This window comes from Tautonia sp. JC769, assembly GCF_040717455.1.
GTDB lineage: Bacteria > Planctomycetota > Planctomycetia > Isosphaerales > Isosphaeraceae > Tautonia.
On record NZ_JBFEFH010000004.1, the window covers coordinates 1 to 115,343 of the forward strand.

At 68.6% G+C, this 115,343-nt stretch carries 86 protein-coding genes (1 of these 86 running past the window's edge); 55 read left to right on the forward strand and 31 right to left on the reverse strand.

What is annotated here, in order from left to right; translation table 11 throughout:
* The first annotated feature begins 78 nt into the window (after positions 1-78).
* Complete coding sequence (locus tag AB1L88_RS05505) at positions 79-1,182, forward strand: hypothetical protein (protein ID WP_367095635.1); 1,104 nt, start codon at positions 79-81, stop codon at positions 1,180-1,182.
* Between the two features lie 106 nt (positions 1,183-1,288).
* Here the strand turns inward: AB1L88_RS05505 and AB1L88_RS05510 are convergent, their stop codons facing one another.
* Together AB1L88_RS05510 and AB1L88_RS05515 are read right to left on the reverse strand one after the other, a co-directional pair.
* The gene (locus AB1L88_RS05510) at positions 1,289-2,056 is read right to left on the reverse strand and encodes a hypothetical protein (RefSeq protein WP_367095636.1); all 768 of its coding nucleotides are present in this window, start codon (positions 2,054-2,056) and stop codon (positions 1,289-1,291) included.
* Positions 2,057-2,335: 279 nt separating this feature from the next.
* Positions 2,336-3,565, reverse strand: coding sequence for an alpha/beta fold hydrolase (locus tag AB1L88_RS05515; protein WP_367095637.1), 1,230 nt, complete (start codon positions 3,563-3,565; stop codon positions 2,336-2,338).
* 227 nt (positions 3,566-3,792) lie between these two features.
* Here AB1L88_RS05515 and AB1L88_RS05520 point away from each other — a divergent pair, with 227 nt between their 5' ends.
* The 3 genes from AB1L88_RS05520 to AB1L88_RS05530 are packed head-to-tail and all read left to right on the forward strand — an operon-like array spanning position 3,793 to position 6,589.
* Positions 3,793-4,767 carry an L-lactate dehydrogenase gene (locus tag AB1L88_RS05520; RefSeq protein WP_367095638.1) on the forward strand — a complete coding sequence of 325 codons (975 nt, stop codon included), beginning with the start codon at positions 3,793-3,795 and terminating at the stop codon, positions 4,765-4,767.
* Complete coding sequence (locus AB1L88_RS05525; RefSeq protein ID WP_367095639.1) at positions 4,764-5,390, forward strand: cyclase family protein; 627 nt, start codon at positions 4,764-4,766, stop codon at positions 5,388-5,390. Before AB1L88_RS05520 ends, AB1L88_RS05525 begins: the two co-directional genes overlap by 4 nt.
* On the forward strand, positions 5,387-6,589 hold the full coding sequence (locus AB1L88_RS05530; protein WP_367095640.1) for an aminotransferase class V-fold PLP-dependent enzyme: 1,203 nt from the start codon (positions 5,387-5,389) through the stop codon (positions 6,587-6,589). Before AB1L88_RS05525 ends, AB1L88_RS05530 begins: the two co-directional genes overlap by 4 nt.
* 38 nt (positions 6,590-6,627) lie before the next feature.
* On the opposite strand, the gene AB1L88_RS05535 is transcribed toward AB1L88_RS05530, so the two are convergent.
* A complete protein-coding gene (locus AB1L88_RS05535) occupies positions 6,628-7,338 on the reverse strand; it encodes a methyltransferase domain-containing protein (RefSeq protein WP_367095641.1) in 711 nt (236 codons plus the stop codon).
* A 150-nt stretch (positions 7,339-7,488) separates the two neighbouring features.
* Here AB1L88_RS05535 and AB1L88_RS05540 point away from each other — a divergent pair, with 150 nt between their 5' ends.
* Both AB1L88_RS05540 and AB1L88_RS05545 read left to right on the forward strand, forming a co-directional pair.
* The gene (locus tag AB1L88_RS05540; protein WP_367095642.1) at positions 7,489-8,703 is read left to right on the forward strand and encodes a cysteine desulfurase family protein; all 1,215 of its coding nucleotides are present in this window, start codon (positions 7,489-7,491) and stop codon (positions 8,701-8,703) included.
* A 107-nt stretch (positions 8,704-8,810) separates the two neighbouring features.
* Positions 8,811-9,140 (forward strand): iron-sulfur cluster assembly accessory protein, encoded by a 330-nt coding sequence (locus tag AB1L88_RS05545; RefSeq protein WP_367095643.1) that lies wholly within the window; start codon positions 8,811-8,813, stop codon positions 9,138-9,140.
* Positions 9,141-9,267: 127 nt separating this feature from the next.
* Here AB1L88_RS05545 and AB1L88_RS05550 read toward each other — a convergent pair whose 3' ends face one another.
* The gene (locus AB1L88_RS05550) at positions 9,268-10,251 is read right to left on the reverse strand and encodes a phosphoglycerate dehydrogenase (protein WP_367095644.1); all 984 of its coding nucleotides are present in this window, start codon (positions 10,249-10,251) and stop codon (positions 9,268-9,270) included.
* A 386-nt stretch (positions 10,252-10,637) separates the two neighbouring features.
* On the opposite strand from AB1L88_RS05550, the gene AB1L88_RS05555 reads away from it, so the two are divergent.
* From AB1L88_RS05555 to AB1L88_RS05610, 12 genes are all read left to right on the forward strand, one after another.
* On the forward strand, positions 10,638-12,116 hold the full coding sequence (locus tag AB1L88_RS05555) for a hypothetical protein (RefSeq protein ID WP_367095645.1): 1,479 nt from the start codon (positions 10,638-10,640) through the stop codon (positions 12,114-12,116).
* 145 nt (positions 12,117-12,261) lie between these two features.
* Entirely contained in the window at positions 12,262-14,754 is a 2,493-nt protein-coding gene (locus AB1L88_RS05560; RefSeq protein WP_367095646.1) for a PSD1 and planctomycete cytochrome C domain-containing protein, read from the forward strand.
* A gap of 66 nt (positions 14,755-14,820) precedes the next feature.
* Complete coding sequence (locus AB1L88_RS05565) at positions 14,821-16,299, forward strand: DUF1501 domain-containing protein (protein WP_367095647.1); 1,479 nt, start codon at positions 14,821-14,823, stop codon at positions 16,297-16,299.
* 276 nt (positions 16,300-16,575) lie between these two features.
* Positions 16,576-17,769 (forward strand): fused response regulator/phosphatase, encoded by a 1,194-nt coding sequence (locus AB1L88_RS05570; protein ID WP_367095648.1) that lies wholly within the window; start codon positions 16,576-16,578, stop codon positions 17,767-17,769.
* 121 nt (positions 17,770-17,890) lie between these two features.
* Positions 17,891-18,400, forward strand: coding sequence for a chemotaxis protein CheW (locus AB1L88_RS05575; RefSeq protein WP_367095649.1), 510 nt, complete (start codon positions 17,891-17,893; stop codon positions 18,398-18,400).
* 132 nt (positions 18,401-18,532) lie between these two features.
* Positions 18,533-21,022, forward strand: a complete 2,490-nt coding sequence (locus AB1L88_RS05580) for a methyl-accepting chemotaxis protein (protein ID WP_367095650.1) — start codon at positions 18,533-18,535, stop codon at positions 21,020-21,022.
* Between the two features lie 99 nt (positions 21,023-21,121).
* The gene (locus AB1L88_RS05585; RefSeq protein WP_367095874.1) at positions 21,122-21,964 is read left to right on the forward strand and encodes a protein-glutamate O-methyltransferase CheR; all 843 of its coding nucleotides are present in this window, start codon (positions 21,122-21,124) and stop codon (positions 21,962-21,964) included.
* Positions 21,964-24,429, forward strand: a complete 2,466-nt coding sequence (locus tag AB1L88_RS05590; RefSeq protein ID WP_367095651.1) for a chemotaxis protein CheA — start codon at positions 21,964-21,966, stop codon at positions 24,427-24,429. Before AB1L88_RS05585 ends, AB1L88_RS05590 begins: the two co-directional genes overlap by 1 nt.
* Positions 24,426-25,064: a chemotaxis protein CheC gene (locus AB1L88_RS05595; protein ID WP_367095652.1), complete on the forward strand. Its 639-nt coding sequence runs from the start codon at positions 24,426-24,428 to the stop codon at positions 25,062-25,064. The genes AB1L88_RS05590 and AB1L88_RS05595 overlap by 4 nt, the downstream gene beginning before the upstream one ends.
* Positions 25,061-25,600, forward strand: a complete 540-nt coding sequence (locus tag AB1L88_RS05600; RefSeq protein ID WP_367095653.1) for a chemotaxis protein CheD — start codon at positions 25,061-25,063, stop codon at positions 25,598-25,600. Before AB1L88_RS05595 ends, AB1L88_RS05600 begins: the two co-directional genes overlap by 4 nt.
* A gap of 19 nt (positions 25,601-25,619) precedes the next feature.
* A complete protein-coding gene (locus AB1L88_RS05605) occupies positions 25,620-25,991 on the forward strand; it encodes a response regulator (protein WP_367095654.1) in 372 nt (123 codons plus the stop codon).
* A gap of 29 nt (positions 25,992-26,020) precedes the next feature.
* Positions 26,021-27,079 carry a chemotaxis response regulator protein-glutamate methylesterase gene (locus AB1L88_RS05610; RefSeq protein ID WP_367095655.1) on the forward strand — a complete coding sequence of 353 codons (1,059 nt, stop codon included), beginning with the start codon at positions 26,021-26,023 and terminating at the stop codon, positions 27,077-27,079.
* Positions 27,080-27,111: 32 nt separating this feature from the next.
* Here the strand turns inward: AB1L88_RS05610 and AB1L88_RS05615 are convergent, their stop codons facing one another.
* Genes AB1L88_RS05615 through AB1L88_RS05630 form a run of 4 tightly spaced genes read right to left on the reverse strand, consistent with a single transcriptional unit; the run spans position 27,112 to position 31,113 of the window.
* Positions 27,112-27,699 carry a response regulator gene (locus AB1L88_RS05615; RefSeq protein WP_367095656.1) on the reverse strand — a complete coding sequence of 196 codons (588 nt, stop codon included), beginning with the start codon at positions 27,697-27,699 and terminating at the stop codon, positions 27,112-27,114.
* Entirely contained in the window at positions 27,696-29,171 is a 1,476-nt protein-coding gene (locus AB1L88_RS05620) for a PAS domain S-box protein (protein ID WP_367095657.1), read from the reverse strand. Before AB1L88_RS05620 ends, AB1L88_RS05615 begins: the two co-directional genes overlap by 4 nt.
* Before the next feature lie 8 nt (positions 29,172-29,179).
* Positions 29,180-29,929 carry a response regulator gene (locus AB1L88_RS05625; RefSeq protein ID WP_367095658.1) on the reverse strand — a complete coding sequence of 250 codons (750 nt, stop codon included), beginning with the start codon at positions 29,927-29,929 and terminating at the stop codon, positions 29,180-29,182.
* Positions 29,926-31,113, reverse strand: coding sequence for a protoglobin domain-containing protein (locus AB1L88_RS05630; protein ID WP_367095659.1), 1,188 nt, complete (start codon positions 31,111-31,113; stop codon positions 29,926-29,928). The genes AB1L88_RS05625 and AB1L88_RS05630 overlap by 4 nt, the downstream gene beginning before the upstream one ends.
* Before the next feature lie 715 nt (positions 31,114-31,828).
* Here AB1L88_RS05630 and AB1L88_RS05635 point away from each other — a divergent pair.
* Entirely contained in the window at positions 31,829-32,095 is a 267-nt protein-coding gene (locus AB1L88_RS05635; protein WP_367095660.1) for a hypothetical protein, read from the forward strand.
* A gap of 85 nt (positions 32,096-32,180) precedes the next feature.
* Positions 32,181-33,014, forward strand: a complete 834-nt coding sequence (locus tag AB1L88_RS05640) for a universal stress protein (RefSeq protein ID WP_367095661.1) — start codon at positions 32,181-32,183, stop codon at positions 33,012-33,014.
* Between the two features lie 67 nt (positions 33,015-33,081).
* Here AB1L88_RS05640 and AB1L88_RS05645 read toward each other — a convergent pair whose 3' ends face one another.
* The gene (locus AB1L88_RS05645) at positions 33,082-34,560 is read right to left on the reverse strand and encodes a hybrid sensor histidine kinase/response regulator (protein WP_367095662.1); all 1,479 of its coding nucleotides are present in this window, start codon (positions 34,558-34,560) and stop codon (positions 33,082-33,084) included.
* 84 nt (positions 34,561-34,644) lie between these two features.
* A complete protein-coding gene (locus AB1L88_RS05650) occupies positions 34,645-35,322 on the reverse strand; it encodes a DUF1080 domain-containing protein (protein WP_367095663.1) in 678 nt (225 codons plus the stop codon).
* Positions 35,323-35,808: 486 nt separating this feature from the next.
* Here AB1L88_RS05650 and AB1L88_RS05655 point away from each other — a divergent pair, with 486 nt between their 5' ends.
* From AB1L88_RS05655 to AB1L88_RS05670, 4 genes are all read left to right on the forward strand, one after another.
* Positions 35,809-39,183 (forward strand): PSD1 and planctomycete cytochrome C domain-containing protein, encoded by a 3,375-nt coding sequence (locus tag AB1L88_RS05655; RefSeq protein WP_367095664.1) that lies wholly within the window; start codon positions 35,809-35,811, stop codon positions 39,181-39,183.
* Between the two features lie 63 nt (positions 39,184-39,246).
* Positions 39,247-40,704: a DUF1501 domain-containing protein gene (locus AB1L88_RS05660; protein WP_367095665.1), complete on the forward strand. Its 1,458-nt coding sequence runs from the start codon at positions 39,247-39,249 to the stop codon at positions 40,702-40,704.
* 26 nt (positions 40,705-40,730) lie between these two features.
* A complete protein-coding gene (locus AB1L88_RS05665; protein ID WP_367095666.1) occupies positions 40,731-42,140 on the forward strand; it encodes a hypothetical protein in 1,410 nt (469 codons plus the stop codon).
* A gap of 52 nt (positions 42,141-42,192) precedes the next feature.
* Positions 42,193-43,092 carry an NAD(P)-dependent oxidoreductase gene (locus tag AB1L88_RS05670; protein WP_367095667.1) on the forward strand — a complete coding sequence of 300 codons (900 nt, stop codon included), beginning with the start codon at positions 42,193-42,195 and terminating at the stop codon, positions 43,090-43,092.
* A 12-nt stretch (positions 43,093-43,104) separates the two neighbouring features.
* On the opposite strand, the gene AB1L88_RS05675 is transcribed toward AB1L88_RS05670, so the two are convergent.
* The 4 genes from AB1L88_RS05675 to AB1L88_RS05690 form a co-directional block, all read right to left on the reverse strand.
* Positions 43,105-43,803, reverse strand: a complete 699-nt coding sequence (locus AB1L88_RS05675; RefSeq protein ID WP_367095668.1) for a DUF1698 domain-containing protein — start codon at positions 43,801-43,803, stop codon at positions 43,105-43,107.
* Between the two features lie 120 nt (positions 43,804-43,923).
* Complete coding sequence (locus AB1L88_RS05680) at positions 43,924-44,583, reverse strand: MOSC domain-containing protein (RefSeq protein ID WP_367095669.1); 660 nt, start codon at positions 44,581-44,583, stop codon at positions 43,924-43,926.
* A complete protein-coding gene (locus AB1L88_RS05685; RefSeq protein ID WP_367095670.1) occupies positions 44,580-45,920 on the reverse strand; it encodes a PhoPQ-activated protein PqaA family protein in 1,341 nt (446 codons plus the stop codon). Before AB1L88_RS05685 ends, AB1L88_RS05680 begins: the two co-directional genes overlap by 4 nt.
* A 246-nt stretch (positions 45,921-46,166) precedes the next feature.
* Positions 46,167-46,808, reverse strand: a complete 642-nt coding sequence (locus AB1L88_RS05690) for a hypothetical protein (RefSeq protein ID WP_367095671.1) — start codon at positions 46,806-46,808, stop codon at positions 46,167-46,169.
* Positions 46,809-47,240: 432 nt separating this feature from the next.
* On the opposite strand from AB1L88_RS05690, the gene AB1L88_RS05695 reads away from it, so the two are divergent.
* The gene (locus AB1L88_RS05695) at positions 47,241-47,990 is read left to right on the forward strand and encodes a sigma-70 family RNA polymerase sigma factor (protein ID WP_367095672.1); all 750 of its coding nucleotides are present in this window, start codon (positions 47,241-47,243) and stop codon (positions 47,988-47,990) included.
* On the opposite strand, the gene AB1L88_RS05700 is transcribed toward AB1L88_RS05695, so the two are convergent.
* Positions 47,980-49,452 carry a mandelate racemase gene (locus tag AB1L88_RS05700; RefSeq protein WP_367095673.1) on the reverse strand — a complete coding sequence of 491 codons (1,473 nt, stop codon included), beginning with the start codon at positions 49,450-49,452 and terminating at the stop codon, positions 47,980-47,982. The genes AB1L88_RS05695 and AB1L88_RS05700 overlap by 11 nt on opposite strands.
* A 276-nt stretch (positions 49,453-49,728) precedes the next feature.
* On the opposite strand from AB1L88_RS05700, the gene AB1L88_RS05705 reads away from it, so the two are divergent.
* The 3 genes from AB1L88_RS05705 (at position 49,729) to AB1L88_RS05715 (ending at position 51,996) form a co-directional block, all read left to right on the forward strand.
* The gene (locus AB1L88_RS05705) at positions 49,729-50,331 is read left to right on the forward strand and encodes a CPBP family intramembrane glutamic endopeptidase (RefSeq protein ID WP_367095674.1); all 603 of its coding nucleotides are present in this window, start codon (positions 49,729-49,731) and stop codon (positions 50,329-50,331) included.
* Complete coding sequence (locus AB1L88_RS05710; RefSeq protein WP_367095675.1) at positions 50,328-51,470, forward strand: hypothetical protein; 1,143 nt, start codon at positions 50,328-50,330, stop codon at positions 51,468-51,470. The genes AB1L88_RS05705 and AB1L88_RS05710 overlap by 4 nt, the downstream gene beginning before the upstream one ends.
* A gap of 145 nt (positions 51,471-51,615) precedes the next feature.
* The gene (locus AB1L88_RS05715) at positions 51,616-51,996 is read left to right on the forward strand and encodes a hypothetical protein (protein ID WP_367095676.1); all 381 of its coding nucleotides are present in this window, start codon (positions 51,616-51,618) and stop codon (positions 51,994-51,996) included.
* A gap of 37 nt (positions 51,997-52,033) precedes the next feature.
* Here the strand turns inward: AB1L88_RS05715 and AB1L88_RS05720 are convergent, their stop codons facing one another.
* On the reverse strand, positions 52,034-52,204 hold the full coding sequence (locus AB1L88_RS05720; RefSeq protein WP_367095677.1) for a hypothetical protein: 171 nt from the start codon (positions 52,202-52,204) through the stop codon (positions 52,034-52,036).
* Positions 52,205-52,437: 233 nt separating this feature from the next.
* On the opposite strand from AB1L88_RS05720, the gene AB1L88_RS05725 reads away from it, so the two are divergent.
* The 3 genes from AB1L88_RS05725 to AB1L88_RS05735 all read left to right on the forward strand — a co-directional run bounded on the left by AB1L88_RS05725 (position 52,438) and on the right by AB1L88_RS05735 (position 58,092).
* Positions 52,438-55,497, forward strand: a complete 3,060-nt coding sequence (locus AB1L88_RS05725) for a hypothetical protein (RefSeq protein ID WP_367095678.1) — start codon at positions 52,438-52,440, stop codon at positions 55,495-55,497.
* A gap of 391 nt (positions 55,498-55,888) precedes the next feature.
* Entirely contained in the window at positions 55,889-56,632 is a 744-nt protein-coding gene (locus AB1L88_RS05730) for a hypothetical protein (protein ID WP_367095679.1), read from the forward strand.
* A gap of 197 nt (positions 56,633-56,829) precedes the next feature.
* Positions 56,830-58,092, forward strand: a complete 1,263-nt coding sequence (locus AB1L88_RS05735; RefSeq protein WP_367095680.1) for an aminotransferase class I/II-fold pyridoxal phosphate-dependent enzyme — start codon at positions 56,830-56,832, stop codon at positions 58,090-58,092.
* A 2-nt stretch (positions 58,093-58,094) separates the two neighbouring features.
* Here the strand turns inward: AB1L88_RS05735 and AB1L88_RS05740 are convergent, their stop codons facing one another.
* Positions 58,095-60,053: an efflux RND transporter periplasmic adaptor subunit gene (locus tag AB1L88_RS05740; RefSeq protein ID WP_367095681.1), complete on the reverse strand. Its 1,959-nt coding sequence runs from the start codon at positions 60,051-60,053 to the stop codon at positions 58,095-58,097.
* 457 nt (positions 60,054-60,510) lie between these two features.
* On the opposite strand from AB1L88_RS05740, the gene AB1L88_RS05745 reads away from it, so the two are divergent.
* From AB1L88_RS05745 to AB1L88_RS05755, 3 genes are all read left to right on the forward strand, one after another.
* Positions 60,511-61,137, forward strand: coding sequence for a superoxide dismutase (locus tag AB1L88_RS05745; protein WP_367095682.1), 627 nt, complete (start codon positions 60,511-60,513; stop codon positions 61,135-61,137).
* Positions 61,138-61,486: 349 nt separating this feature from the next.
* Positions 61,487-62,098 carry a hypothetical protein gene (locus AB1L88_RS05750; RefSeq protein WP_367095683.1) on the forward strand — a complete coding sequence of 204 codons (612 nt, stop codon included), beginning with the start codon at positions 61,487-61,489 and terminating at the stop codon, positions 62,096-62,098.
* 163 nt (positions 62,099-62,261) lie between these two features.
* The gene (locus AB1L88_RS05755; RefSeq protein WP_367095684.1) at positions 62,262-62,969 is read left to right on the forward strand and encodes an RluA family pseudouridine synthase; all 708 of its coding nucleotides are present in this window, start codon (positions 62,262-62,264) and stop codon (positions 62,967-62,969) included.
* A 55-nt stretch (positions 62,970-63,024) separates the two neighbouring features.
* On the opposite strand, the gene greA is transcribed toward AB1L88_RS05755, so the two are convergent.
* The 5 genes from greA to AB1L88_RS05780 form a co-directional block, all read right to left on the reverse strand.
* Positions 63,025-63,510 (reverse strand): transcription elongation factor GreA, encoded by a 486-nt coding sequence (gene greA / locus AB1L88_RS05760; RefSeq protein WP_367095685.1) that lies wholly within the window; start codon positions 63,508-63,510, stop codon positions 63,025-63,027.
* Positions 63,511-63,801: 291 nt separating this feature from the next.
* On the reverse strand, positions 63,802-65,085 hold the full coding sequence (locus AB1L88_RS05765; protein WP_367095686.1) for an ABC transporter permease: 1,284 nt from the start codon (positions 65,083-65,085) through the stop codon (positions 63,802-63,804).
* Between the two features lie 32 nt (positions 65,086-65,117).
* The gene (locus AB1L88_RS05770; RefSeq protein ID WP_367095875.1) at positions 65,118-65,936 is read right to left on the reverse strand and encodes an ABC transporter ATP-binding protein; all 819 of its coding nucleotides are present in this window, start codon (positions 65,934-65,936) and stop codon (positions 65,118-65,120) included.
* A 29-nt stretch (positions 65,937-65,965) separates the two neighbouring features.
* A complete protein-coding gene (locus tag AB1L88_RS05775; RefSeq protein WP_367095876.1) occupies positions 65,966-67,783 on the reverse strand; it encodes an efflux RND transporter periplasmic adaptor subunit in 1,818 nt (605 codons plus the stop codon).
* Between the two features lie 28 nt (positions 67,784-67,811).
* A complete protein-coding gene (locus AB1L88_RS05780; protein WP_367095687.1) occupies positions 67,812-70,709 on the reverse strand; it encodes a TolC family protein in 2,898 nt (965 codons plus the stop codon).
* A gap of 530 nt (positions 70,710-71,239) precedes the next feature.
* On the opposite strand from AB1L88_RS05780, the gene AB1L88_RS05785 reads away from it, so the two are divergent.
* On the forward strand, positions 71,240-73,588 hold the full coding sequence (locus AB1L88_RS05785) for an integrin alpha (protein WP_367095688.1): 2,349 nt from the start codon (positions 71,240-71,242) through the stop codon (positions 73,586-73,588).
* 185 nt (positions 73,589-73,773) lie between these two features.
* Here the strand turns inward: AB1L88_RS05785 and AB1L88_RS05790 are convergent, their stop codons facing one another.
* Both AB1L88_RS05790 and AB1L88_RS05795 read right to left on the reverse strand, forming a co-directional pair.
* A complete protein-coding gene (locus AB1L88_RS05790) occupies positions 73,774-75,453 on the reverse strand; it encodes a thiamine pyrophosphate-binding protein (RefSeq protein WP_367095689.1) in 1,680 nt (559 codons plus the stop codon).
* A 42-nt stretch (positions 75,454-75,495) separates the two neighbouring features.
* Entirely contained in the window at positions 75,496-75,888 is a 393-nt protein-coding gene (locus AB1L88_RS05795; protein ID WP_367095690.1) for a gamma-glutamylcyclotransferase, read from the reverse strand.
* Positions 75,889-76,302: 414 nt separating this feature from the next.
* Here AB1L88_RS05795 and AB1L88_RS05800 point away from each other — a divergent pair, with 414 nt between their 5' ends.
* From AB1L88_RS05800 to AB1L88_RS05820, 5 genes are all read left to right on the forward strand, one after another.
* A complete protein-coding gene (locus AB1L88_RS05800; RefSeq protein WP_367095691.1) occupies positions 76,303-77,613 on the forward strand; it encodes a hypothetical protein in 1,311 nt (436 codons plus the stop codon).
* A 115-nt stretch (positions 77,614-77,728) separates the two neighbouring features.
* Positions 77,729-79,036, forward strand: a complete 1,308-nt coding sequence (locus tag AB1L88_RS05805; protein ID WP_367095692.1) for a hypothetical protein — start codon at positions 77,729-77,731, stop codon at positions 79,034-79,036.
* A gap of 168 nt (positions 79,037-79,204) precedes the next feature.
* The gene (locus tag AB1L88_RS05810) at positions 79,205-80,338 is read left to right on the forward strand and encodes an aminotransferase class V-fold PLP-dependent enzyme (RefSeq protein WP_367095693.1); all 1,134 of its coding nucleotides are present in this window, start codon (positions 79,205-79,207) and stop codon (positions 80,336-80,338) included.
* A gap of 70 nt (positions 80,339-80,408) precedes the next feature.
* Positions 80,409-80,915, forward strand: a complete 507-nt coding sequence (coaD, locus tag AB1L88_RS05815; protein ID WP_367095694.1) for a pantetheine-phosphate adenylyltransferase — start codon at positions 80,409-80,411, stop codon at positions 80,913-80,915.
* A gap of 122 nt (positions 80,916-81,037) precedes the next feature.
* Positions 81,038-81,709, forward strand: coding sequence for a hypothetical protein (locus AB1L88_RS05820; protein WP_367095695.1), 672 nt, complete (start codon positions 81,038-81,040; stop codon positions 81,707-81,709).
* Between the two features lie 59 nt (positions 81,710-81,768).
* Here AB1L88_RS05820 and trpE read toward each other — a convergent pair whose 3' ends face one another.
* Positions 81,769-83,265 (reverse strand): anthranilate synthase component I, encoded by a 1,497-nt coding sequence (gene trpE, locus AB1L88_RS05825; protein ID WP_367095877.1) that lies wholly within the window; start codon positions 83,263-83,265, stop codon positions 81,769-81,771.
* Positions 83,266-83,664: 399 nt separating this feature from the next.
* Between trpE and AB1L88_RS05830 the strand changes: the two genes are divergently transcribed.
* The 5 genes from AB1L88_RS05830 to AB1L88_RS05850 all read left to right on the forward strand — a co-directional run bounded on the left by AB1L88_RS05830 (position 83,665) and on the right by AB1L88_RS05850 (position 89,403).
* Positions 83,665-84,180, forward strand: coding sequence for a UvrB/UvrC motif-containing protein (locus AB1L88_RS05830; protein ID WP_367095696.1), 516 nt, complete (start codon positions 83,665-83,667; stop codon positions 84,178-84,180).
* Positions 84,181-84,256: 76 nt separating this feature from the next.
* Entirely contained in the window at positions 84,257-84,748 is a 492-nt protein-coding gene (locus AB1L88_RS05835; protein WP_367095697.1) for a UvrB/UvrC motif-containing protein, read from the forward strand.
* The gene (locus AB1L88_RS05840; protein WP_367095698.1) at positions 84,745-85,815 is read left to right on the forward strand and encodes a protein arginine kinase; all 1,071 of its coding nucleotides are present in this window, start codon (positions 84,745-84,747) and stop codon (positions 85,813-85,815) included. The genes AB1L88_RS05835 and AB1L88_RS05840 overlap by 4 nt, the downstream gene beginning before the upstream one ends.
* Positions 85,816-86,155: 340 nt before the next feature.
* Positions 86,156-86,878, forward strand: a complete 723-nt coding sequence (locus AB1L88_RS05845; RefSeq protein WP_367095699.1) for a DnaJ domain-containing protein — start codon at positions 86,156-86,158, stop codon at positions 86,876-86,878.
* Between the two features lie 710 nt (positions 86,879-87,588).
* Positions 87,589-89,403: an RNA polymerase sigma factor gene (locus tag AB1L88_RS05850; protein ID WP_367095700.1), complete on the forward strand. Its 1,815-nt coding sequence runs from the start codon at positions 87,589-87,591 to the stop codon at positions 89,401-89,403.
* Between the two features lie 1,009 nt (positions 89,404-90,412).
* On the opposite strand, the gene AB1L88_RS05855 is transcribed toward AB1L88_RS05850, so the two are convergent.
* Both AB1L88_RS05855 and AB1L88_RS05860 read right to left on the reverse strand, forming a co-directional pair.
* The gene (locus AB1L88_RS05855; protein WP_367095701.1) at positions 90,413-91,027 is read right to left on the reverse strand and encodes a TlpA disulfide reductase family protein; all 615 of its coding nucleotides are present in this window, start codon (positions 91,025-91,027) and stop codon (positions 90,413-90,415) included.
* A 105-nt stretch (positions 91,028-91,132) separates the two neighbouring features.
* Positions 91,133-94,588, reverse strand: coding sequence for a fused MFS/spermidine synthase (locus AB1L88_RS05860; RefSeq protein WP_367095702.1), 3,456 nt, complete (start codon positions 94,586-94,588; stop codon positions 91,133-91,135).
* A 377-nt stretch (positions 94,589-94,965) separates the two neighbouring features.
* On the opposite strand from AB1L88_RS05860, the gene AB1L88_RS05865 reads away from it, so the two are divergent.
* Positions 94,966-96,003: a PfkB family carbohydrate kinase gene (locus tag AB1L88_RS05865; RefSeq protein ID WP_367095703.1), complete on the forward strand. Its 1,038-nt coding sequence runs from the start codon at positions 94,966-94,968 to the stop codon at positions 96,001-96,003.
* A 34-nt stretch (positions 96,004-96,037) separates the two neighbouring features.
* Here AB1L88_RS05865 and AB1L88_RS05870 read toward each other — a convergent pair whose 3' ends face one another.
* Complete coding sequence (locus tag AB1L88_RS05870) at positions 96,038-97,384, reverse strand: DUF58 domain-containing protein (RefSeq protein ID WP_367095704.1); 1,347 nt, start codon at positions 97,382-97,384, stop codon at positions 96,038-96,040.
* A gap of 327 nt (positions 97,385-97,711) precedes the next feature.
* Here AB1L88_RS05870 and AB1L88_RS05875 point away from each other — a divergent pair, with 327 nt between their 5' ends.
* Complete coding sequence (locus tag AB1L88_RS05875; protein ID WP_367095878.1) at positions 97,712-98,575, forward strand: RNA polymerase sigma factor RpoD/SigA; 864 nt, start codon at positions 97,712-97,714, stop codon at positions 98,573-98,575.
* A gap of 96 nt (positions 98,576-98,671) precedes the next feature.
* Here the strand turns inward: AB1L88_RS05875 and AB1L88_RS05880 are convergent, their stop codons facing one another.
* Together AB1L88_RS05880 and AB1L88_RS05885 are read right to left on the reverse strand one after the other, a co-directional pair.
* Positions 98,672-100,171 (reverse strand): DUF1501 domain-containing protein, encoded by a 1,500-nt coding sequence (locus tag AB1L88_RS05880; protein WP_367095705.1) that lies wholly within the window; start codon positions 100,169-100,171, stop codon positions 98,672-98,674.
* Positions 100,172-100,241: 70 nt separating this feature from the next.
* Positions 100,242-102,560 carry a PSD1 and planctomycete cytochrome C domain-containing protein gene (locus tag AB1L88_RS05885; RefSeq protein WP_367095706.1) on the reverse strand — a complete coding sequence of 773 codons (2,319 nt, stop codon included), beginning with the start codon at positions 102,558-102,560 and terminating at the stop codon, positions 100,242-100,244.
* Positions 102,561-102,772: 212 nt separating this feature from the next.
* On the opposite strand from AB1L88_RS05885, the gene AB1L88_RS05890 reads away from it, so the two are divergent.
* The 4 genes from AB1L88_RS05890 (at position 102,773) to AB1L88_RS05905 (ending at position 107,326) form a co-directional block, all read left to right on the forward strand.
* Positions 102,773-105,334: a DUF3656 domain-containing protein gene (locus tag AB1L88_RS05890; protein WP_367095707.1), complete on the forward strand. Its 2,562-nt coding sequence runs from the start codon at positions 102,773-102,775 to the stop codon at positions 105,332-105,334.
* 469 nt (positions 105,335-105,803) lie between these two features.
* Positions 105,804-106,250, forward strand: a complete 447-nt coding sequence (locus tag AB1L88_RS05895; RefSeq protein ID WP_367095708.1) for a hypothetical protein — start codon at positions 105,804-105,806, stop codon at positions 106,248-106,250.
* Between the two features lie 245 nt (positions 106,251-106,495).
* Positions 106,496-106,843, forward strand: a complete 348-nt coding sequence (locus tag AB1L88_RS05900) for a P-II family nitrogen regulator (RefSeq protein ID WP_367095709.1) — start codon at positions 106,496-106,498, stop codon at positions 106,841-106,843.
* 87 nt (positions 106,844-106,930) lie between these two features.
* Positions 106,931-107,326, forward strand: a complete 396-nt coding sequence (locus AB1L88_RS05905; protein WP_367095710.1) for a response regulator — start codon at positions 106,931-106,933, stop codon at positions 107,324-107,326.
* Here AB1L88_RS05905 and AB1L88_RS05910 read toward each other — a convergent pair.
* The gene (locus tag AB1L88_RS05910; protein ID WP_367095711.1) at positions 107,305-108,333 is read right to left on the reverse strand and encodes an alpha/beta fold hydrolase; all 1,029 of its coding nucleotides are present in this window, start codon (positions 108,331-108,333) and stop codon (positions 107,305-107,307) included. The genes AB1L88_RS05905 and AB1L88_RS05910 overlap by 22 nt on opposite strands.
* 261 nt (positions 108,334-108,594) lie before the next feature.
* Here AB1L88_RS05910 and AB1L88_RS05915 point away from each other — a divergent pair, with 261 nt between their 5' ends.
* The 4 genes from AB1L88_RS05915 to treS all read left to right on the forward strand — a co-directional run.
* Positions 108,595-109,968 (forward strand): hypothetical protein, encoded by a 1,374-nt coding sequence (locus tag AB1L88_RS05915; RefSeq protein WP_367095712.1) that lies wholly within the window; start codon positions 108,595-108,597, stop codon positions 109,966-109,968.
* 255 nt (positions 109,969-110,223) lie between these two features.
* The gene (locus AB1L88_RS05920) at positions 110,224-111,201 is read left to right on the forward strand and encodes a hypothetical protein (RefSeq protein WP_367095713.1); all 978 of its coding nucleotides are present in this window, start codon (positions 110,224-110,226) and stop codon (positions 111,199-111,201) included.
* A gap of 414 nt (positions 111,202-111,615) precedes the next feature.
* Positions 111,616-113,601, forward strand: a complete 1,986-nt coding sequence (locus AB1L88_RS05925) for an alpha-1,4-glucan--maltose-1-phosphate maltosyltransferase (RefSeq protein ID WP_367095714.1) — start codon at positions 111,616-111,618, stop codon at positions 113,599-113,601.
* A 51-nt stretch (positions 113,602-113,652) separates the two neighbouring features.
* Positions 113,653-115,343, forward strand: the 5' portion of a protein-coding gene (gene treS / locus AB1L88_RS05930; RefSeq protein WP_367095715.1) for a maltose alpha-D-glucosyltransferase. It continues 1,672 nt past the right edge of the window; only the first 1,691 of its 3,363 coding nucleotides appear in the window; it begins with the start codon at positions 113,653-113,655; its stop codon lies off the right edge, out of view.

Sequence of the window (115,343 nt, forward strand, 5' to 3'; positions counted from 1 at the left end):
CGTCAGCGATCGCCGCGCGATCTCGGGCGGCAATGCCGGTCTCTCCTTTTGAATCCGCACCCCATTTGGACTCCCCCCATGGCCGCCTCCCTCTCGCAGATCCTCGCCAATCGCCTCAATGCGCTCCGCTCGACCGGCCCGAAGACCGAGGCCGGCAAGGCCTCCTCCAGCCGGAACGCCCTGAAGCACGGCCTCTCCCGCGTCGGCACCCGAACGCCCGCCGACATGGCCGCCGCCATCGCCGATCGCAAGGCCCTCTGGGGGCCCGAGTACGACCTGCAAGGCCCGCTCCAGCAGTGGGCCTTCGATCGCCTCGTGGCCGAGTCCGTCCGCCTCGAATTCTGCGAGGAACGCATCTGCGCCGCCCGAGCCGAACTGGCCACCACCGCCGCCGAATCGTGGGACGACGACCGCGCCGCCGAGGCCGCCTCGCTCGGCGCCCGACTGTCCGGCCGGGCCGACCGCATCCAACCCCTCTTGCTCCAGGGCAAGCACGGGGTCCTCTGGCTCCTCGACCGCTGGGCCGAGGTCGGCCAGTCGCTCACCCGCCGCGACGGCTGGACCCCCGAGACCTGGGACCTCGCCCTCGACCTGCTCGGCGTCCCCCCCTCGGCCCGAGACGGTTCCGGCCCCTGGGACCTCGACCCGAGCGACTCCGGCGCCGCTCCCGGCCTCGACCTCGTCGCCCAGGCCGTCGCCGCGCTCCGCGAGCGCCTCGACTCCTCCCTCGACGCCCGAGACGCCCGCCACCGCCTCGACGCCGAGTCCGGCCTGCTCGCCACCGACCCCGCCCCCCTCCGCCTCCTCGAACGCTACGCCGCCGACGCTCGACGCCAGATCTCTCGATATCACAGGGAGTTGCGTCACTCCCAGGCGTCCTCGCGACGCGCCCCGGCCGGACCGATTGCTCCCGCCGAGTCGGGCGCTCCTGGCCCCCGGCCCGATCGGACCACCTCTCGAAGCCGGCCCGAGGTCACGACACCCCATCCTCCTGCCGAACCCGACCCCGAGCCTCGACCCGCTGGCCGTACGTCCGCACCCTCCTCCTCCCGAAACGAACCCGCGACCGGCGGTGCCCCGAGGGAGTCCGGCAAACTGCAACCGACCGTATCGACCCCTTCCGCCCCCTTGAACCGCCGCGCTCGACGCGCCCGGGCCGCCCTGGCCCGCCGCAACGCCTGACGGCCCGTTCGCGATCCTCGCGCCGATCGGTGAAACACCCCCTCTCCTGAGGAGGGTTCAGGACCGGTCCGCGCCCCCGATCCCGCCCTCCGTCTCGACCGACCGATCAGGCCGCCGCCATCCTGAGCGCTCGGCGTCTCCTCCTGACGCGATGCCAGGAGCCGCCCAGGATGCAAAGGCTCCCCGTCAGCGCCATCACCAGAGTCGACGGTTCGGGAACCGCCACCGGATCGCCCCCCGGGAGGCTGGAGGAATACCGGATCGAGGTGATCTCTGCCCTCATGTTCCCGCCGGTCGGCGTTCCGTCGCCGAAATAAAGCCCGGCGCTGCTGGAAGACCCGCCCGGCAGTGTTCCCGTGTGGACGACCACGTCATTCACCTTCAGGACGTAGCCGTTCGAGTTGGCCGACGTCGACAGCGTGTACTTGACCTCTCCCGAGACTGAACCCGTCGCGATCTGGTACATGTGCCAGGAGTTCGGGTTGGCGAAGAGTACGGCGTACTCCTCCTCACCTCCGAAACCGAGATAAAGCCCGAAGGCGCTGGTGCTGTTCGTGACTCGCGTCACGACTTCCAGCGTCGTGTCTCGATCGGCCGCGTAGCCGGGGGCAAGCTGATACCCGGCATAAATATCGGAGGAGAACCCCATGCTGTTCAGAATCAGCTTGCCATCGGCCACCTGGGCGAAATCCGACTCCTGCACGTTCGACGAGGCCACGAATGAAAGCCCCTGACTGCCCAGGGTCGCGAGCGTATCCCCCCTGCTGAAATCGAGATCGAGGATCAGGCCCGCCTGCGCCGCGCTCCCGAAAGAAAGGCTCAGCGAGGCGACCACCAGAGCAGACAGCCCCCCGACCACCGGATGATGACTCATGAGATCGACCCTCAACCCGCACCTGTCGCTTCGACGGAACACCGCGATCCGCCCGAATCCGAACGGGGGCCCGGGTCCTCGATCGTCGGCCAAGGCCAGGCTCGGTGTCGGCGCGCGAACGCGGGTCCCCCAACAGGAGAACGATCGCGATGAACACGAAAGGATCGCGAGACCCGAACGGCAGTCGGCAGGCGCGAGCGGCCTCCTCCCCGATCCCGACCCTCCCCGGTCGGAGGAGGCTCGACCCGCCGACGTCGTCATTCGCCTCTTGGGGGGCGGTCAGCGTGCCCCGAGCATCCATTGCTCGATCGTCGGGTACACCTGCTGGCGGCTCGTCCGGCCGACGAGGGCGTCGGAGTGGCCCGAATCGGCGGCGAATCCGTAGGAGCGGCCGAAGTACATCAACGTCTTGTCCGTCGAGCCGACCCGCTCGTAGATCGTCTGCTGCACCGAAGGCGGGGCCAGTTGATCGGTCGATCCGCAGGCGACCAGGATCGGCACCTGGACGTTCGGCAGCATCGCCGCGTAGCTGAAGGTCTTCCCCGCGTCGAGCAGTTCCTTCCTCGCCGCCAGGGTGAGATACTGCTGCAGGAGTCCGATCGAAGGGACGTCGATCCCGTCGTGCGTCAGGGCCCGATACACTCTCGGGTCCACGTGGCTGTTGTTGAAGAACATGTTGTCGATGCTCGTCTTCGAGTCGATCAACAGCTCCTCGGGCAGGATCTGCCCGGCGATCTGCCCCTGCCTCAGGGCGAGCAGCTCCATGAGGAACTGGGTCGCGAGCTGCCCGTTCGGCATCGTCACCTGGCTGCCGACCGTCACCAACTGGCCGATCCCCGGGTTCTGATACCGGGCCAGGTGGCAGAGGCCGATGATCCCCCCCATCGAGTGCCCGACCCAGGCCACCTCGGGCGCCCTCGTGTGCGACCGGACCAGGTGGACCAGGGCCGGCACGTCGTAGTTGATGTGGTCGTCCAGGTTCCAGCGGGCAAATTTCGGGTCGAGCGTGGCGTAGCCGGTCGGGGCCATCCGGTTGTTCGTGGCCCTCCGGATCAGGCCCCCCACGACCATCGTCGGCGCCGCGTCGATCTTGGCCACCCACTTCGAGCTGAGGCCCGATCCTCTCAGATTCACCACCCAGACGTCCCAGCCTCGCTCGGCCAGGTACTGCGGGAAGCTGACCTCGGGGCTGATGTCCCAGAACTGGGCGTTGTAGCTCAAACCGTGGCAGAGGATCACCGGCATCGTGCCCGGCCTGACCCCCGTGCTCGGCCGGAACCGGTGGGCGACCAGGGTCCAGCCGTCGGCCGTCCGGATCGGGAAGGTCTCCCCCGTCAGGTGCGGCTTCAAGGTCCGCTGGATGTTCTCGGGGCTCAATTGCTGCCGGAGCAGGTCCTTGCCGAAGTCTTCGAGCAGGGCCCCGAAGTCCTGGCCCTTCGCCACCGAGGCCCCAATCGTCGCCTGGGCCATCAAGAGGCCCGCCGCTCGGATCGCCTGTCGCCGGTCCATCAGTCGGATCTCCACGCACCATCCATGCGAAGGGGGGGAGGCCGGTCGGCTCCGGGCGCACTCCGGCCATGGGGACCGTCTCTACCATCCTTCGGCCCGATTGCCCACCCGAGCTTGAGCCGATCCGGGCGGTCGCCGCCCCGATCGGTCGCCGAGGGGTGGTCGATCCGCTACGCTAGTCGAGGACCCTCACCGAACCACGACACGATGCCCGAGGAGGCCGACGGATGATCGGAGAAGCACGCGGCGGCAAGGTCGGCCTGGTCGGCACCGGCATGGTCGGCAGCTCGTTCGCCTACGCCCTCATGCAGCGCCGGGTGGCCAGCGAGCTGGTCATGATCGACCTCGACCCCCGCCGCGCCGAAGGCGAGGCCATGGACCTGAACCACGGCCTCCCCTTCGTCTCCCCCATGCGGGTCCGGGCCGGGACCTACGACGACCTGGCCGACGCCGAGGTCGTCGTCATCACCGCCGGCCGCAACCAGCGCCCCGGCGAGACCCGGCTCGACCTGCTGGCCAAGAACGCGGCCGTCATCGAGGACATCGTCCCCAAGGTCGCCGCCGCCTCCCCCAGCGCGATCCAGCTCATCGCCACCAACCCGGTCGACGTCCTGACGCAGATCGCCGCCGAGGCGGCCGGATTGCCCCACGGCCGGGTCCTCGGCTCCGGCACGGTCCTCGACACGGCCCGCTTCCGATACCTCCTGGGGGAGCACTTCCGGGTCAACCCCCGGAGCGTCCACGCCTACATCATCGGCGAGCACGGCGACACCCAGGTCCCCGTCTGGAGCCTGGCCACCATCGGCGGCGTCGGCCTCGACACCTTCGTCGGCGCCCAGGGACGTTCCAAGGACCTGGTCGACCGCGAGCGGATCGCCGAGCAGACCCGCACCGCCGCCTACGAGATTATCCAGCGGAAACAGGCCACCTACTACGCCATCGGCCTGGCCCTCGTCAGTATCGTCGAGGCGATCCTCCGCGACCAGAAGACCGTGCTGACCGTCTGCTCCCCGCTCGAACACCTGGAAGGGCTCTCCGGACCGATGTCCAGCAGCCTGCCCACGGTCGTCGGCCGAGGGGGGGCCGAGCACGTCATCGACCTCCCGCTGACCCCCGCCGAGCGTTCCGCCTTCCTCCAGTCCACGCAGACACTCCGCAAGGGCCTCGACGAGGTCCGGGGGATCGGGGGCTCGTTCGCATGATCTACGACCTCTCCCCGCCCATCTCCGACCGCCTCCAGGTCTGGCCGGGCGACACCCCGCCGACCCGCGAGGTCCTGCTCGACCTCGACCGCGGCGACAACCTCACCCTCTCGACCCTGCACGCGACCGTCCACCTCGGCTCCCACGTCGACGGCCCGAACCACTATGGCCGAGGCTCGGGAGGGGTCGACTTCTGGCCGCTCGACCGCTTCGTCGGCCCCTGCCGGGTCGTCCGCGTCGCGGCCGAGCCGGGGGGACTGATTGGGGTCGATCATCTGCGAGAGGCCACGATCGACGCCCCCCGCCTGTTGATCGCCACCGGTTCCTTCCCCGACCCCGAGTCCTTCCGCGAGGACTTCAACGGCCTCGACCCCGACCTCATCCCCTTCCTGCACGATCGCGGCGTCCGGCTCGTCGGGGTCGATACGCCGAGCGTCGATCCCTTCTCCTCGAAGGACCTGCCGGCGCATCACCGCTGCCTCGATCTCGGCATGACCATCCTCGAAGGCCTGGTCCTCGCCGACGTCCCCGAGGGGCGATACGAGCTGATCGCCCTGCCGCTCCGGCTCGTCGGCTTCGACGCCAGCCCGGTGCGAGCCATCCTGAGGACGCTCCCCTCATGAGCGACCCCGATCAGTCCGACCCCCTTCTGGGCTTCCGCGATCGCTTCCCGATCCTCGGGACGACGACCTACCTCATCAGTAACTCCCTCGGCGCCATGCCCGAGGCGGTCGGGGCGAGCCTCCGCGAGTACGCGAGCACCTGGGCCTCGCGAGGCGTCCGGGCCTGGGAGGAATCCTGGTGGGAGCTGGCCGCCTCGACCGGCGACCTGGTCGCCCCGTTGATCGGGGCCGGTCCCGGCGAGGTCGTCTTCCATCCGGGTGTCACCCTCGCCCACGCCGTCGTCTTCAGCGCCTTCGACTTCCGAGGGCCTCGCCCCCGGGTCGTCACCGACGCCATGCACTTCCCCTCCGTCCGCTACCTGATCGAAGGCCTGAAGGCCGACGGGGCCGAGGTCGTCGACGTCCCGACCGACGACGGCATCACCATCGACACCCAGCGGGTCATCGACGCCATCGACGAGCGGACCGCCCTCGTCAACCTCTCCCACGTCCTGTTCAAGAGCTCGTACATCCACGACGTCGCCGCCATCGCCGAACGGGCCAGGAAGGTCGGCGCGGTCACGATCATCGACGGCTACCAGGCCGTCGGCTCGATCCCGGTCGATGTCCGGTCGCTCGGCGTCGACGTGTACATCGGCGGCTGCCTCAAGTGGCTCTGCGGAGGCCCGGGGACCGCGTTCCTCTGGGTCCGCCCCGAGCTTCGAGAAGGGCTTACCCCTCGCCTGACCGGCTGGATGTCCCACGCCCGGCCGTTCGCCTTCGAGCCGACCCTCGATCGCCGGTCCGACGCCTGGCGGTTCCTCAACGGCACACCCAGCATCCCCGCCCTCTATGCCGCCCGGCCGGGGCTGGAGATCGTCCGGGAGGCCGGCATCGACGCCATCCGGGACAAGTCAGTCCACCAGACCGGGCACCTGCTCCGCCTGGCCGACGCCCGGGGGTTCCGCTCCACCACCCCGCGCGATCCGGACCGCCGAGCGGGGACGGTCGCCCTGGACGTGCCGGAAGGGCTGGCCGTCTCCCGAGCCTTGAAGGCCCGGGAGATCCTCTGCGACTACCGCCCCGGCGCCGGCATCCGCCTCTCCCCGCACTTCTACACGAGGGACGACGAGCTGGACCTGGCGATCGACGCCATCGCCGAGATCCTCGACGCCGGCGCCTGGCGGGCCTTCTCGGGCGCCGCCGGCCCCGTCACCTGAACCCTGGAAGCGGGAGACGCCGACGCATGCCCGACGCCTCAGGCCCTCGAATGCTGACGCACGCCCGGCGTCGACACCTTGAAGTGCGGCCGGCCGAGGGTCGAGGCCGTCCGGGCCGTCCCCTCGGTCAGGAGGAACGGGGCGGGGCCCCGGTGGACCTTCTGATTCGTCTCGACGAACCCGGCGTTGGCGAACAGGTCGCGCATCCGGCTTCGGGAGCAGTGGTGGACGTTCCCTTCGATCGACTCGACGCAGACGTCGTAGATGAACCAGCCCCAGGGGGCGTCTCGGAAGCCGTCGACCAGCATCAACCGGCCCCCGGGCTTCAAGACCCGGTGCATCTCGGTGACGGCCCGCTGCTGGTCGGGATAGTGGTGGAAGCTGTTGGCGCAGGTCACCACGTCGAAGCTGCCGTCGGCGAACGGCAGGTGCTCGCTGTCCCCCTGGACCGGCATCAGGGTGTCGCGGTGCGAGGACCAGCGCCTCGCCCCGCCCCGGAGCATCTCGGCGACGAGATCCATGCCGAAGACCTGGGCATTCGGCAAGGCCTTGAGGATCTTCTCGCCGAACTGGCCGGTGCCGCAACCGGCGTCGAGCACCCGGATCGGCCGGTCGCCGAACCGTTCTCGGATTCGGGAGATCAATGCCCGGTGCGAGGGGCCGAAAAGCAACCACTGGAGGATGCAGCGGTCGTACGACTCGCTCCAGCGGATGAACTCTTCCGTCGCCTGCTGCTTGTCGTAGCCCATGGTTCGCGTCCTCCGATGACCATCTCGTGGGGGTTCCTTCCCGAGCGGGGCGGCCTAGCTTGATCGAGCCGCCGCTTTTCGGCAAGGTGGATTTCGAACGAACCGCCGGCCGATCACCCGAATTTCGTCCCGCGTCCCGAGTCGCCCGCCGTGACCGCACCGCCGATCTACCTCGACAACCACGCCACGACCCGCACCGACCCCCGCGTCGTCGAGGCCATGCTGCCGTTCTTCCTGGAGCAGTACGGCAACGCCTCCAGCCTCTCGCACCGCTTTGGCTGGGAGGCGAGCGACGCGGTGGATCGGGCTCGCGAGCAGGTGGCCGCCTTGATCGGGGCCGAGCCGTCCGAGATCGTCTTCACCTCCGGAGCGACCGAGGCCAACAACCTCGCCCTCAAAGGAACCGCCCTCGCCGCCAAGGGGCAAAAGGGGGGGCACCTCGTCTGTTCGAGCGTCGAGCACCGGGCCGTACTCGATCCGCTCCGCCGCCTCTCAAGAGAATCGGGCTGGCACCTGAGCATCGTCCCTGCTGACCCTCACGGACAGATCACCGTCGACGCGGTCGAGGCGACCTTGACCGAGCAGACCGTCCTGGTCTCGGTCATGGCGGCCAACAACGAGGTCGGCACGATCAACCCGATCGGGGAAATCGGCAAGCTTTGCCGGGATCGAGGGATCCTGTTCCACTCCGACGCGGCCCAGGCCGCCGGCAAGGTGCCGATCGACGTCCAGACCGACCCGATCGATCTCTTGAGCCTGACCGGTCACAAGTTCCACGGTCCCAAGGGGATCGGCGCCCTTTACGTCCGCCGTCAGGGGAGGCGGGCTCGGCTCTCATCCCTGGTCGACGGCGGCGGTCACGAGCGAGGATTACGCAGCGGGACGTTGCCGGTCCCCTTGATCGTCGGGCTGGGCAAGGCCGCCGAACTGAGCCGGGAGGAAGGGCCAAGCGACGCCGATCGGATGCGAACGCTCCGCGACCGCCTGGATCGGGCGATCCGGGCCTTGCTCGACGATCAAGGCGTCCTCCTCAACGGTCATCCCACCGATCGGTTGCCGAACAATTTGAATCTGAGCTTCGAAGGAATCGAAGGGGAAGCCCTGTTGATGGGCCTCCGCACCCTGGCCGTCAGCTCGGGGGCGGCCTGCTCCTCGGCCGAACCGGAACCGAGTCACGTTCTCCGGGCGATGGGGCGGGATGAGCGGCTCGCCCGGGCGAGTTTGCGGTTCGGACTCGGTCGATTCACGACGAGCGTTGAAATTGATCAGGCCGCGCGGATCGTCGCGGAAACCGTGGCCCGGCTGCGACAATCGGGCCCCGACGGCCCGGCCAATCGCCGAGATCTGACGCGGGCCGACTTGTGATCGGCCGCCAACTGCGTAGAATAATTGACGTTGATTGCACCCACCGGCGACATCCGTTCGCCGTTCCTCCCTCCGAACCGAAGATCCGAGTCAGGAGCACGAACCCGATGAGTGTCACGCTCACCGAAAAGGCCGCCAGCGAGGTCAAGCGCATCATCGAAGAGCAGGGCAACGGCCAGGAGCTGGTCCTGCGCGTCGGCGTGCAGGGCGGCGGCTGCAGCGGCTTCTCCTACAGCCTGAACTTCGATTCCGAGACCAGCGAGCGCGACCGCGTGGCCGAGTACCACGGCGTCCGCCTGGCGATCGAGAAGAAGTTCGACCCCTACCTCGACGGCACCGTCATCGACTTCATCGACGACCTCGGCCGTCGCGGCTTCGCCTTCAACAACCCGAACGTGACCAAGAGCTGCGGCTGCGGGAGTTCGTTCCAGGTCTGAGCCCGGTCCGGGCCGACCGAGCGAGCTACCGAGAACGCGACGCCGCCCGATCCCTCTCGCCGGCTTTCGACGAGCGGCCGGCGAGGGTCCCCCCCAGTCGACTCATCGGGCGGCCGGCCCGGCCAGCTCACCAGCACCAATCGGGGCCGACCTCGGGGTTGACCACGCAAGGCCCCGGCCATCGCCCTTCGTGCAGGTCCACGATGCAACGGGCCGCCATCTCGGCCATGTCCGCCATCGATCGTTCATCCACGCCGGCGATGTGGGGGCTGGACACGACGTTCGGCAGGGCGATCAGCGGGTGGTCGGCCCGCGTCGGCTCGGCCTGGAAGACGTCGAGGCCGGCCCCGGCGAGGTGGCCGTTCGTGAGGGCCTGGTAGAGGGCCGCTTCATCGACCAGGCCGCCCCGGCTGGTGTTGATCAGGATGGCCCCCGGCTTCATCAGGGCGATCCGACGCTCGTCGATCAGGTTCCGGGTCGCTTCGGTCAGGGGGAGGTGGAGGCTGACCACGTCCGACTCGGCCAGCAGGGCCTCGAACGGGCGGCACTCGACGCCGTGCTCGGCATCGAAGGCGGGGTCGAGCACCTCGTCGAAGGCCAGCACCCGCATGCCGAACGCCCGGGCCCGCGGGACCATCGCCCGGCCGATCCTCCCCAGGCCGACCAGGCCGATCGTCGCGCCCCGCAAGGGGCGGACGATGGTGCGGTCCCAGCCCCCCGCCCGGATGACCCGGTCGTTGATCGCCACCCGGCGGGCCACGCCGAGCAGGAGGGCGAACGCCTGTTCGGCGACGCTCTCGTGATTCGTGCCCGGGGTGATCGTCACCGCGATCTTGCGGGCCGTCGCCGCGGCCACGTCGACCGCATCGTAGCCGACCCCGGTCCGGGCGATCACGCGGAGCCTCGGGCACGCCTCGATCAAGGGGGCCGAGAGGCCTTCCCCGCCGGCGACGATGGCCTCGCAGCCCGGCAAGTATTCGGCAAGCTGCGACGCGGTCAGGACGTCGTCGCCGTCCGGGTCGATCGTGTCGAAGCCCCCGGCGTGGAGCACCTCGCGGAAGGGCCCGGGCTGGTGGCGGATCGGGCTGGCGCCAATCAAGACGAAGGGCATGATTCGGGGGTCCGTTGCGGGGTCGAGCCGGACGATTCCGGCAAAGTCCCGTTCCTGTTCGTCGGGCGATGCTGCATGATAACCGCTCCGGCCGGCCCGGGCTCAAGACGCAGGCCCAGTTTTGCCCTCAAGATTCTGGGCAGGGATCCGGCGAGGGTGGTAGGATCTCCCAGGGGTTGCGCGATCCGGCCTGGAGGGCTTGCAGCCTCGCCGCATCGACGCCGGCCCAGCCCCCCGCCGCGTCGGGCCGTCGCCGGGACGCGACGGGTCCGGCTGCTCCGGCCGCACCCACCATTGCTCAATACAGAACCAGGGTCAGCTCGCATCCAAGCCGCTTGGGTGTCCTCAATGGCCTTCTCGGGCAGGACTCGTGGACGATGGGCGTCATGAAGTTTCGATTAACGCCTCCTGACCTCTCCGAGCGACTGCCCGAACTGAAGCGGGGGTATTTCACCGGGCTCGACCGCACCCCCGAGCCGGTCTCGATCGACCTGCGCCCCGGCCTGCTCGTCACGCAGCGAGACGCCCCCGACAGCGGCCGCCTGCACGTGCCGTTCCCGGTCGAGGGGTTCGGCATGCCGTTCGTCAGCACGGCGACCCTGGCCGAGCGGCATCGGCCGTTCGACCTGACCGTGGAGCTGGCCCGCGGGAAGCTCTTCGACGTGCGGGGGCAGGCCGGCGACTGGCGGCACATGGGCCTGCACCTGCCGGACGAGGTGTCGGCCCCGCTGGCGGAGTCGATCCGGGCCTTCTCCAGGGCCGTCACCACCGATGACCCGGGTCGGGCGGCCTCGTTCGCCCGGGCGAGCCTGGCCGCCTCGTTCCGGGCCGGCGAGCAACTGACGTCGACGTACACGACCCAGGTGATCCGCAAGCGCCTGGAACACGCCTCGAAGCTGCCGACCCTGCTCGGCTGCGGCCTGAACGCGGATCCGGCGGGAACCCCCTGGGCCGAGGCGCTCGTCGGCGTCATCAACGCCGCTCGAGTCCGCTGCACCTGGGCCGAGCTGGCCCCGACCGAGGGGCGATACCGATGGGACGCGCTCGATGCTCAGATCGAGTGGTGCCAGTCCCATAAGTTGTTGCCAATGGCCGGGCCGATCCTGGAGTTCCGCCCGTCGTCGTTCCCCGACTGGCTCTGGCTCTGGGCCGGGGACGTCGAGGAGATCAGTTCCATGGCCATCGACCTCGTCCGACAGGCCGTGACTCGCTACAAGGGCAAGCTCGGCCACTGGCACCTGGTGGCCCGGCCGGCCTCGGGAGACGTGCTCGGCATGTCGGAGGAGGAGCAGATCCGGCTGGCCGCCCGCTGCGTGCAGGTCGCGCACCAGGTGGATCCGGTCACGCCGCTCATCGTCGACTTCGACCAGCCCTGGGCCGAGTGGCTCGGATCGAGTCCCTTCCGGATCGGCCCCTTGCACGTGGCCGACTCGCTGTCGAGGGCCGAGATCGGGTTGGCGGGGGTCGGCCTGGAAGTCGCCCCCGGCTTCAGCTCGCCGGGCAGTCACATGCGCGATCTGTTCGAGTTCTCACGCATGCTCGACCTGTTCGCGCTGCTCAATCAGCCGCTCCACGTGACCATCGCCCTGCCCTCGACCAGGGGGAAAGATCCCCAGGGTTCGACGGATCTGAAGGTGGAACGGCGGCAGTGGCCCGGTGCCCCCACCCCGGAATCGCAGCGCGACCTGGCCGCCAAGTGGGTCGCCCTGGCGGCGGCCAAGCCTTACGTGCGGTCGGTCATCTGGACCCACGCCACCGACGTGGCCCCTCACTTCTACCCGCACGCCGGCCTGTTCGACGCCGAGGGCCAGGCCAAGCCGCTCGTCTCCTGGCTGCAGGAGTTCCGGGCGTCGTACCTCCTGTGAGGCCGTCGCGGCTCGACCCGGCCCGGGCGCATCGCGAGCCCCCCCTCGGTTGACCCGATCCGCCCGGATTCGGTACGATCAACAAGGGTTTGATCGCCGGTTGAACCTCGAGTCGATCGCCTTTTCCCCCCGAGGACCTCGCCTGATGACGCGTCTCGGCTGCCTCGTCGTGCTCAGCCTCAGCCTCGTGCCCGGTGTCGGTCGAGGCCAGGACGAGGCTGCCGAAACGGATCGCTCCCGGTTCTTCGAGGCGTCGGTCCGCCCGATCCTGGAGCAGCACTGCCTGCGCTGCCACGGAGGGGGCGAGCGGACGCGAGGGGGCCTCGATCTGACCTCCCGGTCAACCTTGCTCAAGGGTGGCGATCTCGGGCCGGCGGTCGACCTGGAGGCACCCGGCGAGAGCCTGCTGATCGAGGCCATCACCTATTCCGGCCTGGAAATGCCGCCGACCGGCAAGCTGGACGATGAGGCCATTGCCGTCCTGACCGATTGGGTCAACCGGGGCGCCCACTTCGGCGGGGACGAGGCGGAGATGCCCGCCCCGGACGCCGAGGAAGAGGACGAGGGGGCCATCTCGGACGAGGATCGCCGCTTCTGGTCCTTCCAGCCGGTCCGACGCCCCGAGTCGCCGGCGGTCGGGCGATCAGAGTGGGTCAGGCACCCGATCGATGCCTTCATCCTCGATCGCCTCGAAGAGGAAGGGCTCTCGCCCGCTCCGGAGGCCTCCAGGACGATCCTGATCCGCCGCCTCTCGTACGACCTGACCGGCTTGCCGCCGACCCCGGAGGAGGTCGAGGCGTTCGTGGACGACGAGTCGCCGGACGCCTACGAGGCCCTGGTCGACCGCCTGCTCGACTCCCCCCACTACGGCGAGCGCTGGGGGAGGCACTGGCTCGACGTCGTCCGGTACGCGGAGTCGAACAGCTTCGAGCGCGACAACACCAAGCCGAACGCGTGGCGCTATCGCGATTATGTGATCACGTCATTCAATGACGATAAGCCGTACGACCGGTTCCTGCTGGAGCAGCTGGCCGGCGACGAGCTGGACGACGTGACGGCGGAATCGATCGTCGCCACCGGGTTCTACCGGCTGGGGGCCTGGGACGACGAGCCGACCGATCCGCCCCAGGCGCGATTCGACGAGCTGGACGACATCCTCTCGACGACCTCGCAGGCGATGCTCGGCCTGACGATCAACTGCGCCCGGTGCCACGACCACAAGATCGACCCCATCCCCCAGCGCGATTACTACCGCTTCCTCGCCTTCTTCCACAACCTGAAGCCGTACTCGTACGACGAGGATCACATCCTCACCGAGATCGCCTCGGACGAGCAGCGCGAGGCGCACGACCGGGCCGTCGCCGAGCGGTCGCGGCGCGAGGCGGCGATCGAGCGGGACTTGGCCCCGATCGAGGCGAAACTGCTGGCGACGGTCCCCGAACCGAGGCGGTCGAAGCTGAGGGACGGCTCGTTCGACGAGCGTCGGCACGTCCTCGACGGGATGGCCGAGCGGGAACTCGACCCCGAGGATCTGGCCTCGTATCGCGACCTGATCGGCCGCTGGAGGGCGATCCCGCCGGTCCCTCCGCTGCCGATGGCCTTGAGCGCCCGGGAGCACGGCCCTCGCGCCCCGGAAACCACCATCATGATCCGGGGGAGCGCCCACGCCCCGGGCGAGGTGGTGCAGCCGGGGTTCCCGGAGGTGCTGGGGACCGCCGAGCCGCCGGTGCCGACCCCGTCGGCAGACGCCCAATCGTCGGGCCGTCGCCGGGTGCTGGCCGAGTGGATCGTCAGTCCTGAGAACCCCTTGACGGCCCGGGTCGCGGTCAACCGGGTCTGGCATTATCACTTCGGCCGGGGGATCGTCCGGTCGCCGAATGACTTCGGCTTCCAGGGGGAGGAGCCGACCCATCCGGAGTTGCTCGACTGGCTGGCCGCCGAATTCATCGAGAACGGCTGGCGCTTCAAGCCGTTGCACAAGCAAATCGTGATGTCGAGCACCTACCGGATGTCGTCGCGGGGGGACCCCGAGGCCCTGGCGAGCGACCCGGAGAACGACCTGTTCTGGCGGTTCAACCTGCGGCGGCTCTCGGCCGAGGAGTTCCGAGACGCGATGCTGGCCGTGACCGGGACCCTGAACCCGAAGATGGGCGGGCCGAGCTTCTACCCCGACATCCAGGAGGCGTACCTGGCCGGCCAGTCGCGGCCGGGGGCCGGCTGGGGTCGGTCGTCGGCCGAAGAACAAGCCCGGAGAAGCGTGTACATTTACATCAAACGATCGTTGGTGACGCCGATCCTGGCCAGCTTCGACGCCGCCGACACCGATTTCTCCTGCCCGGTCCGCTTCGCCACGACCCAGCCGACCCAGGCGTTGAGCACCCTGAACGGCCCCTTGCTGCACGAGCAGGCCCAGGCGCTGAGCGACCGGGTGCGCCGGGAACTCGGCGATGACCGCGAGGGGGGGATCCGGCGGGTCCTCGAGCTCGTGACCTCCCGATCGCCATCGGCCGAGGAGGTGGAGCGGGGGATCGCCCTGCTGGACGAGTTGCGCGACGAGCACGGGGTCGATGACGAACGGGCCTTCCACCTGTTCTGCCTCATGGCGCTGAACCTGAACGAATTCCTCTATCTCGATTAATCGGCTCACCGTCCCGCGACCGCGACCGCGACGCGAGAGCCCCCCGAGTGCATGGAGACGAGCGCGATGAACCTTCCGAATCGGCCGAGGGGTTCCTTCTGCGGGCGCACCCGACGCGAGTTCATCTGGCAGACGGGCCTGGGCTTCACGTCGCTCGGGCTGGTGGACCTGCTCTCTCGGGGCGGAGGTTTCTTCCCGGAGGCCGACGGCGCCGACGGCGGGTCGGCCGGTTCGTACGTGAACCCGATGGAGCCCCGGGCGCCGCATTTCGCGCCGAAGGCGAAGTCGGTGATCTTCCTGTTCATGTATGGCGGCCCGAGCCATATCGACACGTTCGACTACAAGCCCGACCTGTTCCGGCTCGACGGCAAGACGATCGCCGTGAAGACGAAGGGCAGGGCCGGTTCCCGGAACGAGGGTCGGATCGTCGGGCCGAAGTGGAAGTTCAGGCAACACGGCGAGTCGGGCCAGTGGGTCAGCGACCTGTTCCCGCATCTGGCCGGTTGTGTCGATGACCTGGCGTTCATCAAGTCGATGACGGCGGATAGCCCGCTCCACGGCTCGGCGATGCTCCAGATGAATTCCGGAAAAATCCTGAGCGGGAGCCCCTGCCTCGGGAGCTGGGTGACCTACGGGCTTGGTTCCGAGAATGAGAATCTGCCGGGGTTCGTGGTGATGCTCGACCCGGTCGGTGGGCCGATTTCGGGGGCCAAGAACTGGTCGAGCGGCTACATGCCCTCGACGTACCAGGGGACGATCCTGCGATCGCAAGGGGATCCGATCATCGACCTGAGCCGGCCCGACGGGATGAGCGACGCCGTCCAGCGCCGCCTGATCGACACCCTGAACGAGTACAACACCGACCACCTGGCCGCGCGCCCGGATCAATCGGACCTGGCGGCCCGGATCTCCAGCTTCGAGCTGGCGTACAAGATGCAGATGGCCGCACCCGAGGCGACCGACATCCGCGGGGAGACCGAGGAGACGCAGGAGCTTTACGGGATCGACGACCCGAAGACCGAGAACTTCGGCCGCCGCTGCCTGCTCGCCCGCCGCCTGGTCGAGCGCGGCGTCCGATTCGTGCAGATCTACGCGGGGGGGGCCCACAACGACGACAACTGGGACGCCCACACCGACATCGAGGCCAACCACAACTTCCACTGCGGGCGGACCGACAAGCCGATCGCGGGGCTCCTGACGGACCTGAAGCGACGGGGCCTGCTCGACGAGACCCTGATCGTCTGGGGGGGGGAGTTCGGCCGCCAGCCGACGGCCGAATACGAGAAGGGGACCGGCCGCGACCACAACGCCTACGGCTTCACCATGTGGATGGCCGGCGGCGGGGTCAAGGGAGGCACCTCGGTCGGCGAGACGGACGACCTCGGGGCCGCGGCCGTGAGCGATCGCTTTCACGTGAAGCATCTGCACGCGACGATCTTGAATCAGCTCGGCCTGGATCCGGACCGCCTGAGCTTCTTCTATGGGGGCCTGGATCAGACCCTCGTGGGGGTGGAAGGGGCCGACCCGATCCGCCAGATCATCTGACGGCGAGTCCCCTGGCCTGGCTGCGGTTCCGGCCGAGGCCCCGTCGCGGGGCCCCGGGTCGATGCGCGGCCGGCGACGGCGGGTGTGGTCGGGGCGATCGCGCGTGAAACGGGGGCGGTGCATGTCACCCGCGCCTGGAACGGGGTGACCGGCCGCGGAAGGAGGGCCGGACGGCCCTTGCCTGGTCGGCGGAACCGGCTACGATCGAGTGTGTGCTGATCGCGCCACGTCGTCCTCTCGCGTCCGATCGTCCCCGTCAGCAGCGAGGCCCCATTGATGGCCACCGGCCTGAGCGAACACAAGGTTAAAGTCCTCTTGATCGATGACCAGCCGTTGATCGGCGAGGCGGTCAAGCGGATGCTGGCCAACGAGCAGGACATCGAGTTCCAGTACGGCAAGGATCCGTCGCTGGCGATGGAGACGGCCGTGACGTTCCAGCCGACCGTCATCCTGCAGGACCTCGTCCTGCCCGACGTGGACGGCCTGGATCTGGTGAAGCTCTACCGAGGCCACGAGGCGACCCGCGACGTCCCCGTCATCGTCCTCTCGACCCGGGAGGAGCCCCAGACCAAGGCGGACGCCTTCGCCCTGGGGGCCAACGACTACATCGTGAAGCTGCCGGACCGGCTGGAACTGCTCGCCCGGATCCGGCACCACTCGAAGGGTTACATCAATCAACTCCAGCGCGATGAGGCCTACCGCGCGCTGGTGGCCAGCCAGGAGGCGTTGGCCCACGACGTGGACGAGGCGGCGCGGTATGTGCAGTCGTTGCTGCCGGCGCCGATCGATCGGGGTTCGATCCAGGCCGACTGGCGGTTCATCCCCTCGGCCCAGCTGGGGGGAGACACGTTCGGTTATCATCAACTCGATGACGAGCACTTTGCCGTCTATCTGATCGATGTGGTCGGCCACGGGGTGGGGGCGGCCTTGCTGTCGGTCTCGGTGCTCAACGCGATCCGGTCGCAGTCGCTCCCGGGGACCGACTTCAAGGATCCGGGGCAGGTGCTCACCGCCCTGAACGAGCGGTTCGAGATGTCTCGCCAGGCCGACAAGTATTTCACGGCCTGGTATGGCGTGTACCACCGGCCGAGCGGGGTCATCCGCTACACCGGGGGCGGCCATCCCCCCGCGCTCTTGATTTCGGACACCTCGGGAACGACCACCATGCTCGAGGCGACGGGGCCGATGGTCGGCGCATTCGACGGCCTCGAGTTCGAGACGAAGGAACACGCCCTGGAGGGGCCGGCGACCCTCTTCGTCTACAGCGATGGCGTCTTCGAGGTCCAGCGGACCGACCAGACGATGTGGCCCTTCTCCGAGTTCGTCTCGTACCTGGGCGAGCAGTCGAGGGCGCCCGGCTCGGCGATGGACGCCCTGATCGAGTACCTGGCGGTCCTGTCGGGCAAGAAGGGGTTCGAGGACGATTTCTCGATCGTTCAGATCCGAATCGTGCCCGGGGATGCCTCCTGACGCGGACGGCATCCGGGGGATTCGTGGGGTAGACTGGTGAGAGTACCGGCGGCGGCGGGCGGCGAATCGGGCCCGGTCGGCGAATCGAGTCGACTCCTTCGATCCTGGGGCGTTGGTGATCATGTCTTCTGCGTCGAAACCTGCCGGGACTTCGAGCCCGGGCCCGAACGCGGATGCCCCCCGGGCCGAGGGGGCGGTACTCCAGTTCGTCGGGTTCCGGCTCGATCGTTCCGACTACGCGGTGGCCATTCGCCGGGTGCAGGAGATCATCTTGATGCCGGCGATCACACGGCTGCCCCAGACCTCGGCGGATGTCGAAGGCCTGATGAACCTGCGGGGGACCGTGCTGCCCGTCATCAATCTCCGGACGCGTTTCGGCGTGCCGGCCAAGCCGTTCGACGAGCAGACGCGCGTGGTGGTGGTCAACGTCCAGTCGCGGACGGTCGGCATCCTGGTCGATTCCGTGTCTCAGGTCATGCGGGTCAGCGAGGACCAGCTCCAGCCGCCCCCGCCCGGGATCGCCTCGGTGGCCTCGACCGCCATCGCCGGGTTGTTCCGAGACGGGGATCGACTGGTCATCGCGCTGGATGTCGACCGCCTGCTGGCCGATCTCGAACTCGCCGCGGATTGAGTCGATCGGCCGGGCCGTCCGTCCGATCGACGCCGTCACCCCTCGGTCCCGTCAGGTTGCTGACGGGGACGGGAACGGGGCAGGAGGCCAGGTCCTTCAACGTTTAAGCACCCCACCTCCCGAGCACGATCCATGAGCGACGATTCGCGCGAGACCGAAGCACCGGAAACCCCCGCGGCGGACTTCGAGGCGGTGCCGCCGAGCCATTCGCCGAAGCGATCCAACGGCCCCCGCACCCGAGACCGGGCGCCCCGACGCCCCGCCGAGATGGAACCCATGGCACTGGCCGAAGACGCCCAGGCGAAGCTCGACGAGTCGAAGGCCGACACGAAGGTCATGATCGAGGCGTTCGCGGGGCTGGTCCGCTCGAACACGACGAGGGAGATCCTCCGCGCCGTCCTCGCCGCGATCCAATCGGCCTACGGCTGGGAGCTGGCGTGCTCTCGGAAGCTCGACCCATCGACGAACGCGCTGGTCTTCGGCGTCGACTCGGGCTCGGGCGGCGCGTCGCTGCGACGAGCGGCCCAGGATCGCGAGATCCGGGTCAACGAAGGGGTCTCGGGGTTGGCCTGGCGACGCGAGGAGCCGGTGTATGTGGAGGATTTCCTCGCCGATCACTCCGCGATCGAGGATCGCTGGGCGAGGGAGGCCGGGCTGCGGGGCATGCTCGCGCTGCCGATCCGGTCGGGCAACACGGTGCTGGGGGTCCTCGAATTCGGCTCGACCCGCCCGATCGAGATGACGGAGCTTCGGCTGCAGGCGCTCGACACGATCGCGCAAACGGCGTCGAATAAGATCGGCCATCTGGGCCAGGCTCGCGAGCTGAACCGGCTCGCCCAGATGGTGGCGAATGCCCCGCTGAACATGATGTTCGCGGACCGCGATCTTCGGCTCCGCTACCTCAACCCGAAGTCGATCGAGACGCTCACCCGCCTGAAAGACTCGCTCAAGGTGCCGGTGGAGTCGATGGTCGGCCAGTCGCTCGACGTCTTCCATCAGAATCCGGAGCACCAGCGCACGCTGCTGTCCGACCCCTCAAATCTGCCCTACCACGGCACGATGCACCTCGGGTCGGAACTGATCGACCTGGTCGCGTCGGCGATCATCGACGAGCAGGGGGAATATCTCGGGCCGATGCTCACCTGGGAGATCGTGACGCAGAAGCATATCCAGGACGTCCGAGAGGCGGAGATGCTGGCCGACTCGAACGCGGTCAATTTCCTCTTGATGCGACTGGGCAAGGCGAACACCCCGGACGAGGTCATCCAGGTCGCCCTAGAGACCGTCCGGGAGGCGTTCGGATGGCTCTACGGTTCGTACTGGAAGCTGGAAAACGAGGAGCACGCGCTCACCTTCTCGCTCGAATCCGGCGACATGCCGGACGAGTTCAAGCGGGCCACGAAGGCCTCTCGCTACGTGGAGGGGCAGGGGCTGAGCGGCCGGTGCTGGCAGCAACACGAGCTGATCTTCGTGCCCGAGCTCTCGGAGGTGACCGGGTGCCCGCGCGCGGGGGTCGCGCGGCGGTGCGAGGTCTCGTCGGCCCTGGCGATCCCGATCCAGATGAACGGCGTCTTCATCGGGGCCATGGATTTCCTGACGAAGGACAGGATCTCGCCCTCGGAGAACCGGCTCGAGGTGATGCGGAGCGTGGGCAGGATGGTCTCCTCCGCGCTCGATCGGGTCAACGGTCAGGCCCGGTCCGAGGCGGAGAAGCAGGACCTGGAACAGAAGGTCAACCTGCTGATGAACGTGGCCTCGGCCGCGGCCTCGGGGAATCTGACGGTCGAGGTGCCGGTCCAGGGCAGGGACGACCTGGGCCGGCTGGGGGCGGCGATGGCCAATATGATCCGGGATCTGAAGGAGATCATCAGTCAGATCGTGGAATCGACGGGCCAGTTCGCCGAGGGCTCCCAGGTGATCGCCGAGAGTGCGACCTACCTGAGCGAGTCGTCTCAGAGCCAGGCGGCGACGGTCGAGGAGATGTCGGCCTCCATCGAGCAGCTCGGCCGGGCGATCATCGAGATCAACCAGAACGCCGAGGCCGCCCGGGCTCAGGCGGAGGAGACCTCCGGCCTGGCGAGGCAGGGGGGGGAGGCCGTCGAGCAGGCCATCGAGGCCATGAGCCTCATCACCAAGTCGAGCGAGCAGGTCAGCGACATCACCCAGGTGATCGGGGAGATCGCCAGCCAGACGAACCTGCTGGCCTTGAACGCCGCCATCGAGGCCGCTCGGGCCGGCGAGCATGGCCTGGGCTTCGCGGTGGTGGCCGACGAGGTGAGGAAGCTCGCCGAGCGGTCCAGCGGGGCGGCCAAGGAGATCACCTCGCTGATCAAGGAATCGACCCGGCGGGTGGCCGATGGCGCCCGGCTCTCCGAGAAGGCAGGGTCGTCGCTCGCCACGATCGTCAAGGGGGTCGAGGAGACGACCGAGCGGATCGGGAAGATCGCCAGGGCGACCCACGAGCAATCGGAATCGGCCTCGGAAGTGACCAAGGCGATCCAGGATGTCTCGGGGATCACGGAGACGAACGCGTCGAGCGCCGAGGAACTCTCGGCCAGTGCCGAGCAGCTCGGCGCCCAGGCCCAGGCGTTGCGCCAGGCGGTCTCGGGCTTCAAGGTCTGATGATCCGGTCGGTCCGGCCGGGCCGGGTCGATTCCATCGATCCCTCAACGCTCAAAGGGGGGTAGCCCCGAAACGTGGTGCGGAGCGAGGCGAGTGACGATGCAGCAGGACTTGCTCCCCGATGACCTTTTCGATCAGTTTCGAGCCCTGATCTACCGCACCACGGGGATCTCGATCCCCGAGACCAAGCGCGTGATGCTCTCGAACCGGTTGAACCGACGGGTCAAGGCGACCGGGGACGCGACGTTCGAGTCGTATTATGCCCGGCTCGCCTCGGGAGCGGATCGCGCGGAGTTGGCCCGATTTGTCGACGCCGTCACGACGCGAGAGACGTATTTCTTCCGGGATCCGCACCATTTCCGTTGGCTGGCCCACCGGTTCAGTCAGGAACTGGTCGACCGCAATCGGCTCGGGAAGCACGGCAGATCCATGGCCATCTGGTCGGCCGCGTGCAGCGGAGGCGAGGAGCTTTATTCGATCCTGATCCGCCTGGCGGAGGCCCAGCAGCCTCCCGCCTCGTGGGCGTTGAAAGCGCTGGGGACCGACATCAGCGAGGCCGCGCTCCAGTCGGCCCGCGAGGCCAGATACGGGGACCGCTCGCTCCGGCTCGTGACCGAGGCCGAGCGGAAACGGTGGTTCACCTTCGATGCGGCGTCGAGCCGTTGGAAGCTCAATGACGACCTGAGGGCCCGGGCGACATTCCGGGCGCACAACCTCCTTTATCCGATGCGGGACGGCCCGTTTGATTGCATCTTCCTGAAGAATGTCCTGATTTATTTCGATGCCGAGTCGAAGGCCCGGGTCGTCAAGCAGATGATCGGTGCGCTCGCTCCCGGTGGCTATCTCGTGGTCGGCCCGACGGAGGGCGTCTACGGCATGCTCGAACCGTTGGAGCGCATCGAGAGCTGGCTCTACCGCAGGCCGGACGGGGGAGGACGCTGATGTCGGGCTTTGATGTCTCGGAGCTCCTGCCGTTTTATCTCGATGAGACCGACGAGCAGATCGGCACGCTGAACGATACGCTGCTCCGTCTGGAGCAGAATCAATCCGACGCCGCCGCGCTCCAGGAGACGTTCCGGCTGGTCCACAGCCTGAAGGGGTCGGCGAGCGTGATGGGCTTCGATCAGGTCAACCGCCTGGCCCACCACCTGGAGACCCTCTTCGATCAACTGCGCAGCGGGCAACGCCTGCTCGACTTCGAGGCGCTTCAACTGAGCTTCCAGAGTCTCGATCGCCTGCGCGATTATCATCGAGACCTCCGATCGGAAGGGTCAGGGCCCGATCTGACCGACATGATCGATGCGGTCGTCGCTTACCTGCAGGGCCACGAGGCGGCCGCCTCGTCCCCCGCCCCGGGAGCGGTCGAGGTCGGGGTGCCCGACGCGGAGCCGATCGACGGCCCTCGGGCGGAGCCGGCCGACCCCGAGACCGACGGGGCGCCTGCGGAACCCCCGGAATCCGTCGCCGACCCGGGCGAGCCGGCGGACCGGGCGCGCGTCGAGCCGGAGCAGCCCGAGGGGCTTGCCGTCACGGTCGTCTTCGTCCCGACGCTCCAGTGGAGGGACATGAAGGCGCGATTGATCCTGAATCGGCTGTCGTCCCGGGTCCGGGTGCTGGGGAGCGACCCGCCCGCCGATCGCCTCGACGAGGTCGAGGGCCGGGAGACGTTCACGGCGTGGGTCGAGGCCGACGCGGACCGGGAGGAACTGCGATCGCTGGCCGATGTGGATGGGGTGGCGGCCATCCGATTCGGCTCGGACGGGGACTCGGACTCGGGGCCGTCGGCGGCGGAGATCGCCGGTCCCTCGGACCAACCCGCGCCGGCGGCGCAGGCCGAGGCCGAGCCGGCGGCGGCCGAGGAGGCTCCCGCCCCGATTCCGGAACGAGGCGAGGCGCCCGAACCGTCGGTGGCGGTCCTCGCGAATCGGGCCGCCAAGGCCAAGGTGGCCGAGACGCTCCGCGTGGACGTGGACCGGCTCGATCATCTCATGAACCTCGCCGGGGAGCTGGTGATCAGCCGGTCGCGGTTCGCGGACCTGACCCGGGAGCTGGAGACCATGCTCCGGGATTCCGACGTCCGATTGCTGGCGGCCGACAGCCAGGATCGGCTCGATTGCCTGCTGGAAGGGCTCGACGCCGTGCTCGGCTCGTCCGCGCGGAGCCAGGGGATTCGCGAGCGGTGGCGGTCGCAGTTCCGCCGCCTCACGGAGAACATCCGGGAACTGCGGGGGAATCTCGACCGGCTCCACATCGGCCGCGACCACCTCACCGAGATGGCCGAGGCCATCGATCAGCTCGGCCGGATCTGCGACCGGATCCAGAAAGGGGTCCTCGACACGCGGATGGTCCCGATCGGGCCGCTCTTCGAGCGCTTCCGCCGGGTGGTTCGCGACGTGAGCGTGGGGTCGGGGAAGGACGTCACGCTCCAGCTCCGGGGGGAGTCGACCGAGCTGGACAAGCGGATGATCGACGAGCTGAGCGACCCGCTGATCCACATGGTCCGCAATGCCGTCGACCACGGCCTGGAGTCGCCGTCGGAGCGGGAGGCGAGGGGCAAGCCGAGGACCGGCACGGTGACGCTGGCCGCGGCCCATCGGGGGAACCGGGTCGTGATCACCGTCGCCGACGACGGGAAGGGCCTGGACGTGGCCCGGCTCCGCCACAAGATCGCCGCCCTCGGCCTCCTGCCGGAAGGCGAGGCGGCCCGGCTGTCACCCCCCGAGGTGATCCCGTATCTCTTCCACGCGGGGCTGAGCACGGCCGACACGGTGTCGGAGATCTCCGGCCGGGGCGTCGGCATGGACGTGGTCAAGCACCGGATCGAGCAGCTCAACGGGACGGTCTTCGTCCGGTCCGAACCCGGCCAGGGGACGACCTTCACCATCCGGCTCCCACTCACCCTCGCGATCATGCCCAGCCTACTCGTGCGGATCTATGGCGAGACATATGCCCTGCCGTTGGGGGAGATTCGGGAGATCGTCGAGATCGGCCCGGATCAGATCCTCGACGTGCAGGGCAGCCGAGCGATCGAGGTCCGCGGGCGGGTGATCTCGCTGCTCTGCCTCGACGACGTGTTCCGATGGGGAGGGGGGGCGCATCCCGACCGGGCCCCGGGGGCGGCCTCGCGCGACGGCGAGACGCGGCGGCCGGTGGTGGTGGTGCAGAGCACCCTGACCACGGTCGGCCTGATGGTCGACGAGCTGATCGGGATCCAGGAAATCGTCTTGAAATCGATCGAGAAGAATTACAGGACGGTGCGGGGACTCTCCGGCGCCAGTATCCTGGGCAATGGGCGGGTGGCCCTGATCCTGGACGTCGATGCCCTGATCGAGATGGCGACCCGCCCTGCACCCGGTCGATCGCAGCACGATCGGGAATTGTTGACACCATCGAGGCAACGCCCATGACCCGGGGGGACGATCCGTCAGACCAGGTTCCTCGATCCATCGACGCGGCGATCCGTCGCGGGGCGGAGGCGGCCTCGGCGTCGCTCTCGAAGTGGCTCGGCCGGCCGGCCTCGCTGGTGGTCAGCCGGGTCCGCTTCGCGGAGGTGACCGAGGCCACCGAGGCCCTCGGGCCGGGGGACGCGGTGGTGGCCTCCTGCGCCATCCCCCTGTCGGGCCCGCTGCCGGGGACGGTCCTGATGATCTTCGACGATCGCGCCGCGATGACGATGATCGATGCTCTGATCGGTCGCCCGGGGGGTTCGTCCACCGACTGGGGGGAGATGGAGCGGTCGGCCGCGCAGGAGACGAGCAATATCGTGGTCTGTGCCTTCGTCAACGCGATGGCCGAGTCCCTGGAGCCGGGAGGGCTGATGATCCCGGGGCCCCCCGAGTTCCGCCTCGAGTTCGCGGGGAGCCTGATCGAATTCGCCCTGATGGATCAGGCCAGCCGGAACGACCGGATCGTGATGGTCGAGATCCACTTCTCGATCGACGGGATCACCAACGACTGGGCCATGGTGATCGTCCCGGCGACCGGCGGGCTGGGGACCCTCGGGATCGGCCCCGAAGGAGATGATCCGGGGAGCCTGCCGTGAGCCCAACACCCGTCCCCGATCCCCCGCCGACGACGAGCGTGCTGATCGGCCAGTGGGCCGTGGCGAGGGCCCCGGCCATCCTGCGGACCTTGCTCGGCTCGTGCGTGGCCATCATCCTGCACGATCGGGCCGCACGGGTCGGCGGCATGGCTCATATCATGCTGCCCGATTCCCGGGGGCGGGCGGATGGCGTCGGGAAATATGTCGATACCGCGGTCCCCGCGTTGCTCGACGACCTGGCCCGGGTGCAGGGCCGCCCCCTGATCGGCCGATCGACCTTCTCGGCGACGCTGGTGGGGGGAGCGGCGATGTTCCGGTCGGCGCCGAATGCCGATATCGGACGGCAGAACCTTGAGGCGGCCGAGCGGATCCTGCAATCCTTGAGGATCCCGGTCCTGGCCAGGGATGCCGGGGGCACGACCGGCAGGAACGTGACGCTCGACACGGCCTCGGGGGTGGTCCGGGTTCGGATCCCCGGCGGGCCCAGCTACGACCTCTCGGCCGGTGTGGCCCGGATCGAGCGACCAGAGACGTGATGCGACCGGGGACGGACCGATGAAGCGACTCCTGATCGTTGACGATGCGCTGATCATGCGGAAGCTGATCCGGGGCGTCGCGGAGGCCGCGGGCTGGCAGGTCGCGGCCGAGGCCGGCGACGGCCAGGAGGCGGTCGAGCTGTACCGCAGCCTGCGGCCCGACCTCGTCACCCTCGACCTGGTGATGCCGGTGATGGGGGGCCTCGACGCCCTGCGGGAGATACGGGCCGAGGACCCCGAGGCCCGCGTGATCATCGTCACCGCGCTCGACCAGAAGGAGACGCTGGCCGCTTCCATCAGGGCCGGGGCCATGGATTTTATCGTCAAACCATTCCAACGTGAGCAGATGCTTGGCATGCTGACGAAGCTTGGCAGCTCTCCTGACGTCTGACCCGGGGCACCCCGGGAGGATGCGTACCGATGGCTCATCGGCCTGTTCGAGTCCTGATCGTCGACGACTCGGCCCTGATGCGCAAGATGCTCTCCGAGATGATCGGCTCCAGCCCCGAGCTGGAGGTGGTGGGGACGGCTCGGGACGGGTCCGAGGCGCTGGAACTGGCCGGGCGGCTGCGGCCCGACGTCGTCACCCTCGATGTCGAGATGCCGGGGCTCTCGGGGCTCGAGGTCCTGCCGAGGCTGCTGGAGAAGCAGGAGGTGCCGGTCGTCATGGTCAGCAGCTGGACCCAGGAGGGGGCCGACATCACCCTGGCGGCGCTCGAGCTGGGGGCGGTCGACTTCCTGCCGAAGCCGGACCGGAGGCATTTCTCCCAGCTCCGGGGGGCGCGAGACCTGCTGGTCGCCAAGCTCCTGATGGCCTCCGGGAGCCGGGTGCGTCGGCCCCGGGTCGTCGCGGCGGGGGGGGCGGGCCCCGCCGTTGATCGGGGGCCTCGGGCCCCTTCCGGGTCGCGAGCGGCCACGCGATGCGTCGTGCTCGGCATCTCGACGGGGGGGCCGCAGACCCTGACCCGCGTCTTCGCCGAGCTGGAGCCGCCGCTGCCCCCGATCCTGGTCGTGCAGCACATGCCGGCGACGTTCACCAGGGTCTTCGCCGATCGGCTCGATCGCCGGAGTCGGGTCGCCGTCAGGGAAGCACAGGAAGGAGACCGGGTCGAGTCGGATCTGATCCTGGTGGCCCCGGGGGGCCGGCAGATGTCGCTGGTCGGCCGGCCCCCGTTCGTCCGGATCGCGTTGTCGGACGGCCCGCCGGTCAGCGGGCACCGCCCGTCGATCGACGTCCTGTTCCGGTCGGCGGCCGAGGTGTTCGGCGCGGAGGCGGTCGGGGTGCTGATGACGGGGATGGGGCGCGACGGGGTCGCCGGGTGCCAGCGGATCCTGGAGGAGGGCGGCCTGACGCTCGGCCAGGACGAGGCGACGTCGGTGATCTACGGCATGAACAAGGCGGCGTTCGAGGCCGGGGCGATCCGGTCGCAGTTCGCCATCGAGGAATTGCCGGCCTTGCTCCGCCAGTTCGCCTCCTGATCGCGGGCGGCGTCCCGGGGCCGGGGCGATGCTCAGCCCCCCAGGGCCTCCTCGGCCGTGAGGATCATCTTCGACAGCTCGATGAGTTTCAGATTCTTCTCGCTCGCCAGCTTCTGGAGGCGGCGGAAGGCGGAGCCTTCGTCGAGGTTCGAGCGCTTCATCAGGACTCCCTTCGCGCGCTCGATCAGCTTGCGGTCCTCGAGCGCCTGGCGGAGATCGGCGGCCTCCTTGCGGAGGGCCTGGAACTGCTCGAACCGGCGGAGGGCGATGGCGATGGCCGGCTCCAGATCGGCCTGCTTGATCGGCTTGACCAGGTAGGCCAGGACGTGATCGGTCTCGGCCCGCTCGATCAGCTCGGCGTCGTGGAAGGCCGAGACGAGGATGATCGGCACGGGCCGCTCGCGCTCGATCCGGGAGGAGGCCTCGATCCCGTCGGTGCCGGGCATCTTGATGTCGGCGATGACCAGGTCGGGCTGGACGGCTCGACAGCGTTCGACCAGCTCCTCGCCGTCGGCGCAGGCGGCGACGACCTCATGCCCGAGCACGGGGAGGATGGTGCGGTAGTAATCCCGCATGTCCTGTTCGTCGTCGGCGACGGCGATGCGAAGGGGTCGGGTCATGACGGCTCGCGGGGGAGGGTCAGGAGGATCTCGGCACCGGGAATTCCGGGGGGACCGACGGCGATCCTTCCCCCGTGGGCTTCGACGATCCGGCGGCAGATGGCCATGCCCAGGCCCGTGCCCCGGGCCTTGGTGGTGTAGAAGGGCTCGAAGATGCGGTCTGATTGCTCGCCCGTCAAGCCGGGGCCATTATCCCTGATCGAGACGCGCAACGCATCATCCCCGTCCAGGAGCGTTGAATCGCAATGGATGCGGACCTCGACCGGGGCGGTGCCGGCGGCCAGGGCGTTCTCGAAGATGTTGCGGAAGACCTGGACCAGGCGGAAGGGGTCGAGCCAGCAGCGGGTGTCGGGGGCGTCGATCCATTCATTGAGCGTGGCCGAGTGTTCCCGGACCGACGGTTCGAGGTAGGACCAGGCTTCCCGCCAGACGGTCGTGAGGTCGAAGCGGCCGGATTCGAGGCGGATGGGGGCGGCGTAGCTGCGGACGTCTTCGAAGAGGTGATGCAGATGGTCTTGCGCCTGCTGGGTCCGCCGGATCAGGTCGAGCGCCTCGGGCCGATCGACGACCTTCAGGGCGAGCATCTCGAGGCACGACTGCCCGCGCTGCAGGGCATTGCGGCTCTCATGGGCGAGGCCGGTGACCATCTGGCCGATCGCCGCGAGCCGCTCGGATTGCAGGGCCCGCTCCTGGGCCTGCTTCAGGTCGGTGATGTCGTGGCCGACGGCGAGGATGGCCTCGGCCCCCTCGTAGTCGTCGAGCCGGCGGGCGTTCCAGAGCAGGCAGCGCGACGAGCCGTCGCGGGACCGGAGCCGGCATTCGAGCCCGCGGACCGACTCGCCCACGCCGAGGCGCTGCACGGCATTGTCCGAGAGGGCCCGGTCCTGCTCGTGGATCAGGCGGTCCCGGAAATTGTGGCCGAGCACCTCCTCGGCGCGATAGCCGGTCAGGCGTTCGGCGAACGAGCTGAAGTAGACGATCGAGCGGTCGAGGCGGGTGATCACGATGACCACCTCGGCCGATTCGACGAGGGTCCGGAAGGCGTCCTCGCTGCGCCGCTTGGCCAGGCGGAGATCCCGGCGTTCGAGCGCCCGTGCGAGGCTCGCCCGCAGGGCATCGGGGTCGAGCGGCTTGAGGATGTAGTCGGTCGCCCCTCCCCGAAGGGCGTCGATGGCGCCGCGGAGGTCGGCCATGCCGGTGACGATGATCAGCTCGGCATCGGGGGCCAGGGCGCGGAGCCGGGGCATCAACGAGTCGAAGTCGGCATCGGGCAGGCGACGGTCGAGGATCAGGGCCTCGTACGAGGCCCAGCGGCGTTGCGGCCGGTCGAGTGCCTCGCGGGCCGACGAGGCGGCATCGACGGCGAAGTCGTCGAGCTCGAGGATGTCGCAGATGTTGGCCAGGGCATCGGCGTCGTCCTCGACGACCAGGACGCGCCTCGATCCGAGACGCCGGGCGGCGGCCGTATCCATCGCGTCAGTCACCTTGGTTGAGAGGGGGTCGAGACAACGAGCCGTTCGAGCAGGGCGATGAGGGCGGCCGTGTCGAACGGCTTGTAGCAGACGGCGTCGGCCCCCTCGGCCAGGGCGACCGCGATCAGCGGGTCGGTCTCGGGGCGGAAGCCGGTGATCAGGACCGTCCGGGCGAGGGGATCGATCGTGCGGACGGTCCGGAAGACGGAGCAACCGTCGGAGCCCGGGAGCTTCATGTCGATCAGGACGGCCTGATAGCGGGCCTCCTTCAGCCGATCGGCGGCCTGGGCCGAGTCGTGGGCGGTGCAGACCCGGATGTCTCGGGATCGGAGCAGGTCCCAGAGGTTCGCGCACAGGTCGATGTCGTCGTCGACGACCAGGACGATCGGCTGGCCGACGGCCTCGTCGATCAGGCCGAGCAGGGCCGGGATGTCGACCGGCTTGCGGAGCACCTTCCAGGTCCCGGCCGATCGCGCCGCGGTCGCCGTGTCCTCGCTCGCGTAGGCCGTCAGCAGCAGGGCGACGATCCCCGGGTGTCGTGCTCGCAGGTGGCCGTAGAGGGTCACGCCGTCCATGCCGGGCATCTTGAAGTCGAGCACGGCGACGTCGTAAGCGCGGCGGCTTGCCAGCTCGAGCGCGGCCTTGCCCTCGTGGGCGATGTCGACCCGATAGCCGAGGTCGTTGAGAATGTCGGAGACATTCCGGCAGGCATCGATGTCGTCGTCAACCAGCAGGATCGCGGGTGCCGGATCAGTCATCGATCTCGATCTCCGGTCTCTGAGGCCCGGGGGAGTTCCAGGGTGAAGGTGCTGCCGACGCCCGGCTCACTGAGGATTCGCAAGGTGCCGCCGTTCTTGACCAGGATCTCCCGAGAGATGGCCAGGCCCAGCCCGAGCCCCCGGGCCTTGGTCGAGAACAACGGCTCGGTCACCCGATCGCGCAGCTCGGGTGCCATGCCGATGCCCGTGTCCTCGACGTCCAGCTCGATCGCACCGGGGTCCAGGGGCCGGGCGCGGACGGTGAGGGTGCCGCCCTCGCCCATCGCCTCGTTCGCGTTGCGCAGGAGGTTGCCGAGGACGATGTGGAGCTGGGCCGGGTCGACCACGACGGCGATCGACGGCTCGACCTCGACGCGGACCTCGACGGCCGGGTCGGGCGGATTGGCCTCCAGGGCGTCGCGGACGAGGGGGAGCAGGGGGGTGTCTCGCGTCTCGGGGGTCGGGAGCCTGGCGAAGTTCGAGAGGGCCGTGATGACCGCGTCCGCGCGGTCGACGCCGCGGCCGATCCGCTGCAGGTGCTCGGCCGCCTTCTCGGGCGAGGCCGATCGGGCATTCCTGAGGAAGTAGACCGAGGTCTTGACCACGTTGAGCGGGTTGCGCAGCTCGTGGGCCAGGCCGCCCGCGACCTGGCCGAGCGTCGCCATGCGCTCGGCCCGCTGGAGGCGATCGTCGCTCTCGGCCTGGTAGGCGTCCTGGATCAGGGCGAGGTCGAGGTCGAGCCGACGGTAGAGCGACCGCAGCGACTCGGCCAGCTGTTCCATGTCGCCGGCCCACGAGGATCGCAAGGCGCGACACATGGCCGATCGGAGCCGGGCCATCGAGGCGATCACGTAGAGCGGGTCGAGGCCGATCTCGGCATGCCGGCGACCGATCCGCCAGCAGCGCTGGGCGTAATCCTCGTCGGGGGGGCGCTGGAAGAGATCGGTCAGCCACTGGAGCAGGGTGGCCTTCAATCGGGCCACCTGCTCCTGGCCCCCCGTGATGACCGAGAAGGCCGCGGGATGCCGCTCGATCTCGTCGTAGAAGTCGTCGATCAGGCCGTGGACGTGCGGGGTGATGGCCGGGAGCAGCCCGGCCAACCGCTCGAAGTCGCGCTGCTCGTCCCAGTCGAGATACCGCGTCACGTCGTGGTACCTTGCCAGGATCCGATCCGTGTCTCCCATTCGAGGCGCTCCGCCCCCGTCGTTCTGCATCGATGTGAGCCGGACGTCGACGTCCCCCAGAGACTCGCGCCTTCGCCCGGATCGGAGAGTCTGCTCGCACGGTTCGGCGATCGTCAGGTCTGCCGGAGGCACCATGCTAGAGACTGCTCTCGCCGCCTGACAAGCCCCCACCCGGGAGGGCCGTCGGAAATCGCGCACGACCCCGGTGGCCCGCGGCCCGCCGCGGATGCGGGGCGGTTTGCCGGGCACGAAGCACCGCCGGAGGAGCGTGGGGGCGGGGCCGGGGGCAACCGGGCCGATCGGCGGTCGACGCGGGTCTTTGCGGATTCCAGACGTAGCGACCTCTGGAACCGAAGGAGGTGCCCCGGCGACGGTCACCCGGCCGGTCCGGCCGCGGGGGCCCGATGCGGGCCGGGAGATTGCCGCGGACGCCCGGCCGATTTTGTTTGACTTCGGTCCGGGGCGATGTATCTAATGAAATGGAACATTCGACTCAAGGCGGGTCGCGTGTTCCCGGCTGAGTGAGCCCCCGTCCTGTGTCACGATCGTGAAGCACAGGCCAGGGGTTTTTTTATCCCCCAGCCGCGACCGAGTGCCGCATCCGAGCACTCTTCCGGTTGTCGTTTTCCCTTTCCTCACCCTCGCGCCTTCGTCCCGGGATCCGCGAGCGCCCCTGTTCGTGCGTCGCAGGACGATCGTATGGGAGTCTCCTCCCATGATGAGCACCAGGAGTCGAGTGATCGTTTCGGAGGGCCCCTGCGAAGCACATGGGGGCGCTCACATTTGCATTTACCATCGCGATTTCCCGGAAAACTGGTCGCCGGGGGATTCGCCGGCGATGGCGGCTCGTCAGCTTCTGAACCTGTTCGAGAAGAATCTCGACAGCGCGGGTGACCCCAGTCATCGGGATTCCATCGAACACGCGATGGCCGATCTCAGGGCCTTCCTGCTCGAATGCGATCAGAGCGAAGAACCCGCCTGAACCCTGAACGTGGTGGCTCGTCCGAGACACGCGTTCCGCCGTGACGCGGGGACCAGTGTTCCCGAACTCTTTCGGAGTTAGCACGATGCTCAGGAGTGTGCTGGTCGGACTGGACGGCAGCGAGCACGGCGACGCCGCGCTGGAACTCGGGCTCCGGTGGGCCAAGCGGTTCAACGCCCTGCTCGTGGGCCTCGGCGTCATCGACGAGCCGGGGATCCACGGTGCCGAGGAGACCTGGCTCGGCGAGGTCTATTTCCGACAGATCAACGAACGCCTGACGGAAGACGTCCGTCGGGAGGTCGAGCGGACCCTCGAGCGGGCCGCCCTGCGCTGCGTCGAGGCGGACGTGTCGTTCAAGCCCCTTGAAGACATCGGCACCCCTCACGAGCGCATTGTCATCGAGGCGCAGCGCTATGACCTGATCATCATGGGTCAGCGCACCCATTTCCGATTCGGTTGGCAGGACGCGGCCGACGACACGCTCCGCCGCGTCCTGACCGAGAACCCGAGGCCGGTCGTCGCCGCCCCCGAGCGCCTGGAAGAGGAGCGCAATTCCGTCCTGATCGCGTACGACGGCAGCGTGCAGGCCTCCCGGGCGCTGCAGGCCTTCCGCTTCACCGGGCTCGGAGAGGGGCAGACGATCCGGGTCCTGACGATCGGCCCCGACAAGGTCGAGGCGGCCCGCAAGGCGGACCGGGCGATCGAGTACCTCAGCTTCCACGGCCTGAAGGCGACGCCGATCACCCTCTCGTCCGACCGAGGTCCTGCCGAGGTCATCCTGGAACACCTGGGGAAGACCGAGGCGGATCTGCTGGTGATGGGGGCCTACGGGAAATCGACGCTCCGGGAATTTTTCCTCGGCTCGACGACGCGATCGGTCCTCAAGGACAGCCAGGCCGCGGTGTTCCTCTCCCACTGACGGGGCGGAACCCCCGCGCGACACGCAAATCCCAACGCCCGGGACCCCCCGGCGGCAGCCCTGTCGGCTAGCGGGTTCCGGCGCCTTCGCGGGCGATCCGAGCGAGCGTCTCGCGAAGTTCCTCGATGCGGACAGGTTTCTGGATGAGGACCCGGATGCCGGCCGCCTGCAAGGCGTCGAGGTCGACGGGCCGACCCGACCCGGTCAGGGCGATGATGGGGGGGGTGGTCGAATGGTCGGTCGACCGGATCGCCTGGGCCAGTTCCAGGCCATCGGTGTCGGGCAATTCGAGGTCGACGAGGATCACGTCGGGGCGCTCGGCGGCGACCGCCTCGATGGCCTCCCTGCCGGTCCGAGCAATCCGGACGTCGTGCCCCTCGCGTTGCAGCAGGAGCCGGAGCGCCTCGACCATGGGCCGGTTGTCATCGACGAGCAGCAGGCGCGGCAAGGCGGCCGGCCGGGCGGTGTCCTCGGGCGCGGGGAGGGGCGAGGGGGGGGCGATCCTCGGCAGTCGGATCTCGAATTCACTGCCGAAGCCGATCCCATCGCTCCGGGCGAGGATGGTCCCCTCGTGACGATCGATGATGAGCCTGGCCAGCCGAAGGCCGATCCCCAGGCCCGAAGGCGCCCGGTCGCGGGCCGAGTCGCCCCGGATGAACATGCCGAAGATGCGAGGCATCAGGGCCGGGTCGATCCCGATCCCCTGGTCCTTGACGGAGAGCACCACCTCCGACCGGCTGGCATGCAGGGCGATCGTGATCGACTTGCCCGGGTCGGAATAGCGGCAGGCGTTGGAGAGGAGATTGATCAGGACCTGCTGGATGCGAGACGGATCGACCTCGACCCACATCGGATCGTGGTCGATCTGGAAGACGACCATCTGCCTCGCCTCCTCCAGGAACGATCGGGCCGCATCGACGGCCGATCGCACGAGGTGGGCGAGCGACGCGGGCCGGAGGTTCAGGGTGAGGGTCCCCTTGGCGATCCGAGAGAGATCGAGCAGGTCGTCGATCAGCAGGGCGAGCTGGCGGGTCTGGTTGCGGATGATGCGGACGGCCCACTCGCGCTGCTCCTGATCGTCGTTCAGATCCATCAGGAGCTCGCCGGCGTGATCGATCGCCGCGAGCGGGTTGCGGAGCTCGTGGCAGAGCGTCGCCAGGAATTCGTCCTTGGAACGATCCGCGTCCCGGAGGGCCTGCTCGGACTCTCGATAATGTTCCAGCTCGCGATGGGCCTGGAGCAGGGCATCGGAGAGGAATCGGAGCGACTGCTCGGTCGCCTGGAGGCGATTGGCCGACAACTGAGCCCTCCCCTGAAGCCAGAGCAACATCCCGACCACGAGGACCAGAACGCCCCCGATCACGGCCATCCGCTCCCCATCGGAACGGACGATCCCCTCGGCCGACGACTGCATCCAGAGCAGGCCGAGGAATAAAACCAGCGAGGCTCCCAGCAACGGGGCACACCACCCCAGGAGTCTCGTCAGCCACCCGGCGGGGGCGAGGCGCCCCCGGCCGGGTCCTCCGGGGTCGTGCGGCGGGGCCATAGCCGGGATCTCCGGGGTTCCTAAGCCGCACCCGCCCGGAACTTCCCAACAAAGCAGGCGGGGACCACTGGAGATACCGTCGGCTCAGGGATTTGTGACATCAACCCGCTTAATTTTGAGGTTGCGGAAGTCGACCCGGTCGCCGTGACCGAGGAGGGCAAGGTAGCCCGTCGGGCGCTTCAGGCCGGGGTGGTCTCGCTTGTCGAGCGTGCCGTCCTTCGAGGCTTCCGCGATGTCCGCGTCGACGATGGTCTCGCCATTCAGGACCACGCGGACCGTGTTGCCGACGCACGAGATCTCCTGCTCGTTCCATTCCCCCACCGGGCGGAGGAAACCTCGCTTGGCCGGCACCACGCCATAGATTGATCCATGATACTGATAGGGCGCGAGATTGGAATATTTCTCGGCCGTATTGTCAAGGATCTGGATCTCCATCGCGGAGAAGGCCGGGTCGCCTTCGGTCGGCGTCCTGAGGCCGATCCCGTTGTTCGCGCCGGGGCTGAGCTTGAACTCGAACCGGAAGACGAAATTGTCGTATTCCTCTTCGGTGTAGAGCTTTCCGCCACTCCCCTCGATGCAGTAGAGGATGCCGTCCTCCACCGCGTAGCCGTCGGTCGCACCGAACCAACCGGTCAGATCCTTGCCGTTGAAGAGGCTCTCGAATCCGTCCTGGTCCTCGGCCCCGGCCGCCGCGGCGAAGGTCCCGGCGCCCAGGATGAGCGCGGAGGTCATGACGGTCAGGGTTGAGCGAAATCTGGTCATCGGTCTCTCGTGGTTGGGGGATTCGTGATGGCGGGGTTCGGTGCGCGGCTCCCGGCGGGGAGACCGGGAAAATTGCCTCGCGACAACGAACGATTTAGCGGACAAGTCGGCCCGACACAAGGGCCGACCGGAGGATCGGGCGATCGGGGCCGGTCCCTCCCGGACGACCGGGCCAGGCCGTCCGGATCCGGGGTCCTCGGCCTGGAATCGGGTCGGCAGATCGCGGGATTCATCCCGATGCTCACGACCGCCCGGCACCGGCCCGGCACCGGCCGACCCGTTTCCATGCATCCACCTTTTCGGGACGATTGCCTTGATCTCGGGGGGGAGCATGTTCAATAATTGGTGGAGTATTCCGAGAGCGGTGGCTGCGGTGATGGCCGGTCGGCCGGCCCGTGGGTGGTGGTGAGTGTCGCGGTTTCGCCCCGGACGAAGACGCTCAGGATGTTCGTCCCTCTTCCTTTCTTCGCTGGAGTCGCGGCCGCAATGATGGCGACCGAATCGAAACGAACCCGGACCGTCACGACCTGGGGGGGCTGCCTCGCGGCCGTCCTGCTGGTCGTCTCACCGAACGCCTCCGCGGCCCAGGACGATCGTACCGACGACTGGCCCCCGGAAGCCATCAGCTTTTTCGAGGAGCGGATCCGGCCGGTCCTGGCCGAGCAGTGCCTCTCGTGCCACGGTGCTCGGAAGCAGACCTCGGGGCTCCGACTCGATTCCCGGGCGGCGATCCTCGACGGCGGGTTTATCGAAGGGCCCGCGGTCTATCTCGACGACCCGTCGGCGAGCCCCCTGCTGGCCGTGCTCCGGCACGATTCCGAGCTGAAGATGCCCCCGGATCAGCCGCTCTCCGACGAGGTCATCGGCGATCTGGGGCGATGGGTCGAGATGGGGATGCCCTGGCCCGACGACGCCACCATCCCGACCCCCGAGGACGTCGCCGACGCCTCGGCGACCCACTGGGCCTTCCAGCCGATCGTCGCGCCCGATCCCCCGGCCGTGCCCGCCCCCGATGCCGTCGCCACCCCGGTCGACGCCTTCCTCCGGGCCCGGCTCGACGAGGTGGGGATCGCGCCTTCGCCCCAGGCGGACCGGAGGACCCTGCTGCGCCGGGTCTCGTTCGACCTGATCGGCCTGCCGCCGACGCCCGAGGAGGTCGAGGCCTTCGAGACGGACCCCCGGCCGGACGACGTCGCCTTCGCCGAGGTCGTCGATCGCCTGCTCGCCAGCCCGCAATACGGCGAGCGATGGGGCCGCCACTGGCTCGACGTCGCCCGATATGCAGATACGAAGGGATACGTGTTCACCGAGGAGCGGCGCTACCCGTACGCCTACACCTACCGCGATTACGTGGTCCACTCGTTCAATGAGGACAAGCCGTTCGACCGCTTCATCCTCGAACAGCTCGCCGCGGACCAGCTCGACCTCCCCCCCGGGGATCCGGCGCTCGCGGCGATGGGATTCCTGACCGTCGGCCAGCGATTCCTGAATAACGCCAACGACATGATCGACGACCGGATCGACGTCATCAGCCGGGGGTTGATGGGCCTCACCGTCTCCTGCGCACGCTGTCACGACCACAAGTACGACCCCATCCCGACGGCCGATTACTACTCGCTCTACGGCGTCCTGAACAGCTCGACCGAGCCGGACACCCTTCCCCTGATCACGGAACTGGCCGATTCGAGCGGGCCCGATCGGGACGACTTCCTCAAGCAGCTCGAGGAGCGTGAAGCGGCCATCACGGCCTTCCTCCAGACCAAGCACGACGAAATCCTCCTGGATTTCCGACGGCGGAGTCACGCGTATCTCGAGGCCGCTCACCTGCTCGGATCGACCGGGGAAGACGCCGGCGATCGTCGGCGGCGGAACGACTCGGTCATCGACCAGGAAGCCCGAGCACGCGACCTGCCCCCCCGGCGGCTCAGCGCCTTCCTCGAGAAGTGGACCCGCCTCCTGGATGAAGCCGCCCCGGAGACCAACCCGATCCTCGCCCCCTGGCATGCCCTGGCCGCCTTGCCCGCCGAGTCGTTCGCCGAGGACGCGGCCGAGGCCCTCGCATCGCTGACCGCCGATGCCTCGGCCCCGCTCAATCCGGTCATCGAGCGCGAGCTGACGCAGCCCGAGACGCCGAGAACCTTCGCCGAGGTGATCGAGCGTTACGCGCAGGCATTCTCGGATCAGACCGAGGACGGTCCTGAGGAACCGGGGCGACCGGCCATCGATGAGCTGTTCTCGAGCGAGTCGGGGGCCCTGGCGGTCGCCTCGCTCGACGAGACCCGGCGATTGCTGGAACGGGACGAGCGGAACGAGCTGCGCGACCTGGAACGTCGGGCGGCGGAACTCCAGGTCAACCATCCGGGAGCCCCGCCCCGGGCCATGGTGCTGGTCGATACAAACGAACCCCGCGAGCCGTTCATCTTCGTCCGGGGGAACCCGGGGAACCGCGGCCCGCAGGTCCCCCGCCAGTTCCTCCAACTGCTGGAAGGGGAGGACCGTCGGCCGTTCTCCCAGGGGAGCGGGCGACTGGAACTGGCGCAGAAGATCGCCGACCCGAGCAACCCGCTGACGGCCCGGGTCATGGTCAACCGCATCTGGATGCACCACTTCGGCACGCCGATCGTCGGCACGCCGAGCGATTTCGGGACGCGGAGCGACCAGCCGACCCATCCGGAGCTCCTCGACTACCTGGCGACCCAATTCGTGCGAGGCGGCTGGTCCATCAAGGCCATGCATCGCCTGATCGTCAACTCCCGGGCCTACCGCCAGTCGAGCCTGGACCGGCCCGATGCGGCGGCGATCGATCCCGAAAACCGCCTGCTCTGGAGGCAGAATCGGAAGCGGCTGGAGCTGGAGCCGATGCGGGACGCCATGCTCGCCGTCTCCGGGCGGCTGGATGCCCGCTTCGGGGGCCGGCCGAGCCCGACTCCCTCGGCCCCGGACGGCACGCGGCGGACGGTCTATTCGATGATCGACCGCACCTTCCTCGACGGCGTGTACCGGACGTTCGACTTCGCCAGCACCGAGGTCTCGAACCCGGACCGCCCCGAGACGATCGTGCCGCAGCAGGCCCTCTTCCTGATGAACAGCCCGTTCGTGGCCGAGCAGGCGCGGTCGCTCGCCGAGCGTTGCCGGGACGAGGCCGCGTCGGACGCCCCGGCCGACCGCATCAACCGACTCTACCGACTGCTCTACGGGCGGCCGCCCGAGCCGTCGGAGCTGCAGCTCGGCGAGCGATTCCTCGGCCGCCCGGACGCCTCGACCGGCCCCGCTCCCTCGCCCTGGAGCTACGGTTTCGGCCGCTTCGACGAGGAGACCGGCCGGGTCACGCACTTCCGGCCGCTGGAGCACTGGACCGGCGAGTCCTGGCAGTTCGGCGCCGAATTCCCCCATCCCGAAGCCGGCCACCTGCACCTGAAGGCCGAGGGCGGCCATGTCGGCAACGGCCCCGATCGGGCCGCGGTCCGCCGCTGGACCGCCCCCGAGGACGGAGTGATCCGGGTCGAAGGGAGTCTGGTCCATCGCAACGCCCGGGGAGACGGGGTCCGAGGTCGCATCGTCTCGGAGTCCGGCGGGTTGCTCGGCGAGTGGGTGACTCACGACGGCCGGTCGCGGACCCGGGTGGCGGCCGTCGAGGTCGCCGCGGGCGAGACCGTCGATTTCGTGGTCGATTGCCTCGGCAATACCAGCCACGACTCGTTCGCGTGGTCCCCCGTGCTCACCTTCGAGACCCCGGCGGGATCGCGGACCACCTGGGATGCCCGGTCCGACTTCCGGGGCCCCCCCGAGGCCCCGCCGACGGCCGAGGAACAGTATGCCCAGGCGCTGCTCATGACGAACGAATTCTTGTACATCGACTGATCACGATCAGGCAAAGATGAAGCGGGCCGTCGCGAGGCGGCCTCATGGAAGGAGCATGGCCCCATGCCACATCATCGACCGAACCCCGGCGACCTCCCGGTCACTCGCCGAGAACTGCTGTGCCGATCGGGCATGGGATTCGGGGCGATGGCCCTGGGCGGCCTGATGAGCGATTCGGGGGCGCTGGCCCGCCCCGCTCGGGCCGACGACGCCGTCCGATCGTCGCTCGCGCCCAAGTCGCCGCCCATGGCCCCTCGGGCGAAACGGGTGATCCACCTGTTCATGAACGGCGGGCCCTCGCAGGTCGACACGTTCGACCCGAAGCCGATGCTCGCCCGCTACGCCGGCAAGGAACTGCCGACGGAGAACCTGCGGACCGAGCGCCGGACCGGGGCGGCGCTGAACTCCCCCTTCAAATTCAAGAAGTACGGCGAGAGCGGCATCGAGGTCAGCGAGCTGTTCTCGAACGTCGCCGAGTGCATCGACGACATCTGCGTCATCCGATCGATGCAGGCCGACGTGCCGAATCATGAGCCGTCGCTGATGCTCATGAACTGCGGAGACGCGCGCCTGCCCCGGCCGAGCGTCGGCTCGTGGGTCCTCTACGGCCTCGGGACCGAGAACCAGAACCTCCCGGGATTCGTCGTGCTGTGCCCGGGCGGGTACCCGATCGCCGAGTCGTCGAACTGGAAATCGGCCTTCCTGCCGGGAATCTATCAAGGGACGCACATCGACTCGAATCATACGAGTCTCGACAAGCTGATCGAGTACATCAAGAACGACCGGCTCGCCACCCCCGAGCAGCGGGCGCAGCTCGATCTGCTCTCGGAGCTGAACCAGCAGCACCTCGAGCGTCGCCGGCGTGACGCCGAGCTGGAATCCCGGATCCAGTCGTTCGAGCTGGCCTTCCGCATGCAATCGGAAGCTGCCGATGCGTTCGACGTCTCGCGGGAGCCGGAGCACGTCCGCCAGCGGTATGGCGAGGGGGTCCACGGCAGGCAATTGCTGATCGCCCGCCGGCTGCTCGAACGCGGGGTGCGCTACCTGCAGGTCTATCACGGCAACGGCCAGCCCTGGGACAACCACGACGACATCGAGGACGGGCATCGCCGCCTCGCCGGCCAGTGCGACCGCCCCATCGCCGCCCTGCTCAGGGACCTGAAAGAGCGGGGGATGCTCGACGAGACCCTGGTGATCTGGGGGGGAGAGTTCGGCCGGACCCCGACCGTGGAGCTCCCCACCCCCGGCGCCAACGCCGGCAAGATGAACGGCCGCGACCACAACCATTACGGCTTCACCATGTGGATGGCCGGCGGCGGGGTCAAGGGCGGACATGTCCACGGGGCGACCGATGAATTCGGCTTCAAGGCGGTCGAGAATCCCGTCCACATCCACGACCTGCACGCGACCATGCTCCACCTGCTCGGGTTCGATCACGAGCAGTTCACCTACCGCTACGCCGGGCGTGACTTCCGCCTGACGGACGTGCATGGTCGTGTCGTCCACGACCTCATCGCCTGACCTTCTGACCCCGGAGCGAGTCGATCATGAAGACCGTCGTCCGTCAGGGTTCGGGGCTTCTCCTCGCGCAGGCCCTCGTGCTGATCGGGGCCTGCGGGGCCCCGGCCGACGACTCGGGGCGGATCCAGCCGAGCGCGTCGAACCCCTCGTACTGGCAGTATCGAGGGGAGACGCTCGTGCTGCTGGGCGGGAGCGACGACGACAACCTGTTCCAGTGGGATGAGCCCGAGCTTCGCCGGCACCTCGACCGACTGTTGGACGCGGGGGGGAATTACATCCGCAACACCATGTCCAGCCGCGACGAGGGGAATCTCTGGCCGTTCGCGAAGGGGGACGACGGCCGGTACGACCTCGATCGGCCGAATCGGGAGTACTGGGACCACTTCGACACCCTGCTCCGCCTGGCAGCCGAGCGGGACATCATCGTGCAGATCGAGGTCTGGGATCGGTTCGATTTCGCCCGCGAGCCGTGGCTGCTGAACCCCTACAATCCGGCGAACAACCGGAATTACTCGGTCGAGGAGTCGGGCCTCGAGCCGCGCTACCCGAACCATCCCGGACAGAACGACAATCGCTTCTTCTTCACCGTCCCGGGCCTGGACGACAACGCCGGCGTGCTCGCCTACCAGCAGGCACAGGTCGACCAGATGCTCTCGATCAGCCTCTCCTATCCGAATGTGCTCTATTGCATGGATAACGAGACGAGCGGCCGGCCCGAGTGGGGCGCCTACTGGGCCGACTACATTGCGAGCAAGGCCAGCGACGCCGGGGTGACCGTGCACTTGACCGAGATGTGGGACCCCTGGGACCTCTCGGACCCGATGCACCGCCATACGATCGACCACCCGGATCGATACTCGTTCGTGGATATTTCCCAGAACAATCATCAGCGCGGCCAGGCCCACTGGGCCAACATGCAGGAGTTCCGGGCTCGGCTCGCCGATCGGCCGAGGCCGATCAACTGCGTCAAGGTCTATGGCGCCGACTCGGGCCGCTACGGGACGGACCGGGACGGCATCGAGCGGTTCTGGCGGAATCTCGTGGGGGGGCTGGCCTCCACCCGATTCCATCGCCCCGATTCGGGACAGGGGTTGAACGATCGGGCGGTCCGTCACCTGAGGGCCGCCCGGATGCTGACCGAGGCCGTCGACCTGACGGGCGCCCGGCCCGATCGGGACGGCCGGTTGCTGCTCGACCGCGACGAGAACGAGGCGTACCTGACGCGGATCCCCGGGTCGGAATACGTCGTGCTGTTCACCGACGGCGGGTCGGTCGCGCTCGACCTTTCCGAGGAGCAGGGCACGTTCGAAGTGCGCTGGCTCGACGTGACCGGGGCGCGTTGGCGGCCGTCCCCGGATGTCGAGGCGGGATCGTCGGTGCCGCTCGACCCGCCGGGCGGCGGCATCTGGGTGGCCGTGTTGAAGCGATCGCCCTGACCGGGCGCGGGCGGCCGCTCGATTCGGCCGACAGGAAAGGCGGAACGAGACCATGAAGATCGCGGTGACGGGTGCGACCGGATTCCTGGGGCGATCGCTCGTCTCGATCCTGGCCGAGCGAGGCCATACCTGCCGGTGCTGGTACCGGATGCAGAGCGACCGCGGGGGCTTCGATGCCGCCTCCCGGGCGATCGAGTGGGTCCCCGGCTCGCTCCGCGACCCCGGGAGCGAGTCGGCCTTGCTGCAGGGCTGCGACGCCCTCGTGCACGCGGCGCTCGACCGCCCCGGCTCCGGGTTCATCGGAGCCGAGGGTGACCTGCTCAGCTTCGCCGAGGCGAATCTGATGGGCTCGCTCCGGCTCTTCCAGGCCGCGGAACGGGCCGGCGTGGCTCGCGTGGTGTTCGTCTCGACCTGCGCGGTTTATGAGACGATCCTCGACGACCGGCCGCTCGACGAGACGCATCCCCTCTGGCCTGGCAGCCACTACGGTGCCCACAAGGCCGCCCTGGAGGCGTTCGTGCATAGCTTCAGCGGGCGAGGCTTGCCGATCTGCAGCGTGCGGCCCACCGGCATCTACGGGTTGGCCCGGCCGATCGAGCAGAGCAAGTGGTACGAGTTGATCCGAGAACTCGTGCAGGGCCGAGACGTGAACGTCCGTCGCGGCGGGAAGGAAGTCCACGTGATCGACGTGGCCCGGGCCGTCGCCTTGCTGCTCGACGCCCCCGCCGGGCAGGTCACCGGGCAATCGTTCAATTGCTATGATTCGTATGTTTCGGAGTACGACGTGGCCATGATCGCCCGGGACGCCGGCGCCCCGGGCCGGGTGATCGGCGAACCCCCCCGGCCCAAGCACCAGATTGAGACCGGGAAACTCCGATCGCTCGGGATGACCTTCGGCGGCCGTCCCCAACTGGAGGAGTATGTCCGGGCGATCGTCGCCGGCTTCCGTTGAGTCGGTGCCCGGTCACTTCCAGGCGTGCACGACGATCCGGCCGTAGGTGCCGCGCGGAGCCCCGGCGACCGAGTAATGCACGTCGGTCACCGCGGGGAACGTCCGGATCCGGGTGAATCCGGCGGTCCTGAGCATCGCCTCGAGCGCCGCCTGGTTCGGCCCGCACCAGTTGGTCGGGTCGTTCGCGCACTCGTCCGCGCCGTAATACGCGACGGCGGGGCGGTCGATGTCGAGCAGGTCGACGTGCGTCTCCAGGATGATCTGCTCCCGGGTGCAGGCGGCGACCTGGCAGAGCCCGGCGAGCGGATTCGGCAGGTGATAGAGCACGCCCAGGAACAGGACGACATCGAAGACCCCGGGCCGTCCGGGGGTCATCTCCAGGACCTCCATGGTCACGTCTTCGACCCCGGAATCGAGCGCCCGGCGGGCGTAGTCGAAGCCGCGACGACCGATCTGGGGGGCATTCCAGACGCCGCCGTCGAGCGCCACCACCCGGCTGGCCCCTCGCCGCTCGGCCTCGAAGGAGAAGAAGCCGTCCCAGGCCCCGACGTCGAGCACCGTCTTGCCGCTCAGGTCGGCCGGGAAGCGGAGCTGATCGAGCTTCGTCGCCGTGTCGTCGATCCCCGGGGTGGTGACACCGTTGCCCAGGTCGATCCGGTGGAACCAGGGGATCGAGGCGAGTTCGTCGTCCATGACTGCTGTCGAGGGCATCGCTCTGCTCCGCTCCGCTGTGTGGCGACGCATATCAAAACGGTAACCGGGCGCGGCCCCGGCGGGGACCGCGAGCCGGACGGTACCGCAAGCCGCCGAGCAGGGCAAGGCGACTCGCGGTCAATCCCCCTGCTCAAGGCCCCTCAACCGGTCGCGGAACGTCTGCAGCCACGAGGCGGGCAGGGCCTCGACCGCGACGGCGCGTCGGAGCAGCTCCAAATCATGCCGGTCGATCACTTCGAGCCGGGCGGCCTCGGCGACCGTCAGGTCGTACGGCGACCGCGCGATGCGTTCGATCGGGTCATTCGCGGCCACGAATCCGGTCCGGATCACCCGGAAGTAGAAGCCGAAGCGACCGTTGGCGAGCATCCGCTTGACCATGTCGGTCCGATCGAACTTCAGGTTGAGCTTCCCGCAGGGGAGCCGGGGTTGCGAGACCTCGAACTCGGCCTCGCCCGCCCGGAAGCGGTCGCCGATCCGGACCTCGTCCTCGCGCCAGCCTCCCGAGCAGGTGAGGTTCTCGCCGAACGCCCCCCATTGCAGGTCGACGCCGGGCAACTCGTCGCGCCAGGCGTCGTAATGTTCGGCCGGATAGGCGTAGACGGCCTTGTCCGGCCCCCCGTGCACGGAGAGGTCGGCCTGCTGATCCCCCTCCAGGTTCTCGGGGCCGACGGCGACCCGGCCCTCGACCGGCCGCTTGATGATCGCGGTCGAGGTGGTCCGACCCCGTCGCTGCAAGAGGCGGGGCCGGCCCACGTTGACGGAGAGGATCCGGCTCATTCGGCCGACTCGCCGGTCGCGGTGTCTTCGCTCGGATCCGCCCGGAATTCGTGGATCGGGGTGGAGAGGTGATAGGTCAGGCCGTCGACCTGGTAGGTCAGGTCGAAGAAGGCCGCGATCGAGCCGGACTCGGGACGATCGAGCGAATAGGACCAGGTCGATTGCCCGTCCTCGTGCTTCGCCTCGACCGCCATCTTGCGGTACTCGTCGTCGCGCAGGTCGCGGTCGTCCGAGTTCGCGACCCAGACCGCGACCGATTGGGGGCGGGCGTCCGAGGGTGCCGTGAGGAGGAACCTGGTGGAACCGCCCTCATCGACGGCCTTCCACCGGAACGCGGGGGCCTTCGTCTCGGTCGCGAGGTGGCGGACCAACGCCCCGACGGCATTCACGGCGTAGTCCCGGTGTTCATCGAGCCCGTGGCCGGCGTTGGGCAGATTCACGACGTAGGAAGGGCCCTGGATCTTGTCCCAGTAGAACCGCATCGAGTCGTGGGTCCAGTAGCGATCGTTCGTGCCGTTGATCTGGACGACGGGGACGGTGATCCGGTCGAGGTAGAAATACGGGTCGACCAGCTCCCAGAGCTTGGCCCCGTCCTCGGTCTCGAACGAGCTGGTGAGGCCTCGCCGCGTGTAGTCGTCGATCTGCTCGCTGTACTTGCCCCAGAGTTCGAGCTGATTCTTGATGTTCTCCCTCATGTTCAGGGTCGGGATCACCATGGGGGCGATCCCCACGACCCGGTCATCCATCGCCCCGGTCAGCCAGGTGGTCCAGCCTCGCTTCGAGGCCCCCGTGACGACGAAACGCTTGACCGGGCGGCCGAGCCCTTCGGCATGCTCCTGGGCGGCATCCATGGCCTTCACGGCGCTCTTGACCATCGGCTGCAGCAACGGCCAGTCCTGCTCTCCCGACTGGAGGAAATTGACGAACGTCTCGGCGATCAGGTCATCCTCGTAGCGGTCGCCGAGCAGCGGCTGGTTGGGCACCTGAGGCAGCACGGCGACCCGGCAACCGGCCGCACTCGCCAGCGCGAAGGCGAGCAGGTCATCCGAGGGGCGATGCTCCGACCGGCTGCTGCCCCCGGTGATGAACAGCACCATCATGTCGCCGTGATCGACCCGGGCCGGCTCATAGATCCGGAACTGGTGGGTCCAGGGCGCGTCTCTCCAGGTCTGCGAGGTCAGCTTCAGATGGTGGACGGTCCCCAAGGGCGTCGTGTCGTTCTTCGTCTGCTCCCAGGCGTAACTCGGGTCGGGGGCTTCCACATACGACGGCAGATCGGCGTGAACGGCGGGCGTCAGCAGCACAAGCAAGGCCGGCACAGACAGCAAACGACTCATCGAGCGGATCTCCCTGGACGGAAAGGGGTGGGCGGATCGCGGACGATTTCAGCGTATCGTCGGCGCCCGTCAAGATCTGCCCTCGATCGCTCGATCCTGTTTCAAAATGACAACCCGCATCATGATTCCGAGCGCGCGGCGATGGAACCCCCGCCGATCCCCGCCGAGGCGATTGGCGAGGCCCGGTACGCCCTACCGCCCGCCGATCGCTCGGCCAGGCCAGGCCAGCCCAGGTCCGAGTCGGATTCAGGCACCCGCTTGTCTGGCCGATTGTATGGCCATCAGTTGCGTCAGGATCGGTCGGAACCACTCATCCTGACACAGCCGGACCGCGGCGCAGGTCCAGGCGTCCGACTCCGAGGGGCCGGAGCCGAGCAGGTGCTGATCCTCGGGGTCGGGAAGCACCATCCATTCGCCGTTGGCCTGACAACGCGCCAGGGCGTCGGGGAAAAGGATCCGCACCAGCTCCTGATCCGCCATGATTCTGCTCCCCCGTTGCGAGCCGAGATCCCGGACGCGATTCCCGAGGATTCCTCCCCAGGTCGAGTCGATCGTCCCGCGTCCTGATCGAAGGGAACCGGATCGGAGGGCCGATCGCACCTGGCGATCGATCCGGTCCAGCCCGAACTTCTGGGTCAGTTCTTCATAGAGGGCCTCGGCATGTTCGAGGCAGAGCCCCAGGCGGCCGGCCAGGTCGGGGGGCTCGCACCCCTCGGCCATCAGGAGCAGCGCCCGGCGCTTGCGCACCGGCAGGCGTCGTCGGGCCCTGGGAGGGCCCGAGCCGCCGAGGATGAGCACCGCGATCTCCCCCGGCAGCCGGATCGTTCCCCGAAAGCCGAGCTGGATCAAGGGGTGATCGTCCCCGAGAAGCAAGGAGACCGTCTCCATTGTCCCTCATCCCTTTCATCGTCCCGGACGACTCGCCAAGGCCGAGGTGCGGACGGACCCGGATCGCAGCCCTGGGCCGTGTCGGCCGAGGGGCGAATTGCGTGCGAGAGCCGGTCGTATGCGGGACCATCCTGGCGATCGATGGCCCGGCGGCCCCGGAGCCGATCTCCGGTGCCGACTTGCGTCACCTTCCTGTACGGCGACCCCCGAGGATTGTCGGCACCTTTTTGCGTTTTTTTTCGGGGGTGATGACCCAGCACAACGGGAGGCCCGCACGACGACCCGTCACCTCCGGTGCGAGGGACAGAAGCGACCGGGTTTGGACATGTTCCCGATCCGTGTTAAATTCCGTAGACTCACAGGGTGGGTGGCCCGACACTTGCCACTGACGTCAGGCTTGGCGACGAGTCTCGGGAGCGGGAGGTCCTGTCCATGAACGACGAGCAGGCCCATCTCAGCCGGATCTCGACCGAATGGGATCTGGTCTTTCAGGCTCATCACGGGCCTCCCGAGGAAATCTCGGCGGCGCAGACGAAGCTGATGGTCCGATACGCGGGGGCCGTCCATCGCTACCTGCTCGGCGCCCTGCGGGACCCGGAACTGGCCTCGGAGTTGGACCAGGAGTTCGCGCTCCGATTCCTCCGGGGCGACCTGCACCGGGCCGATCCCCGCCGCGGCCGCTTCCGAGACTTCCTGAAGCGGGCGCTCCGGAACCTGATGATCGATCACTACCGCAAGCGCCAGCGGGCGCCGGGCTCGATCGACGTCTCGCACGTCCCCGAGCCGGCCGCCCCCGACGAGGGCCCCGCCGACTTCGATCGCCAGTTCACCGAGAGCTGGAAGCGCGAATTGATGGCGCAGGCGTGGGCAGCCCTGGCCCGTCATCAGGAGCGCACCGGGCAGCCCTTGCATACGGTGTTGCAGCATCGCGTCCGACACCCGAAGGTGAAGTCGCCGGAGCTGGCCACCATGCTCTCGCCCGTCCTGGGGAGACCGGTGCAGGCCGGCTGGGTCCGCGAGGCGATCTCCAGGGCCCGCGAGCAGTTCGCCACGGCCCTGCTCGATGGCGTGCGGGCCTCGCTCCAGGAACCGACCCGCGAGGCCATCCTGGAAGAGCTGGCCGACCTGGAGCTGCTCGAATACTGCCGACCCACGCTCGAACGGCGCGGGATCATCCGCTGATCCGATCGTCGGCCAGGCCGAGGGAGTCGAACTGCCAGGACTCGACCGGCTCGTAGTGCGAGCGGTCGGGCAGGACGGCGAACCCGAATCCGACGCACCGGAGCGAGCCGATGGCGAACCGGCCATCGCGGACGGCCGGGCCGATGATGTCCCCTTTCCTCGCGTACAGATCGGGATGAGCCGCCAGCGCAGCCTCCCGCGCCGACTCGGGCAGGTACGAGAGGCCCGGGTGGTAGTGGTGCCCGTTGCGTTCGACGTGCGACAGCCCCAATGTCGCGGCCAGGCAGAGATCCGCCTGGACCGGGACGACCCCGACCGAGCAGAGGTCCTCGCCGGTCATCACGGCCTCGCTCGTCCGGCCCCGATCGTTCCTCGACCAGCAGAGGCCCGCGTTCAGGATCGCCTTCGTCGGCCCCTTGCAGTTCTTGCTGGTGACTCCCCGATACCCCAGCGCGAGCGCCTGCGGGAAGGCGTCGGCCGTCGCGTCCGATTCGTCGATGATCACGGGGCGCCAGGCGGAGATGATCCGGATCTCCTCCCCTTGATCGGCGTCGAGCGCGAACGATCGTCCCAGCGGTTGCTCGATCGCGAGGACATTCTCGGCCAGGAGGCCCAATCGGGCGTCGGATCGCAGGGCATCGACGAAGGCGCGGAGCCTCCCGGCGTCCCCGAACAGCTCGTTGCCGTCGAGCGTCAGGCGGTAATCGGCCCCTCGATGCCGTTCGAGGATCGCGGCGATTGCCCGGAGCCGATCGAGATCCGCGTCGACGTCGGCGGAGAGCTTGACCTTCGCGAACCGCAACCCCGAGTGCTCGACGTACGATTCGAAGGCCTGCGGCAGGCCGTCCCCGACCCGTTCCCCCGGCGCGATGTCCCGGACCGTCAGGGGATCGCCCAGCCCGACCGTGTGCCTCACGAAGACCTCGCGCCGAGGCGTCTCCGGGAGCCAGTCGGCCGGCCGCAATCCCGTCAGGCCCTCGTGGACGGCCCCCGGCTCGATGGCGAAGAGGTCCGATCGCAGCGCCTCGGCGAAACCGAGCCCCGCCGATCGGGCCAGGGCGTCCATGATCGCCCGCTCGACCAGGCTCACCCCGAACCCGACGAGCAGCGCCGGCAGGGCCCGTCCCGAGGCGTCGGCCCGGCAATGAGCGTCGGCCTCTCGCCAGGATTCGAACAGGCTGATCGGACGCGATGCGGCCCGGGCGAAGGCCGCCCGAGCCCGGCCGATGACCCCGATCATGTCCGCCACCTGCTCGCGGTAGGATCGCCCCGGGGCCTTGTCGAACCACCCGGGAGGGAGACAATCCCCCGAGTATCCCCGTTGCAGCCGACCGTCGACCTCGATCGCGACCTCCAGGACGGCCTGCGGGCACCGACTCAAGGTCGCCTTGCCGTAGCGGAACGGCAGCCTCGTGGTCGAGTTCCTCAGGCCGAGCCACGACTCCTTCAGGGCAAATCGCATCGGGGGTTCCGTCGCAATCGATTGGCAGGGCAGGGGGGGGGCGCGTGTCACGAGTCTGGCCGGGCCGGGCGGCGGCGTCAACCGACGAGCGTCCGGCCTCGGGTGCCCCGTGGGCCCGATCGGTGCTGGCGACGAAGCGACGGCCATCATCGGCCGAGGGGCATCCTGGCCTTGCGATCCGGGCCGAGGCCCGATCTGATGAGCCATCGCGGACGCTCCGGCGCAAAGGGGGAGCGAGGCGAGGCACCCGGATCGCGGCTCGGGCGTGGGAGACTCATGACACCGTTCGTTCGCACGGCGATCATCGTCGAACTGGCTCTGGTCCTGGTGGCCATCGGGATCGGGTGGCCCCTCGGGATCGAGCCCTGGAGGGACCTGGAGTTGGATCTCCGGGGGATGATGCTCGGGCTGGCGGCGACCTTGCCGATGGTCGTGCTCCTGCTGGTCTGCGACCGCAGCACGTCCCGGGCGCTGGCCCGGATCCGGGGCCTGCTCGACCAGTTGCTCCTCCCGCCGCTCCGGGGACGACCCTGGTGGGAACTCGCCCTCATCGCCGGGGCCGCGGGCCTGGGCGAGGAGACCCTCTTTCGAGGGGTCATCCAATCGGCCTTCCGGGGCTGGCTCGGCCTCGGGCCGGCCCTGGTAATCGCCTCGCTCATCTTCGGCCTGCTCCACGCGATCACCCCGACCTACGCGATCCTCGCCACGCTGATCGGGGCCTACCTCGGGTGGCTGTTCGAGCTGACCGGAAACCTGCTCGTGCCGATCGTCGCCCACGCGGTTTATGACGGGATCGCCCTGTTTTACTTCCTCCGAGCCTCGCCAGACGATACGATCGGCCCGTCCGAGCCGACCTCGATGGAGGAATCGCCCCGATGATTCGCCCAAGCCCTCGTTCTCGCTCTCGTGCGCTGTTTCCCTGCCTGGCCGCCCTGCTCAGCCTGGGAGCCGACGACCCCAAGCCCCTGGCCGAGCGACCCGTCACGGTGCGGGGCATCTACGGCGGCGTCCCCCGGCAGATCCTCGAACGCGGCGAGTCGCTGGCCGATTACGGCATCAACGCCGTCTGGATCGGCTCGGGAGGGCTCCGGGCCGAGGACATCGCCACCCTGCGCGAACAAGGTGCGCGCGTCTTCGCCGAGTTCAACACGATGCACGTCGCCTCCTTCCTCGACGAGCATCCCGACGCGGCGCCGATCGGCCCGGACGGCCAATCGAGCCCTCCTCCCGAGGGGTGGCAAGGGATCTGCCCGACCCATCCCGCGTACCGGTCGCATCGCATGGACGAGTTCCGCCGCGTGCTCCGCACCTTCGAGATCGACGGCATCTGGCTCGACTACCACCACGCCCATGCCAGTTGGGAGCGAGACGAACCCCTCCTGCCCGACACCTGCTTCTGCGAGCGTTGCCTCGACCGGTTCCAGGAGGACTCGGGGGTCGACTTGCCCGATGTGCCGACCGCCGAGCGATCGGCCATCCTGCTCGGCCCGATGGCGGAGCGATGGATCCGGTGGCGCTGCGACGTCTTCACCGATTGGGTCCGGGAATTCCGATCGATCCGAGACGAGACCCGCCCCGATGCCCTGCTCGGGACCTTCCATTGCCCCTGGACCGACTCGGAATACGACAACGCGCTCCGGGACAAGCTGGCCATCGACCTGAAGGCCCAGGCCCCCTTGTTCGACGTGCTCAGCCCGATGCCCTACCACGCCCGGTTCGGCCACGCGAGCGACCGCGACTGGATCTCCCGGCAGACGGCCTGGCTCGGCTCCTTCCTCGGGATCGAGGGCGACCCCGACGCGAACCTCGTGATCTGGCCCATTGTCCAGCTCTCCGACTGGGGAGAGTCGGTCGCGCCCGAGGAGGTCCCCGACGTCCTCGATCACGGGACCCGAGGGCCGTCGACCGGCGTCCTGGTCTTCGCCTGGGGAGGGCTCCAGCGCGACTGGGAGAAGGTCGAGCAGCTCGGCGACTTCTACCGGGCCCTGGCGGGCGACTCCCCCGAGCCCAGTCCGTGAATCCTGAACGTCGCCGGTGCATGCGCTCCGATTGAGATTGAGGTGAAACAGGGCGACCCGGGCTCGTTTCCTCCCGGAGCAGCGATTTCGAATTCGGTCCCCCTTCGACCGGGTTCACGTTCCGAGCCGTGGAGATTGATCGCGGATGAGCCTCTCGACTGACCAATCCGGCCCCGGCGCCCCCGAGCGGTCGAGTCGCCTCGGCCCGAGCCTGTCCGTGCTCGGGCTGGCGCTCTGGGTCGTCACCATCGCGGTTTACGTGCTCTTGAAGCCGGAACCGGCCGTACCGGGGGCGCCCTTCCGGAAGGAATTGGCGGTGCAGTTGCTGCTCTCGCTCGTGCTCTCGGGCCTCGGCGTCTTCGCCGCGGCGATCGTCTCGGCGCTGGGCCTGTTCCTCAGCCTCAGCGAGCGTCGGCATCGACCGGGATCGCGGGCGACTCGCGGTGTCGTGCTCGGCGCGATCGGGGTGGCGGCCCTCGTGGCCGTCGTCTTCGAGATTTTCCGGGTCGCCCTGGAGACGACCTGAGCGCCTCGTCGCGCCGGGGGCCGTCCGGCCGGCCCCCTCAGGAACCCGGTCCCCCCCCGCACGGCAGCCGATCGAGCAATTCGTTCGGGGCGGGCTTGTTGACCGGGGCGAGGAACCCGTAATGCCGGGCGAATCGCCACTGACGATACCGCGCATACCAGGCCCTGCGGGCCGGGTCGCGCTTCCGCCGAGATCGTGACGCGTCCATGGTGGCCTCCTCTTCATCCCAATTGTGTGGGACCTCTCAATCAGTACAGTAGAGCAGGTTTCCCGAAATCGGACGGAAATCCCCGACGACTGGACAGGAAAAGGCCCGGGCGCAACAATGCTTCGGACACGGCCCTCGGTCCGGGGCGACGCGCCGCGCTCCGATGGCCCGCTCGGCGCGTCCCGTCGGCCCGATCGGGGATCGCCCGACGCCCGCGCCCCCTCGGATCGCCCATGGCCGCCGACTATTACGAGATGCTCGGCATCACGCCAGACGCCGATCGAGCCGCGATCGAGGAGGCCCTCGCGCGCTGCCAGCCGAAATGGTCGGCCGGCGCCCGCAATCCGAAGCATCGGCATACGTTCCAGTCCTATCTCGACCAGATCCCGACGATCCGGTCGGCCTTGCTCGGCGACCTCGCCACCCGATCGGCCTACGACGCCGAGCTGGCCGCCCGGCGCCGGCTCGAACTCGACCGCAAGCTCGACGAGCTGCAGCGGCTCATCCGCCTGCGGTCGGCCAAGGGAGGGCTCACGGTCTCCGATCGAGACCGGCTGAAGTCCGAGGCCCTGCGCCTGGGTGTGCCGGACGAGACCCTCGCCCGGCTCCTCGAACCGATCCCGCCGCTCCCCGAGACTCCCCCCGAGCCGGCCGAGGTGGACGACCCGCCCGAAGACGTGATCGACTCGGCCACCCGGGGGCAGATCCGTCGGACGCTCGACCACCTGGGACGCCTCGACCTCTACGATGCCCTCGGCCTGAAGCGCGATGCCCCGCACTCGGAGATCCTCAACCGGGCCGATGAGCAGCGGCACCGCTGGCGGCAGAAGTCCCGGGTCTCGGCCGAGATGACGGCCTGGCTCGAAGTCATCTCGTACGCCCAGTCGCACCTCGGCACCCCCGAGGCCCGGGCGCGATACGACCGGACCCTGGAGCGGGAGACCGAAGACCGGTTCCGCCTGGCGATCCGCTTCAGCCTCGACGGCGAGTCTCGACTGGTGCCGGGGACCCGATCCGCCCTGCTCGACGAGGCGGCCAGCCTGGGGATCGCCCCCGACCGGGCCCTCCGCCTGATCCGACAGGGCTGCCGCTCGCTCGGGATCGTGGCCGAGGCCCCCGCCCCCGCCGACTCCTCGCCGCCCGGCCCGATGCGGCTGCTCCGCTGCCGATCATGCCGGGGGGTGACCGAACTGACCGATTCCGGCCGCAGCAGCCGGGCCTGCCGACATTGCGGCGACTCCCTGCGCTGGGAGTGCCCGATCTGCCATCGGGACCACTGGGTCGACGAGCCTCGATGCCCCTGCGGCTTCCGCCTGGAGCTCCGGGAGCCGATGCTCCAGCACTTCGAGGCCGCCCAGCGGGCCCACAAGGCCCGAGACTATGCCTCGGCCCTGGCCCACCTGCACCGGATCCAGGAGTTCGCGCCCGACCACCCCGGAACGAGGAAGGCCGTCGAGAAGGTCAAGGAGCGGCTCGCCCAGATCGAACACACGCGGTCGAGCTTCGAGCAGGATCTGGCCCGTCGGCATCTCGTGGCCGCCCAGGTCGCGCTCCGGAAGTGGGCGGCCCTGGTCGACCCGACCGACCCCGAGGTCCGCTCCGCCTTCGCCGAGGTCAACCGGGGGCTCCGCGAGGCGCGATCGCTCACCGCCCGCGGCGAGTCGCTCCTGGGGACCGACCCCGGCCAGGCCCGCCTCCTGCTGCGACGCGCCTTGCAGACCGCCGCCGACCTGGGCGAGGCGGCCGATGCCCTCCGCCGCTGTCCTCCCGACCCTCCGATCGACCTCCGGGCCGAGGTCGAGCAGGAGGCGGTCGTCCTCCGCTGGTCCCCTCCGCAGCCCGATGGGCTGGGGCCGCCCGCATTCCGCGTGGTCCGCAAGGCTCGCGGGATCCCCCACTCCCCGGACGACGGGACGCTCCTGACCGAGACCTCCGCGACCCAGTGCAGGGATCTCACCGCAAGCCCGGGCGAGGTCGTCGGCTACGCGGTGTTCTCCCGGCGGGACGGGATCTCCTCGGTCCATCCCGCCGGCGTCGGCCCGGTCCTGGTCCTCGCCGAGGTGCGCGACGTCCGGGTCGAGGTCCGGAGCGGCGAGGTCGACCTGGCCTGGCGGCTCCCCCTGGGCGCGACCGAGGTCCGCGTCGTCCGGAAGACAGGGACCCCGCCGACCCACCCCGAGGACGGCACCGTCGTCGACACCCTTCCCGAAGGGTCGTGCGACCGAAACCTGAGCGACGACACGGTTTACCACTATGCGATCCATGCCGTGTACCGGACCCCCGAGGGGAAACCGAGGTTCTCCAGGGGGGTCCACCTGGCGGCGATGCCCCATCCGCCCGTGGCCGCCGTCGAGGCGCTCCGCCTCGAACCGCTGCAGGACGGTGCGAGCGTCCGCATCTCCTGGGCGCCCCCGGAACGCGGGCAGGTCCGCATCCTCCGGGCCGACCGCCCGCCGCCGTTGCATGCCGGCCAACGCCTCTCGACTTCCGCGGCCGAGTCCTTGGAAGGGGATCGGTTGCCGGCTGCCGGCCCCGACCACGCCGTCGACACCCGGCCGCCCGCGACGGGCCTGTGCTACTACGTCCCGCTGACCTCCTGGGGGGGGATCTGCACGGTCGGCCAGACGGTCGCCTACTCCCACCTCCCCGATCCGAGCGACCTCCGGGCCGTCCGCATCGGCGGCTCGGGTCGCGTCCACCTCCGTTGGCGCTGGAGCCCGTCGGGTCAGCAGACCCTCATCGTCGCGAAGGCCGGCGCCGCCCCGTCGGGCGCGGATGACCCCGATGCACTCCGCCGCGTCGTCTCCGAGCTGGAATACAGCCGGAGCGGCTACGCCCCCCTCGACCTGCCCGAGGGGGACCTTGCGGCCTACCACATCACGATTTACAGCGTCTGCGAGGTCGATGGCCAGTCTCGGCTCTCGCCGGGGCTCGAGCCGACCGCCCGGACCGTCGTGCCGGGGCCGGTCCCGGAAATCAGCCTCTCCTACACCCTCCGACGCCCCCGGCTGGCGAGCCGATCCTGGACCCTCTCCCTCGTCTCGGACCCTCCGACCGCCCCCATCCCCCCGCTGGTCCTGGTCGGACACCCGCGGACCGTCCCCCTCTCGGCCGACGACGGGGTCATCCTCGCCGAGTTCCCGTCCAGCCGGGGTGGGGACTCCTTCCGATTCGTCCCGGATTCGCGGGCCAGTTCCTGTCGCCTCCGCCTGTTCGTGCACCCGAACGCCCCCGCCGACGAAATCGCCCCGATTCGCCTCCGCCATCCCGAGGCGGAACGGACCCGCGTCTGAGTCTTGCTCCACCCGACCGCCGGGCGACGGGCCGGGATCCCGGCGTCCGGGTCGCGCGTCGACGAGGCGGGACCGCACGAAAACCATTGAAGTCAGACACGCATGGCTGCACATTGTCGTCTGAAATTCTCACCCGATTACGTCAGACTCGCATCAACCATAACAGCTTTCCCCGAAAGACGTTAAGAGTCATCGCCGGCGGTCGCGGGGCCGACCGGGGGGCGGAATCGAGTCGATGGGCAGCGATCGGGGTGCTTCGTTTCCGTTACATGGGAACCGTGACTCGCTATAATGGTTCGGTTTGAGCACGGACGGCGACTCTCGCCCGATCCCCGGCCGTCCCTGCCGGGGAGGCAGACCGGGCTCCCCTACGCGGCAGGACCAGACGACCATGAATCGGTTGCAATCCAACGCAGACGACTTCTACATCAACGTCAATCTGAACACGGAAATGGAGCTCCCGACCGCTCGGGACACGGTGCTGCACTTCTTTGAGCAGATGAAGAAGGGCTTCCCGGAGCTTCAGAACTTCTACACGAGGGAGAACGGCGACCTGGTCCTGGAAGGCGACAAGGACCGGGGCAGCTACCGCTGGGTGGCCATCGAGCAGCGTCGGCTCTGCTCCGGCTTCGTCAACCCGCCGACCCCCGAGGAAGCCTACCGACAGCACCAGATGGTGCTCGACCTCGCCCCGCATCTCCTGACGATCAGCGTCCTCGACTGCGAGGCGCTCGACGTGATGTTCGGCTTCGACCTGACCTACGAGGGCAACCACGACGAGGTCGTGGCCGAGGCCCTCGGCATGGGCTGGGGCCCCGAGGGCTTGGTCGACATCGCCGGAGGGCGGGTGATCCACTACGAACCGTCGATCACCCTGGCCCTCGAAGAATCGTGCCGGCTCCAGTGTCGCCTGAGCGTGGAGACCCGGACCAACGCCTACCAGATCCGCACCGGGGAGTACCCCGAAGACCAGATCAGCATCTACTTCACGGTCCGGCAGTACTGGGGCACCGGCCCCGAACGCAGCTTCGTCGACTCCTTCCAGCGCCAGTGCCAGATCGGCGAGGAACTGGTCCAGCAGCGCGTCATCCCCCGGATCGTCCAGCCGCTGGCCCAGGCCATCGCCTCGAAGTAATCGCAAGCCCAGCTCGCGAGAGCGCACAGGGCAGGGCAGGGCAGGGGCCTTGCCTCGCCGACCCGATCGCACGAGAATCGCAGGCGGCCTCGTCCCGGTCCGAATCGGCCGGCGCGAGGCCGCTGCCCTGCGCGGGCAATCGTCTCGGTGATCGCGCCGTCCTCTCCGTCCGCCCCGACCCCTCGGAACCTCCAGACATGCCCCGCCTCAGCTCCCTGGCCCAGAACCTGACGACCGAGACCGCGTTCAGCGTCCTGGCCGTCGCCCGATCGCTCAAGGCCGCCGGTAAGGAGGTCATCGAGCTGGAGATCGGCGACAGCCCCTTCCCGAGCACGCCGCACGCCAAGGCGGCCGGCATCCGGGCGATCGAGGAGAACCGGACCGGCTACTGCCCGAGCCTCGGCCTGCCCGAGTTCCGCCGCGCCGCGGCGAGCTTCGTGGGGCGCGAGTTCCGCATCGAGGCCGACCTCGACCACGTCATCGTCGCCTCCGGGGCCAAGCCCTTCGAGACCTATTTCGCCGAGGCGCTCCTCGAACCCGACGATGGGGTATTGATCTTCGGCCCCCAGTTCCCGACCTACCTGCCCAACCTCCAACGCGTCGGCGCCCGGCCGGTCCTCGTCCCCCTCCGGGCCGAGGACCGATTCCGCCCGAGGCCCGAGCAGATCGCCGAATTCCTCCGGAACGACCGCCGCCCCCGGGCCGTCTTCCTCAACTCGCCCCACAACCCCACCGGCGGCGTGGCGACCGGCGAGGACCTCGACGCCATCGCCGACCTGATCCGGGGGACCGACCTGGTCGTCCTGTCCGACGAGCCCTATTGCCACATGGTCTGGGAGGGCCGGCACGAGTCGCTGCTCGCCCGGCCCGGCATGATGGAACACGTCGTCGCCGCCTACACCATGAGCAAGTCGTACAGCATGAGCGGCTGGCGGCTCGGCTTCGCGGTGGCCCATCCCGAGGTCGTGCAGGCGATGGGCAAGCTGATCAACACCTCGGCCTCCTGCAGCCCGCCCTTCGTGCAGCTCGGCGCGTTGGCGGCCCTGGAGCAGGACCTCGACACGCGAAACGACTACATGGAACGGTTCCGCCGCAAGGTCGAGCGCCTCTCGGACGGGCTGGCGACCATCGACGGGATCGAGGTCGAGCGACCCGCGGGCACCTTCTACGTCTTCCCCGATGTCCGGGAGGTCTGCAACCGGCTCGGCCTGACCTCGCACGGCCTGGCCATGTTCCTGCTCGAAGGGGCCGACGACGCCTTCGGCGTGGCCTGCCTCGGCGGCGAGTGCTTCGGCCCGGCCGGGGCCGGGTTCCTCCGATTCAGCTGCGCCGAGCCGGATGAGAAGATCGACCGTGCCCTCGCCTTCCTGCCCGAGGCCCTGACCCGGGTCGACCGGGCCCGGGCCTACCGGGCCTCCCATCCCGAGCACGGGCTGGGCCGGCCGTACCCGGCCCGATGAGCTCAACGACCGGGTGACCCCTGGCGCCCCGCGTTCCCGACCCGAGCCAGCTGGTCGGTTGACGTGGCGTCGAGGACCGGGGCCGGCAGCAGCAGCGGGTCGGCCACGATCCGATCCCCTTCCGAGAGGCCGCTCAGGACCTCGGCATAGCTCGGGTTCCGCAGGCCGAGATCGAGCGGCTTCCAGGACACGCCCCCTCCGCCGGCCGCCACCGCCGCGTACGGCGTGTCGTCGAACCATCGGATCGCCCCCACCGGGATCCGGGTCACTTCGGTCAGATTGCCGAGGTGGAAGGCGACTTCCGCGCTCAGGCCCGGGCGAATGCCCTCGAAGCCGCTCGCGATCCGGACGGTGGCCGAGTACAGCTTCACGTCCGAGACGAAGTTCGCCGGGGCCGGGATCGGCTTGATCTCCTGAATCGTCCCCAGCAGCGGCCGATCGGGGAAGGCGTCGATCCGGATGGTGGCGTCCATCCCCTCCCGGATGTCGCGATACTTCGACTCGTTGATCTTGACCTGGACCTGCATGTTTTCCGGGTCGGGGAGCTGGATGATCGCCTGATTCTCCCGGACGGTCACCCCCTCGGCGATCTGGTCCTCGACGCGCCCCCAGGTGTTCGTGCTCCGGGCGTAGACGACGACCCCCTCCGAAGGGGCGTAGAGCTTGCAGTTGGCGATGGCCTGCTCAAGCCGCTTGAGCCGCTCGTCCTCGACCTGGAACGCGGCCTGCTGGCTCAGCAGGTCGGACCGGACCGCCTCGAGCTTCGCCTCCAGGCTCTTGAGGATCCGCTTGCCGGTGTATTCGATCAGCCGACGCTGCATCTCCAACGCGTTCTCGTACTCGATCTGCCACTGCTCGAGCACGAGGCGATCGCCGAGGAGCTGGGAGTCGGATCGGAGGCCCTGGCGGAAGAGATCCTGCGACCAATCGAAGGTGGCGCGGGCTTCCTGCTCCTTCGTCCGGCAATTCTCCAGGTACTGCTCGACGAGGCGGGTATCCTGCAGGTAAATCCCGTCGCGATATTCCCGCAACTCGATCTCGGCGACCTGGAAGATCGTCTCCGCTTGCTTGACCCACGAGTGGGCCTGGGCGTGCCGGATCCGCTGGGTTGCCAGCTCGTCGACGAACGGGGCGCTGTCCAGCTCGCAGACGAGATCCCCGGGGTTGACCCGGGTCCCCTCGTCGATCAGCCAGATGATCCGGGTCGAGCCGGCCCGCTCCTCGAAGTCGTTGTCCCGATCCGAGGAGTCGGACGACATGGTCGAGGATCGATTCATCGACTGGCCGGGCATGCTCGTATCCATCCGCAAGGGCATGTGCGGCGTGACCCGGTAGTTGAAGCTCTGGATGTTGGGCCGGTCGGCCAGCGCCGAGACCGCGGTCCCGCCACCTCCGCCACCGCCACCGCCGCCGGAGCCTCCCCCGCCACCGCTTCGACCACCACCGCCGGCCCCGCCCCCGGCCCCGCCCGATCCGGTGCCCATGCCCCCGGCTCCGCCTCCGGCCGCCCCACCAACCCCGGTCCCCGCACCGCCCAGGCTGGTCGAGCCGAGGGAGGTCGACGCAGAACGGCCGCCGGCGCCGCCCGAGCCTCCGCCCCCGCTGCCTCGCCCTCCTCCCCCGAACGAGCCGGAGCCGCCAGGCCCTCCCACGGTGCCGAGCACGGCCTCGACCTCGCAATAGATCGTCGTGTTGTTGGCGCTCTCCAGTTCGCCGCTCTCGATGAGGTACGACCGAATCGGGCCGCGATCGACGATCACGCTCGCGAACTGCAACTCGTGCGTCCCGGACGAATCCCAGGGGGGCGTCCCCCCCGTCGCGAACCAGACGAACGCCCCCGAACCGGCCAGCGAGCAGAGCAGGAGCACCGCAAGGGCGAGTCGAATGGCTTTGGAGCGCCGCAGGTCGGTGCGTTTCCTCGGCGCGGGCACCTCGGACGATTGCCGAACGGCCGTCGACATGCGAGCCTCTCCCTGAAGAACGGGACCGAACGATCGGTGAAACGGGCACGTCACGATTCCGACGATCGCCGGAATCTGAAGGTCAACTCGAATGATTGCATGACGAGGAACAGGAGCGGGGAATCCCCCATTGAGTCATACCCGGGACTTGACCGAAGGTCAAGCATCCGAGCGAACTGCGGCGCGCCGACTTCGCGGGATCCTCCCGCGGATCCGCCCGCATCGAGGCCACTCGGACGACCGCCTTTCGGGCCGATCGCCGGGCCCCTCGCCGTCCCATTGGTTTGAGCAGGCGACGCGCCTATGCTATCCTAACGAGCGATCGAGGCGGCCCGGCATGGAAACTGAACACTGACCGGGTCGGTCGCGCGGGCTCTCGACTCCACCCGGATCGCATTCCGGTCGCCCGCGCGTTCGCCAGCCCGACCTGCTCCGCACCTTGAGGAGAATTCCAGTAATGGCCGAGTATTCCCTGCCCCCGCTCCCCTATCCGTCCAATGCGCTGGAGCCGCACATCGACGCCCAGACGATGGAAATCCATCACGGGAAGCACCACAACGCGTACGTCACCAACCTGAACAACGCGCTGAAGGACCACCCCGACCACCAGGGCAAGCCGATCGAGGAATTGATCGCGAACCTCGATGCGCTGCCCGAGTCGATCCGCACGGCCGTCCGGAACAACGGAGGGGGCCACGCCAACCACTCCTTGTTCTGGACCGTCATGGGGCCGAACGGCGGAGGGACCCCTTCCGGGGAGCTGGCACAGGCCATCAACGACGCCTTCGGCAGCTTCGACGCCTTCAAGGAGAAGTTCTCCCAGGCCGGGGCGACCCGGTTCGGCTCCGGCTGGGCCTGGCTCGTCGTCGACCCGTCGAACCACAACCGCCTGAAAATCACCTCGACCCCCAACCAGGACAGCCCGTACATGGACGGCTCGGGCATCCCGATCCTCGGCTGCGACGTCTGGGAACACGCCTACTACCTGAAGTATCAGAACCGACGGCCCGATTACATCGGCGCCTGGTGGAATGCGGTCAACTGGGCCGAGGTCGAGAAGCGCTTCAAGGCCGCACAGGGCTGATCTGTTTCGCCGAGCGACCCCGCCGGAGCACCCATCGCGACGCCCCTCCAACCCCGCCGATCGGCCGGGGTCGGCGTCGCGATCGGCCCGGCCCGATCGCCGGGGGGCACGTCGGGTTGACCGGGAATCGCGATCCGGTAAGATCCCGACGCCCCGGGGGGTCGGACCCTCTTCGGGGCGGATCCGTGTCCGCACCACGCCTCCGGGCCCGCCTCGTCGCTCGCAACGAGCAGCAACACCCCGATTGACCCCGCCCGGCCCGGCCATACCGTGCTCACGCCGACGCTCGATGCGATTTGCGAAGAGGTCCGTGAGGCCCGGTATCTATCAGGATGGGAGGGTTTTGCCGATGGATCGGCCTTTGTCCAAGCGTAGCCTGATCGCCGTCAGCGGCCTGGCGCTGATGGTCGCCACCTCGGGTTGCCGCGATCGGAACCTCAACGTTCCGCCGCCGGCCCACTACACCGACGGCACCCAGGCAATCCCGGAAGCGATCCCGTATGCCGATGCCCCGCCGCTGTCGAGCGCCCCGGCGTCCCTCGACCCGTACGCGGGGGCCAGCCTCGGGACCCCTCGGTCGTACGACCCCTCCGCGACCCAGGCGTCCGGCCTGAGCGGAGCCATGGGCGGCGCATCGGCGGCCTCGGCCTCGGCCTACGACCCGACGGCCGGCTACGGTGTCCCCCCGGTCGCCGGCTCGGCGGCACCGATGACGAACGCCGGGGGGCCGTTCGCCTCCCCCTCGTCGCCGTCACCGCACGGCGCCGCCCCGTTTGCAGCCGGATCGGCAGGTGCCCCCTTCTCCGGGACGGCCCCGGCCGCCGGGGCTTCCTCCTATGGCGCCTTGCCCCTGCCCGGCGACGCCGGGGCAGCGGGGCTGCCGACGCCGGCCGAGTTCCCCGGCCTCGACGGCCTGGACGGTGCCCCGCCGATCCCGGACGACCTGCCCGAGATGCCCTGACGGTCGTCCTCGCCCGATCGAGACATCGATCGATCGGGACGCCTGTGACATGACGGCCGCCTCGTCCGAATCCGATGGCGGTGCGTAATTCCAAGTTCCGGGGGGTGCTGCCTTCCTCTCGACGGCAAGGCCACCCCCCTGGCGATCTGCACCCCCTCAGCCGATGTCCGAGCCGCCCGATCCGCCCCCGACGATCCTCTTCGAAGACATCCACTGCCTCGTCGTCATCAAGCCGGCGGGACTCCTGACGCAAGGCAGGCCCCGCGAAGGCACGAGCCTCGAAGGGCTGCTCCGACGGTACCTCGACCCGGGACACCCCGATCGTGCCTACCTCGCCGCCATCCACCGGCTCGACCGGCCGGTCTCGGGCGTGATGGTCTGGGGGAAGACCCCCAAGGCTGCCCGACGCCTCCACGAGCAGTTCGCTCGCCGGGACGTCGAGAAGCACTACTGGGCCATCGTCCCCGGTGCACCGACCCCCGATGAGGGCCTCTGGGACGACTGGCTCTACGAGGACGACACGGGGCTCGGCCCGATCGTCCAGGTCTGCCACCCCGAGACGCCCCGGGCGCGCCACGCCCTGACCCGCTATCGGGTCGACCGCACCGGCTCCCTGCCCGAGGGCTGCTGCCGGCTCCTGCTCTGGCCCCGGACCGGGCGGACTCACCAGTTGCGCGTGCAGGCGAGCACGCGAGGGGTCCCGATCCTCGGGGATGCGTCCTACGGGTCCGATCGCCCCTTCCCGGTCGGCATCGCCCTGCACGCCCGGTCACTGACGATCCGGCACCCGATCCTCCGCACCCGGCTCCAATTCGAGGCCCCGGTCCCCGGGCACTGGGCCGGCTCGGGCATCATCCTCCCGGAGGATTGACCCGATCGGGGCGACCGAGGGCCCGGGGCATCGACGCGACGACGGAGGCCGGCGCTCAGTCCTCGGCGATCGCGATTTCGAGGACCTTGAACTTGATCGTCCCCTGCGGCACCTGGATCTCGGCCACCTCGCCGACCTTCTTGCCGATCAGGCCCTCGCCGATCGGGCTGCTGGTCAGGATGCGGTTCCGGTCGTAGTCCTCCTCGCCCGGCCCGACGAGGGTGAACTCCTCCTCGTCGTCCAGGTCGAGGTCCATCACCTTGACCCGGGAGCCGAAGACCACCCGGTCGGTCGGCAGGTTCGTGCGATCGACGATGTAGGAACGGCCCAGCTGATCTTCGAGCAGCGAGATCTTGGCCTGGAGTTCGCCCTGCTTCTCCCGGGCCGCGTGATACTCGGCGTTCTCGGACAGGTCCCCAAAGGCGCGGGCCTCGGCCACCTGCTCGGTGATTTTGGACATCTCGACATTCTTGAGATGATCGAGCTCGGCCTTCTTCTTCTCATACCCTTCTTTAGAGATGGGGATGCGGTCCGTGGACATGCCGCGAATCTCCTGATGCGATGCGATCCCGACGCTCGGGAGGGGACCGTCAAGCGAGGTCGAATCGGAGCGGCCGATGCCAGCCGCTTCATCGTTGGAATGCGATCGAGCCCATTGAGCGACGGCCCAGGGGCTCATGAGGCCTTGCAATGCAAAAAAGACCGCGACCCGGGCCTGGGGCTCCGGGACGCGGCTCATCTGGGCGAATCGTTCCTCAACTAAGACTAGTCCCTGGCCCTCCCCGACGCAAGGCCAAGCAGGCGTCGGGGCGGGGGCAAGGGGGAGGGCCGATCACTCGTGGCGGAGGGCCTCGATCGGGTCCATCTTGGCGGCCCGATTGGCCGGATACAGGCCGGCGACGATCCCGACCAGCACCGAGACGCCGAACGAGAGCATCACCGAACTGGGCGTGACGACGGCCTTGATCTCCGAGAACTGCGTGATCAAGGGGGGGACGAAGACGCCGATCGCGACCCCGATCAGCCCGCCGATCCCCGAGAGCACCACCGTCTCAATGAGGAACTGCTGGGTGATGTCGCGACGCTTCGCGCCCAGGGCTCGGCGGATGCCGATCTCACGGGTCCGCTCGGTCACGGTCGCCAGCATGATGTTCATGATGCCGATGCCGCCGACGATCAAGGAGATGGCGGCGATCGACCCCAGCACGAGGCTGAAGATGGCGGCCTGACGCTTGGCCTGCTCCAGCAGCTCGTACGGGACGACCATGTCGACGTCCTTCTTCTCCTCGTGGAACGGCTCGACCGCCGCCTCGATCACGGGGGCGGTCATCGGGACCTCGTTGATCTCCTTGACCTGGAGGGTGATCTGCGAGAGCTGCGTCTCCTCCGCCTCCTGGGAGCCGGCACGGCTCGACAGGATCCGCTCGCCGAAGCGGGCCCGGCAGGTGTTCAGCGGGATGTAGACGTCCTTGTCGTACTCCTGCGCGGCCATGCTGCCGCCGATCGCCGCGGTCGAGCCCCGGGGCTTGGTCACGCCGACGACCGTGTAGTAATCCGAGCCGATCTTGATCGACTGGCGCAGCGGATTCTCGAACGGGAAGAGGGTCCGCGCCGTTTCCGCCGCGAGCACGCAGTAATTCTCGTAGTGCTCGTTATCCGAGGGGAGCAGGAAGCGGCCGCGCTCGACCTGCAGGCGGTTGAACTCCTGGTAGTCGTGCGTCGTGCCGACGACCCGGGCCTCCATCGCGTGATTGGCCCGGCGCACCTCGCGCTTGATCTCTCGGATCGGCAAGGCCTTGGTGATCGTCGGCACCGTGGCCAGGATCCGGTCGAAGTCGTCGTACTTCAGGCCGTAGTTCAACACCCGGGACGGTCGGCCGCCCGACTTCTGGCTCTGGGCGTCCTGGCTCGGCTTGACCGACCGGTAGATGATGTTGGTCGCGCCGAGCTGGGCGATCTGCTCCTGGGCGTCTCGCGCGGCCCCTTCGCCGACGGCCAGCATCATGATGACGGCGGCCACGCCGAAGACGACGCCGAGGATCGTCAGCGACGACCGGAGTTTGTGCAGCAGGAGGCTCTTGACCCCCAGATTCACGCTTCGCCAAACGCGTCCCATCGGTCGGTTCTCTCACAGCTCGGGGGGATCGATCAGACAGGGGCGAGTTGCGAACCCGGCAAACCGGTGCCGAGTCCGAGGCCGACGACCTCCGGAGACGCGTCCTTCATCCGATCGCTCGGGGCGTCGGAGATGATCTGGCCGTCCCTCATCCGGATGACGCGCCGGGCATGCTCGGCGATGTCGTCCTCGTGAGTGACCATGATGATGGTCTTGCCGGCCTGGTTGAGCCGCTCGAGCATCGCCATGATCTCGTCGCTGGTCGCGCTGTCGAGGTTCCCGGTCGCCTCGTCCGCCAGGATGATGTACGGGTCGTTGATCAAGGAGCGGGCGATCGCCACGCGTTGCTGCTGGCCGCCCGAGAGCTGGTTCGGCCGGTGGTCCATCCGGGAACCGAGGCCGACCATCTCGGCCAGCTCCAGGGTCCGCTCCTCGTCCTGCTCGGAGAGCTTCCCCGAGCCTTGATACGTCAGGGGGAGCTGGATGTTCTCGTGGACCGTGTACTGCTGGATCAGATTGTACGCCTGGAAGATGAAGCCGATGAACCGGCTCCGCACCTCCGACAGGTCGTCGTCGCTCAGGTTCGCCACGTCCTGGTTGCCGAGCAGGTACTGGCCGCTCGTCGGCCGGTCGAGGCAGCCGAGCAGGTTGAGCATCGTGCTCTTGCCCGAGCCCGACGCCCCCATGATCGCCACGTACTCGCCCGGGTAGAAGTCGACCGAGACGCCCCGGAGGGCGTGGACGACGATGGCCTCCTGACGACTGGAGGCCTTCCCCATGACGTACTGCTTGCGGATGTCCCGCAGCCGGACGATCGGCTGGACTCGAGACGAGTCCAGCTGATCGCCCATGAGCGGGAAGTTTTCCATGTGGGTCTGGGTCACTGCTGCGGACCTCCACCACCGGGACCACCGGGACCACCCCCGCCTCCTCGACGACCACCGCCGCCGGGGCCGCCGGGGCCTCCACCGCCGGGGCCACCGCCGCCGGGGCCACCGCCGCCGAAGCCGCCGTTCTGCCGCATCTGATCCATCTGCTGGATCTCGGCGTCGGTGAAGCCGGCCTTCTTCATGATGGCCTTACGCTCGTCGTCCGAGGCGTCGCGGAGCTTCGAGCGGTCTTCCGGGCTGATGTTCTGGAACTTCTGGAACATCGCGGGGTTCGGCCCGGCACCACCGCCGGCGGCGGCGCCCCCCTCGGCCTTGGCGGCCTCGCGGACCGAAGGCTGCTCGCCGGCGGCCTTGGCCTTGGCGGCCTCGTCGTCGCTCCAGTTGCCGAGCTCCTCGGAGCCCTTGCGTTCGCCGCCGGCGCCGAAGGCCTCGCGGTTCTCGGCCGCGGTCATGATCGCCCGCGGGTTCAGGGCGACGCGCTCGCCCTCCTCGAGCCCCTCGGTGATCTCGACGTACTTCGTGTTGGTCATGCCGACCTTCACGGACCGGTTGTCCCACTTGCCGTCACCCTGGTAGACCCAGACGTGATGGGCGCCGCCGTACTCGATGATCGCCTGGACGGGGACGCTCAGGACGTCTTCCTGGCGGGCGATCAGGATCGTCACCTCGGCGGTCATGCCGGGGCGAAGCCCTTCGCTGGCGTTGTTGATCTTCACGAGGGTCGTGTAGACCTTCACGTCGGAGCTGAAGAAGCTGGTCGGGTCGGGCAGGGGCTTGACTTCCATCACCGAGCCCACCAGCTCGTTGTTCGGGAAGGCGTCGACCCGGATCCGGGAGCTCATGCCCGGCTTGACCTTGTCGATCATCGACTCGTGGACCTTGGTGTTCACCTGCATGTTGTCGATGTCGGGCAGCTTGAAGATCGTCTGCCGCTCGCGGACGGTCGCACCTTCCATGATCGACGGGCCGTCCTGGCTGCCCCAGCGGCCTTCTTCCTGGTGGTAGACGACGATGCCGTTGCCGGGGGCATAGATCTTGCACTTCTCGATCATCCGGCGGAGGCGTTCTTCCTTCTCCTTCTCCAGCTCGAACGTCGACTGCTTGGCCAGCTCGTCGGCCTTGGCCTTCTCGACGTCCCCTTCGAGCGACTTGATCTGCTTCTCCCTGGTGTACTCCTTGAGCACCTCGAGGCGCTTCTCGGCCTGGTCCAGGTTGAACTCGGCCCGCTGAAGGTCGTACTTGTCGCTCAGGTTCTGGGCCTGGCTGATGTAGCCGAGCTTCAGCATGTCCTCCGACCAGTTGAGCCGGTCCTTCGACCGTTCCAGCTCCGACTGGGCGAGCTTGATCTCGCCCATGATCGTCTTCTCTTCCTGCGGGTAGACGCCCTCGATGTACTCTCGGACGTTGATCTCGGCCACTTCGCGGGTCTTGATCGCGTTCTGGTAGTCGGCGTCGGCCCGCTCGGTGGCGATCTGCTGGTTGGCCAGGTTGTCCTTCAGGGCGGCCGAGTCCAGCTCGCAGACGAGCTGGTCCTTCACCACCCGCGTCCCCTCGGGCAGGATCATGATGATCGTCGTCTGCCCCTCGACCTCGCTCTTGGCCTCCAGGTTGTTGGTGCTCTCCAGGTTCCCCCGCTCGCGGACGGTCACGACCAGGGGACCTTTTTGAGCCTCATAGACGAGGACCGAAGGCGCGGCCGGGGCCAGCCACTTCGAGAGGCCGGGCAGGGTCGACAGCGTCGAGCCGCCGACCTCTCCCGTGGACGTCAGGGCGAAGTACGCCCCGGTCCCCACCACCGCCACGGCCATCGTCAGGACGGCCAGGCGGCGGCCGAGCTTAGAACCCGACCGCTTCTTCGGCGCCGGCACCCGGCTGGCCGAAGACGGCGGCTGGTTCGAGTTCTGGAGCGGGGGCAGGTCGTGCTCCGGCGCCGAGGCCGGCGGCTGAGGGGCTTGCTGAAGGGAAAAGTTCATAGAATGCCTCCCACTCCTCGTAGGGCATGATGCCGAGATCGCGATAAAGACTCAGGCGGGTCGTCTGGAACTGCACCCAGCGTTGGATCAGGCCGTTCTGGGCCGAGTTCACGCTGTTCAGTCCGCGAAGCAAGGTCAGCACGAGCTGGCTACCGGCGGAAGAACCACCCCCGCTACGAGGCGGCTCCAGGAACCGCTGGAACGACTGGTCCAGCGTAACAAGAGCGACGACGTATTGCGTCTTGCTAATTTCGTATTCTTGATAGCGAAGCTGGAGCGTGCGGATGGTCTGGCGGAGCGAGTTCTTCAGGGAGTCCTCGATCTGCATCAGGCCACGGCGGGCGCGTTGGTAGGAAATCTGGGCGGTGACGAACTGGTTCCGCTCGGCGACGCGGATCAAGGGCAGCTCGGCCTGCAAGGTCAGGGAGAACTGCTTGCTCTGCTGGTCGAAGCCGAACGGGTTGTTCGTGGTTGGCGGGGTGATGAACTGGTTGGAGAGCGTCGTGTTGAAGACGCCGAGCAACTGATTGGCCGTCACGGCCAACTGTCTCCACGCATCATAAAGCTGCGCCCGGGCATTCATCAAGTCGAGTCGGTTTTCGAACGCGACGCGTTGTGCCGATTGCAGGAGATCTTCCAGCCGCTCGTTGGCCAACTCGAAGATTTCCCGCTCCCGGACGATCAGGCGATTGATCTCCTCGCGGTCCTCCACGTCGAGCGCCGGGTTGAGCAGGGCGATCTCCCGTTCGGTCGCCTCCAGGTCACGCCGCAGTTCGTCCTCCTGCTCCGGCCCGAGCAGCCCCTGTCGCAGGGCGTCGAGCATGTACGTCCGCTTCTGCTCGGCGGTGGCCCGGGCGAGCTGGCGGTCCGCCACCCGCTGCTGGATCGGCCGCCGCTGGCGGGAGATCTCGGCGGCCTGCCGGTACAGGGCGATGACCGGGCGGCCGTCGATCACCACGTCTTCCAGCGGCGGCAGCTGCTGGACGAGTTCTTCGAGCAGCGGCCGGGGCTTGGTCTCCAGGGCGTCAATCTCGTCGAAGACCCGCCGGAATCCCTCGAGCAGGTTGCTGTCGGGCAGCAAGGGCAGGTCCGGCGGCAGGCCGAGCTGCTGCTTGAAGTTGTCGAGCTGGTTCCGGTAGGAGACGCTCGACTGCAGGAGGCTCAGCCGCTGGCCCTGCAAGTCGATCTCGACGTTCACGAGGTCGAGCGGGGCGACCGTCGAGGCGGCACCTCGGGAGAGCTCCTGGAAGACCTCGAGCACCCGTTCGTAGGCCGCGACGTTCTTCGTATTGTTCTCGACCGCCTGGAGCTGGCCGAGCACCGCGAGGTAGCCGAGGGTCGGGTCGGCGGGGCCGCCGCCCGACAGACCGCCGCCGGCCAGGACGCTGACGAAGAACTCCTGGCGGAACCGGGCGAAGTCCCGGATCGCGTAGAGCATGTCCCGCTCTTCCTGGGTGAGCGGCTCCAGCACGAAGGCCCGGCCGCCGCCCCGCAGGAACCGGACGACGATGTTCAAGGGGAGGAACGATTGCGAGGTCGTCGAGACCGCGTTCGGCCCCCCGAAATTGATCACCGTCTGGTTGGCGAAGTTCCCCGTCACCGACGTGCCGAACGACAGCAGCTTGCCGAAGCCGGCCAGGCCGCCGACGTTCAGGAGCGAGGTGGGCGTGCCCGTCTCCTGCGTGCGGTAGGTGTACTGGTTGCCGGGGTTCGGGCCGGTGAATCCGCCGAAGGTCGGGCCGCCGGGGGAGGCCCCGGCGGCGAACTGCGGCATGAACTGGAAGCGCTGGAGCGTCACGGCCAGGCCCTGCAGGTAGAGATTCTCCAGCTGAAATTGATAGGCGCGGCTGTTCTGAAGGGCCAGGGTCAAAATCTTGCGACCGTCCACGATGTACGGCTCGATGTCCTCGCCGTAGCCGTAGGCGGCGGCCTCGTCGAAGACGATCGCCTCGGGCTTGAGGATGTCGATCAGGTCGCGGCCGGTGTCGGGCGGGACGTCGACGATCCCCGACGCTTCTTCCGGAGTCAGCCCAGGGCCGAACGGATCCCGGGGGTCGATGTCCCCCTCGGGCTGGAGCGGATCAGGAATCTGCAAGGCTACGGCCTGCACGGTGTCGTCCCGCCTGGATTGAAGGGAGAGGTCGTCTGGGATCGGGTTGGAATCGAGGGGAAGGTCGTCGTCGGGGATCGGGGTGGACTCGATCGGTTGGCGTCTCGGGTCGGGGGGAGCGGCGTCCTCCGACTCCACACCTGGAATAGGCGACATCCGCGGGTCACCCGGCCCAGCATTCGGGTCGCCCGGGAACGGAGTGGGGGATTCGGGCGGCGGAGGGGCCTCCTCCCGGACCGTCGGCCCGGTGTCGATCGTCACATCGACCGGCCGCCTCGGGCCCTCCTCGCGGCGCCACTGCTCCAGCAAATCGAGGTAGCCGGTCCCCTCGGCCGGGGAGATCAGGCGGTGCCTCGGCTGCTGCGGCTGCGGCGAAAGCTCTTGCGCCGCAAAGTCATCGGGCGGGGCAGGGGGCCGGTCGGGGTCGTACGGGTCGGCGAATCGCGACATGGCCGGCGGCGTCTTCGTGAACAGGTCGATCCGGAACCTCGGATCGCGGCTCTTCTCGAAGATCACCTCGGACACATCCTGATCCGCCCAGTTGCGGAAGAATTCCCGGGTGCAACCCGTCGAGGCCGCCAACGCCGCGATGACCATCGCGAGCCGAGCGCTCCGGCCTCCGGTCGTCCTCCGCGTCTTGGACGTGTTCACGATCCTGATCCTCCGCGCTCGTATTATGCCCTGGCGAGCATCGCGGCCCGGCCCTCCGCCGAACCCGCACGCCTCCCCGACCCGGAGCCCGAGGGTCGCCCCGACGGGCCGATCCTCCGACTCCTTGGTCGTATCTCGGTCTTGGGTATCGGTCACTCCGGTTGTTCAGGATGAGCCGATTACGACAGCCGAACTCCGATCCCCCGCGATCGACCCGTTCAGCGGCCGGCCGACCGGGGCCGAAAAACCATAGCAGAATCAAAGGACCGCGCGGGGCCATTGCGCCGGCGAGGCGGAACTGGACCGGCCCGACCACCCGGGGTCCTCCCCCGGGTGCCCCGGCCGGCCCAGGCGGCCCGCGACGCGTGTTGGTCCCGGTCGGTGTCTTGCTTGCCGCCGCCTGGGGCCGTGGCATGGACGCGATCGGTCGTGGAGGTTGAGGAAGGAGTCTCCAGATGCCTTTCGGCTTGCCCAGTAGCCGCCCACCGGCATGGCGCCGACGCCGGCACCGCGCTCTCATCGGCGGCCCGTTGTCCCTCGAGCGCCGTGACCTGCTCACCGTGATCAGCCTGATCAACGGGGTCGAGGCCGGCCCGACAGTACCCAGCATCGACGGCTTCCCCACGGCGCCGCCGCCGCCCCGGGTCGTCCCGTCGACGGCCCTCGGCGTCCAGTTCACGTCCACGACCAACCAGACCCGGGCCGGTTACAGCGTGGCCGTCGCCGGCGACGTCAACGGCGACGGCCTGGACGACTTCCTCGTGACCCGGCAGCTGACCAGCCTGCTGAGCGATCCCGAGGCCGAGCAGATCACCGGGATCGTCTCGCTCGTCTTCGGCTCCCGGGCCGCCGACCCGAACGTCTCGCCGACGAACTTCCTGTCGCTCCTCAACGCCCGGGGAGACGACTCGGTCAACCCGCCGATCCTGCCCCTCAACGAGCGGGTGGCCGACCTGACCCAGCTCGGCAACCCGATCCAGAGTTCTCCCGCGACCGGGGGGCCCACCTTCCCGTTCGACGGGCTGACCTTCACCACCGGCCTCACCGCCAACGACGACTTCGGCTTCGCCGTCGCCCCGGTCGGGGACATCAACGGCGACGGCCTGGCCGACTTCGCCATCTCCGCCCCCGGGTTCAACAACGACGCCGGCCGCGTCTACGTCGTCTACGGGTCCCGCCAGTTCGACAACATCCCCGACGGACTGGACACGGTCGACTTCGACCGCCCCGACGACATCAACTCGGCCGTCCGGTTCACGGTCATCGAGAACAACCAGTTCCCGGGCGCCCGGTTCGGGGCCTCGATCGCCGGCGTCGGCGACGTGATCAACAACACCTTCTCCGACTTCGCCGTCGGCGCCCCCCGGGCCGACGTCGGCGTCGGGCTGGTGGACAACGGGGCCGTCTACCTGTTCAACGGCCAGACGTTCCGCACCGCCACCCCGCCGGCCGTGGTCAACCTGGCCGGGTTCGGCTCGGTCGGCAACAACCGCGGCATCCTCTTCGCCGGCGGGGCCACCGGCAGCCGGGCCGGATTCTCGGTCGGCCGCGGGGGCAACTTCGACGGCAACCCCGGGGGCGAGCTGCTCATCGGTGCCCCGTCGTCGCCCGGCGCCCTCGAGCTGAACGAAGGCCGCGCCTACGTCGTCTACGGCGCCCCGAACCTGCTGAGCCAGTTCATCACCAACGGCGTGGCCCCGACGGTCTCGCTCGCGGCCCTGAACGTCTCGATCGACAACACGACCGTCGAGGGGGTCTCCTTCGCGGGCGAAGCCGCGGGCGACCTGACCGGGTTCTCGGTCGCCGGGGTCGGCAACTCCGACGGGACGGCGCCCGACGACATCCTGATCGGCTCTCCCGGATTCGGACCCGACACCGGCCGGGCCTCCCTGATCATGGGGGGGACCCGCCCCGCACTGGCCAACCGCAACCTGCCGATCACGGGCCTGAACCCGGCGGTCTTCGTCTCGACCAACTTCGTCGGCATCAATCCGGGCGACGGCACCGGGTTCTCGGTCGCCGGCGTCCGGTCGATCAACGACGACAACCTGTCCGAGATCCTGATCGGTGCCCCCGGGTTCGGGAACAACACCGGCGCGGCCTACCTCGTCGCGGGCACCTCACAGGTCTTGCCGGCGAACGTGAGCCTGACGGCGGTCGCGGCCGGGGCGGCCGGGTTGCCCCCCGGCATCCAGTTCACCCTCCCGCGGGGAGAGGGCCGACTGGGCTGGTCCGTCGCGGGGGTCTCCCCGTTCAGCACCCGCAACGCCACGGTCGACAACGACCGTCGCGGCGACTTCCTGATCGGGGCCCCGCTCGACGCCCTGCCGTTCCCCGGATTTGGGAGCGCCTTCCTGCTGGAAGGGGGCCTCGTCCCGCTGGCCACCCCCGCCCCGGGCCCCGGGCCAGGCCCCGGACCCGGCCCCGGGCCCGGGCCCGGCCCCATCCCCGGGCCGATCCTGCCGACCGCCCGGTTCCAGTTCCCGGGGATCAACGCCGCCGCCCCGCAATACGGCGAGGCCCTGGTGCCGACCCCCGAGACCCTCTCGGCGAACCTGCCGTTCTACCGCCCCTTGCCGTTCGGGCCGGCGACCTTCCGCCAGTTCTACGCCCGGCCCGGCTTCGCCCAGCGGTTCACGAACTACTTCCACCCGGAATCGGCCGTCACCCGCCCGAACGCCTCGCCATACGACACCCGGCGAGAGGGGATCTACACCCTGCCTCGGAACGTCTTCACCCGGGGACGCTTCAAGGTCGGCGAGATCGCCGGGCCGATCAACCACGGCGTCCGGACGATCCCGCTCCAGCGGTTCCGCACAGCCAACCCCGGACTCGTCCCGAATCGGGGGTTCCACCTGAACCGCGCCGGGCTCCGCTGAGCCGTCACGCCCCGGCTTGATTCCCCTCGGGATCGTAACACGGCCGCCCCTCGCCCACACCCGGGAGCGCGGGGCGGCCCTTTGCGTTGTGACGGCAACGATCAGGATGAGGACGACCCCACCGCATCGCATCCGATGACGGCGGGATCCGCCTGCCGGACCTCGGCAGCCGCTCGAACCCCCCTCTAGAGCTTGCCGGCGAGCCGTTCCGCCAGACGCTCCAACGCGGGGCTGCGATCCATCGCGTCGAGATGCACATTGATGAGCGTGAAGCTCTCCGTGTTCTCCCAGGCCCGCTTCAGCGCGACGTCCAGCTCGTCCTCGGTCGACGCCTCCAGGCCGAGCCCGGCCCCGAGCAACTCGGGGACCCGGTGATACGACCAGTCCAGGATGTCGTTGAAGGGGCCGTCGAGGATATAGCGCTCGGTCGTGTACCCCTTGTTGTTCAGGACCACGACGATCGGCGCCAGGCCGGCCCGGACGACCGTGGAGAGTTCCATCCCGGTCATCTGGAACGCGCCGTCCCCCACGATCACGAGCGGCCGCAAGGCCCGATTGGCCAGCCCCGCCCCCACCGAGGCCGGGACAGCGAACCCCATCGACGTGTAATAGGCCGGGCTCAGGAACTCGGTGCTCCGGCTGATCCGCAGCTCGGCCGACCCGAAGAGCGAGTCGCCGATGTCGGCGATCACCATCACGTTCTCATCCACCAGGTGGTTGAGCCTCGCGAACAGCCTGGCCGAGGTCATCGGCGCCCCCGGCCGGGCCGACCACGGCGGGACCGGCAACGGCCGGGACGGCGGCTCGGGGACGGTCAACGAGAGCCCGCGCGCCCGCAAGCCTTTCAGGAAGTCGTCGAGCCGGACCTCCCGATAGTGGTGGTGCCGGATCCTCAGATCCTCGCTCGTCGCGTCGATGCAGTGCGTCGGGTCCAGCTTCGCGGTGAAGATTCCCAGATTGATGTCCGTCAGGAAGCAGCCGAGCATCAGGAGACAATCCGAGGCCTCCACGTACTCGGTCACCTCGGCCCTCCCCATCGCCCCTTCGTAGATGCCGGCGAACAGAGGGTGCTCCTCGCTGATCACGCTCTTGCCCAGCAAGGTCGTGGCGATGGGGAGGCCCGACTCCTCGGCCAGGCCGATCAGGTCGGCCTGGAGCCCGAAGCGGTGGATCTCGACGTCGGCCAGGATCATCGGCCGTTTCGCGCGGCGGAGCATCGCCTCGGCCTCGTCGAGCGCCTCGCGGAGCGCGTCGGGATCGCTCGGCGGCAAGGGCCCGGGGCTGGAGTGCGGGTACACCTGCTCGGCGTGGAGCATGTCGCGCGGCACTTCGATGTAGACCGGCCGCTTGTACCGCAGGGCCGCCGCCAGCACCCGGTCGATCTCCGAGAAGGCCGTCAGCGGGTCGTCGAGCACCGTGGCCGCGGCCGTGAATTGCTTGAACACCTGATACTGCGTGTCGAAGTCCTTCACCTTGTGGTGCAGGAGCGGATTCCGATCCCGCTCCGACAGCCCCGGCGATCCGGTCAGCACGACCACCGGCGACTTCTCGGCATACGCCCCCGCGATGCTGTTGCAGGCGCTCAGGCCGCCGACGCAGTAGGTCACGGCCATGCAGCCCAGCCCCCGGACCCTTGCATACGCGTCGGCCGCGAACCCGGCCGCATCCTCCCGGGTCATGCCGACGACCTCGATCGGGCTGTCGTCGAGCATCTTGTAGAGGTTCAGGATGTAATCGCCCGGGATCCCGAAGAGGTGCTCGACCCCGAGCGCCTGGAGCCGGTCGATCAGGTAGCGGCCGACGGTCGTCGGCTGCTTCGGCGGTTGGACCCCGTCTCGCGACGGGGCGGCAATGTTGCTGGCCATGGTCGTCCCCTCTCGTGGTGGTTGAACGCTTCGGCGGCCCTCTCACCGGCTCAGATCAATCCGAGGCCCCTCCCAGCGAGGAATCGGCCCCACCGCCCGCCCCGGAATCGGGTGCGGATAGACATAGACCCACACTGCCCGCCCCCTCCGAGTCCGCACCGCGACCCGGAGGAATTCGCCCTCCTCCACCCCTTCATACGGATCCAGCACCTCGATCAGTTCGGTCGGCCCGACCTCCCGCACATGCCCCTCGACCCATCCCGCCCCCGGGTCGTCCCAGTCGACCAGCGCCGGATACGGCCCGAGGTCGTACAACCTTCCCCGCACCGCGTCGGCCTCCCACCCCCGCCGTTCGGCATCGGCCGCATCGACCGGCCCGAGTGTGCCGTACGCGAACAATGCATCTGGCCCGATCCCGTTCGAGGAGTCACTCATCGGATTCAGGCCCCTTTCGCCCACCCCGCGACGAGCAGCCACCGAAAGACGCGTTCCGGGCTCGGGACGTTCCCCCGAACTCTTACAAGCATCTCAGCCCAAGCGTGGCTGGAGAACCTCGGTACTCGCACCGACTCATTATTATTATGGTACGGACCTGACTACCACGTCAGGAAAACGCCAACCCCCGGTTACGCCTCTCGTTGCCACTGATGACCGAGCGGGACCCGCATCCCATCGCAACGCCCCACATCCCTCCCTGATTTCAGGATCCCGATATCGCGTCCCGACGCGATCTCGCCATGTTGACCGATTGCAGCGTAACGACTCGCGTCGGCTGATCGGTTCTGGTACGCTTACGACGCGTGAGATCCGACCATGTATCCATGGATCGAATATCTTGAGGCTGGCGCGATGAGTCGCTCGATGTTCCGGGTGAGTGCCGCAGTGCTGTGTGCCCTGGTCCTTGGCGGTTGCGCCAGGGAACGACCCGACACCGAGGCTCACGCCGAGACCGAGGAGGGCACGTCCCTGTCCGGCGCCTCGGTCGGCAGTCCCCCCACCGATGACGAGTGCTGGGAGTACGGCGCGGCGTTCGAGGAAGCCCTCCTTTCGTCCGACCCCGGAGCTTTGTCTCGGTTGATCGACTGGCAGGCCGTGGTCGATCAGGCGACCCGCGGCATCGACGCCCCGGCGGACGTGAAACGCAACTTCTCTCGCGGCTTCCTCCTGGTCAGCCAGGCGGGTTATAACGGCCTGGTGAACGGCCTGATCGAGACGACCAGCCAGGGCGGCAGATGCACGCCGCTTCGCCTGATCGGCGACGAGGATCGACGCGGCATCCGGATCCGATTGCTGTATTCCGATGGGGCCCTCAGTTATCTCGATTGTTACCTCGCACGCCGGGCTGACGGCTCGATCAAGGCCGTCGACGTCCTCCCCTACGGCGTCGGCGAGACGATCGTTCAGAGCGCGCGACACGGCTATCTCACCACCGTGGCTCGATCGCAGCGAGACCTCATCGATCGGTTGACAGGCAAGGATCGAGAGCTGATCGCGTATTTGCCGACGCTCTCCCAAATGAACGTCGATCTGCAGGCGGGGCAGTACGAGGCCGTGCTCACCGCCTATCGGAGCTTGCCCGAATCGTTGCAGAAGGAGCGTCTCTTCCTCGTGCTGCGTTTCTCGGCCGCCGCTGAAATCGACGACGACGACGCGTACGCGGCGGCCCTGGCCGACTTCCTCGAGTATTTTCCCAACGACCCCGGCGTCGATCTCCTCATGATCGATTCCCATGTCCTTCGAGGCGAATTCGACGAAGCGCTGGCCGCAATCGATCGGGGAGACCGCGGCATCGGCGGCGACCCCTACATGCACCTCCTCAGGGCGCGCGTCCACATCGAACGCGAGAATGTGATCGAGGCGCGAGCGGCCATCTCCCGGGCGATCGAGGAGGAGCCCTCGCTCGTCGAAGCGTACTGGGCCTTGCTCGACCTCACGATCACTCAGGAAGACTTCGAGGAAACCGCCCGCCTGCTCGACCTGATGGCCAAGAAATTCGGCATCGAGTTCAACGACCTCGCCCAGGTCCCCGAATTCACCGCGTTCGTTGCATCGCCCCATTACAACGAATGGATTGCTCGACAGCCAACCTCCATGGTTACGCCCGAAGTAGAGCCGAACGCTCCCGACAATCCCCCCAGCGAGGCCCCCATCGATCACTGAGCCGTCCTGTCCAATTGCAGCGTAAAGACTCGCGTCCGCTGATCGGTTCTGATACACTTTCCGCCGCGTCACGTCCGACCATGGATTCATGAATCCTCTTGCCGAGACAGGTGCCATGCGTTGCTCGACGTTCCGGATGGGTGCGGCGTTGCTCTGTGCCCTGGCCCTGAGCGGTTGTGCCCGCAAGCCTCAGGGGGCCGAGGCCCAGTCGAACGCCGAGCCGGGCGCCCCCCCGGTCAGCGTCTCCGTCGGTGCCCCGCCGACCGAGGACGAGTGCTGGGAGTATGGCTTCGCGTTCGAGGAGGCCACGTTCGAGGCCGATCCCGACACCCTCTCCCGGATGATCGACTGGCAGGCCGTGGTCGACGAGGCGACCCGCGGCATCGACGCCCCGGCGGACGTGAAGCGCAACTTCACCCAGAGCTTCATCCAGGCCAGCCAGAAGGGCCAGAGCGGGCTGGTCTCCACCCTCGTCGAGACGATCAACCAGGGGGGGCAGTGCTCCCCGATCCACCCGATCAGCGGCAAGGCCAGGCACGGCATCCGGTTCCGCATGCTCACGGCCGACGGGGCGCTCAATTACCTCGATTTCGACCTGGCACGCCGGGCCGACGGCACCATCAAGGCCGTCGACGTCTTCCCGTATGCCGTCGGCGAGTCGATCGCCCAGAGCACCCGACACTTCTACCTCTCGGCCGTCGCCGAGGCCCAGCGCAGCCTGCTCGACCGCCTGACCGGCAAGGAACAGGTCCTCATCACCCACATGCCCACCCTCCTGCAGATGAACGAGAACCTCCGGACCGGGCAGTACGAGGCCGTGCTCAACGCCTATCGCGGACTGCCCGAGTCGCTCCAGCGCGACCGGCTCTTCCTCGTCCCCCGATACACCGCCGCCGCCGAGGTCGACGAGAACGAGTACGAGGCCGCGCTGGCCGACTTCCGCAAGTACTACCCCGACGATCCCAGCGCCGACCTCCTGATGATCGACGCCCACTTCCTCCAGAAGGACTTCGACGCGGCGCTTGCGAGCATCGACCGGCTCGACCGTTCCATCGGCGGCGACGCCTATCTCGATGTCCTCCGCTCCAGCATCCACATCGAGCGCAAGGATTTCGACACGGCCCGAGAGGCCATCTCCCGGGCGATCGACGCCGAGCCCTCCCTCATCGCCGCCTACTGGGCCCTGCTCGGACTGACCCTGACCCAGGAAGACTACGACGAGACGGCCCGCATGCTCGACCTGATCGCCGAGACCTTCGGCATGGAATTCACCGACCTCACCCAGGTCCCCGAGTACGCCGGCTTCGTCGCCTCCCCCCAGTACGCCGAGTGGATCGCCCGGCAGCCGGCCTCCTCTCCCGGACTCGAAGAGGGACCGACCGGGCCGGAGACTTCAAGCCCCGAAGACGACCCCGCATCCTGAACCCCCTGGCCGGATCGAGCCGGGGCGACGATCCTCGGCGGGCCCCGGCGAGATCGGCCCTGCGCCCTCCAATACCCCTCGTTTTTTCCGATCGCGATTGGCCCTTTGCCCCGGGAACGGGTAGGCTCTCGGTGTCGCACTGGATCGATCACCGAAGCGAGAGCCGAGATGGACTGGAAGGCGATCCGAGACGCCGAGTTCCCCGTGGCCGAGCACTGGGCCTACCTCGATCACGCCGCCATCGCCCCCATCCCCCGGCGGGCCGGAGCGGCCATGCGCGCCTGGGTCGCCGAGCAGGAAGCCAACGGCTGCATCCACTGGATGAACTGGCGCAACGAGCTGGAAGTCGTCCGCCGGCGGGCCGCGCAGCTCATCCACGCCGACCCGTCTGAGATCGCCTTCATCACCAGCACCACCATGGGCATCGGCCTGGTGGCCGAGGGCCTCCCCTGGGCCGAGGGGGACAACCTCGTCACCCCGGCCGAGGAATACCCCTCCAACCTCTTCCCCTGGATGAACCTCGCCTCCCGGGGGGTCGAGACCCGCCCCGTCCGCTCCCGAGGCGGCCGGATCTGGATCGACGACCTCCTGGCCGCCATGGACGACCGCACCCGGCTGCTGGCCATCAGCCACGTCGAGTTCGCCTCCGGATTCCGGAACGACCTCGACGCCCTGACCGAGGCCTGCCACCGGCGCGGGGTGGCCGTCTTCGTCGACGCCATCCAGGGGCTCGGCCCCCTGACGATCGACGTCCGCCGCACCCCCATCGACTTCCTCGCCGCCGACGGCCACAAGTGGCTCCTCGGGCCCGAGGGGGCCGGGCTCCTCTTCATCCGCTCCGACTGGGTCGATCGGCTCCGTCCGATCCTCGTCGGCTCGAACAGCGTCACCAGCTCCTACAACGACCCCGAACCGGCCTTCAGCCTCAAGCCCGATGCCGGCCGTTGGGAGGGGGGCTGCTACAACATGGCCGGCCTGCTCGGATTCGGAAAGAGCCTCGAATTGTTCCTCGAACTCGGGCCGGATCGCGTCTCGGATCGCATCCTCGACCGCGCCGAGGGGGTCCGCGAGCGGGCCCGATCCCTCGGCTGGACCGTCTTCGGGTCCGACGAGCCGGCCGATCGCTCCGGCATCGTCGTCCTCGACCGCCCGGGGACCGACCCCGACGCCGTCGTCCGGCGCCTTCGAGCCTCCGGGGTCGCCGTCAGCGCCCGGCGCGGCCACCTCCGCATCAGCCCCCACCTGTACAACACCGACGACGACCTCGACCGCCTGGCCGAGGGGCTCCGGGCGTCCTCGTAACCCTCTCCAACGCCATTGCCAGCGCAGACCGGCAGTCTCGACTCCGACTGAACGCCGGGGGGGCTTCTTCATGGAACTGTCGTCTCGAACGGCCGTCTTCACCGGGACGTTCGACCCGATCACGCTCGGGCACCTCGATGTCATCTCCCGGGGCCGCCTGCTCTTCGAGCACCTGATCGTGGCCATCGGCGTCAACCCGACCAAGCAGGTCCTCTTCCCGATCGACGAGCGGGTCGACCTGGCCCGTCGCGTCCTCGACCCGTTCGACAACGTCGAGGTCCGCGCCTTCGAGGGCCTGACCGTCGACTTCGTCCGGAGCAGCGGCGCCCGGGTCATCCTGCGGGGCCTCCGCACCCTCTCCGACATGGAATACGAATTCAGCATGACCCTGACCAACCACCGCCTCGACCCCGGCATCGAGACCGTCTTCCTCATGGCCGACGGCGAATATGCCCACGTCTCGAGCTCCCTGATCAAGCAGGTCGCCCGCTACGGAGGCCCCGAGGCCCTCGGCCGGTTCGTCCCCGCGGCCCTCGTCACCCCGATCCTCGACAAGGTCCGCGGCTCCATCGCCTAGGCCGTCCCCCGACGGCGTCGAGGCCCCCATCCCCCGTCGCGGGCCCCTTCCTCGGCGGTTTCGGCCCCGACTCCCGACCCAAACTCCCCCTCCCTCCCACTTCAACGAGGTGACATCCCCCGATGCGACCCACCGAAACGATCGCCCTCCGCCGGGAGCCCGGCCACGTCATCCGGAGCATGGTGGCACTCCTGCTTCGCCTCGGCCTCGGCCTCATCTTCCTGATGGCCGGCCTGCAGAAGCTCGACGACATGGCCGCCGCGGGCAACCCTCCCCTGGCCGAGGTCGAGGCCCTCGTGGACGACCTCGACGACGGCCTCGACGCCGACGAGGGCGACGACGCGACCACCGCCCCGGTCGAACCCGAAGCCGAACCCGCGCCCGGTGCCGATGCCGATGCCGAGCCCCGCTACCCCGAGACGATCCGATCCATGTTCGCCGACACCTGGATCGGCCGCGACCTGAAGCCGGCGCTCGACCTCTACACCGCCGTCCTGCCCATGGCCGAGGTCGCCGTCGGCGCCCTCCTCATCGCCGGCCTCTTCACCTCCCTCTCGGCCTTCCTCTCCGGCTTGCTCCTGCTCAGCCTCACCTTCGGCCAGATCGTCCTGAAGGATCCGAACGTGAACCCCGGCATGATGATGACGTACTTGCTCGTCAACGCCGGCATCCTCTGGCTCTCGCCGATCACCAGCAACTACCTCTCGCTCGACGGCCTCCTCTTCGGCTTCTTCTGGAAGCCGAAGGACGAGGGGGAATACCGCCGCGAGTACGAGGCCCCGACCCGCCACTGACCGGCACCGTCTCCGGGCGGGCCGAGTCCGGACAAGGCTGGCCCGCCCCCTCCGATCGATCAGGCCATCGGCTTCGATCGGGCCGGGGTCAGGCAATCCTGGGCGACCTCGATCGCCTTGATCATCCCCCGGGCCTTGCTCACCGTCTCCTCATACTCCGTCGCCGGGTCGCTGTCGAAGACGATCCCCGCCCCGGCCTGGATGTCGGCCAGCTTGCCCTGCACCACCAGCGTCCGCAAAGCGATGCAGGTGTCCATGTTCCCAGTCGAGTCGATGTAGCCGACGGCCCCGCCATACGGCCCGCGTCTCGTCGGCTCGACCTCGTCGATGATCTCCATCGCCCGGACCTTCGGCGCCCCGCTGACCGTCCCGGCCGGCAGCCCGGCCCGCAGTGCATCGAAGCAATCCTTCCCGGCTTCGAGCTTCCCCACGACGTTCGAGGATATGTGCATGACGTGGCTGTAACGCTCGATCTTCATCACCTCGGTCAATCGCACGCTCGACCGCTCGGCGACCCTCCCCACGTCATTACGGCCCAAGTCGATGAGCATCACATGCTCGGCCCGCTCCTTCGGGTCGGCGAGTAATTCCTCGGCGAGCGCCCGGTCCTCGTCCTCGTCCTTGCCCCGGCGTCTCGTGCCGGCGAGCGGCCGGATCGTCACCTCGCCGTCCTCGACCCTCACCAGGATCTCGGGAGACGAGCCGATCAGGCAGAACTCCTCGAACGGCAGGTAGAACAGGAAGGGGCTCGGATTGACGACCCGCAAGGCCCGGTAGATGTCGAACGGCTCGGCCGTCGTCTCGACCCGGAATCGCTGGCTCGGGACGACCTGGAACACGTCCCCGGCCTTGATGTATTCCCGGCAGCGCCGGACCGCGTCCTCATACTGCTCCCGAGTCATGTTCGAGGACGGCTGCAATCGGGGCGTCCCCCTCGTCTCCAGGTCCACCGGCGGCAGATCCGGACCCGGTCCCGAGAGCCGATCGACCAGCTCTCCCAGCCGGTCGGCCGCCCGATCGTACGCGGCCCGGGCCGAGGCCGGGTCGGCCGGGTCCTCGGGTCGGGCCTGGGCCACCACCAGCACCGTCTTCCGGATCGTGTCGAAGATCACCATCCGGTCGAAGAAGGCGAAGGCCAGGTCCGGCAGCCCCCGGTCGTCGAGCGGCGCGTTCGGCAGGCGCTCGGTGTAGCGCACCGCGTCGTACGAGGCATAGCCGACCGCCCCCCCGCAGAAGCGCGGGAGCCCCGGCAGGTGGACCGAGCCGTGCTGCCGGACCAGCCCCCTCAGGTCTTCGAAGGGGTCGGCCGAGTCGAACTCCCGACGCTCCCCCCGGCCGTCGGTCGGCTCGATCAGGACACGGTTGCCCCTGGCCTCGAACCGCAGGAACGGCTCGGTCCCGAGGAAGCTGTAGCGGCCGACCTTCTCCCCCCCCACGACGCTCTCAAACAGGAATGACGGTCCCGGCCGGGCAATCCGCGCGAACGCCGAAACGGGGGTCAATCCGTCGCTGGTCAACTCCCGATACACGGGAAAGCCGGGCGCCTGGCCGAGCATCGAGGCGAGTTGATCGGGCCGGGGATGGAGGATCGGCCGGGCGGGGGTCGAGTCGCTCATGAGCTGGCGATTGGATTCCGAAGACTTCGAGACGGGGAGGCACCTCAGCCTGACCTGGCGGAAGGGTCGATCTTAGCACCCCTCGGATCCGATCGGCAAGCACGGCACTCCCCGACACCAGGCCCCCCGTCGAGGTTCGCCCGCTCCCCGCCGCCCGACACGCCCCCGACCGTTCCCGGTTGCTTGACAGGTCGGGGGGCATCATTACAATGGAACGCGATCGTCAATGCTGATGAAACACAACCCCCCCGCGCCGCGTCTTCGCCCGATTCTCGCGGAGGGTCCGGCCGATCTCGCGGCGGGGTCCGCCGGTTGTGATCGGGTCCGGGGACCGCGGCGATGAAATGCCAGAAGTGCTCCAAGCCGGCGACTTACCACATCACCGACCTCGACCCCGAGGCCCCGGGGACGTTCGCCGTCTTCCATTTTTGCGATGAGCACGCCTTGCAGCACCTCGCCCCCGCCGCCTCCCAGCCCGAGAGCCTGCCGGTCGGCCAGCTCGCCAAGGACCTCGTCTCCGGCGCCGGTTCGACCCTCGAATCCTCCCCGGCCGACGCCCTGAGCTGCCCGAATTGCCAGATCAGCTTCGCCGAGTTCCGGAGCACCGGACGCCTCGGCTGCCCGTACGATTACGAGGTCTTCCGGGACGAGCTGATGCCCCTGCTCGAGAACATCCACGGCGAGACCCGCCACTCGGGCAAGGCCCCCAAGCGCGCCCCCCGGACCAGCCGCCTCCAGAATACGCTCATCCGCCTCCGCAACGACCTGAAGCGCGCCATCGCCGCCGAGGACTACGAGGCCGCCGCCCGCCTCCGCGACGAGATTCGGACGCTCGAACAGGAGCAGGGCCGTTGACCCCGATCGGCCTCCCCGGAACCGTTGCCGACGTGCCGCCGCCGCCCCCCGACCGACCCTCAAGGAGCCGCCTGCCATGACCTGCCAGCGCTGCTCCCGAGAGGCCTCGGTCCACCTCTCCGAGACGGTCGACGGCCAGCGTCGCGACCTGCACCTCTGCGGCCCGTGTGCCCGGAAGGCCGGCCTGACCCCGCCCGATCCGCCCCCCAACGCCGCCCTGGAAGCCATCGTCGACCACCTCATCGTGCAGCATGTCGGGGAACTCGTCGGCGAGCTGGCCCGCACCGCCTGCCCGCTCTGCGGCCTGAAGTTCATGGACTTCCGCACCGGCGGCCGCCTCGGCTGCCCGAACGACTACGAGGCCTTCGCCCCCGGCCTGCTCCCCTTGCTCCGGGCGGCGCATGGCGCGTCGAGACACGTGGGCAAGATCCCCCGCAAACGAACCCCGCCGAGCCGCTCTCCTCGACTCCGGCTCCGCGCCCGGCTTCGGGAGGCCATCGCCCAAGAAGATTACGAGCTGGCCGCCACCATCCGGGACCAGCTCCGCCAGGAGGATGCCGACCGATGAACCTTGATGCCCTGACTCGCACCTCCGGCGAGTGGCTCCGCGGCACCGGGCCCGAGAGCGACATCGTCATCTGCTCCCGGATCCGGCTCGCCCGCAATCTGGCCGATTTCCCCTTCACCAATCGCGCCAGCGACACCGAGAAGACCGAGATCGAGCGGATCTGCCGGGCCACCATGGACAAGGCCGGCCTGGAACTCGACTACCAGTCGGTCGTCAACCTCGACGCCCTCGACCGCCAGCTCCTCGTCGAACGCCAGCTCATCAGCCGCGAGCTGAGCACCGGCGACGGCCCCCGGGGGGTCGCCATCGGCCCCCGCGAGAACGTCTCGGTCATGGTCAACGAGGAGGACCACCTCCGCATCCAGGTCATGAACTCCGGCTTCAGCCTGGCCGACGTCTGGGAGCAGATCAACACCCTCGACGACCAGATCGAGGAACACCTCCACTACGCCTTCAACCCCCAGCTCGGCTACCTGACCGCCTGCCCCACCAACGTCGGCACCGGCATCCGGGTCGGCGTCATGCTCCACCTGCCCGCCCTGGCCAACACCAAGCAGATCGAGAAGGTCTTCCGCGCCCTGCACAAGCTCAACCTCGCCGTCCGCGGCCTCTACGGCGAGGGGACCCAGGCCGACGGCGACTTCTACCAGATCTCGAACCAGCAGACCCTCGGCAAGAGCGAGCGCGAGCTGATCCGCAACCTCTCCGAGGTCGTCCCCCAGATCATCAACTACGAACGCCAGGCCCGCCAGGAGTGGATCGGCCAGCGCCGCCAGCACCTGCACGACCAGGTCAGCCGCGCCTACGGCGTCCTCAAGACCGCCCACACGATCTCCAGCTCCGAGACCATGCACCTGCTCTCCAGCGTCCGCATGGGGGTGAACCTCGGGCTGATCGACGACCTCGAAATCCGGACCGTCAACGAGCTGTTCATCCACACCCAGCCGGCCCACCTCCAGAAGATCCAGGGGGAGCCGCTGGAGGTCGACGAGCGCAACATCGCCCGCGCCGGCTACATCCGCCGCCGCCTCGCCAGCGACAACCAGGCCGCCGAGGAACGCGAGTGAGTCGTGATGATCGTCTGCTCCCGATTCTCCCCGTGTCCCCAGTCGACTCCGAGCCGCGTCCTGTCACCTCGGCCTCGATCACTCGTAAAGGCCCGAGGCGAATCAGGTCCCAGACCGATTCGCCCGGGTCAGTGCTCTCTTGTCGTTCTCTTGTAGGGTCCGCGGTGCGGACCGATCCCTCGACGCCGTAAAGAGATCGGTCCGCACAGCGGACCCGACTCGGGCAACTCTTCCGAGCAATTCCGGACAGTGTTGCGGGAGACTCGATGGGCGAGCATTGATCGCCGGCGATGCCCTCCAATTCTCGGCTCCATTCTCGTGACGTGATGTGGTCTGTGCGATGCTCGAAGGCCTCCCGATCGACCCCCATACCGTCCTCGGCATCCCCCCCGACGCCGACCTCGAGGCCATCCGCGAGGCCTTCCGCCGCAAGTCGAAGAAGCACCACCCCGACGTCGGCGGCGACGAGTGGGCCTTCCGGATCGTCGTCCGCGCCTACGAGATCCTGACCCAGCGCCCCTCTGAAGTGGTTTCGCCCCCGTCCCCCTACGACTTCGAGGACCCCGACCTCGAGCACGACGCCGCCCCCTCCCGCGACTGGGCCGCCGAGTCCGAGCGCGTCCGCCCGGGCGTCCGCGACAAGGACTACCCGCCCGGCCGCATGGTCCTGGTCGAGGTCCTCTGGTTCCGCATGGAAATCGCCGACATCTACGCGCTGCTCGACCGCACCGAGGCCAGCTCCTTCAGCGGATCGCTCCACCTCACCTGGCCCGACCCCGAGACGCCCCTCGACCATCCCCTCGACCCCGTCGAGCTGCACGCCGTCCTCAGCGAGCTGGCCGACGCCTTCGACCAGGTCCGCTCCCGCCCCGGCGTCCTCAACGCCTCCAGCCGCGCCGACCGCGGCCGCTTCGAGGCCTGGCTCAGCTACGCCTCCGGCCGCGACGCCTGGACCGCCTTCACCTCCCTCCGCCCCGCCCTCAACTCCCGCCGCCTCGGCGTCCGCCAGCTCACCCGCGAGCTCACCATCCCCCGCGAGCCCGGCGAGCCGACCTCCCGTTGAGGCTCCCCGGCGCACCGATCGCGGCCCGGCGGCTCGCCGGGACCAACCCCCTCGGCCCGTCCTCAATCGGTCCCCTCGCGATCCCGGGCAGCCCGGACATCGGAGCGACTCGATCTCTAGGGCGTGTGGCCCGTGCAGGGCGAAGCGTGCCCCGGTCGAGTCAGCCCCCGACACCGCCGGGTGCCCCGGGTTCCGCGCAGCGGACCCCGGGCCGGGGGGGCTGCAAGCCCATTTGGCTCCGCCCGGGGTCCGCTCCATGGAACCCGGGGCACCCGCCGAAAAACCGTGAACCCACCGATCAAGACTTGGAGGCGGGGGTCGCGTGCCCCGGTCGAGTCAGCCCCCGACACCTGGGCTCGCTTCGCCGGGTGCCCTGGACAACGTGCCGTTGTCCGGGCGGCGAGTCCGCTCGAGGGCGAAGGTGATGCCGGGTGCCCCGGGCGAAGGTGATGCCGGGTGCCCCGGACAACGGCACGTTGTCCGGGCGGCGAAGCCGCAAGAGGTCGAAGAGGATGCCAGGCCCTTGCTCAGGCCGAGTGTCAGCCGTGTTCCTCGTCTCGCTGCGAGAATCGTGAGACACCCGGCGAACTCGGACGGGACAATACGCCCGGCTTCGCGTCCTCCTCGCCGAGAAAAATCTGTAACCTTACCCTCCCCTCCGGGCAGTATCCTTGGAGCTTGAATTCCAAGGGGAGGGGGGGCCGATCCCGATGCCTCGAATCCGGAGCGGATCCGTACTCGTCCAGATCGATCGACTGTTCAACGGCCCCGGCACGGTCGCGGGCCTGACCGAGGCGGAGTTGCTCGACCGCTTCGTCTCCTCGGGAGACGACGCCGCCTTCGAGGCCCTCGTCCGATCGCACGGCAAGGCGGTCATGGCCGTCTGTCGCCACGTCCTGCGCGACGCCCATGCCGCCGACGACGCCTTCCAGGCCACCTTCCTCGTCTTCGCCCGACGCGCCGGCTCGCTCCGGCGATCGCGGCCGATCGGCCCCTGGCTCGTGGGGGTCGCCTACCGGATCGCCTCGAAGGCCCGCGTCGCCTCGGCCCGCCGCCTGCGTCGCGAGTCCGTCGCCGCCGCCCGGCGGCCCGCGTCGCTCGCCCCGATCGACCCCATCACCTTCGACCTCGGCGCGGTCCTCTGGGAGGAGCTGGAGCGCCTGCCCGGCAAGTACCGCGACCCGATCGTCCTCTGCTGGGTCCAGGGCCACACGATCGACGAGGCCGCCCGCCGCCTCCGGTGGCCGGTCGGCACGGTCAAGGGACGCCTGCACCGCGCCCGGGAGACCCTCCGCGCCGGCCTCTCCCGACGCGGCATCACCGCCCCCGCCGCCGGCCTCGCCTCCTGGTTCGCCACCGAGTCGGCCTTCGCGATCGTCTCCCCCCCCGTGCTCCACTCCACCGTCAAGGCCGCCGTCGCCTTCGCTTCCGGCGGCGCCCTCCTCGCCGGGACGGTCCCGGCCGGCGTCTCCCTCCTCGTCCACGGAGCCCTGCGCACCATGACCCTTTCCAGGCTCGCCACCTCCGCCGTCGCCCTGACCCTGACCGGCACCACCCTGGTTGGTGGTTGGGGCGTCGTGGCCGCAATCACTAACGAGGGCGATCCCGGCCCCCAGGTCGCAAGCATCACGACGCGGGACCCGTCATCGTTCGATCCATCGTTCATTCCACCCGCACCGGGTGATGACGGCAGGAGCCGGGATGAGGCCCTCGCGGCCCTCGACCAGCATCGCCGCCGTCGATTCCAGACTGCCAAGGGAGCCTACGACGCGACCCTCGCCCTCCACCGAGAGGGCCGGGTCCCTCCCGAATCCGTGCTCGAAACCGCCCGCGCGTTCTACGATGCGGCCATCGCCCGCAGCGACGACCCCCGAGAACAGATGGACCTCCTCGATGAATTTTACGAGCGGCACGCCGACCTGATGGAGGACCTGTCGACCATGGTCGCCGAGACAGAGACCGAAGCTCCGGGAGTCTCGATCCTCGTGCAACGCGAGAAACACATGCTGGACAACTACAGGGGGCTCCCGACTCCAATCACCGAACCCCCTGGCGAGGGAGTACCGACCGCCCCCCCCGAGGACTCCTCAAACGGTCCCTCCGAAGGCTCCTCCCGCGACGGCGGTGGCTGGGGCGGCCCCGGTCAAGACCCGGCATCGAAGGCGATCAAGGACAAGCTCGACCTCTCGATCAGCATGCAGTTCGACGTCGAGACCCCGCTCTCCGACTTCCTGGACTCCATCCGCGAGGCGACCGCCGACGATCAGTTCAAGAATGGCATCCCGATCTACGTCGACCAGGTCGGGCTCCAGGAGGCTCAAGAGTCCCTTCAAAGCCCGGTCCTCATCGACCTGGACGACATCCCCCTCCGCGTCACCCTCTGGCTGGGCCTCCGACAGATCGGCCTCGCCTACACCGTCAGGGACGGGCTCCTCATCATCTCCTCTCCCGACGCCCTCGACCGCATCCTCCAGGAAGAGCCCATCTTCCAGGGCCTTCCCTTCCCCGGCGTTGCCGGTTTCTGAAGCGATTCGACTCCATCAGGCCCGGCCAGTCGCCATTGATCCTCGGGCCATCCCGTGCATCGTCGCCCTCACGACCTCCCAACCCTCCCGGCGAGGATCGCCCCTCGCCGGGCCCTTTCCCCCCATTCCCCGGTTCGATCCGTGCCCATCCGTGGCCAGACTCGCCGGAGATTTCCCCTCGCCGCCAGGATTGTGTGACTGCGGCCCCGATTCCCCACGATGATACAGTCATCCGGTCTCGCCATGCGTATCGCCCTCGGCAGGACTCGCGGCCGCCTCCCGGCCTCTCGTCGTGCCCAGCGGACCCCCGCCTTCCCGATCTTCGGCGACCTGATCAGACCAAACCATCGATGAACCTTCGATACGCCACCTCCACAAACAGCCATGCGACCACACACGCACGTTTCCTGTCCTCCTGCCCGATTCAGCAGGGCCCCTTCAGGGCAACTGAGCGCGCTTGCCCATGCTCCGAAAGCGGACGGGATCACTGCCGTAAGGCCCTGGAACTCGCCTCGCCGGGACTCGGGACCACCGATCGTCCGGTCGACCAAACAAACCCAATCGGCTGCGCCAAACAAACCCAATTCCCACGGCAGCCGATCGCCCCGACCGCCTGTTCCCTCAGCTCCAACCTCGAGCAACCCATGCTTGCCCGCCAACCGGAGACTCGGCGAATGAACCCCGGATCGGTGAGTCTCGACGTCCCCGAATGGCCCTTTGCGAAACGAACCCAATCGAGGAACACGCGTCGCCGAAACGAACCCATTGGGATCGACGCAATCCCTTTGCGGCAAAAGGCTATCGCGCTCGCTCAGGAAGCGCACCGACAGGCGCACCCCGGGCGCACCAGGAACCATTCCGCGGAGGTTTGCGTCGAGCCTGCGAAGACCAGCCCCGCCTCTCCGGTGCCCCTTCGCAAGCCCGACCAGAGCTCGATGGGGCCATTCTCGGTGGGGTCAAACCCGGCGCCAAACGAACCCAATCGGGGCGTGATCGACGTCCGATCGGGTCATCGAGCGGCCCCGAGGGCCGTCAGCTCGGCGGCGATCTCGGGGGTGTCCCAGTCCATCGCGCCGACTTCCTGGCGGACGATCCGGCCGTCGGGGTCGATCAGGAAGGTGGCGGGGATGCCGCTCGTGAAGAACTCCTTCGGGGGGTTCGACGCGGCCACGAGCACCTCGGCCTCGCCGACATCGGTGCGCTGGAGGAACCGCTGGACCGGGTCGAGGGAGTCATCCACCGACACGAGCACCACGGCCACATCGGCGTCCGCAAGCTCCGGCCGCTTCGAAAGGGCGATGAGCGACGGCATCTCCATCATGCACGGGGGGCACCAGGTCGCCCAGACGTTTAGCAGCACCGGCCGCCCCTTGTAATCGGACAGGTCGACCGGGGCACCGTCGGGGTTGACGACCTCCCAGGCGTACCGGGTCGAGCCGGCCCCGCCGCCTCCTCCGGCGTTCGTGCCCGCCATCTCCCGATAGAGGACAAACCCTCCCGCGAAGACGGCCAGCGCCATCAGGAGCACCCTGACCCGCTGGGTCGACTGGAGTTGCCGGGTCGTCGCGGCGGATCCCGACTCATCAGGCGTCAGTTCGGGGGCCTTGGCGGCGTCATTGGACATGGTGTCCCACCTTTCGGGAGTGGAGGAGGCGTCTTGCGTCGCGACGAGTCGTTACCGAGCCCTTTACGATCCTGAGTGTTCCCTGGTTCGACCTCGGGCGATCGGTTAATCCGTCCCCCGGGTCGCGGCCACGGGGGCGAGCAGGTTGTCGACCGGGGCGTAGTCGTCGGTCAGGACGATGCCCCGCGAACGGATCCGGAGGGCGTCCCGGTGCTCGAACCCGTACGGCTCCGGCTGGAACGGCTCGCCCGATTGCTCGAACCGAGGGTCGTTCCGACGGCGGCCCAGCTCGCTCAGGTCGATCGGCGACTCCGAGGCCACGACCACGAACGTCTCCCGGAAGCCGTTCCCGGGCGTGTCGGTGCCGAAGACCTCGATCTCGGGGAACGTCAGCTTGGCCGTCTCGGTCCAGGCCCCCAGGAAGGCCCCCAGGTTCCTCGCCTCCGACACCCCCCGGGCGGCGATCCGGGCGATCTGGGCCGGATCGCTCCCGACGGACCGCGCGGCCTCGGCCACCTGCCGGGCCAGCGCGTCGAGTTCCCCCCGGATCGCCCGCTCGGCCAGCGACCCGGCGACGGCCCTCGCATAGTCCTCCGACCCTCGGCGGACCCCAAGCTCCCGGAGCTTCCGCGAGATCGCCGCCGCCGACCGGGCCTCGGCCCGCTGCGCCGAGGTCATCTGCAGTTGCTCGTCGGCCGGGATCGTGATCCGATGGGCCAGCAGGGCCGGGCTTTCCTTCAGGTCCGTCTCGACCGCCATCAGGGCCGAGTCGATCTGCTGGGCCAGTCGGTCGATGTCGGTGTCGGGATTGATGGCTTCCAGCAGGTTGACGATCGTCCGGGTCCCGCCGAACCAGACCTCGACGATCGCCCCGGCCACCTCCTCGGCCTGGCGAGTGACCCCGGCCTCTCGGAGGAGTTCGGCCGTCGCCGCCGCCTTCTTCCGGTCGAGTTCGGCGGTCAGGGCATCGGCCGCGGCGTTCTGATCGCGCTGGGCCTGGGCGCGGGCCAGGGCGTCCCGGGCGACCTCCGCCAGCTGGTCCAGGTCGCCTCGGAAGGGGGCCTCGAGCGCGGAGATCGGCCCTCGGAGTGCCGCCTCGATGTCACGCTCCCGCCGCGATTCGACCCCTTCGACCGCCTCGTGCACCGTCTCGCCGATCAGGCCGAAGCGGCTCCCCAGGGGCTCTCCCCGCCAGGCGGTCCGGATGCCCCGGGACAGGGCTTCGGCCGAGTCGGGGACGTTGCCGGCCTCCAGGAAGACGGCGGCGACCGCGTCGATCTGGGCCTTCTCCAGGGCCCGCTCGCCGGCGACCTGGTCGGCCCGGTACACGTCGATGATGTTGATCATGTAGGCGCCGTGGGGGTCGAGCAGCCCGGCCAGGCGGTCGTTGAACTCCCGGGTCGTCAGGTGCCAGGGGACCGAGAAGTCGTTGAAGGCGTCGCCGAAGATCAGGTCATAGGGTTCAGCCCCCTGAGACCGCTCGACGAACTGCCGGGCGTCTCCCCAGTGGGTGTTGATCGTCGTGTCCTCGGGCAACCCCAGGGCCGCGTGGTTCGCCCTCGTCACGGCCGGGTCGATCTCGGCCACGTCGCACTCGGCGTTCGGGTAGCGGTGCTGGAGGTACCTCGGGAAGGTGTACGACCCTCCCCCGAGGAACAGGGCCCGCAGCGGCACCTGGGAGGGGTCGTCCAACCCCAGCCGCTCGGCCTTCGCCTCGGCGACCCGCCGGGCGACCTGGGCGTAGATGTACTCGTAGTCATACTCGATCTGTTCCGGGTGCCCGAGGACGAAGTACCCGTGGATCAGGTTGTCGAGCACCAGGGTCCGCCGGATCGCCGAAGGGGCCTGCCCCGATCCGTCGCCATCCCCCTCGGATTCGCCCGGCAGGGGGACCACCGCGCTCTCGACCTTGATGTAGTAGTAATTGCTCTCATCGAGGTAGGCGATTCCGTTCTCGGCCTCCGGGTCGCCCGAGACGTTCCGGATCCCCCAGGCGACCCCCTGTCGCTGCAGCATCGGCAACGGCGCCAGGGCGATGAACGTCAGGCCGAGCGGCACCCCGGCCCAGGTCGCATGGCCGATGCCCCCCAGCAGGGTGGCGACCAGCGCCATCGTCGTCGAGATCGCCAGCAAGACCCCCTTCGTGCCGAGCAGGTCGATCAGCACAAAACCGGCCAGAAACGTACCCAGAATCGAGCCGACCATGCCCCAGGCGTAGACCGACCCGATCGCCGTGCCCGTCCGGTTCGATCGCCGCAGGCGGTCGATGGCCAGCTTCGTGACGACCGGGCTGACCGTCCCCATCGTGATCGAGGGGAGGAAGAACATGACCGCGACCACCGACAAGACCCGCAACGCCCACGGCACGCCGTCCATCGACGAGACGTACGTCAGCAACGACGACCCGGCCAGCTCCGGCCCGAGGAACGCCGGCGGCGTCTCCAGGAAGAGGATCAGCAGGACCATTGCCGAGGCGACCAGGAACAGCCAGCTCGCCTGCTTCTCGTTCGAGACGACGTCGGCCACCTTGCCGCCGATCAGGTTCCCGAGGCTCAGGCCGCCCAGCATCACGCCGATGATGCTCGTCCAGCCGTAGATGCTCGAACCGAGGTGCCGGGTCGTCATCCGGCCGGCGACCATCTCCAGGCTCATGAACGCCAGGCTGATCAGGAACGCCAGGGCCGCGAGGTCGGCCAGGCGGGTCGGCCGGTCGCTCGCGCCCAGGTCGTCGGTCGTCGTCGCGTCGGTCGGGGCCATCGCGGGGATCGGCCGCCTCGCCCCCAGCACGCGGGCCAGCCCCAGGATCCCCGCCAACACCGCCAGGGCGTGCCCGGCAAGGACCAGCGGGTTGGGGGCGATGGTCCTCGCGACCGCGTCCAGGGTGGGCAACGAGCGGTCGATCACCCCGATCGACCCGGCCCCGAGGCACCCCGCGGCCAGCAGCGCGAGCAGTCCGGCAAATCGGCCCCCCAGCATCCCCGCAGCCGGCACGAGCAAGGCCGCGGCCACCACGGTGACGATCACCGAGGTCGGGAACTCGTAGATCAGGACGAACCCGGCCAGGAAGGTCCCGGCGATCGAGCCGACGGCCCCCCAGAAGTAGACGTCGCCGATCGCGCTGCCGGTCCGGGCGGCCTGATCGACCGCCACCTTGGCCACCACCGGCCCGATCAGTCCGAGCACCGTGGCGGGCACGAGGAAGTTGAGCGACACCACGACCAGCGTCCGGAGGCTCCAGGGCATCGCCTCCAGCCCGGGTGTCCGGCCGACGACGGTGTTCATCCACAGGGTGCTCAGCGTCAACGCCGCTCCCAGGGCGAACAGAGGCCCGACGATCCGCCGGGCCTCGGTGCGGTCGGCCAGGCGTCCCCCCAGGAAGTTCCCGAGGCAGATGCCGCCCAGGACGACGCCGATGACGCTCGTCCAGACGTGGAGCGACGCCCCCACGTGCCGGGCCACCAGCCTGGCGGCCACCAGCTCCAGCGTCATGATGCAGAGGCTGGCGAAGAAGGCCAGGGCGTACGGCAGGAAGCGAGCCAGCGATCGGCCGGTCATCGACATCGGGCAGGGCTCCGGTCGGAAATCGAGGCAGGGGAGGGGGGGCATCCCCCTCGGATCCGATCACAACATGGGCGACGCCCCCAGGATATGCCACCGCGGCTCGGGCAAACAACCGACCCGTCCGGACCGGGCCCGATCCTTTTTCCGGGCCAAGCCGTTGCTCTTGACCGAGATCCGGGGAAAATACACGGTACACAAACCCTCGAACCGATCTGCCTGGGCCCTCCGCCGGTCTCGCACCGCCCCGGCCGACCGGATCGCCTCCTGATCGCGCTCCGCCGATGGCACCCGGCGAGAGGCCGTTCGATCCCCCCCTTTCGCGTCGGGCCGGTTGTCGCCCCGACCGCCCCCGATCCCCGCCGTCATCCAGGTCGAAGATGATCCTCTGCGTTACCCTGAATCCCTGCCTGGACAAGACCCTGACCGTCCCCCCCTGGAGGCCCGGCGATGCGGTCCGAGGCTCGGCCGTCTCCGAGGTCGTCGGGGGCAAGGGGAACAACGTCGCCCGCGCCCTCAAGCGGCTCGGCCGGGACGCCAGGCCCGTGACCTTCCTGGGGGGCCCGGTCGGCGACCGCTGCGCCGCCCTGCTCCGGGACGCGGAAGGCTTCGACCCCCTGGTCGTCCCGTCGAAGGCCCCGACCCGGACGATCCTGACGGTCCGGACCGAGGACTCGTCCGACCAGACCGCCTTCTTCGACCCCGATCCCGAGATCGCGACCGAGGAGGCCGACGACCTGCTCCGGGCCGTCGACCAGGCCATCGCCGCCGGCGGGGTCGAGGCGCTGACGCTCTCCGGCTCCAGCCCCTCGGAGGGGACGCACGGGCTCTATCTCGACCTGATCTCGATGGCCCGGATGCGACGCCTCCCCGTCTTCCTCGACACCTACGGCCCGCCCCTCGAGACGATCTGGGGCTTCTGGCCCGACGTCATCCAGCTCAACCGCCGGGAGCTGGGCCAGCACCTGAAGCGAGACGCCGTCTCCGATGAGGAGATCTTCGCGACGCTCGGCACCTGGGCCGGCCACGGCGTCCGGATCGCCGTCGTGACCGACGGGCCGGACGCGGCCTTCATCCAGGTCGAGGGGCAGTTCTTCCGGGCCTATCCCCCCGAGATCGACGTGGTGAACCCGATCGGATCGGGAGACTGCCTGCTGGCCGGCCTGGTCGATCGCTGGCTGGCCGGGGACGACCCCGAGGCGATGCTCCGCCACGCGATCTCCTGCGCCGTGGCCAACGCCTTGGTCTGGGACGCCGGCGCGATCGACCCGGAGGAGGTCGCCCGGATCGGGCCGGAGATCGAGCTGGAGGCCGTCACCGATGCCGGAGAGGTCCCCCAGGAGCGTCCGGGGGACGGCCAGGGGTTCCTCCGGGTCGGCGTCTACGGGCGGGCGACCGGCAAGTTCGGCCGGAAGTGACGAAGGGGGGGCGTGATCCGGCCCGGGCCCAACCTCAGAGCAGGTGCCGGGCCTTCACGTCCAGATACGTATTGATCAACGGCGCGGTCAGGTCGTCGGGGAGCACGTCGAGGGCCAACGCTCCCCGCTGCCGGATGGCGGCGATGACCCGTTCTCGCCAGTTGAGCATCGCCGCCGCCGCCGCGGGAGCATAGAGGCGCTGCTCGACCGAGGCCCCCGGGTCGTCGATCGGGTCGAGCCCGGCATCGGCCAGGGTGAACAGGTCGGCGTCGCGGAGGAAGACGCCGAGCGGCAGGTGCCGCCCCACAATGTTGCCGAGATGGTCGAGCACCTGCCGGCCGCCGACCTCGTCGAAGACGTTGGTGACGAGCACCACCAGCGACCGCTTCCGGCAGCGGCGCTCCAGGTCGACGAAGGCCCGGTCGTGACGCGACTCGACGAGTACCGGGAACAGGTTGTGGACCGCGTGGACCAGCCGCTCGATCCGCTTCGGCCCCCCCGAGGGGGGCACGTAGGCCCGGACCCGATCGGCGTAGACCATCAACCCCACCTGATCGCCCCGGATCAGGGCGATGTGGGCGAGCATCAGCATGGCATTGAACGCGTGATCGAGCGGCGAGAGGCCCCCGCCGGTGTCGCCGGCCATCATCCGGCCGCTGTCGATCAGGAAGATGACGCGCTGGCTCTGGTTCACCTGATAATCGCGGACGGTCACCTTGCGACGGCGGGCCGTCGCCCGCCAGTCGATCCGCCTCGGCTCGTCGCCGTCGGCGTAATCGCGAAGCCGCTCGAACTCGTTGTCGGTCCCGGCCCGCCGCGACCGCCGCAGGCCCATCACGCTGAGCCGGTTCCGCCGGGCCAGCAGGGTATAGCGGTCGATCTGGCGGACGTCGGGATAGACCCGGACCCCCGTCTCCGCGGCGATCCGTCGAGAGCGCTGCCAGAGCCGCCAACGGCTGAACTCCAGGGCGTAGACCCGTCGCAGGGCGAACGACCCGCGCCGGCGGGGGGTCATGCGGCACTCGAGGGTCGCCATCCCCCGGGCCGGGAGCGTGACGAGGAACTCGGCGGGGTTCGCCTCGAACGACTCGGGCACGTCGTCCCGGACCCGGACGAGCCTCGGGCGGTTCGCCTCGTTGATCAAGGTCAACTCGACCGGGTGCGCCTCGCCGATTGATGCCGAAAGACCACACCGGCGATCGGCCCGCATCCGCAAGGAGGGCAGCAGGCTGACCAGGTCGATCAGGGCGACCAGGAGCACGGCCGCGTCGAGGCCGAAGAGCGCCAGCCAGAGCACCCGAGAGCCCGGCAGCAGCACGGCGAGCGACAGCAGGCTCGGGACCAGGAAGATCAATGCCAGGGTCCGCGTCGGCCAGATCATTGGGCGTCATCCTTCGTCACCGAGGTCGGCCGGGGCGCCGTCGCCCCGGAGCCGCAGCAGACCGAGTGTATCCCATCCGCCGGGCCCCTCCAAGCGGACCGTGCGTGCCCCGCCCGTGACCGTCCGGGGTACGTGGAGCGGACGAGTCTCGCGCGGGCAATCGACCTCCCACTCGAAAAATTCATCCAAACAATCCGGATTTCCGAATTGACCGGCCGGAGTCATGACCTATGGTCCTGATGAGAGCGTGAGACGGACATGCTGCACGACGTCGTCCAGCACAGGGACCGGGTCTCCGAACGATCGCCACAGCTCAAGGACTTCACCATGTCGACCCGCTCCGCGCGCCGGGATGTGATTTCCCGGACCCCGCTTCAAATCTATTTGCAAGACATCAATGAGACCGCGTTGCTGAACGCCGATCAGGAACGGATGCTCGCGATCCGGATCGCCGAGGGGGATCGGGAAGCCCGGGAGCACATGGTCAAGGCCAACCTCCGGCTGGTCGTGAACATCGCCCGGGGATACCTGGGCAAGGGCCTGAGCCTCGAAGACCTGATCGAGGAGGGGAACCTGGGCCTGCTCCGGGCGGTCGAGGGGTTCGACTGCTCGATGGATACGCGGTTCAGCACCTATGCCAGCTACTGGATCAAGCAATCGATCCGGCGCGCCGTGATGAACAACGGCAAGCCGATCCGATTGCCGGCCTACATGGTCAACCTGCTGGCCAAGTGGCGGCGGGCCTCGATGGACCTGGGCGACCGGATGGGACGCCCCCCGACCCCGGACGAGGTCGGCATGGAGCTCAAACTCTCGACCAAGAAATTGAACATCGTCAAGAAGGCCCTTCACGCCAACAGCCTGACCCCGCAGCCCGAGGCCGCGGGGGACGACGGCTTCGCGATCGAGAGCGTCTTGACCGACGAGCGCACCCGGGCCCCGGAAGATCTCCTGATCGAGGCCGACGACCTGGAGCGCACCCTGAACGGGATCGAGCAGCTCGACGACCGCGAACGCACGGTCCTGCGGATGCGGTTCGGACTCGATCCTTACCTGCCGATGACCCTCCGCGAGGTCGGCGAGTCGCTCGGGTTGACCCGGGAGCGGGTCCGCCAGCTCGAGGCCCAGGCGCTGGCCAAGCTGAGCCTCGCCCTGGGAGGCGTGAGTCGGCATCAGCCGGTCCGCCGTTGATCTTCACCCCTGGCATGGGGCGATTGTGCTTTCCCAGGTCCAGGGAGTCTGACGGAGTGGACTCCCCGGTCCCGGGGATTCTCGGGGTACGACGGCTCAGGAGATCAGGCGGTCGACGACCTGCCCGGCGACGTCGGTCAGGCGGAAGTCGCGCCCCTGGTAGCGGTAGGTGAGCTGGGTGTGATCGAAGCCGAACAGCTTGAGGATGGTCGCGTGGTAGTCGTGGACGTGGACCGGGTCCTCGACGACGTTCCAGCCGATCGGGTCGGTCTTGCCGATGACCTGCCCCCCCTTGATCCCCCCGCCGGCCAGGAACTGGGAGAAGGCGAACGGGTGGTGATCCCTGCCGGTGACCTTGGCGAACCCCGGACGATTTTCGCCGAGAGGGGTCCGGCCGAATTCGGAACACCAGAGGACGAGGGTCGAGTCGAGGAGTCCGCGCCGCTTCAGGTCGGCGATCAGGGCCGCGACCGGCCGATCGGCCATGCCGCAGTTGAACGACAGCTCGGCGTCGAGATTGCTGTGGTGGTCCCACGAGGCGTGATAGATGTTCACGAACCGGACCCCGCGCTCGACCAGCCGGCGGGCCAGCAGGCAGTTGGTGGCGAACTGGTTGTAGACGCCGGCCCCGCCGCCCCGGCCGCCGCCTTCGGGGTCCTCGCGTCCGACGCCGTACAGTTCGAGGGTCTCGTCCGTCTCTCCGGAGAGGTCGATCAGTTCGGGAGCGGAGGACTGCATCCGGAAAGCCAGCTCATACGAGGCGATCCGGCTATTGATCTCTTGGTCCCGGACCGCATCGAACCGCCTGGCGTTGAGCGCGGAGATGGCCTCGATCGACTCACGCTGAAGCTCCTGGGAGAGGCCCGGGGGATTGCCCAGGTGGAGGACCGGGTCCCCCTGGTCCCGGAAGAGGACCCCGGAGTAGCTCGACGGCAGGAAGCCGCTCGACCAGTTCGAGGTCCCGCCGCTGGTCCCCCGTCCGGTGGTCAGCACGACATAGCCCGGCAGGTCCCGCGACTCGCTGCCCAATCCGTAGGTCAGCCACGAGCCGACGCTCGGACGGCCGAACATCGGCGAGCCGGTGTTCATCATCAACTGGCCGGGGTGGTGGTTGAACTGGTCGGTGTGCATCGATCGGATGAGGGCCAGGTCGTCGGCACATTGCCCGAGGTGGGGCAGGAGGTCCGACAGTTCCATGCCGCACTCTCCGCGGCGGCGGAAGACCCGGGGCGACCCCATGACCGTGGCCGATTCCTTCTGGATGAAGGCGAAGCGGACGTTCTCGGTGAACGACTCGGGCAGGGGCTGGCCGTCGAGCGCGTTCAACTCGGGCTTGGGATCGAACAGATCCATCTGGCTCGGGCCGCCCTCCAGATAGATGCAGATGCACGCCTTCGCCCGAGGCTCGAAGTGCGGCGGGCGGGGGGAGAGCGGGTCGTCTCGCCGGCCGGCAGGGGCGTTCCCGACGGGCGGGGGGGCGGCGAGCAACCCCTGGTCGCCGAGCATCGAGGCCAGGGCGGCCAGGCCGATCCCGCTGGCCGAGCCGGTCAGGAAGTCGCGTCGGGATCGGTGGATGGCGTCGAGGATCGGATGCATCGCTCGCTCCGGACGAGATCAGATCGGCCCTCCGGGCGAGGCGGGCCGGGGGGAGGGCCGGTCCGATCCGTCATTCCCTGGTCATGAATTCGTCGAGATTGAGCAGGACCCGGGCCGTCGCCGCGAGCGCGGCGACCCGCTCGCGAGGCAGATCCTCGGGGACCGGCACAGACCCGACCAGCAGCGAGACCCCCTCCGGGTCGTCCCGAAACGCCGAGAGGAACCCGCGGTGGAGCGTCTCGAGGATCTCCCGTTCGTCCGGCGAAGGCGAACGGCCCAGGGCCAGGCGGAAGGCCCTCGCGATCGGCTCCGGCTCGTCCTCTCGGGCGACTCGCAGGGCCAGCGACCGGGCGCACTCCACGAAGACGGCGTCGTTGAGGAGCGTGAGGGCCTGCAACGGCGTGTTCGACGTCTCTCGGCCCACGGCGCAGACGTTCGCGTCGGGGGCGTCGAAGGTCGTGAGCATCGGGTACGGGCTGGTCCGCCGGAAGAAGGTGTAGAGCCCTCTCCGGTAGCGATCGGGCCCGGCGCTCTCCTGCCATCGGGCGCTTCGGGCGTAGGTCAGGTCGGAGATCCCGGGGGGCTGGGGGGGGAAGACGCTCGGCCCGCCGACCTTCGTGCTCAGCAGCCCGGCGGCGGCGAGCGAGGCGTCTCGGATGACCTCGGCCTCCAGGCGAACCCGGTTCTGGCGGGCGAGCCAGACGTTCTCGGGGTCGAGCTCGTCCAGCTCGGGCCGGGAGGCAGACGCCTGCCGATAGGTGGCCGACAGGACGATCGTGCGGATCAAGGCCTTCTGGCTCCAACCGAGCCGCTGGAATTCCGAGGCGAGCCAGTCGAGCAAGTCCGGGTGACTCGGCGGCTCCCCCTGGGTGCCGAAGTCGTCCATCGTCGGCACCAGCCCTCGCCCGAACAGGTGGGACCAGACGCGGTTGGCCGCGACCCGGGCGGTCAGGGGGTGCTCGGGGGAGACGAGCCAGCGGGCCAGGTCGAGGCGATCGAGGGCGTCGTCCTCGGATCCGATCGGGGGCAGGACCTCGAAGGTGGCGGGCCGGACGACCTCGCCGGGCCGGAGGAAGTCCCCCCGGATGAGGATGTACGTCGATCGGCGCGACTCGGCGGGCGGTTCGCGGAAGGTCCGGATGTGGGGGCCTGGGTCCTTTGCCTGTTTCGCGTCGGCCTCGGCCGATTCGTGGGGGGAGGTGGGATCGAGCGGGAGGTTTTCCTCGTCGCTCGTGTTGAAGAAGGCAAAGAGCTGGTAATACTCGCGCTGGGTGATCGGGTCGTACTTGTGCGTGTGGCACTGGGCACAGCCGACGGTGAGGCCGAGCCAGACGGTGCCGGTCGTGTTCACCCGGTCGACCACGGCGGCGACCCGGAATTCTTCCTGGTCGACGCCGCCCTCGGTGTTGGTCAGGGTGTTCCGATGGAAGCCCGCGGCGGTCCGGTGCCCCGGCGAGGCATCGGGCAGGAGGTCGCCGGCGAGTTGCTCGATGGTGAACCGATCGAAGGGCAGGTCGGCATTGAGGGCGTCGATCACCCAGTCCCGGAAGCGGAAGGCATCGGGCCGGGGGTTGTCCTTCTCGTAGCCGTCGCTGTCGGCGTATCGTGCAAGGTCGAGCCAGTGGCGGCCCCAGCGCTCGCCGTAGTGGGGGCTGGCCAGGAGCCGGTCGACCAGGGCCTCGACCGCGTCGGGCGACGGGTCGGCGACGAACGCATCGACCTCGCCCGGGGTCGGCGGGATTCCCAGCAGGTCGAGGGAGAGGCGGCGGATCAAGGTCGCCCGGTCGGCCTCGGGGGAGGGGGCGATTCCCTCGAGGTCGAGCCGGTCGAGCACGAAGGCGTCGATCGGATTCCGGGCCCAGGACTCGTCCGACACCGACGGGGCCTCGGGTCGATTGATCGGCTGGAAGGCCCAGTGGTCGCTGCTCCGACGGGCCGTCGGGGAAGGGGAGGCCGACGGCTCTCCCGACGCCCCTTGATCGACCCAGGCGCGGAGGATTCCGACCTCCAGGTACGAAAGCGGCTCGCCGCGAGGCGGCATCACCGATTCCCCCTCGAATCCGGTCACCTTGTGAATGAGGAGGCTCTCGGCGCTGTTGCCCGGCTCGACCGAGGGGCCGAGGTCGCCGCCCAGCAGGAGGGCCTCGCGCGAGTCGAGCCGGAGGCCCGACTTCTGAGCCTCGGGGCCGTGGCAGGAGACGCATCGGGCGTCGAGGATCGGCCGGATCTCGGCCTCGAAGTCGATCGGGCGGTCGGCGGGGGGAGGGAGTACGTCCGCCGCAGTCGATTCCTGCCGGGCCCTCGCCATCGAGGTCGGGGCGTGCAGGAAGATTCCAAGCAGGAGGAGGCCCGGCACTGCCATCGGAAATCGGGAGAGGACCCCGTTCATGCACGGCCTCCGAGACGAACCGAGTGTTCACGTCATCCGGGCTTGGCAACTGACCTCAAATGTGACAGTTTGCTGAGCGATTGTCAAACACTCCCGGGGCGATGCCGGGCGGGCCGCCCTGGTTCCGACTTGCCGAATCCTCGGTCGATCACGAATGATAGAGTCTTGCGGCCAGAGTGTCTCCCAAGCCATCAGCCCCCCGTCGCCCTGCTGTGTCCACCATCGAATCCGCGGTCGAATCTCCTGGTGTCTCCGTCCGGCTCCGTCCCGAGCTGCTCGCACCGGCGGGGGATCGCTCCTGCCTGATCGCGGCCGTCGAGAACGGCGCCGATGCCGTCTATTTCGGGCTCAGGGGGCACAACGCCCGGGCCAGGGCCACCAATTTCGACCTCGACGAGCTGCCGGAGACGATGGCCCTGCTGCATCGCCGGGGGGTCAGGGGGTACGTCACCCTCAATACGCTCGTCTTCCCCGCCGAGCTGGAGCGCGTCGAGGAGATCGTCCGACGGGTGACGGCGGCGGGGGTCGACGCGGTGATCGTCCAGGATCTCGGCCTGGCCCGATTGATCCGGAGCATCACGCCCGACCTGGAGATCCACGCCTCGACCCAGATGTCGATCACCAGCGCCGCCGGGGTCCGCATGGCCGAGGAGCTGGGGTGCTCTCGCGTCATTTTGGCCCGCGAGCTGTCGCTCCGCGAGATCGCGAAGGTGACCGAGCAGGCCAAACTGCCGGTCGAGGTCTTCGTCCACGGGGCGCTCTGCGTGGCCTATTCCGGCCAGTGCCTGACGAGCGAGGCGCTCGGCGGCCGGTCGGCCAATCGGGGGGAGTGCGCGCAGGCCTGCCGCATGGAATACGAGGTCATCCGGGACGGCGAGCGGGTCGACCTGGGCGACATCTCCTACCTGCTCAGCCCGCAGGACCTGGCGGCCTTCGACCTGATCCCGGACTTGATGGCGCTGGGCGTGGCGAGCGTCAAGATCGAGGGCCGCTTGAAGGGGCCGGAGTACGTCGCCACCATCACGAGCAACTATCGCAAGGCGATCGACGCCGCTGTTGCCGGGCTGCCCGATCCGATTCAGGCTGGCGACCGGTACGCGATGGAGATGACCTTCTCCCGAGGGTTGGGCCACGGCTTCCTCGACGGGAACAATCACAAGCGACTGGTCCGGGGAGACTACGCCAAGAAGCGGGGCGTGTTCCTGGGCCGGGTCGTCGAGGTCCTGGGCAATCGGCTCCGGGTCGAGCTGGCCTCGCCGGTCAAGCCGGGCGACGGGGTGGTCCTCGACGCCGATTCGGCGTCCGGGATGCCGGAGCAGGGGGGGCGGGTCTACGAGGTCGCTCGGCCGGGCAAGGGGCGTCGGGGGGGCTCGCCCGATGAGAGGCCGGAGGGGGTCATCACCGGCCCGGCCTTGCTCGGGTTCGGTCGCCACGACCTGAATCTCGATCGCGTGGTGGCCGGCCAGCGGCTCTGGAAGACGGACGATCCGGAGCTGTCGAAGCAGTTGCGGAAGACCTTCGAAGGGGCCCCCCGGCGTCGGGTCGATCTCGACCTCCGGGTGCGGGCGGTCGCCGGCCGGCCCCTCGTGATCGAGGGGACCGCGATCACCGGCTACCATGCCCGGGTGGAGTCGCCCGCCCCGCTCGAACCGGCGATCACTCGGGCGGCCGACGAGGCGTCCATCCGGAACCAGGTCGACCGTCTCGGGGGAACCCTGTATCAGCTTCGATCCCTGGAGGTGACGATCGAGGGGGCGCCGATGGTCCCGCTCAGCCTCCTGAACGAGCTGAGGCGGGCGCTCGTGGATCAACTCGATGGGGCCGCGGCCGCGGCCCCGGAACGGGCGATCGCCGAGTCCTCGGCCCTGCCGACGCTCAGGGAGTCGCTCCGCTCGTTCGCCACCTCGGAGCACGATTCCATCCCTGAGCAGCCGAGCCTGCTGGCACTTTGCCGGACGATCGAGCAGGTGGAGGCGGCCCGGTCGTCCGGGGTCTCGGCCATCTACCTCGATTTCCACGACATCAAGCGCTATGGCGAGGCCGTCGGCCTCGCCCGCCGGGGGCCGGGGGCCGCGGAGGTCTGGATCGCCACCACCCGGATCGAGAAGCCGGGCGAGGCGAACCTCTTCCGATACCTGGCGAAGCAGGGGGCCGACGGCCTGCTCGTGCGCAATGCCGGCGGGATCGCCTTCTGCTCGCACCAGTCGATCCCGTTCGTCGCCGACTTCTCCCTCAACGCCGCGAACGACCTGGCCGTCGACTGGCTGAAGGCCAGGGGGGCGGCCCGGGTGACCGCCTCGTACGACCTGAGCGCCGACCAGTTGTTCGACCTGCTCCGCGCGTCGCCCCCGCACTGGCTGGAGGTCGTCGTCCATCAGCACATCCCCATGTTCCACATGGAGCACTGCGTCTTCTGCGCGGTCCTGTCGCCGGGCACGGACAAGACCAATTGCGGCCGGCCCTGCGACCATCACGAGGTGGCTTTGCGGGATCGCGTGGGGAAGGAGCACCCGCTGACGGCCGACATCGGCTGTCGCAACACGCTGTTCAACGCGGTCCCGCAGACGGCCGCCGAATTCCTCCCGGGCCTGATTCGCAAGGGGCTCCGGTCCTTGCGGGTCGAGTTCCTCGACGACAGCCCCGAGTCGGTGGGACAGATACTGAGGCTCTACCAGGAGGCGATCGACGGCAGCCGGGACGCTCGGGTGCTCTGGAAGGCCTTGAAGGCGACCAACCACTACGGCGTGACCCGCGGTCAGCTCGCGGTCCTCTGAACCGGCCAAGACCCACCGGGCATCCTCGCGCGATCGAATTTCGAATCCAGCCTGCCGACCCTCGCGGCTCGATCGGGGGGGCGAATCGGAGAACCGGGCCCAGGCGGATCGTCCCGGACGAGCCGGATTCGGGGTGCATCCCCGACTCCTCCCGGATCTTGCCTGGTCGGTCGGATCGGAAGGGGGGGATCGTCAACCTTCCTCGATCGGGCGATTTCGGTTCATCCCTGGTCGTCGCTCCTGCCGATTTGAACGGTCAATGGGAGAGTCGCCGGACCGGAAGGACCTGCGCGGCGGCCCCTCGTATGAGCGACTCCGAACCCAATGGGGGACGCGGTTCGGGCGGTCGGGTGACGGGTCCCGGGCGTCTCGGGACCCGGAGCATCGATCCCGGCCCGGCCGACGTCCCGAACAGGGTCTCACCGGATGGCCAGCCCCGACCCTGGCCGATCGAGGAAAGGAAATCCACATGATGCCGCGGCCCCGCCAGCTCGTCCTGGCCGCCTCGCTGGCGGCTTTCGCAGTCGGGTGCGCCCACTGCGATACCTGCGACGACTTCCCGGCCCCTTGCACCGGACCGAATTGCGGCTACCCGTATCAGTCGGCCTATCCGTTCGAGGGTGGTGGCCACATCGAGCCGATCGTCACCGGCCCGACGACCGTGATGGCCCCGGGCCAGTTGGCGCCGGGATCGGTCATCAGCGCCCCGCCCGGCGAGGGGCCGAGCGTGGTCCCCTCGTCGCCGACGCCGACTCCGACTCCGGCCCAGACGCCGCCGTCGGACGGTTCCTCGTCGTCGGGCCGATCGACGAGCCCTCCGGACAGCCCGCCCGCCGCCCCTCCGGGCGGGGCCGATCCGTTCGACATCCCGCTGCCGCCGGCCGATTCGCCGTTCAGCGCCCCGCCCTCAAGCTGAGCGGGGCCGAGACGGCCGGCCCGGATCGAATCCGAGGCCCTGGCCGCGGAAACACGACCGACGGCCGAAGGGCCGGGATCCCTCGCGATCCCGGCCCTTCGGCTTCGTTGATCGGCCGAATTTCGGTACAGTAACGGCTCAATCACCGCGACACCGGCGAGCGACCCCGATTGATCGCCCGCGACGCGAACCCTCCGCCCGGCCCGCCCGGCAGCGATTTGAGTCTCCTGAGGATGAGGGCGTCCATGAAACTGATCATCGCGATAATTCAACCGACCAAGCTCGAGGCGGTGAAGCTCGCGCTCTCGAAGGTCGAGGTCCACCGCCTGACCGTCATGGATGTCCAGGGATTCGGGCGGCAGCGCGGCTTCACCGAGGTCTACCGGGGCCACGAATTCACCGTGAATCTGCTGCGCAAGATCGAGCTTCAGATCGCCGTGAATGAGGACTTCGTCGAGCCGACCATCAACGCCATCATCGACGCCGCCCGGACCGGCAAGGATGGCGCGATCGGCGATGGGAAGATCTTCATCCTGCCGCTGGACGACTGCATCCGGATTCGCACGGGAGAGTGCGGCCCCGAGGCGATCTAGGCCCCGATGCCGCCAATGCTCCGAGGCTCGAACCCCCGCGAGTCGTCGCGGTCCCTCCGGAATGCCTTTCAAACGAGACGGACACCCATGAGCGATCGCGACCCGAATGCCCCGGACGGGCCTGATGCCGTCCTGCTCTGCCAGGACCTGATTTTCACGAGCAAGATCACGGGGACGGCCCGGGAACTCGGCTACCGCGTCCTGCTGGCCGGGACCGACCCGCTCGCGCAATCGATGCTGGAGCAGTGGCGGCCGGGCGTCGTCTTCGTGGACCTGGCCCATCCCCACTTCGCACAACCAGAGGTGCTCCTGGCGTACCGGAAACTGGCCCCGGAGGCGCGGTTCATCGCCTTCGGGTCGCACGTCGATGTGCGGGCACTGGCGGCGGCCCGAGACGTCGGCTGCGATCCGGTCTTGCCCCGCAGCAAATTCACGGCGGAGCTGCCGGATCTGATCCGTCGCTACCTCGGCGACCGCGCCTGATCGCGGTCGGAGGGACGGCCGGCGTCGCGTTCGGCCTGTTCATCGATGCGTCCGACGGCGACGGCAATGGCCTGCACGAGCGCCCCTCGGAGCCGTCGCTGGGGACGGGCGGCGGGGAAGCGGTGCGTCAGGTCCATGTGACTGACGTCCAGGATGCCGAGCCGGGTGCCCAGCTCGGGCAAGTACTGGTCGCCGACGGCCACCAGGCCGTCGTTCGGCCCGTAATAGGTCTCCAGGTAGCGGGCCACCGGGCGACGGAACGGGGGCTGCCGGGAGGGCGGGACGGTGGCCTCGATGTAGAACGTGCGGGGCCCGACGATCGGGATGGCGGAGCGCCGGGCGGCGAGTAGCCGCCCCCAGAAGCGTTCCGAAGCGTCCGTGGTCAGGTCGACGATCCCCTCGTGCTTGCCGTTTTCCAGCCGCTTGGCCGCGGCGTTGCGCATCAAGGTGGCCAGGGCGCGGGTCGGGGGGGGGATCTGCCGGTCCATCGGGATGCCGCTCCCGAGCAGGTAATCGGCGGCGCCGCTCCCGCCGAAGGGGCCCTGGATCAGGAACAGGGCGACGACCCGCTCGCTGACGAAGGCGGCCTCGTGCAGGGCGAAGGCCAGGGCGTCGCACGCCCCTCGGCTGTGGCCGATGATCACGATCGGTTCCGGCCCCTGGTCGGCGATCGCCCGGAAGGCGGCCCGAATCTCATCCAGGTTCTCCCGGATCCTCGCGTCGGAGCTGGGGGCGATGCGGTGAATCCGACGGGAGGGGACCCCCAGGCCCCGGAGCTCCCGGACATTCTGCTCGAGATAGCCGGGCGATCGCTCGTTCATCAGGCCCATGACGAAGACGTATCGGAACCCTTGAATTCGCTCGACCAGTTCCTCGTCGAGCTGCAACGTCCCGTCGAAGGAGGAGAGGAACCAATCCTGGAACTCGGTCGGCTCGATCGCGGGCGCGGGATGAACGCCGCCGAGGAGCAGGGCGGCCCTGAGCACGATGGACGGTGCGAATCCCATGAGTCGAGGTCCTTGGTGTACGATGCGGCGCCGGGCGGGTCACTCACGATCGAATGCAGCGGGGCACGTCTCGAGTGTACCGATTTTACGGAAATCATTCGCAATCTTCCCGACCAACCCGCACGCTGGTCCCTCGTGCAAGATCGGGGCCGGGCCGATGGGCCCGGTCGCGATCGCCGCGACCCTGACCCTTCTGAATCGGAACCCGGACGGAGCAACGGCTCGATGATCGAGCGATCGACACCTGAGGACGCAACCCCGATGAGCCTTCTGGATCGGATCGGTCGGAGCCTGTTCGTCGCCCTGGCGGTCGGCCTGGCCTGGGGGATCCGGGGCGATTTCGGGCACTCCATCGGCGCGATGTATCCGGGGGCGGCGCTGGGGCTGGGCTTCGCCTGGGTCGGCGGGCAGCGGTCGTTGTACCGATGGATGCCCATCCTGGCGGCGCTCTCGGCCATGGGGATCGGCTCGGGCGGGACGATGAGCTACGGGCTGCTGCACGGATACGCGCAGGCCGATACGTTCGCCAATTACGGCTACGGATTCCTGACCCTGTTCCTGCAAGGCTCCGCCTGGGGGACGTTCGGCGGGGCCTTGATCGGCCTGATGCTGGAACGCCGGGCGATGCGGACCGGCGACTGGCTGGGGCTGCTGGGGAGCATTTTCGTCGGGGCCTGGCTCGTCTCGCTGGTGATCGTGAACTGGCTCGGATTCCAGATCAATCCCCCCCGGAACAACATCTCCATCGTGTTCATGGGGGCCGCGGTCGGCCAGTTGGCCTGGCTGGCGATGAACAGGAAGCTCGTCGGCCTGCGCGGCGCGCTGCTCGGGTACCTCGGCTTCGGCCTCGGCATGGCGGGGGGCAGGCTGCTGGGGAACCTCGCCAATGTCCTCCAGGGAGTCCATGGATTCAGCATCAATCACTGGAATGTGATGGAAGTGACGTGCGGGATGATCGGGGGGTTCCTCTTCACCTTCGGCATGGTCAATCGATCGTACCCGGACCCGCCCGAGGAACCGAACATCAGGCTGGCATCCTTTTACGGGATCCTGACGGTCCTGGGCTTCCTCCCCCTCTGGCATCGACTGGCTCGGATCGTGCCGGCGGAGAAGCTGGCCGCCTGGTCCGCGACCCTCGCGAGCGAGGGCTGGGATCGGCCCGACGAGCTTGCGCGAACGGTGCTGTTGCTGCTGGATGGGGTCTGCGTCCTCGGCTTCGTCGGGGTCGCGGTCTGGTCGTTCCTCCACTTCCGGGCCAATCAGCGGTGGCCGGCGTTGCCGGTGCTCTGGTTGTCGACCACGATGTTGCTCTTCCAGAATCTGAATGCCCTGTACTTCTTCAAGGCGGCACAGGCCGATACGATCAACATGCACACGGTCTTCTGGGTGCTCCTGGCGCTGATGGCGGGCTACGCCCTGTTCGCCCGGCCGGGACCCGTCGAGACGGCCGAGGCCGGGCAGGACGACCGGGATGCGCGATTCCCGTGGGGCGCCTGGATCGGCCTGGGAGTCGTCGGGATGCTCGTGATCCTGCTCTCCGCATCGGCGATCAACGGAGACGCGACGATGTCATCGGCCAACACGCGGTGGCCCGACTGGTCGTGGCGCGACGGCCCGTTCCCCGGCCGGGAGTAAGTCGCACCGCCGGCCCGGGCTGCCCAGCGGGCGCATAAGGCGGTATGATGGGCGTCCGGCTTCCCGATCGATTGCCCCGGCGACTGCCTGCGACGCGAGGATCGGGGCGCAAGACGGTAGAATGAACGCTTGCGCCATTATTTTCGAGTTCGTTGGATTTTCCCTGAATCCGATCGGGCAACGTCGGACTGATCCGGCGCGTGTGGCGGTGGGCCCGACCCCTTCAACCCGGGATATGGAACGGCGATGCTCCACATGATTGTTGCTAGCCTGATCATCCTCGCCCCGAGACCGGCCCTCGATCCCCAGGCGGGGCGGGCGTCCGAAGCGCCCCCGGGCGAGTTCGACGAGGCGCTGGAGCAATCGCTTCGAAGCATGCTCGTTTATCACGATTTCTCGGTTGAGGAGATGGCCGCGGCGACGGGGCGGCCGGCCGAATTCGTGCGACGCGCCCTGGACCATTTCGAACTCTCGCGAGAGACGCGCCCCGAACTCCCCGACGACGGCAGGCTGTTGATTCTCCCGTATCCGGGCGGCAGGCATCCGAGGCTCGGGTTCCTCGACGGAGCGATCGACCCGAGGGCCGACACGAAGGTCTCCCTCATCTCGCCGTGGGGGGGGCGGGAGTATGTCGTGGTGGACCTCCCGGAGGCGATCTGGTGGGAGGATGAGTTGCTCTTCCTGGCGCACACGCATATCCCGACCCTTTGGACCGAGGCCGGCATCGAGCTGGGACCCCAGCCGTGGGCCCGCCAATCCGACCGCTCGCTGAGCAATCGGCGTCGGTTCCCCAATGGCGTGACCGTGGACGCGAAAATCGTCCCGGTCCGGCAAGGCGTGGTGATGGAGTTGAGCCTCACCAATCACGGGGAGGTCCCGCTCCGGGACCTTCGCGCGCAGGTCTGCGTGCTGCTCCGGGGCCTCTCCGGCTTCGACGAGCAGTCGGCCGATTGGGACGCGTTGCAGGCCCCTTACGCGGCGCGTCGGTCGCAAGACCGGGCGGACCGCTGGCTCGTGACGGCCTGGGATGACTGCCAGCGGGCCTGGGCAAACCCCGATTGCCCGTGCCTCCACTCCGACCCGAAGTTCCCCGATTGCCCGCCCGGCCAGACGGTGAAGGCCCGGGGGGTCATCGCGTTCGTCGAGGCAGCGGATTTCCGATCGGCCTGCGACGCCGTCGATCGCCTGAACTGGGACGCTCCGGCACCCGGCGGCGCGGCCGGGGACCCGTGATCGCACGAAGGGCCTGGCCGGAACCTGCTGTGGTACGATTCTTGCAGAAACGTGCAACATCCTCCTGGGGTGGCGTTTCGACGTCGGGTTTGCCGCGTCAAGGCGAGCGAGCGGACCCCGGGAGGGGCGGTGATACGAACCGGAGAGACATTGACCCTCATCTGCTCGAATCTCAACATAGGGACGATCGCGTGCCAGATGGGCAGGGTTCCGAGTCCCAAGATCCTGCGATGGCGTGGGACGGGGCGATTGCGCACGCAGCCCGGTCGTTGATCCACACTCCGCGATCACGCCGCCGGTGGCACCAGGGCGGACGTCCCCGCACCCGACGCTCCGAAGAGACTTGCGAATCGTGCCTGTCCCGCAGGGACCAGACCCGTTTCATTCTTCCTTCACCTTCGAGCCGCGAGACTGATGACAGCGACGCTTCAGAGTTCCCCCCTCGGCGCTTCCCGGACACGAGCCCCTTCGAGGATCATCATCGAAGGAGTGACACCGCAAATCGATGCCGGACGGTTCCCGATCAAGCGATCCGTGGGGGAATCGGTGGTCGTCGGTGCCGATGTCTTCGCCGAGGGGCACGACATCCTCAGGGTCCAGCTCCGATTCCGATTCGAGGGGGAGTCGTGGGCCGAGCGTCCCATGACCGCGCTCGGGAACGACCGCTGGGAAGCCCGGTTCGACGTCGATCGCCTGGGCCGATATGAGTATACGATCGAGGCGTGGGTCGACCGGTTCTCGACCTGGCGCGACGAGATTTCCAAGAAGAGCGCGGCCGGGCAGGACATCGGGAGCGAGTTGCTGGAAGGGGCCGAGTTGATCCGGAAGGCCGCCGAGCGGGCCGAGGGGCATGCCACGCAATGGCTCTCGGACCGGGCCGAGGCCATCCGATCGCCCGGCGACCAGGTGCCCCGGACGGCCCTCGCGCTCGACCCGCAGCTCGCCGAGCTGATGGAGCGCTACGACGACCGGGTCGGGGGCACGAGCATCGAGAAGGTCCTGGGCGTGGTGGTCGACCCTCCCCTCGCGCGGTTCGGCGCCTGGTACGAGATGTTCCCCCGCTCCGCCTCCCAGGAGCCCGGGAGGCACGGGACCTTCCGCGATGTCGAGGCCCGATTGCCCTACATCGCCTCGATGGGATTCGACGTCCTCTACCTCCCGCCCATCCACCCGATCGGCCACAGTTTCCGCAAGGGGCCGAATAACACCCTGACCGCCGGCCCGGACGACCCGGGGAGCCCCTGGGCGATCGGCTCCCAGGAGGGTGGTCATATGTCGATCCACCCGGAGCTGGGGACGATCGGCGATTTCGACCGTTTGGTGGCCGCCGCCGACGCCCGCGGGATCAAGATCGCACTCGACATCGCGTTCCAGTGCTCGCCCGACCACCCGTACGTCCGGGAGCATCCCGAATGGTTCCGGCACCGTCCGGACGGGACGATCAAGTACGCCGAGAATCCGCCCAAGAAATATCAGGACATCTACCCGCTGGAATTCGACGGGCCTGACTGGCAAGGGCTCTGGGAGGAGCTGCGGGACGTCTTCCTCTTCTGGGTCGACCACGGCGTGACGGTCTTCCGGGTCGACAACCCGCACACCAAGCCGTTCCGCTTCTGGGACTGGTGCATCGCCGAGGTGAAGGAACGCTGCCCGGAGGCCATCTTCCTGTCCGAGGCCTTCACGCGCCCGAAGATGATGAAGCGGCTGGCCAAGGGGGGCTTCACCCAGAGCTACACCTATTTCACCTGGCGGAACACGAAGGACGACCTGACGGAGTACCTGACCGAGCTGACCACCACCGAATGCCGCGAGTACATGCGGCCCAACTTCTTCGCCAACACGCCCGACATCCTCCACGAGTACCTGCAGACCGGCGGGCCGGCCGCCTTCAAGACGCGGCTCATCCTGGCCGCGACCCTCACCTCCGCCTACGGCATCTACGGCCCCCCGTTCGAGCAGTGCATCGGCACCCCCTTGCGGCCCGGCTCGGAGGAATACCTCGATACGGAGAAGTTCCAGATCCGCCACTGGAACCTCAACGCCCCGGGGAATCTGAGCGAGTTGATCGGCAGCGTCAATCGCATCCGGAAGGAGCACGTCGCGCTCCAGTCCGACTGGAACCTGCGGTTCCACTCGGTCGACAACGAGAAGCTGCTGGCCTACAGCAAGGCGACCCCCGACCGATCCGACGTCATCCTCGTGGTGGTCAACCTCGACCCCTACAACACCCAGTCGGGTTGGATCGGCCTGTCGCTCGACGAGCTGGGGGTCTTCGACGGGGACACCCTGATGGTCCACGACCTGCTGACCGACGCCCGGTACCAGTGGCGGGGCACCCATAATTTCGTCATGCTCGACCCGCATCGGATCCCCGCCCATGTCTTCCACGTGACCCGCTGACCCTCATCCCATCAATCTCCCTTATTCGGCTCGGCAGACCCAGGTATCCTCATGTTTTCTGCGCCCTCGACCGATCCGCTTTGGTACAAGGATGCGATCATCTATGAACTTCATGTTCGATCGTTTTTCGACAGTAACCACGACGGGATCGGCGATTTCCCGGGCCTGACCGAGAAGCTCGATTATCTCCAGGACCTGGGAGTGACCTCGCTCTGGTTGCTCCCGTTCTACCCGTCGCCGCTCAAGGACGACGGCTATGACATCGCCAATTATCGCAGTATTCATCCGTCGTACGGGTCGCGTCGCGACTTCAAGGTGTTCGTCCGAGAGGCCCACCGCCGCGGCCTCCGGGTCATCAACGAGCTGGTCATCAATCACACGTCCGACCAGCACTCGTGGTTCCAGGCGGCCCGGCAGGCGCCCAAGGGGTCGAAGAAACGCGACTTCTACGTCTGGAGCGACACGGACGAGCTGTATCAGGACGCCCGGATCATCTTCACCGACACCGAGAAATCGAACTGGACCTGGGATCCGGTCGCGCAGCAATACTTCTGGCACCGCTTCTTCAGCCATCAGCCCGACCTGAACTTCGACAACCCCCACGTGCTGCAGGCCGTCATCCGGATCATGCGATTCTGGTTCGACATGGGGGTCGACGGGATGCGGCTCGACGCCATCCCCTACCTGATCGAGCGGGTCGGCACGAATTGCGAGAACCTGCCCGAGACGCATGAGATCCTGAAGAAACTCCGGGCCGCCCTCGACGTGAACTACCGGGACAAGATGTTCCTGGCCGAGGCCAACCAGTGGCCCGACGACGTCCGCCCCTACTTCGGCGACGGCGACGAATGCCACATGGCATTCCACTTCCCCGTGATGCCCCGCATCTTCATGGCCGTTCGCCAGGAGGACCGCACCCCGATCGTCGAGATCATGGAGCGGACCCCGGACATCCCGGAGAACTGCCAGTGGGCGATGTTCCTCAGGAACCACGACGAGTTGACCCTCGAAATGGTGACCGATGAAGAACGCGACTACATGTACAACGAGTACGCCGCCGACCCCCAGGCCCGCATCAACCTGGGGATACGGCGCCGGCTCGCACCCCTGGTCAATTACAGCCGCAGGCGGCTGGAGCTCCTGAACAGCCTGCTCCTCTCCTTCCCGGGCACTCCCGTCATCTATTACGGCGACGAGATCGGCATGGGAGATAATATTTACCTCGGTGATCGCAACGGTGTCCGGACGCCGATGCAATGGAGCGGCGACCGGAACGCGGGGTTCTCCCGCGCCGACTTCGCCCGGCTCTTCGCCCCCCCCATCATGGACCCGATCACCGGCTATCAGGCGATCAATGTCGAGGCCCAGCAGCGCGACCCGTCCAGCCTGCTCAACTGGATGAAGCGGATGATCGCCCTGCGCAAACGCTACCGGGCGTTCGGGCGGGGGACGATGGAATTCCTGAAGCCGGCCAACCACAAGGTCCTTGCCTACGTCCGCCGATACAAGGACGACATCATCCTTTGTATCGCCAACCTCTCCCGGTTCGTGCAGCCGTGCGAACTCGACCTCTCGGCCTTCCAGGGGATGCGGCCGGTCGAGATGCTCGGCAACACCGAGTTCCCGAGGATCGGCGAGCTCCCCTACTTCCTGACGCTCGGCCCCCACGCCTTCTACTGGTTCACGCTCCACCGCTCGAACGAGCCGACGATCCTCGACCTGACACCGACCGGCCCCGAGGA

Coding starts and splice junctions, on each gene's coding strand:
- AB1L88_RS05550 (WP_367095644.1), bottom strand. CDS start 10,251: ATGCCCTTCGTCTTGATTGGCGCCAGCCCGATCCGCCACCAGCCCGGG.
- AB1L88_RS05655 (WP_367095664.1), top strand. CDS start 35,809: ATGATGGCGACCGAATCGAAACGAACCCGGACCGTCACGACCTGGGGG.
- AB1L88_RS05625 (WP_367095658.1), bottom strand. CDS start 29,929: ATGACTGATCCGGCACCCGCGATCCTGCTGGTTGACGACGACATCGAT.
- AB1L88_RS05840 (WP_367095698.1), top strand. CDS start 84,745: ATGAACCTTGATGCCCTGACTCGCACCTCCGGCGAGTGGCTCCGCGGC.
- AB1L88_RS05635 (WP_367095660.1), top strand. CDS start 31,829: ATGATGAGCACCAGGAGTCGAGTGATCGTTTCGGAGGGCCCCTGCGAA.
- AB1L88_RS05555 (WP_367095645.1), top strand. CDS start 10,638: ATGAAGTTTCGATTAACGCCTCCTGACCTCTCCGAGCGACTGCCCGAA.
- AB1L88_RS05690 (WP_367095671.1), bottom strand. CDS start 46,808: ATGGAGACGGTCTCCTTGCTTCTCGGGGACGATCACCCCTTGATCCAG.
- AB1L88_RS05750 (WP_367095683.1), top strand. CDS start 61,487: ATGGATCGGCCTTTGTCCAAGCGTAGCCTGATCGCCGTCAGCGGCCTG.
- AB1L88_RS05710 (WP_367095675.1), top strand. CDS start 50,328: ATGATTCGCCCAAGCCCTCGTTCTCGCTCTCGTGCGCTGTTTCCCTGC.
- AB1L88_RS05870 (WP_367095704.1), bottom strand. CDS start 97,384: ATGATCTGGCCGACGCGGACCCTGGCATTGATCTTCCTGGTCCCGAGC.
- AB1L88_RS05605 (WP_367095654.1), top strand. CDS start 25,620: ATGAAGCGACTCCTGATCGTTGACGATGCGCTGATCATGCGGAAGCTG.
- AB1L88_RS05795 (WP_367095690.1), bottom strand. CDS start 75,888: ATGAGTGACTCCTCGAACGGGATCGGGCCAGATGCATTGTTCGCGTAC.
- coaD (WP_367095694.1), top strand. CDS start 80,409: ATGGAACTGTCGTCTCGAACGGCCGTCTTCACCGGGACGTTCGACCCG.
- AB1L88_RS05705 (WP_367095674.1), top strand. CDS start 49,729: ATGACACCGTTCGTTCGCACGGCGATCATCGTCGAACTGGCTCTGGTC.
- trpE (WP_367095877.1), bottom strand. CDS start 83,265: ATGCTCGGCCAGGCGCCCGGCTTTCCCGTGTATCGGGAGTTGACCAGC.
- AB1L88_RS05905 (WP_367095710.1), top strand. CDS start 106,931: ATGAGCGATCGCGACCCGAATGCCCCGGACGGGCCTGATGCCGTCCTG.
- AB1L88_RS05845 (WP_367095699.1), top strand. CDS start 86,156: ATGCTCGAAGGCCTCCCGATCGACCCCCATACCGTCCTCGGCATCCCC.
- AB1L88_RS05525 (WP_367095639.1), top strand. CDS start 4,764: ATGATCTACGACCTCTCCCCGCCCATCTCCGACCGCCTCCAGGTCTGG.
- AB1L88_RS05855 (WP_367095701.1), bottom strand. CDS start 91,027: ATGTCCAATGACGCCGCCAAGGCCCCCGAACTGACGCCTGATGAGTCG.
- AB1L88_RS05515 (WP_367095637.1), bottom strand. CDS start 3,565: ATGGACCGGCGACAGGCGATCCGAGCGGCGGGCCTCTTGATGGCCCAG.
- AB1L88_RS05800 (WP_367095691.1), top strand. CDS start 76,303: ATGAGTCGCTCGATGTTCCGGGTGAGTGCCGCAGTGCTGTGTGCCCTG.
- AB1L88_RS05700 (WP_367095673.1), bottom strand. CDS start 49,452: ATGCGATTTGCCCTGAAGGAGTCGTGGCTCGGCCTGAGGAACTCGACC.
- AB1L88_RS05610 (WP_367095655.1), top strand. CDS start 26,021: ATGGCTCATCGGCCTGTTCGAGTCCTGATCGTCGACGACTCGGCCCTG.
- AB1L88_RS05880 (WP_367095705.1), bottom strand. CDS start 100,171: ATGCATCCGATCCTCGACGCCATCCACCGATCCCGACGCGACTTCCTG.
- AB1L88_RS05830 (WP_367095696.1), top strand. CDS start 83,665: ATGAAATGCCAGAAGTGCTCCAAGCCGGCGACTTACCACATCACCGAC.
- AB1L88_RS05910 (WP_367095711.1), bottom strand. CDS start 108,333: ATGGGATTCGCACCGTCCATCGTGCTCAGGGCCGCCCTGCTCCTCGGC.
- AB1L88_RS05805 (WP_367095692.1), top strand. CDS start 77,729: ATGCGTTGCTCGACGTTCCGGATGGGTGCGGCGTTGCTCTGTGCCCTG.
- AB1L88_RS05895 (WP_367095708.1), top strand. CDS start 105,804: ATGATGCCGCGGCCCCGCCAGCTCGTCCTGGCCGCCTCGCTGGCGGCT.
- AB1L88_RS05820 (WP_367095695.1), top strand. CDS start 81,038: ATGCGACCCACCGAAACGATCGCCCTCCGCCGGGAGCCCGGCCACGTC.
- AB1L88_RS05505 (WP_367095635.1), top strand. CDS start 79: ATGGCCGCCTCCCTCTCGCAGATCCTCGCCAATCGCCTCAATGCGCTC.
- AB1L88_RS05835 (WP_367095697.1), top strand. CDS start 84,257: ATGACCTGCCAGCGCTGCTCCCGAGAGGCCTCGGTCCACCTCTCCGAG.
- AB1L88_RS05720 (WP_367095677.1), bottom strand. CDS start 52,204: ATGGACGCGTCACGATCTCGGCGGAAGCGCGACCCGGCCCGCAGGGCC.
- AB1L88_RS05810 (WP_367095693.1), top strand. CDS start 79,205: ATGGACTGGAAGGCGATCCGAGACGCCGAGTTCCCCGTGGCCGAGCAC.
- AB1L88_RS05675 (WP_367095668.1), bottom strand. CDS start 43,803: ATGCCCTCGACAGCAGTCATGGACGACGAACTCGCCTCGATCCCCTGG.
- AB1L88_RS05615 (WP_367095656.1), bottom strand. CDS start 27,699: ATGACCCGACCCCTTCGCATCGCCGTCGCCGACGACGAACAGGACATG.
- AB1L88_RS05670 (WP_367095667.1), top strand. CDS start 42,193: ATGAAGATCGCGGTGACGGGTGCGACCGGATTCCTGGGGCGATCGCTC.
- AB1L88_RS05580 (WP_367095650.1), top strand. CDS start 18,533: ATGAGCGACGATTCGCGCGAGACCGAAGCACCGGAAACCCCCGCGGCG.
- AB1L88_RS05520 (WP_367095638.1), top strand. CDS start 3,793: ATGATCGGAGAAGCACGCGGCGGCAAGGTCGGCCTGGTCGGCACCGGC.
- AB1L88_RS05620 (WP_367095657.1), bottom strand. CDS start 29,171: ATGGATACGGCCGCCGCCCGGCGTCTCGGATCGAGGCGCGTCCTGGTC.
- AB1L88_RS05725 (WP_367095678.1), top strand. CDS start 52,438: ATGGCCGCCGACTATTACGAGATGCTCGGCATCACGCCAGACGCCGAT.
- AB1L88_RS05565 (WP_367095647.1), top strand. CDS start 14,821: ATGAACCTTCCGAATCGGCCGAGGGGTTCCTTCTGCGGGCGCACCCGA.
- AB1L88_RS05665 (WP_367095666.1), top strand. CDS start 40,731: ATGAAGACCGTCGTCCGTCAGGGTTCGGGGCTTCTCCTCGCGCAGGCC.
- AB1L88_RS05630 (WP_367095659.1), bottom strand. CDS start 31,113: ATGGGAGACACGGATCGGATCCTGGCAAGGTACCACGACGTGACGCGG.
- AB1L88_RS05510 (WP_367095636.1), bottom strand. CDS start 2,056: ATGAGTCATCATCCGGTGGTCGGGGGGCTGTCTGCTCTGGTGGTCGCC.
- AB1L88_RS05570 (WP_367095648.1), top strand. CDS start 16,576: ATGGCCACCGGCCTGAGCGAACACAAGGTTAAAGTCCTCTTGATCGAT.
- AB1L88_RS05650 (WP_367095663.1), bottom strand. CDS start 35,322: ATGACCAGATTTCGCTCAACCCTGACCGTCATGACCTCCGCGCTCATC.
- AB1L88_RS05530 (WP_367095640.1), top strand. CDS start 5,387: ATGAGCGACCCCGATCAGTCCGACCCCCTTCTGGGCTTCCGCGATCGC.
- AB1L88_RS05885 (WP_367095706.1), bottom strand. CDS start 102,560: ATGAACGGGGTCCTCTCCCGATTTCCGATGGCAGTGCCGGGCCTCCTC.
- AB1L88_RS05900 (WP_367095709.1), top strand. CDS start 106,496: ATGAAACTGATCATCGCGATAATTCAACCGACCAAGCTCGAGGCGGTG.
- AB1L88_RS05595 (WP_367095652.1), top strand. CDS start 24,426: ATGACCCGGGGGGACGATCCGTCAGACCAGGTTCCTCGATCCATCGAC.
- AB1L88_RS05860 (WP_367095702.1), bottom strand. CDS start 94,588: ATGTCGATGACCGGCCGATCGCTGGCTCGCTTCCTGCCGTACGCCCTG.
- AB1L88_RS05745 (WP_367095682.1), top strand. CDS start 60,511: ATGGCCGAGTATTCCCTGCCCCCGCTCCCCTATCCGTCCAATGCGCTG.
- AB1L88_RS05770 (WP_367095875.1), bottom strand. CDS start 65,936: ATGGGCGATCAGCTGGACTCGTCTCGAGTCCAGCCGATCGTCCGGCTG.
- AB1L88_RS05920 (WP_367095713.1), top strand. CDS start 110,224: ATGATTGTTGCTAGCCTGATCATCCTCGCCCCGAGACCGGCCCTCGAT.
- AB1L88_RS05640 (WP_367095661.1), top strand. CDS start 32,181: ATGCTCAGGAGTGTGCTGGTCGGACTGGACGGCAGCGAGCACGGCGAC.
- AB1L88_RS05875 (WP_367095878.1), top strand. CDS start 97,712: ATGTCGACCCGCTCCGCGCGCCGGGATGTGATTTCCCGGACCCCGCTT.
- AB1L88_RS05645 (WP_367095662.1), bottom strand. CDS start 34,560: ATGGCCCCGCCGCACGACCCCGGAGGACCCGGCCGGGGGCGCCTCGCC.
- AB1L88_RS05545 (WP_367095643.1), top strand. CDS start 8,811: ATGAGTGTCACGCTCACCGAAAAGGCCGCCAGCGAGGTCAAGCGCATC.
- AB1L88_RS05535 (WP_367095641.1), bottom strand. CDS start 7,338: ATGGGCTACGACAAGCAGCAGGCGACGGAAGAGTTCATCCGCTGGAGC.
- AB1L88_RS05740 (WP_367095681.1), bottom strand. CDS start 60,053: ATGTCGACGGCCGTTCGGCAATCGTCCGAGGTGCCCGCGCCGAGGAAA.
- AB1L88_RS05730 (WP_367095679.1), top strand. CDS start 55,889: ATGAATCGGTTGCAATCCAACGCAGACGACTTCTACATCAACGTCAAT.
- greA (WP_367095685.1), bottom strand. CDS start 63,510: ATGTCCACGGACCGCATCCCCATCTCTAAAGAAGGGTATGAGAAGAAG.
- AB1L88_RS05695 (WP_367095672.1), top strand. CDS start 47,241: ATGAACGACGAGCAGGCCCATCTCAGCCGGATCTCGACCGAATGGGAT.
- AB1L88_RS05660 (WP_367095665.1), top strand. CDS start 39,247: ATGCCACATCATCGACCGAACCCCGGCGACCTCCCGGTCACTCGCCGA.
- AB1L88_RS05775 (WP_367095876.1), bottom strand. CDS start 67,783: ATGGCCGTGGCGGTGGTGGGGACCGGGGCGTACTTCGCCCTGACGTCC.
- AB1L88_RS05790 (WP_367095689.1), bottom strand. CDS start 75,453: ATGGCCAGCAACATTGCCGCCCCGTCGCGAGACGGGGTCCAACCGCCG.
- AB1L88_RS05735 (WP_367095680.1), top strand. CDS start 56,830: ATGCCCCGCCTCAGCTCCCTGGCCCAGAACCTGACGACCGAGACCGCG.
- AB1L88_RS05715 (WP_367095676.1), top strand. CDS start 51,616: ATGAGCCTCTCGACTGACCAATCCGGCCCCGGCGCCCCCGAGCGGTCG.
- AB1L88_RS05755 (WP_367095684.1), top strand. CDS start 62,262: ATGTCCGAGCCGCCCGATCCGCCCCCGACGATCCTCTTCGAAGACATC.
- AB1L88_RS05560 (WP_367095646.1), top strand. CDS start 12,262: ATGACGCGTCTCGGCTGCCTCGTCGTGCTCAGCCTCAGCCTCGTGCCC.
- AB1L88_RS05590 (WP_367095651.1), top strand. CDS start 21,964: ATGTCGGGCTTTGATGTCTCGGAGCTCCTGCCGTTTTATCTCGATGAG.
- AB1L88_RS05685 (WP_367095670.1), bottom strand. CDS start 45,920: ATGAGTCGTTTGCTGTCTGTGCCGGCCTTGCTTGTGCTGCTGACGCCC.
- AB1L88_RS05850 (WP_367095700.1), top strand. CDS start 87,589: ATGCCTCGAATCCGGAGCGGATCCGTACTCGTCCAGATCGATCGACTG.
- AB1L88_RS05575 (WP_367095649.1), top strand. CDS start 17,891: ATGTCTTCTGCGTCGAAACCTGCCGGGACTTCGAGCCCGGGCCCGAAC.
- AB1L88_RS05915 (WP_367095712.1), top strand. CDS start 108,595: ATGAGCCTTCTGGATCGGATCGGTCGGAGCCTGTTCGTCGCCCTGGCG.
- AB1L88_RS05585 (WP_367095874.1), top strand. CDS start 21,122: ATGCAGCAGGACTTGCTCCCCGATGACCTTTTCGATCAGTTTCGAGCC.
- AB1L88_RS05765 (WP_367095686.1), bottom strand. CDS start 65,085: ATGGGACGCGTTTGGCGAAGCGTGAATCTGGGGGTCAAGAGCCTCCTG.
- AB1L88_RS05680 (WP_367095669.1), bottom strand. CDS start 44,583: ATGAGCCGGATCCTCTCCGTCAACGTGGGCCGGCCCCGCCTCTTGCAG.
- AB1L88_RS05925 (WP_367095714.1), top strand. CDS start 111,616: ATGACAGCGACGCTTCAGAGTTCCCCCCTCGGCGCTTCCCGGACACGA.
- AB1L88_RS05865 (WP_367095703.1), top strand. CDS start 94,966: ATGATCCTCTGCGTTACCCTGAATCCCTGCCTGGACAAGACCCTGACC.